Below are 115,343 nucleotides of genomic sequence, written 5' to 3'. Positions count from 1 at the left end.
GAGTGGCGGGCGGCATACAGTGACGCAATTGCGGCAGATATTTCAGCCACATGCGCCCTGTTCCTGCCAGAGTTCGCCCTGAGTTTCTCTTTCCAGCGCGGCTGGGATAAGGAGAGCGACTACGGTGAGTTGCTGGAACGCCAGTTTGAGCGTGACCGCGCGCTAACCTATACCGCCATCGGGCCGCATAAAGCGGATTTCCGCATTCGGGCTGATGGTACGCCGGTAGAAGATCTGCTATCGCGCGGTCAGCTAAAACTGCTGATGTGCGCACTGCGGTTAGCGCAGGGTGAGTTTCTCACCCGACAGAGCGGGCGGCGTTGCCTGTATCTGCTTGACGATTTTGCTTCCGAATTAGACACCGGCCGTCGTCGTTTATTGGCCGAGCGTTTGAAAGCGACCCAGGCCCAGGTTTTTGTCAGCGCAGTGAGCGCTGAGCAAGTGGCCGACATGGTAGGCGAAAAGGGCAAGATGTTCCGCGTGGAACATGGCAAAATAGAGGTTCAACCACAGGATTAAAAATGAGCGAGAAACGTTGATGTCGAATACTTATGACTCCTCAAGTATCAAGGTATTAAAAGGGCTGGATGCGGTTCGTAAGCGCCCGGGCATGTATATCGGTGATACTGATGACGGTACCGGTCTGCACCACATGGTATTCGAGGTTGTGGACAACGCTATCGACGAAGCCCTCGCTGGCCACTGTAAAGAAATTATCGTCACCATCCATTCTGACAACTCGGTTTCTGTACAGGATGATGGCCGTGGTATCCCAACCGGCTTACATGAAGAGGAAGGGGTATCGGCAGCTGAGGTCATCATGACCGTGCTACATGCGGGCGGTAAGTTTGATGATAACTCTTACAAAGTTTCCGGCGGTTTGCATGGCGTGGGTGTGTCAGTTGTTAACGCCCTATCTGAGAAACTGGAGCTGGTCATTCGCCGTGAAGGTAAAGTTCACGAGCAGACTTACAAAATGGGTGTGCCGCAAGCACCTCTGAAAGTGGTGGGTGAAACTGATCTAACCGGGACTACCGTGCGTTTTTGGCCGAGTTTCGAGACCTTCACCAATAACACCGAATTCCAGTATGAAATTTTAGCTAAACGTCTGCGTGAGCTGTCATTCCTGAACTCAGGTGTTTCAATCAAGCTGAAAGACAAGCGCAACGACAGAGAAGACCACTTCCACTACGAAGGCGGTATCAAGGCGTTTGTTGAGTATCTGAGCAAGAACAAAAACCCGATCCACCCGAAAGTATTCTACTTCTCTACCGTGAAAGATGACATCGGTGTGGAAGTGGCACTGCAGTGGAATGATGGTTTCCAGGAAAATATTTACTGCTTTACCAACAACATTCCACAGCGTGATGGTGGTACTCATCTGGTTGGTTTCCGTACGGCGATGACCCGCACGCTGAACAGCTACATGGATAAAGAGGGTTACAGCAAAAAAGCGAAAATCAGTGCCACCGGTGATGACGCCCGTGAAGGTCTGATTGCCGTGGTTTCGGTGAAAGTGCCAGATCCTAAGTTCTCCTCACAGACCAAAGATAAGTTGGTCTCTTCTGAGGTGAAAACGGCGGTTGAAACACTGATGAACGAGAAACTGGTTGAGTATTTGCTGGAAAACCCAACTGACGCCAAAATCGTGGTCGGTAAAATCATTGATGCAGCCCGCGCCCGTGAAGCCGCGCGTAAAGCCCGTGAAATGACCCGCCGTAAAGGCGCGCTGGATTTAGCTGGTCTGCCAGGCAAACTGGCCGACTGCCAGGAGCGTGACCCGGCGTTGTCCGAACTCTACTTAGTGGAAGGGGACTCTGCGGGCGGTTCTGCTAAACAGGGCCGTAACCGTAAAAATCAGGCTATTTTGCCGCTGAAAGGTAAAATTCTGAACGTTGAGAAAGCGCGTTTTGACAAAATGCTCTCTTCGCAAGAAGTGGCAACGCTGATCACCGCGCTGGGTTGTGGCATTGGTCGGGATGAATATAACCCGGACAAATTGCGCTATCACAATATCATTATCATGACCGATGCCGACGTCGATGGTTCTCACATCCGCACGTTATTGTTGACCTTCTTCTACCGTCAGATGCCGGAAATTATTGAGCGTGGACATGTATTTATCGCTCAACCGCCACTGTACAAAGTGAAGAAAGGCAAGCAAGAGCAGTACATCAAAGATGATGATGCGATGGAGCAGTACCAGATGTCGCTGGCACTGGATGGCGCAGCATTGCACATCAATGCCCATGCACCGGCACTGGCTGGTGAGCCATTAGAAAAATTGGTTGCTGAGCACTACAGTGTTCAGAAAACTATCGCCCGCATGGAACGCCGCTTCCCGCGTGCTCTGCTGAATAACCTGATTTATCAGCCAACTCTACTAGAAGAAGATTTGAGCAATAAAGAGGTTGTGACGCAGTGGATTGATTCGCTGGTGGTGTTGCTGAATGAGAAAGAGCAGCACGGCAGCAGCTACAGTTCAGTGGTGCGCGAAAACCGTGAGCGTCAGTTGTTCGAGCCAATTTTACGTATCCGCACCCATGGTGTGGATACTGACTATGAGCTGGACTTTGATTTCATCCACGGTGGTGAATATCGCAAAATCTGTCTGTTGGGCGATAAGCTGCGTGGCTTAATCGAAGAAGACGCTTTTGTTGAGCGTGGCGAGCGCCGTGTGCCGGTTTCAAGCTTCGAAGACGCACTGGATTGGTTAGTGAAAGAGTCCCGTCGTGGCCTGGCAATCCAGCGCTATAAAGGCTTGGGTGAAATGAACCCAGAACAGCTGTGGGAAACCACGATGGACCCAACCAGCCGTCGTATGCTGCGAGTTATGGTGAAAGATGCCATAGCAGCTGATCAGCTATTCACCACTCTGATGGGTGACGCGGTTGAACCTCGCCGTGCCTTTATCGAAGAGAATGCGCTGCGCGCAGCCAATATCGATATCTAATCTGCGGGTAAGATAAACGATAAAAGATCCAGAGCAGGATACTGTCTCTGGATCTTTTTTTGCCTAAATACCGCCCTTATCGTCGCAACAATCGTGTGGCGCACAGACTCACTAGCATTTGAGCGCTGAATCGCGTTAGCATGAGGTATTAGTTAAATAAATCTGAGGACCTTATGGCTATTGAATTGATCGCTATCGATATGGACGGCACCTTACTGAATCCACAGCATGAAATCACACCACGAGTAAAGCAGGCCATTGATGCCGCTCGAGCCAAAGGTGTTTGCGTGGTATTGGCCACGGGCCGGCCCTATATCGGGGTCCAGCGCTATTTACGCGAATTGAATATGGAAAACAGTGGCGATTATTGCATCAGTAATAATGGTGCATTGGTCCAAAAAGCTGCCACCGGTGAATGTATTTTGCAGGAAACCCTCAGTTTCGAAGATTATCTCTATTTTGAAGCCTTATCGCGCAAAATGGGTGTCAGTTTCCAGGCTTTTGATTTTGATACCTTATATACCGCCAACAAAGACATCAGCAAATACACCCTGCATGAAGTGTTATTGACGGGTATCCCATTGAAATATCGTGCCGTAGAGGAGATGGACCCAACATTACGCTTCCCAAAAGTGATGATGATCGATGAGCCAGAGGCCCTTGACCGCGCATTAGCAATGATGCCCGCTGAGGCTTTCGAGCGTTTCACCATCATGAAGAGTGCCCCTTTCTACCTGGAAATTTTGAGTAAGCGAGTTGATAAGGGGACGGGGGTGAAAATGCTGGCTGACCATTTAGGCATTGCACAGGAAAATGTGATGGCGCTGGGTGATCAGGGTAATGATATCGCAATGGTTAATTACGCTGGCGTGGGTGTGGCGATGGGGAATGCTATTCCTGAACTAAAAGAGATTGCGCAGTTTATTACTACGACGAATAGTGAAGATGGTGTGGCGGTGGCAATTGAGAAATATGTCGTTTAATTGAGTAACCTGTTCGGTTGACATGAGATTGGTGCTCACCTAACCTCCGATGCCTCAGCCGCTAAAGGGGTTACAAGCGCGTAACCCCCTTGGAACCCCTGCGCTAGCGCACGTGCTCGATTGAGATATCAGAGACAAAGTGAGCGCTGATCTCATATCAACCAGCGCCGTTCATCAGTTCAATTCAAACTAAATCAAACACCAATCCAAACTAAATCAAACCAAAATCATCACTGAATAACACTCATCACACTCTTTTGTGCCGCCATCATCGCCGGGTACTTGGCGACTAAATTAGCCATCATGGTGTTATACAAAGCCGCTTGCTGTGGCGTCTGGAACTGAACGCCGCCATTATTAAAGCTGACCTGTGTACCCTGCTGTTGCAGGAAATCCCCTACCTGGGCCAAATCTTGCACAAAAGCAGATACCACGGGAATAGCTGGGATCAACACATTGGTGGGCTGAGTCACAATATTATCAAAAGCTTTGTTGAATACCGCTTTCAAATCATCAGGCTGTTTCAAGGCAGCTACAGCGCTATCGGCCTGAGTTTTGGCAGTGCGAATCTGCTGCACCAACAGGTTCAAAGCTCCCGCTGACTGCTGTAATGCATCACGCTTATTGAGATAATCTTGCGCCACACGAATTTCATTGATCTGTGCAATAGCAGGCGTCAGGCTAGCATCCACAGATTTCGTCAGTTGCTGCGAAAAAGTGACTAAAATCGCGTAATCGCTGACATAAGGGCCAAACTTCTGCTTTTGATCTTCACTCAGTGTTGGCAGCTTCATCCCGCTACGCATTACGGTGTTTTGCAGATAATCAATAAAAGCCTTACGTTGTTCTGGCTCTTTATCACCGCAAGCAGTGAGTTGGAACACTACCAGTAACGCCAGGAATGGCGCAAACCAACGCGAATAACGGGTCGTATTCAATGCAAAAGTCATGTGAAACTACTCCTGTAATAGGGACTTATCTTCACAACATCCCACTCTTATCACCCAATGACAGTGTTAAGAATAGCTAAGGGGAGCGATAAACGCTCCCCTATGACGAGCCAAATACCAGACTTACTGTAACAGCGAAATATCAGCAACCTGCAAGAATAGCTCGCGTAATTTACTCAGTAATGTCAGTCGGTTAATGCGAACCGCATCATCTTCCGCCATTACCATCACGCTGTCGAAGAACTCATCAATGGTTTCTCGTAGCGCAGCCAGTTCCACCAATGCCTCTTTATACTGACCGGCAGCAAAAATAGGTTCCAGCTTATCGCGCAAGACCACCAAGTGAGTCGCCAGTTTCAGCTCTGCCGGGTCTTTTAGCACCGAAGCACGCACGTGGTCATTCAGGGTATCAGTCGATTTTGCCAGAATATTCGATACACGCTTATTCGCGGCAGCCAGTGCAGCGGCTGCATCGAGTGTGCGGAAATAGGTTACCGCTTTCACCCGGGCATCAAAATCAGCAGGTCTGGTTGGACGACGCGCCAATACCGCCTGAATGGTATCGACGCTATGACCTTCATCCTGATACCAGGCACGGAAGCGGCCCAGCATGAACTCAATCACTTCATCAACCACTTTGGCGTTGGTCAGCTTGCTGCCGTACAGGCGCACGGCCTCTTCGGTCAGGGTTTGCAGATCCAGCGGCAAGTTCTTTTCGACGATAATACGCAGCACACCCAATGCCGCACGGCGCAGTGCAAACGGGTCTTTATCGCCTTTCGGATGTTGACCGATACCAAAGATACCCGCCAGCGTGTCCATTTTATCGGCAATCGCCAGCGCACAGGCAATGGGATTAGACGGCAAGTCATCGCCCGCAAAACGTGGCTGATATTGCTCATTCAGTGCAACCGCAACATCTTCAGCTTCACCGTCGTGGCGAGCATAGTGCATCCCCATCACACCTTGAGTGTCGGTGAATTCGAAAACCATGTTGGTCATCAGGTCACACTTGGAGAGCAAACCGGCACGCGTTGCGTGGTTAACATCGGCCCCAATTTGGGCGGCAACCCAGCCTGCCAGCGCCTGAATACGATCGGTTTTATCGCGCAAAGTGCCCAGTTGCTGTTGGAACAGCACGGTTTCCAGACGCGGTAAATTATCTTCCAGACGTTTTTTGCGGTCGGTATTAAAGAAGAACTCTGCATCAGCCAGACGTGGGCGAACCACTTTCTCGTTACCAGAGATAATCTGCTGAGGATCTTTAGATTCAATATTGGTGACAAAAATGAAGTTTGGCAGCAAGTTACCGGCAGTGTCGTAAACTGGGAAATACTTCTGGTCGCCTTTCATGGTGTACACCAGCGCTTCCGCAGGGACGGCCAGGAATTTCTCTTCAAATTTGGCGGTCAGTACCACCGGCCACTCCACCAGCGACGCGACCTCTTCCAGCAAGCTTTCGCTCAGATCGGCGACGCCGCCAATCTTCTGTGCTGCCAGCTCTGCATCACGCTTGATGATAGCTTTACGCAATTCATAATCAGCGATCACTTTGCCGCGTTCCAGCAGGGCCTGCGGATACTGCTCGGCATTATCAAGGGCGAATTCCGCTTCACCCATAAAGCGATGACCACGGATAATGCGGTCTGAATCGATACCCAACACTGTGCCAGCAATTAATTCGCTGCCTAACAGCATGGTCACAGTATGGACTGGGCGAACGAATTGAGTCTCTTTATCACCCCAGCGCATTAGTTTAGGGATCGGCAACTTAGCCAGTGCGGCATTAACCATGCCCGCCAGCAGTAATTGCGCCGACTCCCCTTTGACATGCGCGCGATACAGCAGCCATTCGCCTTTGTCTGTGACCAGGCGTTCAGCTTGATCGACAGTAATCCCACAACCGCGCGCCCAACCCTCAGCCGCTTTGCTAGGTTTACCTTCAGCATCAAATGCTTGTGCAATCGCCGGGCCACGTTTTTCGACTTCGCGATCGGCCTGAGCGGCACTTAAATTTACTACTTTTAGCGCTAAACGGCGCGGTGCGGCATACCAAATCACCTCGCCATGAGGCAGATTGGCGCTATCCAGCTCGGCGGTAAAATTGGCAGCAAAAGATTCGGCCAGCGAACGAAGAGCCTTCGGCGGCAGCTCTTCCGTGCCGATTTCCACCAGGAAAGTCTGTTGAGTCATGACAGCCTCTTAGTTCTGATTCTTTTTGCACATAGGGAAGCCCAACGCCTCGCGGGAGGCATAATAAGCCTCGGCGACAGCTTTGGTCAGTGTGCGGATACGCAGGATATAGCGCTGACGCTCAGTCACTGAGATGGCTTTGCGGGCGTCCAGCAAGTTAAAGGTGTGGCCTGCTTTCAGAATGCGTTCGTAAGCTGGCAGCGGCAGCGGGGTTTCTAGCGCCAGTAGCGATTTAGCTTCTTTCTCATACTGCTCAAAGCAGGAGAACAGAAAGTCCACATCGGCATATTCGAAGTTATAGGTGGATTGCTCCACTTCATTCTGATGATAAATATCACCGTAAGTGGTTTTGCCCAGCGGGCCGTCGCACCAAATCAGATCATAGACGCTATCTACGCCCTGAATGTACATCGCCAGGCGCTCCAGACCATAGGTGATTTCACCGGTGACCGGTTTACATTCCAAACCGCCGACTTGCTGGAAGTAAGTGAACTGTGTCACTTCCATCCCATTAAGCCACACTTCCCAGCCCAGACCCCAGGCCCCCAAAGTTGGGTTCTCCCAGTTGTCTTCGACAAAGCGAATGTCGTGGATAGTCGGGTCCAGACCCAGCTCTTTCAGCGAACCTAAGTACAGCTCCTGAATGTTGTCTGGCGAAGGCTTAATGATCACCTGGAACTGGTAATAGTGTTGCAGGCGATTCGGGTTTTCACCGTAGCGACCATCGGTCGGGCGGCGTGAAGGTTGCACATAAGCGGCAGCGATTGGCTCAGGGCCAAGTGCACGCAGGCAGGTCATGGGGTGGGAAGTACCCGCGCCGACTTCCATGTCCAGTGGTTGAACAATGGTGCAGCCTTGGCGCGCCCAATAGTCCTGTAACGTCAGGATCAGGCCCTGAAAGGTCTTGGTATCAAACTTTTGCATGTTGGATTCGCACGCGATACAAGTGGATTAAAATAGAATAAGGCAGTATACCCGTTGACTGGAAGATATACAGCCAGAATCCAGTAACACATGCGAATTGATGTGAAAAATAACCTCAACTATTCAGCCACTCCGCTACCAGGTAATGGGGGGCGGGGCTAAAAAATAGTGCTGATTCTCCTTTATCGTTACTACATTTTTTATTTTTCTCTCTTTCCATTCGGGGTTGGGATCACAATAAGAGGTGCCGGGTTCCAGCGTGCAGTCATCATCTCTGATGTCACTTATGTGAGGGGGAAAAGAGGGTGTCGAGGCAAATACCGGGCCAATACCGATTACGGAAATAAGCGGGGCAACTAATACCAGTCGTCTTATAAAATAGCTATTCATAGTAAAACCTCATTATCAGGCTAATTAATGGCAAAAAAACAATATTAAATTCTGCCTACTGATTAATTATCGTGCAGTTAACCTGATGATCAAGAATAGACTAATACAAAAAAGCGATAGGTTGCTTATCTCCGCCTGAACAGCGATTATGCCCAGCGATAGCTGACAACAAAAAAGGCAAAGAAATATGAGCTTACAACGCTGCGGTTGGGTTACAGCTGATCCGCTCTACCTCGCTTATCACGACAGTGAATGGGGAGTCCCACGCACTGAGAGTCAGGCGCTGTTCGAAATGCTGTGCCTGGAGGGCCAACAAGCGGGGTTGTCGTGGATAACTGTGCTGAAAAAACGTGAGCGCTATCGCCAGTGTTTCCACCATTTTGATCCGGCCCGTGTGGCAAAAATGGGGCCAGACGATATCGAGACACTGATGCAGGACAGCGGAATTATCCGCCATCGAGGGAAAATTCAGGCCATTATTACCAATGCCCAAGCCTATCTCGCGATGGAAGCCAACGGAGAGGATTTTTCGCATTTTATCTGGAGTTTTGTTGATGGTGAACCCAAAGTGAATCATTGGTGGTGTCTGGCCGAGTGCCCCGCCACCACACCGGCCTCCGATGCAATGTCAAAGGCACTGAAAAAACGGGGTTTTAAGTTTATCGGCTCCACTATTTGCTATGCTTTTATGCAGGCGAGCGGCCTGGTGAACGATCATCTGGCAAGCTGCTTCTGCCATCCGGATAACGCGCTGAAATGATTAGAGATTATCAATCTGGCGATCTTGATGCCCTGATGCCATTATGGCTGAGCAGCACCATTGCCGCGCATCCTTTTGTGGCCGAGCAGTATTGGCACGAGAGCAGCCCGCTGGTGCGTAATACCTATCTGCCAGCGGCAAAAACCTGGGTCTATCTGCAACAGGAGGGCGCTCCCGGCCACGGGGAACCTATTGTTGGATTTATCAGTATTCTCGAAGAACAGCTGGTGGGCGCCTTGTTTGTTGAGCAATCCTTTCATGGTAAAGGGATTGGCAAACTGCTGATGGATTACGTTCAACAACGCTATAACACACTGACACTGGAAGTTTACCAGCAGAACCGACGGGCCTGTCGCTTCTACCATAACCAAGGTTTTACGGTTATTGGGCAAGCTTATAATATTGAAACTAAAAATATGATAATGACAATGCATTGGCAGCGCCCACTCTATTAATCCCCTTTTTTATTTCCCCTATCATCTGACAAATTTTAATAATGCCAGAGGCGAATAACCACATTATTCTGTTGGTGAATATATATTCCCAATGGAGATGATAAAGATGACCAATATAAAAAACAAAAGAATTTTGTTGTTTACATTAATCTATCAACTATTTATTGGAATAGCTTTTGCCACAGAGAATAAAACCAAAAGCACAATATATGGCATCGATAACACGTCAAAAGAGAACACACAGAACTGTTTGTATTATAAATATAACACTCAAGACAATATACCCTGCCAGAACACATCTAATATTATAGATGAAACATGGGTTCCTATTGGTAAAGATAGTAAATCGGGTGTAAAAACAATTGATTGCGATACGGACTGTCATATAAGTAATACCATGACCTTGCCGCTATCTGCTATTTTTCCTCAGGAGAGTTCAGATACACAAAATCAAGAAAGATCACTATTACTTAGCTTTGAAGTAACCAATAATACCTTTGATATCACTTTTGATAATTTCATGGATATTACTGTTGATGATGGCATGGTATTAATTATGTCACCGGATTCACAGAGGATTGATTTCCTATTACATCAAGCGACAACCCATATTTCATTTCTGTTCTCTTGGCTTAAAAATGAATTATCTCTCAGTTTTTTGGAGACCGCACAAGGCAAATTACTCCACTTATCGCCGATAATATCAATGCCCCTTGGTTCTCTTATCAATCAAGATCCCATTGATTTAACTATTTTCAATAGTAATTTCCGGCAACCACTGGTTTTACAAAAAGTGATGATGGCGGTACACGACGAGCCACATCGAGCCAAACGCGGCGTGGCAGGGATCGCGGGATGTTTTATCTCTGGCCCACTGGCGCTCTACAATGTCGTGACCCAAGGGCGTTGTAATCAGGTTGAGTCGGCGTGGCAACATATTAAGAAGTTTTTTGCCGGCGAGGATGCATCCAACAGAGTGGTGGCCGGCACGAGTGAGCCGTTAAAACCTAAACCTGTCGTGGTGACCACCGCACTGAAAAAAGCCCCCCCGAGTCTCACATTATCTCAGTTAAATACCGGGCTACATGGTCAGTCGCTGACTCTCCCCGCCGTGTCTCATTATTGCGAGAAACCATTAGAATATGTTATCGGAGCCCGTTTTCCCCGCCAAATCAGATACTCCTGTGCCACCTGGCTGTCATCAGTATTAGCCGATTTTACCCTACTGTTTGGCAACAGTTTACGCACCTGGTCAACGGAGTACCTGATTCAGACACTGAATGGAATTTTGGACAGAAGTGCCATCGACAGTGATCACGATGCAATAGATGCCTTTATTCGTGAGCCGACGGCGGGTAATCGTTTGATCCAAACTATTAACGATGTCGCCGAGGAACAGGGCCGATCCGTGTTAATTGATAGCATCACACAATCCTTTGCCCTCTCTGAGCAAAATTATATGCAATATGCCATCATCAATAGCCCGCCGGAGGCCAGCAACGCAAAGCCTTATGCCCACTGTCATAGTGAAAGTGACTATGACTATGACTATGACAGTGATAACTTTAATGACGGTAGCAGTAGCAGTAGCAGTAGCAGTGATAGCGATATCGTCTCACCACTGCAAGCTCAGCAATATCCGCTGGGAACATATCAGATGCCTATCTCCTCTTATGTTTACCAAGATGTATTACCCCGCATACTGCATAATGGCGAGTGGCAGGTAGCATCAGAAAGATTTGATATTGAGGTCATTCAGGGCAGTCGCGAGCAGACCCGTCACAGCCTATATGAACTACTCGAAACGATCGCGACATGGGAAAACACATATCAAGAACACCGTGTGAGTTGCGATCGCCACGGCATATTCCCCAGCGACATGGCGACCAATCGCTATGCGGGCCAGGTCACCAGCCAGATAATAAAGAGTTACAGCCAAAAACCTCGTCCTGGTCAGACTATTATCGTGGTGAGATTTAATCATCAGATTGTTAGTGCCAGTGTCGCGGACAGCTACTCTAATGGTGACAGCCCGCCGATGAAACACGGCACAATCAGGGCAACATTAACCAACCCCGCTTACGTCTTAACACCTCAAGTGGAAGGTGCCATCAGAGGCGCGGGATCAGCCGCACTGCACGCCATGATCCAGCGGCTAAAAGCCGACGGTGTCTCTATGGTTGAAGCCGAAGTGATCTCGACGCCCTCGGCGATGATTAAAAAACGTATCGGTTTTGTTTTCATTCCTGACGAATTGGAGAATTACCGCTTCTCCCCCTCATTTCCTTCCCCGACTGGGGCTGGGCTTTAGGTTTTCACCCTATTCGAACACTGTCCCCCTATTAGGCGACCTATAGGGGGAATCATAAAACACCACTAATCAGTAACCTTTCTGTGCCTATTTTGTTGATAAACCCGCCAAATGAACCTTTCGGCTGACACTATGAGAGTTTTCTCACTAGTATTCCCCCATTTTTTGTCGGATAACGATGGTATATAAACATCGGCCAATAAAGTGACGGCTGGTTAATGACTTTTAGTCCGCTATTGGGCGATATTGCTAGGTTTTCGCCGAAATAGAGCACCATTTAAGGAAAATTTGATGAAAAACCACATATTGGTCAGAGTCGCTGTCGTCTCTGTTGCGCTGACCCTCTCCGCCTGTACCACCAATCCCTATACCGGCGAATCACAAGCAGGGAAATCTGGTTATGGCGCAGGGATCGGGGCCGCTTTAGGGGCGGGGATCGGCATGTTGTCATCATCGAAACATGACCGTGGCAAAGGCGCATTAATTGGTGCCGCAGCCGGGGCTGCGCTAGGTGGCGGTGCGGGCTACTACATGGATGTGCAGGAAGCTAAGTTGCGCGAAAAAATGAACGGCACGGGCGTTAGTGTCACCCGTCAGGGCGACAATATCGTATTAAACATGCCCAATAATGTCACTTTTGATACTGACAGCAGCAACCTAAAACCGGCGGGAGCCAATACCCTGACTGGGGTCGCTATGGTATTGAAAGAGTATGATAAAACCGCCGTCAATGTGACAGGTTTTACCGATAGCAGCGGTGCCAGAGCCCATAATATGACACTTTCACAGCAGCGGGCGGATAGTGTGGGCAGCGCCCTGATTATGCAGGGCGTGGCTGCCAACCGTGTCCGCACTAGCGGCGCAGGCCCGGATAATCCGGTTGCCAGTAACAGCACTGCCGCCGGTAAAGCACAAAACCGCCGGGTAGAGATAACCTTAAGCCCGCTATAATCCCAACCTGCTGATGCGGATAAACACTCAGGTTTATCCGCACCTTGCTGACGGTAGCCACTTCCCGGTCATCATAACTCTTCTGGTTTAATGCGATAAGTGCAGCGGCGGGCGCCGGATAATATGTGCTCAACGCGTTCGACGGGTACTCCCAAAGCTTGCTGGAATACCGCCAGTTCGGCGCGACAAAACCCCTGACAATGGGTGGCTGCCGCACAGATGGGGCAGTGATTTTCGATCAACAGCAATGCGCCATCCGCCTCTACCTGCATCTCTGCCATATAACCTTCGTGCGTGCGAATTGCCACCAGCCGCTCAACACGTTCGGTCACATTGGCCGCCCCCGCCATCGCTTGACAATATTGATTGCAGGTCTCCTGCTCACGGCTATCAATCAGCAGCTCAAGGGCGCTGTCACCCAATTGGCTGCGGATCAAACGCAACAATTGCACGGTCAGTTCACCGTGGCCATCAGGGAAGTGCGCGTTACCAGCCTCGGTTAACTGCCATAGCTGAATCGGGCGGCCCACCCCCTGCGCTTTTGCCTCGGCGACCACCAGCCCCTCTTTGGCCAGTTTGACGAATTGCTGCCGGGCCGCTTCACCGGTCGTTCCCAGTAGCCTCCCGGCATCACTCGCTTGTAGCGGGCCACGGGTCTTGAGCAGCATCAGCAAGCGCCTGGCGACAGAGTGTGGCGGGCTGGTTGTATGGTTGATATTCATATCTTCCCCACTATCATGGCGATTTTTTTAATTTTTGATCAATCATTTCCAGCATAACATTTCCCAAGCCAATGCTTGACTTATTATCACTGACTGGCCTACCGTATTCCAAGAATTTTCTTGTTTAACTTTATCGTAACAATATAATCAACTCAACAACCAGACTTCTGGCAGGATGGAAACGTGATAATAAATGATGCAAGCCGTTGGAGTGACCTGTTCTCCGGTAAAAATGCGGCCTTTGCCATCGCTCTGTCGGGGGGCGTTGTATTACATGCGATCAATATTTATATCGCCACCACCATTTTGCCCTCGGTGGTGCTGGAGATTAACGGCCTGAGCCTGTACGCCTGGAATACCACCCTATTCGTCACCGCCTCCATCCTCGGCTCGGCGCTCTCTGCCCGGCTACTCAGTGGTTACGGGCCACGTAGCGCCTACCTGTTCGCCTCGCTGGTCTTTATGTTGGGCAGCGCCTTATGCGCCATGGCCCCCAACATGCCGATGATGCTGGTGGGTCGAACTGTGCAAGGTTTGGGCGGCGGCTTCCTGTTTGCGCTCTCTTACGCCATGATTAATCTGGTCTTTCAGCAATCACTATGGCCGCGGGCCATGGCACTGATTTCGGGTATGTGGGGGGTTGCAACTCTGATTGGCCCTGCTATCGGCGGCATTTTTGCTGAAATGGATGCCTGGCGCTTTGCATTCTGGACGTTGTTACCGGTAACCCTGATTTATGCCATTTTTACCTGGCGTATCCTGCCGGCGGGCAGATCCAGCAGCGACGCCTCGGCACTCCCTGTCACGCAATTAGTGCTATTAACCGCCATTGTCCTGACTATCTCGGCCAGCAGCATCGCCAGTAGTGGCCTGATCAACATGGCGGGAATGGCGCTGGCGGTGGTGCTGTTACTGCTGTTATTCCGCATAGAGTCCCGCGCCACCACACGTCTGCTACCAAAAGGGGCACTGCGCCTTAGCTCACCGCTGGCGGCACTCTATATCACCATCTCTCTGCTGGCAGTCGGCATTACCTGCGAGATCTTCGTTCCCTACTTCCTGCAAACACTACACGGCCAGTCACCACTGATTTCCGGCTATATTGCCGCCACCATGGCGGCGGGCTGGACAATCTCTGAGGTGATGAGCGCCGGCTGGAAAAAATCAGGTATTCGTTGGGCGATTATCAGCGGCCCCATCATTGTTCTGGCGGGGATTGTGGCGCTGGCTATCCTGATGCCAGCCGCCTCACTCGGTAGCTGGCAACAGATGGCACCTATCGCCATCGCGCTAACACTGGTGGGTTTTGGTATCGGTTTTGGTTGGCCGCATCTGCTGACCCGCATTCTGCAAGTGGCGGCTGATGAGGATAAAGACATTGCCGGGGCGTCGATTACCACGGTACAGATGTTTGCGACCGCCGTCGGTGCCGCGATGGCCGGGATGGTCGCCAATCTCTCTGGCCTGAATTTCCCCGGTGGCGTTGCCGGGGCTGAGAACACCGCCCACTGGCTGTTTACCCTGTTTGCCATTGCCCCCGCACTGGCGATCATTACCGCGCTACGTTGTGCCGCGATTGGTGCGCACAGCCTCACGGCGAAGAGTATCGCCAGCAGTGAAGCGTGATTTTTTAATGAGTCGTAACATGATGAGCGAGATTACTGCTTGATCTCGCTGTCGTGTTCACTGTTATGCTGGCTTCAGATCTCACTTGCCCAAATGAATTGGAGTTTGCGATGAAGCCTGCCATTGTGCTGTACAAAAGCCTTCCCACCGATCTGCATCAACGATTAGCGCAACATTTTACCGTTAACAGTTTTGCTGGTTTAACGCCGGAGAATCAACCTGAGTTATTATCGGCGCTGCAACAGGCTGAAGGGCTGATCGGTTCCGGCGGCAAGATAGATCACGCCTTTTTGCAATTAGCGCCGCGTCTGCGGGCCGCTTCAACCATTTCTGTCGGTTATGATAATTTTGATGTGGATGCGCTAAACCAGCGTGGTGTGGCGCTGATGCACACCCCCACGGTGCTGACCGAAACCGTGGCCGACACCATGATGGCGCTGCTGCTCTCTTCGGCACGAAGAGTGGTAGAGTTGGCCGAGCGAGTCAAAGCGGGTGAGTGGCAAGAGAGCATCGGTGATGAGTGGTATGGTGTGGATGTTCACCATAAAACCATCGGCATTCTCGGTATGGGGCGCATTGGCATGGCGCTGGCTCAGCGGGCGCATTTTGGTTTTAGTATGCCGGTGCTGTACACCAGCCGCCGTCCCCACGAAGAGGCCGAAACACGCTTTGGCGCGCGCCGCTGCTCACTGGATACTTTGCTGGCGGAGGTTGATTTCCTCTGTATTACCCTGCCTATGACCGAGCAGACTTACCATATGATTGGCCGCAGCCAACTGGCAAAAATGAAGTCCAGCGCCATCTTAATTAATGCCGGCCGTGGGCCAGTGGTGGATGAGCAGGCGCTGATTGCCGCCCTGCAAGATGGCACTATTCATGCCGCAGGGCTGGATGTGTTTGAGCAAGAGCCGCTGCCGATGGACTCGCCACTCCTCAAATTACCTAATGTGGTTGCCGTGCCACACATTGGTTCTGCCACCCATGAAACCCGTTACAACATGGCCGCCTGCGCCGTGGATAACCTGATTGCCGCACTGACCGGCAGCGTCAAAGAGAACTGCGTCAACCCGCAAGTTTTGCCGCAATCATAAACTGAACCACTGGCCTGCTTGCAGGCCAAAATCTCTCCTCCACCGCTCTCCTCCCTACAAAAGCCCCGCAAGGATGAGGCTATTTCTTCACCAGACGGCACACTGATATTCATCAAACTCTATTCAGATCTAAGGAAGATGTGCCATGAAACGTCTCACTGTCCCTTTGCTACTGGTGCTCTCTCCTGCGGCGATGGCGAATTGGTCACTCCCGCACTTTCCCACCTTTACTGAGCAGGATAGCGGGATTTTTCTCAGCAGCAGCACATTGAGCAAAGGTGAATATCCGCTCAAGTTTTATCAGGATAAACAGTGCTGGCAGCCCACTGGTGCGGTGAAGTTGAATCAAACTTTTTCACTGCAACCCTGCCAGAATCAAGCAGATATCTCATGGCGACTGTTCCGCGATGGTCAGTATCAGGCGCGCATTGATACCCGCAGCGGCACACCAACCCTCACTCTTAGCCTCAAAGAGCCGGTGACAGAGGCCGTCAAGGTGGTGGTGCATAGTTGCCAGCGCTGGGATGGGCAGCCAGTGACCATTGATGTGCGCCAAACCTTTGCCGAAGGTGAAATGGTGCGAGACTTCTACTCTGGCCAAACGGCAAAAGTCTCCCTCGGTAAAATCACCTTGCAACCCGCGCCCGAGAGTGGCGGCTTACTGCTGCTGGAGTCGTCGCAAACCCAGCAAGCTGCACCATTCAGTTGGCAAAATGCCACGGTCTATTTTGCCCTGACTGATCGCTTCAAAAATGGCAACCCAACCAATGACCACAGCTATGGCCGCCACGGCGACGGAATGCAGGAGATCGGCACCTTCCACGGGGGTGATTTGGCGGGATTAACTGAAAAACTGGATTACCTACAACAGCTTGGCGTCAATGCATTGTGGATCAGTTCACCGCTGGAGCAAATTCACGGCTGGGTCGGAGGCGGCACCAAAGGTGACTTCCCACATTACGCCTACCACGGCTATTACGGGCTGGATTGGTCCCGTCTGGATGCCAACATGGGCTCCGGGCAGGAGCTGCATACGCTGGTTGAACAGGCGCATAAACGCGGTATTCGCATTCTATTTGATGTGGTGATGAATCACGTGGGTTATGCCACGCTGGCCGATATGCAGAGTTATCAATTCGGCGCACTCTATCTACAAGGCGATAAACTGGAGAAAACCTTAGGTAAAAACTGGACGGATTGGACACCTGGCAGGGGTCAAACCTGGCATAGTTTCAACGATTACATCAATTTCGGTGATAAAGCGGCATGGGATAACTGGTGGGGCCAGAAGTGGATCCGCACGGATATTGGCGATTACGACTCCCCCGGCTATGACGATCTGACCATGTCGCTGGCTTTCCTCCCGGACATCAAAACTGAATCGACCCAAGCCAGCGGCTTACCGGTGTTTTACCGCAACAAACCGGACACCGCCGCGCGGGAAATTCCTGGTGCCACCCCACGTGATTACATGACGCATTGGTTGAGCCAATGGGTTCGCGATTACGGCATTGACGGTTTTCGGGTGGATACCGCTAAACATGTGGAGAAACCCGCCTGGCTACAACTTAAGCAACAAACCACCGCCGCGCTGGCCGCCTGGAAAGCCGCTCACCCCGATCAGGCGCTGGATGACTTACCTTTCTGGATGACCGGTGAGGCATGGGGCCACGGTGTGATGAAGAGCGATTATTATCAAAATGGCTTTGATGCCATGATTAACTTTGATTTTCAGGATCAGGCAAAACAGGCGCTCACCTGCTTCTCATCCATTGATGGCACTTATCAACAGATGGCGGATAAACTGCAAGGTTTCAATGTGTTGAGTTATATCTCCTCACACGATACCCGGCTGTTTTTTAAAGACGATGCGCAGCAGTCATTGGTAAAACAGCAGCGGGCGGGTGATCTGCTGCTACTGGCACCGGGGGCGGTGCAGATTTTCTACGGCGATGAGAGTGGGCGAGAATTCGGCCCCACCGGTTCTGATCCACTACAGGGCACCCGTTCAGATATGAACTGGAATGAATTATCGGGTGCGAAAGGCGCGCTATTGGCGCACTGGCAGAAAGTCAGCCAGTTCCGCGCCCGCCATCCCGCCATTGGCGCGGGCGAACAGAAATCGCAACAAACCGCTGATTATTATGCCTTTAGCCGCCAACATCAGGGCGATAAAGTGCTGGTGGTTTGGGTCGGTGACAAAAAAGAGTAGATAAGTGCATTATCCTGCAATAACTCTTCCTGCCGATATTTTCGCTCGGTAGGAAGAAATCCTTCCGCATTGCACCCGCTTTTATCTGCGAGTATGGTACTTGTTCACTTACGGATAACAATAAATTTTCATTTATGAAGTTCTCACTTTTCGGCGACAAATTCACCCGCTACGCGGGGATCACCAGACTGATGGACGACCTCAACGACGGCCTTAGAACCCCAGGTTCTATCATGCTCGGCGGGGGTAATCCGGCGCATATCCCAGAGATGGATGCTTACTTCCAGCAACTGTGTCAGGAGATGCTGGATCGCGGGCAATTGACCGAGGCGTTGTGCAATTACGACGGGCCACAAGGCAAAGATTTGCTGTTAAAAGCATTGGCGAAAATGCTACGCGACGAGCTGGGTTGGCAGATTGAGCCACAGAATATTGCACTGACAAATGGTAGTCAGAGCGCATTTTTCTACTTATTTAATCTATTCGCAGGCCGCTATGCTGATGGTAGCCGTCGTCGGGTCTTATTCCCGCTGGCCCCTGAGTATCTCGGTTATGCCGATGCTGGTCTGGATGAGGAGCTATTTGTCTCCGCCAAACCCAATATTGAGCTGCTGCCAGAAGGGCAATTCAAATATCACGTTGACTTTGATCACCTCAATATTACCGATGATATTGGTTTGATATGTGTATCGCGCCCCACTAATCCCACCGGTAATGTGATTACTGATGAAGAGTTAATTCGCCTGGATGCTATCGCTCAGCAGCGTGATATTCCGCTATTGATTGATAATGCTTATGGCGTGCCCTTCCCCGGGATCATCTTTACCGACGCAACCCCGCTGTGGAACCCGAATATCATTTTGTGCATGAGTTTGTCGAAGCTGGGCCTACCGGGTTCACGCTGTGGCATTGTCATTGCCGATGAGAAAGTGATTTCGGCTATCACCAATATGAATGGCATCATCAGCTTGTCGCCGGGCAGCATGGGGCCAGCGATTGCCGCCGAAATGATTGAGCGTGGTGATCTATTGCGCTTATCTAACGAGGTGATTCGGCCATTCTATTTTGAGCGGGTACAGCAGACCATTGCTATTTTGCGCAAATATTTGCCGCCGGAGCGCTGCCTGATCCACAAACCCGAGGGGGCCATCTTCCTCTGGCTATGGTTTAAAGATCTGCCGATCAGCACCGAACTGCTCTATCAGCGCCTAAAAAAACGCGGTGTGCTGATGGTGCCGGGCCACTACTTCTTCCCTGGTCTGGGATATGACTGGCCACATACCCATCAATGTATGCGGATGAATTATGTCCCTGCTCCGGAAGAGATTGAAAAGGGCGTGGTGATACTGGCGGAAGAGATTGAGCGGGCGTTTCAGGAAGCAAAGTGATTTCTGAGAATATCTGAAAATAAAGAGCCAAGGGCCGCTCATTAGGCGGCCCTGAAAGTTTTTACAACCGTACTCAAAGTCATTGGCGCTACATGGTTGTCCAGAACAGCACCGCGAGTATCTGCGGCGACATGATGCGCAAGAACATCGCCAGCGGATAAACCGTAGCATAAGAGAGCGCCGCCGCACCGCTGGTCGGATGCAAGCCATTGGCAAATGCCAGCGCCGGTGGATCCGTCATTGAACCGGCTAACATGCCGCACAAGGTCAGGTAGTTCATCTTGGCTAACATGCGCGCCAGAATCCCCACGGTCAGCAGCGGTATACCGGTAATCATCGCGCCGTAACCAATCCATGCCAACCCATCACCATTGACCAGCGTATTGATAAAGTCACCGCCGGATTTCAGGCCAACCACCGACAAGAACAGCACAATCCCCAGTTCACGCAGCGCCAAATTGGCACTCGGCGGCATAAACCAATATAGCTTACCGATACTGCCGATACGCCCGAGAATCAGCGCCACCACCAGCGGGCCACCGGCCAGCCCCAAACGTAATGCCGCTGGAAATCCCGGAATAAACAACGGGATAGATCCCAGTAGCACACCCAGACCCACGCCGATAAAGACCGGTAACATCTGCACTTGTTGCAACTTCTGTTGCGCGTTCCCCACCACGGCGGAGACCGCCTCGATAGCCTCTGGGCGGCCAACCAGATTCAGGATGTCACCAAATTGCAGGCTGGCACTATTACTGGCGACCAGCTCAATACCTGCACGATTTAGCCGAGTGATCGCCACGTCATACTTCTGTTTCAAATTAAGATCACGGATCTTTTTACCTAATACCGCCTCATTGGTCACCACCACCCGGGCGGTTTGCAATACTGTCCCTGCGGTGGATAGAGTGACATCCACCTCTTCACCCACCACCAGCCGCACTTTCTCCAAGGCTTCGCGCTGCCCAACTAGATGCAGGTAATCCCCCAGCTCGATCACTGTGCCAGGCAGCGGCACCATCAGCAAATCACCGCGTTTCAGGCGGGAGCAGACCACCTCATCACTGTTGAGCAATGGCACTTCCTGCACTGACAAACCATTCAAATTGGGATTGCGTACCGCCACATTCATAGTTTGCAGCAATTCACGGTTCTGCCCATTACTGCTATCAAAATCTTTTGCTTCGCGGTCAACGTTGATTTTAAAGAATAAACGAATCAGCCACATCACCAGCAAAATGCCGCAAATGCCGAATGGATAGGCCATGGCATAGCCCATCCCCATCTGGCTAACCAATTGTGGTGGCGAACCTAAATCAGTAAGGATTTGTTGTGCCGCCCCGAGTGCTGGCGTGTTAGTGACCGCTCCCGAAAAGATACCCAAAATGATGGGTAGCGGCACCGCAAACAGCTTATGGATAATCGCCGTCACTAAGCCGCCGACCACCACCATCAGAATGGCAAAACAGTTAAGTCGCAGCCCCGAGACGCGCAGTGAAGAGAAGAACCCCGGCCCGACTTGAATACCGATAGTGTAAACAAACAGAATCAGACCAAACTCCTGAATGAAATGCAGCATGTCCCCGTTAAGAACAACTTCATATGTTTGTGCGAAATGGCCCACAATAATGCCGCCAAATAGCACTCCGCCAATACCTAACCCAACACCATAGATCTTCCAATTACCGATCCATAACCCCAATACGGCGACCAGCGCCAACATACTGACGGTAAGGGCGATAGCACTCATAAATCACTTCCTTGCCTAAGTTTAAAAACTGGCCGGCCAAGTGGATTATTACAAAATACAGACATGGCCTTAAATTCTTACAATTAGTAAGGATTCTGTCAGAAGGGAGGGCAGTTGAATGTGGGATACACCACAAAATGCACCGGAGAGCGGGGAATCTCTCCGGTGAAAAAAAAACAGCAAAAAGCTTAACGCTAAAAGGACAAAACAAGGAGAGGGTAATCGCTACCGACACCCCACGCAGAGGTGTCGGTTATTATTACTGCTGGTCAGTAGTGACCGGGCTATCTAACACTTGCTGCTCTTGTGGAGCCGCACTGCCGATAGTAATACGCTGTGGTTGCAGCGCTTCAGGCACCTGGCGCAACAGATCAATGTGCAGCAGGCCATTTTCAAACTGAGCATTATCAACATTCAGATGCTCAGCGAGCGTGAAGGTCAACGCGAACTCTTTACGCACCAAGCCCTGATGCAGGTATTCAACCTGTTTTTCAACCGGTGCCGGCTTACCGCGCACCGTCAGGCGTGGGCCTTCAACTTCGATATCCAGTTCGCTCTGTTTAAAACCGGCCAATGCCAGTGAGATGCGATAGTGGTTATCATCAGTTTTTTCAATGTTATATGGCGGGAAGCCTTGAGCATCCTGACTGCCCTGCATTGAGTTAGCCAGTTTATCAAAACCAATCCACTGACGAAGTAATGGTGACAAATCATAATTACGCATAGATATACTCCTTCTTTGAAGCGAGATAATAAGCAGCCACGAATTAATGATATAAGCAGCTCTAACGCAAAACAGCGGCGTTATATTATTTACGGCTATCAATCCGTGACCGGTTAGCCCCCGATTACGGCAGGCTGCACTCAGCTATTAAATAAATGACTTCATCTATATAAAGGCTAATTACTTAATTTCAATACGACGTGGTTTTAAATTTTCAGGTACTACTCGTTCGAGGTCGATATACAGCAACCCGTTAACCAAGTTGGCACCTTTAATCTTAACATGCTCAGCCAACTGGAATTTACGCTCGAAATTGCGCTCAGCAATACCCTGATATAAGTAGGTGCGCTGTGCAGGTTCGCCGGCATGAGAGCCACGAACAATCAATATGTTATCTTGAGTGGTGATCTCCAGCTCTTGCTCTGCAAAGCCCGCTACCGCGATCGCAATGCGGTAGTTATTGTCATCAACCAGCTCGACGTTATAAGGAGGGTAACCTCCATTACTTTGATTCTGGCCGGACTCTAATAGATTAAATAGCCGATCGAAACCAATAGCTGAACGATACAGTGGAGCAAGCTCGGAATTACGCATAAAAACTGCCTCCTAAATAGATTAGCAAGGGTGTTATCCTATTTTTAATTAAGCCCTCCATATATGGACAGGCCCATGGTCAGAATACCCTGTCGGCGTACTCTCTCTGACCTAATAATAAGATGGTAGCGGTCTGCTTCTTTTCAAGAGCAAAAAACAAAAAAATTTACGAGAAAAATCCCAATAGCGGGTTTTCACCTGACTAATATTCGATAAATCAGCTGCTATAACTTACACTTAAATGCAATCGCGCCATAAGATTGAATCTTTGACCATAGGAACTGTCTGTAAGAGAGTGTAAAAAATCACGACAAAACCTGACACTATCTAGTGTGTGATCGCCTGGCATGATGATGAGAGCTGAAAAAACAATGAGAAACACAGTTATCCCTTTTGTTACTGGCTGTTCGCTGCTGTTATCCAGCGGCTGCTCCAGCATTATGACGCACACCAGCAGCAGTCAGGGTTACTACTCCGGCACAGAAGCCAATGTGGCGATGCTCAAAGATGACAATACCGGCTGGGCGCTACGCCCCTTGCTAGCTGTAGATCTGCCCTTCTCCGCAGTCATGGATACACTGCTGCTGCCATATGACTATCTGCGCTCAGACAGCGCAGACAAAATGGCCAGCTCCCCACGTGAACGAGTCCGCCAGTCTGAAGCTGCAAGTCAGCCAACGGCACATATTGACGAAACACCAGCGCAATAATCTAACCTGCATTTACGGTAAAGATTTGAGCGAACCCTTCTATTTCCCGCATAAATGCAATTTGCGAGCCGTCCGGTGAAAACACCACCGCGTCAGCCAATGGGGCGACGGCACTACGTGCAGTCAGCCGCTGAAGTTGGCCGCTGGTACTATCACACCGCATCACGCTGTTATCACAAACAAACGCCAGACTACCTCCTTGCGGATGCCAGCTAAAGGCGGATTGAATCCCCCACTGGCTGGATGTCAGTTGCCGTGGTTCACCGCCATTGGGGGAGACTAACCACAGCTGCACAACATCATTATCATCTCTCATCAGGCAAGCAATGGCACTGCCATCAGGTGAGGCGCGCAACCAGTGACGCGGGCTGGTGACAAGCCCCGGGAAGCGGCGCTCAGTGGTATAAGTCACCCGCCGCTGACTGACACCGGCAGGTGGTGCAGGTAGTGTGGTTGGCGTCCCCTCTAGCGGCGCATCTCCAGCACGAGCATAATCTCGGTGATGCTCAGGCAGATCAGCAATAAAGATTTCCGGGATTTTCTCCCCTTGCGCCGAAAGGGTATCGCCAATAAAGGCCAGCGCCCAGCGCTGATGAGTGCCATCCGCTCTCCGATAACCCTGCGTGCCAATCCACCCCTCTTCATAAGCGCGGCTGATTTGATCACTGCCCGCCTGTGGTATGGGTGTAGTGCGGCTGATCAACACACAAAAGTGGCTGCCATCATATTCACGAGGGTGCTGTTTAGGCGGATTGACCCCATGCAGCGGCAGCGCAATACCGACATTGCGGCAATCCAGCGCCGGGTCTAATTCATGCAGCACATGGTCGTTATAGGTAAAGCTAAGGCGGCTGCCATCAGGGCTGAAAACGTGGACATGTGTACCGCCGCGCAAAGCACCAGGCGTATAGGGTGCCGTGATATCCATGGCATCCAGGGTGACCGCCAGCTCTCTATCCGGCTCCGCAACAATCACCCCACGCCGATGATGAAAATCATAATGCCAATGGCTGTCTGGATGCTCCGGCCCGTGGATAAACACATAGCGCGCGGGCAGGTCGGGGCTGACCGTCACGACGCCAACATGCGCGCCATGCTGAGCACGATAGATCACCTCAATATTGCGGGTGACACAATTAACCCGCTCAATGGTTAAGCCACTAAAAGTGCTGCCATTGGGCCGCACGTCGTAGACCAGCCACTGGCTATCCGGCGTCCAGACATTGATATTGGTGAGCTGATGCCCTCTGGGATCAAAGGTAAGCTGCTGCTCCCGGCAAAGGGCATCTTTCTGGCTAATCATTCTGGCTCCGGTGATGCGACGGGCTAAGTTATTTATAAAGATTATATCACTAACAACCCTCCGCACACCGTCATGAAAGACATCTCATGTTATAAGAGCATTGAACAAGTAAATCACAGTAAAAATAATTTATTAAGCTGATAAATTCAGATTTCATGCAGAAATGATAACTCTGGATAGCATGACCTCAACTTTCTATGTTATAGATACTAAATTGCTACACCCGCTTGCTGTAACTTACTAATTAATCTTAAAAGAATCGCTAAGGGGCATAGTTGTGTCTGCTTTCCATAACTGGTTATCTGAGAAATCATCTGGCGACTGGCATATCTATATCAAGCGCCTTTCCGGTAATGATACTGGTGCAACAGGCGCGCATCAGGCTGGAGTCTATATACCGGCTGAAGTGATTGAGAAACAATTCTCTTCTATTGTTCGAACTGATATTAGAAATCCAGATATTCATTTGCCGGCAAGGATAAGCTCCCATGGCAATATTGAGAGTATAGTCAGGGCTATTTATTACAATAACCGTCATTTTGATGGTACACGTAACGAAAAACGAATTACTTGTTGGGGGAAAGGTAGCCCACTGTTAAATAAAGAGAATACTGGGGCACTGACTATTTTCGCTTTTCATAGTGTGCCCAATAACACCTGTGACTTTATTGATGTGTGGCTATGCAACTCTCTGGTAGAGGAAGAGCTGCTGGAATCTATGACGGGGGAAGTGATCCCTGGCTTTTCAGTTTCAGGCCCATCAAATCAGGTTCTGGGCGGTTTTGCTATAGCAAGCTATAACTGGAAGTCCACTAATTATCCGATCCCAGAGCAATGGTCTATTTCATTCCCGCCAGGTATTGAGATAATTAGTTATCTCCCTAAAGTATTCCAATTCAAAAGTCTAAACCCTGATGAGCTATTACTCGAAAAACGCGATGCTGAATATTCTCTGTTTCGTCGAATAGAAGAATTACATGTCTTGGAGCGGGTGCAAGCAGGTTTTTCGTCAGTAGATGATTTTATTAGCTTAGCAAACTCAGTAAGTAATCGCCGCAAATCGCGAGCAGGAAGATCTCTGGAATTACATCTGGAGAATACATTTATCGAAAATAGCCTTACTGATTTTGTTACTCAGAGTATTACTGAAGGCAATAAGAAGCCGGATTTTCTATTTCCCTCTGCTGAAGCTTATTATGATGCTGAGTATCCTTCCGAAAAATTGAGAATGCTTGCAGTAAAAACCACCTGTAAAGATCGCTGGCGCCAGGCGCTCAATGAGGCAAATCGCATTGATAATATTCACCTTTTCACTCTTCAGGAAGGGGTGTCTGTTAATCAGTTCCAGGAAATGAAAGATGCAGGTGTCCAATTAGTGGTTCCTAAACCTCTTCACGAAAAATATCCTAAATCTATTCGTAATGAGTTAATTTCTCTCTCTGATTTTATTGAGGAGACCAAAAGTATATATAATCCTTAACGAAAAAATGACTGAACTCTCACTTGCTTCTAGTCGGAGTTTGGTCAACTACTTATCATTTGGCTAATTCCTTGTGTATCAATTTGAGCATTTACTTCACTACTACAAATCCACTCTTCGACTCTCGCTGAAATATCATTATCTGTTAGCTTGTGCTTACCCCGTAATGCACACTCCCAGACAACTAAAACTTTCCAGCCATCATCCGAGAGCTGTTTTATAACCTTATCATCTCTTTTTACATTTCCTTGGATTTTTTTAAGCCAAAAATCGGTGTGTGAAGCTGGGCTCTTAAATAAATGGCAATTATGTTTATGCCAGAAACAGCCATGAACAAAAATTATCGCCCGATATTCATCAACAATAAAATCGGGCTTACCGGGGAGCTCACTAACCTGAACTAGGTAAGAAAGCCCTAACTGGTCAAGTATTTTTGCTAACTTAATTTCTATGGCTGTATCCCTTGCCCGGATAGCCCTCATATTTTTACTACGAGTTTCCGAAGAATGAACATCAGCCATGATTATTAAGCCGCCTTATCTTTTCGTACGTTAACTGCTTTTGCTATGAATGGAGCCAATAGCTGAGCGACTGCCGCAAAAACAGGAACAATTACGGAGTTACCAAATTGTCGATAAGCCTGTGTATCGGATACAGGAATTCGGAACGATTCCTTATCCGGAGTTTCAAACCCCATCAGTCGGGCACACTCTTTTGGGGTAAGTCGACGAGGGCGATTTTCCTGATTTTTTTTATCATCAAAATCATTTTCACCTAAAACTTTATCCCACCCACGATCAATTAAAATCTCTGAACCATCTTTGTGATAACGGGCTGATAATGTTCTGGCTACACTATCACTGTTCGTTGGGTCAACTAACCCAAATCCAAAACCATTCCCTTTTGCCTGATGCTTTTTAGCGTAATTATATAAGTACTTCCACAGATGCGGCGTCAGTATGTACTTATCATCAACAACAGGCTCAAGTAATTCACCAAAGGTCGGGCGTTTTTCAGGGAAAAACTTATGGATATCTTTTAGTGTAAAGTCTTTATCGATATTAAGATCTTTACGAAATCCCACTAAAACAATACGCTCCCTGTGCTGGGGTAGAAAATTTTTTCCATCCACAATTTTAGGGTCTTGTGATCCGACTGCATCAGCATCTGCGACCGAATAGCCCAACTCATTTAGTGTATTCATAATAATCTGAAAAGTTTTACCTTTGTCGTGACTTTTCAGATTCTTAACATTCTCAAGTACGAAAATAGCAGGTTTCTTTGAGGCAATAATTCTGGCGACATCAAAAAATAATGTCCCCTGGGTTTCACACTCAAATCCATGAGCACGACCTAAAGAATTTTTCTTTGAAACCCCTGCTAGCGAGAATGGCTGACAAGGAAACCCAGCAAGTAAAACGTCATGATCAGGAATATGCTGGTCTATATATTTATAGGCTTCTTCATCTGATATTTCCGCAGTCTCACTAAGAGTAATCTCACGTATATCTGAATTAAATCGGTGCTCGTCGGGGTCACAATACCAATTGGCTTTATATGTCCGAACTGCATAAGGGTTCCATTCGCTGGTGAATACACACTGTCCGCCAATGGCCTCAAAACCTTTTCGGATACCACCAATCCCAGCAAAAAGATCAATAAAGCGGAATTGATAATTAGGATGATGTTTTGGTGGTGAAGGTAGCATATTTTGTAGCATATCAATTTCAGCCTCAGTTAGAGGCTTCTGTATGGATTTCCCGTTATACCAGCGGTTGAGGGCTTCACGAGTCCATTCACACTTACTGACTTTCCGCAGAACTTCTGCAACAGCTTTCTGATCGTAGATTTCTAGCACTCGTCGAACAAGTTCTTTATCTTGTTGTAATCTTTTTTGTTCTTTCTGCTGTGCTTGTTCTGCAATCTGATTTGCAATTAAGTTCAATTCTTCCATCTTAGGATTACTCACTCAGGGAATTTTCAATGTAATCTTATCACTCATTTTACCCAGATGAAAGAAGGCTGTATAGAAAAACAGTATATCTATAATGATAGCCCCTAGCCCTCTTCTCGTATTAATTAGTACCTCTATTGGACTGATTTTAGATAACTATCAGAAACTAATTCATAATTTTCGAATCTATGATCCTTCATCAAATTAGCTAGATATTTAGAATAAAAAGTCTAATATAGATTTTTTATTCTAATCGATGTGACCTATGCTAAGCCGCTACCAACCCATTGCCGACGCGATAGCCACGCTTTTTTACCCCTATGCGGAAGTCGCCATTCACGACGTAGCCAGCCAATCGCTGATCTATATCGCCAATAACTATTCGCAGCGCGAATTAGGCGAAGACTCCAATCTCAGCGATCTGCAATTTGACCAGCATTCGCAGGTGATCGGCCCCTACCAAAAGCGTAACTGGAATGGCCGCCAACTGCGCTCCATCAGCACCGTGCTGCGGGATGACCAAGGGCAACCTATCGGGCTGCTGTGCATCAATCTGGATATTACGGTGTTCGAAAGTGCCAAAGCAGCGCTGGATATGTTTCTGTCAGGCCATCAACTGCAACCACAGCCTGATGTGCTGTTTCAGGATGATTGGCAGGAGCGTATCAATACTTATATCCATAATTGGCTGCAACAGCAGCAACTCACACTGGCGACACTAAACAGTGTCAGCCGCCGAATGCTGATTGAAGCGCTCTATCAGCAAGGGGCATTTAACGGCAAAAATGCGGCGGGTTATGTCGCAAAAATTCTTGGCATTGGCCGTGCCACTGTTTATAACCAGCTGAAAAATATAAAAAACCGCTGAAATTTTAAGGAACCGACATGAATACACTATTTGATGCCATCAAAGAGGCCCACCAGGTTTTGCGTCCGCAAGTGAGGGTGACACCACTGGAGTACAGCCCGCTGCTGTCGCAACACAGTGGTTGCGAAATTTATCTCAAATGTGAGCATCTGCAACACACCGGTTCTTTTAAATTTCGCGGTGCCAGCAATAAGTTACGGCTGCTAACAGATGAGCAGCGCCAGCAGGGGGTTATCACGGCCTCCACCGGTAATCATGGCCAGGCGATGGCATTGGCGGGCAAATTGGCGGGGGTTAAATCCACCATTTATGCACCGGAACAGGCGGCGGCCATCAAGCTGGAAGCCATTCGCGCACTGGGCGGCCACATTGAGCTGATACCGGGGGATGCTTTAAATGCCGAGTTAGCCGCCGGTAGCGCCGCGCAGCAGCAGGGGAAAACCTATATTTCCCCTTATAACGATGCACAAATTATTGCCGGGCAAGGCACCTGTGGCATGGAAATGGTGGAGCAACAGCCAGATCTTGATGCGGTATTTGTTGCCGTCGGCGGCGGCGGTCTGATTTCTGGTATTGCCACTGTGCTGAAAAAACTCTCTGATAAAACACAAGTTATTGGCTGCTGGCCCGCCAATGCCACCAGCATGTACACCAGCCTGCAAAACGGGCAAATTCAGGAAGTGGCAGAGCAAGAGACGCTGTCAGACGGAACTGCCGGTGGCGTCGAGCCAGGGGCAATCACCTTTGCGCTCTGCCAGCAGCTCATCGATCAAAAAGTGCTGGTCAGCGAGCAGGAGATTAAAGCGGCGATGCGCCTAATTGCCCGCACTGACCGCTGGATGATTGAAGGCGCGGCTGGCGTGGCGCTGGCCGCAGCCCTGAAGCTGGCACCACAATGGCAAGGTAAAAAGGTGGCGGTGGTGCTGTGCGGGAAGAACATTGTGCTGGAAAAATATCTGGGAGCCGTCGGCGAATGATCATCCTCAATAAGCAGCAAATTCTCGACAGGTTCGATGCCGATGCCATCACGTTACTACTCAAACAGGGCTTTATTGCTTTTAGCCAAAAACAGGTACAAATGCCGCCGGTACAGCATTTACTCTTTCCGCAAGCCAATGGCGATTGTTGCATTAAAAGTGGCTATTTAGAGGGTGACGACCAGTTCGTGGTGAAAGTTTCCGGTGGATTTTATGATAATCCAGCGCAAGGGCTCGCCAGCAATCAGGGGTTGATGATGGCATTTTCGGCCCAATCCGGTGAACCTCAAGCTATTTTACTCGATGAGGGTTGGCTGACCGCACTGCGCACAGCACTGGCCGGGCGCATTGTGGCGGAGCTTTGTGCGCCTAAGCATATTCACGCCATTGGTATTATCGGCACCGGTATGCAGGCGCGGTTGCATTTGATGTACCTGAAAAGTGTGATTTCATGCCGCCAACTGTGGGTTTGGGGCCGCAGCGAGACGGCATTAGAGGAGTATCGGCAATATGCTCAGGAGGAGGGTTTTGAGGTCAACACCACCCAAAGTGCCGCTGAATTAGCCGCTCACTGCCAGTTGATTGTTACCACCACTCCCAGCCGAGAGGCGATTTTACAGGCTGCGGATATTCAGCCAGGCACACATATTACCGCCGTCGGTGCCGATGGTGCGGGCAAGCACGAACTGGCACCTGAGTTAGTGGCGAAGGCCGATAAGATTTTGGTGGATTCATGGGCGCAATGCACTGAATTTGGTGAGATTTCATTAGCATTTCAACAGCAACTTTTAGCCCATCACACCTTGACCGAGATAGGGACTGTTTTAGTGCAAAACAGCTCTTTCAGAGAGCATGATCAGCAGATTACCCTGGCAGATTTAACCGGGTTAGGGGTTCAGGATGTGCAGATTGTGAAGGGAATTTTGCGGGGATAAAAAGGGGAGTGCCGGCCTGGCCTCCTGCTCGGTTGAGGCGGTGGAGGTCAAGTGGGCGCTGAACGACTATCAACCGAAACCTGCTCCCATCGACCAATCAAAACAAGTTCCATTATCCCTGTTGCTTTATTACACATTTCCCCGTTAATTAGCTCGCTAAGCAAGTATGAATCGACAAATGTCACATATCCCTGCGGTGAACAAAAATAACTTGTGATTAACATCACATTTTCAAAACAAACCAAGCCATACAAAGTGTGACAAATGTCACTCTTAATCGAGTTTTTAGCTTAAAAATTCTCCAGCGTGACTTTATTACAGCTCAATAATGTGATCTCAATCAACAAATAGCCCCCCATTGCAGGGTAGTTAATGTGATTTACGTCACATAAATGCCGTGAGCTACGCGTGAGTAAAGGAGCGTGCTAGAGTTTGTTTTGCATACAGCGTGTTTGCATTCGATAGCATCGGCGGGTTTTGCAGAACTGCCTCAACAAAACAATTATACCGCGCTCTTATTGATAGCGCGTACCAATAGGGGTGTTTTATGTTTTCACCAGACGCAAAGGTCAGAATTCAAAATTTTGGCCGCTTCCTCAGTAATATGGTTATGCCCAATATTGGTGCATTTATCGCCTGGGGTATTATCACCGCACTGTTTATTCCTACCGGCTGGCTGCCAAATGAGACGCTAGCCAAACTGGTTGGCCCAATGATCACCTACCTGTTGCCACTGCTGATCGGTTTTACCGGTGGTCGTTTGGTGGGTGGCGATCGTGGTGGCGTAGTGGGGGCTATCACCACCATGGGGGTGATCGTTGGTGCTGATATGCCAATGTTCCTCGGTGCGATGATTGCAGGCCCACTGGGCGGCTGGGCCATCAAGCGCTTTGACCGCTGGGTAGATGGCAAAATCAAAAGCGGCTTTGAGATGCTGGTTAACAACTTCTCAGCCGGTATCATCGGTATGCTGTTGGCGATTCTGGCCTTTATGGCGATTGGCCCACTGGTGGAAATCCTGTCTAAAGTCCTGGCTGCTGGCGTGCATATCATGGTGCAGAACAACCTGCTGCCATTAGCCTCGATCTTTGTTGAACCTGCAAAAATCCTGTTCCTGAATAACGCGATTAACCACGGTATCTTCTCACCACTGGGCATCCAGCAGGCAACTGAAACCGGTAAGTCTATCTTCTTCCTGATCGAAGCGAACCCAGGTCCAGGTTTGGGTGTGTTGATGGCCTACATGTTCTTCGGTAAAGGCAATGCTAAGCAATCTGCTGGCGGCGCGGCTATCATCCACTTCTTCGGTGGTATTCACGAAATCTATTTCCCATACGTGCTGATGAATCCACGCTTATTGCTGGCGGTGATTCTGGGCGGTATGACAGGCGTGTTCACCCTGACCCTGCTGAATGGCGGTCTGGTGTCACCGGCTTCTCCTGGTTCTATTCTGGCGGTATTGGCGATGACCCCGAAAGGTGCCTATTTTGCCAACATTGCGGCGGTTGCAGCGGCGTTTGCTGTCTCCTTCGCGGTTTCCGCTATCCTGCTGAAAACCTCTAAAGTGAAAGACGACGAAGAAGATAGCCTGGAAGATGCCACTCGCCGTATGCAAGATATGAAAGCGCAGTCCAAAGGCGCGCAAGCGGCGAATGCTGCCGCCGCGGCGGGCGACTTAAGCACCGTGCGTAAAATCATCGTTGCCTGTGATGCCGGTATGGGTTCCAGTGCCATGGGGGCCGGTGTGTTGCGTAAAAAAGTACAAGACGCGGGTCTGAAACATATCTCCGTGACAAACTGCGCCATCAATAACCTGCCGGATGATGTGGATCTGGTTATCACGCACCGTGATTTGACCGAGCGGGCGATGCGTCATGCACCGCAGGCACAACATATCTCGTTGACTAACTTCCTCGACAGCCAGCTGTACAGCAATCTGACAACCCGTTTGGTGGAAGCTGGTATTGCGACAGCGACCACTCAGAAAGTGATTGAAACACTGGACGATAGCTTTGAAGCCACTGAAGCTAATCTGTTCCGCTTGGGTGCAGAAAATATCTTCCTCAATCAACATGCGACGACCAAAGAGCAAGCGATCCGTTTCGCCGGTGAGCAGTTGGTGAAAGGTGGTTATGTCGAGCCGGAATATGTTGAGGCGATGTTGGAACGTGAAAAACTGACCTCCACCTATCTGGGCGAATCTATTGCCGTGCCTCATGGAACCATTGAAGCTAAAGACCGTGTGCTGAAAACCGGTGTGGTGTTCTGCCAATACCCTGACGGCGTGCGCTTTGGTGATGAAGAGGATGAAGTGGCCCGTTTGGTGATTGGTATCGCCGCCCGTAATAACGAGCATATTCAAGTGATTACCAGCCTGACAAACGCGCTGGACGATGAGTCGGTGATTGAGCGCTTAAGCAAAACCACCAGCGTGCAAGAGGTGTTGGATTTACTTGGCGGTAAGAAGTAAACCCGTAATAACTGAATCGGGCCGTTGGGAGTAAACGGCCCTTTTACAGCAAAAAAAGGTAACGAATATGAGAGCATTACATTTTGGCGCAGGTAACATTGGCCGAGGCTTTATCGGCAAACTTCTTGCTGATGCTGGCGCGCAACTGACTTTCGCTGATGTTAACCAGCCGCTGCTGGATGAGTTGAATCAGCGCAAAAGTTATCAGGTCAACGTGGTTGGTGAGCAGGCGCGAGTAGAAGAAGTCAAAAATGTCAGCGCAGTAAACAGTGGTAGCCCAGAAGTGGTGGCACTGATTGCGCAGGCCGATATTGTCACCACCGCTGTTGGCCCACAAATTTTGGCCCGCATCGCCGGTACTGTGGCGCAGGGGTTGATTGCCCGCCATCAACAAGGTAACACCCGCCCGCTGAATATTATTGCCTGTGAAAATATGGTGCGTGGCACCAGTCAGTTAAAACAGCATGTTTTTGCCGCTCTGCCGGAGAGTGAGCAGGCGTGGGTTGAGCAACACGTCGGTTTCGTCGACTCTGCAGTTGACCGCATTGTGCCGCCATCAGAGGCGGGCAGCACCGATATTCTGGCGGTGACGGTCGAGACCTTTAGCGAGTGGATTGTCGATGGCACCCAGTTTAAAGGGCAGCCGCCAGAGATCGCCGGCATGGAGTTGACTGATAATCTGATGGCGTTTGTGGAGCGTAAACTCTTCACCCTCAATACCGGTCACGCCATTACCGCCTACTTAGGTCAGCTTGCTGGTCACCAGACCATCCGCGATGCGATTCTGGACCCTGCGGTGCGCCAGACAGTGAAAGGCGCAATGGAGGAGAGCGGCGCGGTGCTGATTAAGCGCTATGCTTTTGATCCAGAAAAACATGCCGCTTATATCAACAAAATTCTCTCCCGTTTTGAAAACCCTTACCTACACGACGATGTTGAGCGCGTTGGCCGTCAGCCACTGCGTAAACTGAGCGCAGGCGATCGTTTGATCAAGCCGTTGTTGGGGACGTTGGAGTATCAATTGCCGCACGATAACCTGGTCACCGGCATCGCCGCGGCCATGAGCTATCGCAGTGAGCAAGACCCGCAAGCACAGGAATTGGTTGAGTTACTGGCGAAATTAGGGCCGAAAGCTGCGTTAGCGCAAATTTCAGACTTGCCTGCAGATAGCGAGGTTGTCGAACAGACGGTGAATGTGTATAACGCCATGCAGGATAAGCTGGCGCACTGATCCTCAGCATTGGCCTGGTATCACTGCCACTCTGTTACCACTATCAGGCCAATGATTACGCATTTAGCATTCACCAACCACCCCAGTGACAAACGATGATTGAAAAAACACAGGCATTTGAGAATCGGGTACTGGAACATCTGAACGCCGGAAAGACGGTTCGGAGTTTCCTGATGGCCGCTGTTGAATTATTGGCAGAAGCGCTGAATATTCTCGTGGTGCAGGTTTTTCGTAAAGATGATTATGCGGTGAAATATGCCGTGGAGCCGCTGCTGGTCGGGGATGGGCCGCTGGGTGAGTTATCGGTGCGGTTAAAACTGGTTTATGCCTTGGGTGTGATTACGCGTCATGAATATGAAGATGCTGAGTTATTGATGGCGCTCCGTGAAGAGCTCAACCACGATGGCACCGAGTATCGCTTTACTGACGACGAAATCCTCGGGCCATTTGGTGAGTTACATTGTGTCGTGGAGCTGCCTCCCGTCCCCACTTTTTTGCGCCCCGATGAAGCAGACGCCTCGTTAATTGCCATGCAACGTCAGCGCTATCAGCAAATGGTGCGCTCAACTATGGTGCTGTCGATCACTGAACTGCTCTCCCGCATCAGCCTGAAACAAGTTTCCAAGCTTTCCCCCCTCGGCCACGCCTAAATTAGCGCAATACGCTAAGCCACTCATCCAGCAACAGCCACAGTGCGGTGGTTGCCATCAAACCACCCATCACGCCATTGAATAGCCGCAATTTCCAATTCACCCGCAGCGCATGGCGCAATTGATCACCCATCACGGCCCAGACGGCGACACAAGGTAGGTTCAATAGTGCAAAGCCGCCAACAATCAGCAACGTGTGGATCAGTGTTGCACCTTCGCGTGGGGTGAATAAGATGGCGACATTCATTGCCATCAACCATGCTTTCGGATTGATGGCCTGAAACAGTGCCCCCTGAGCAAAGCCCATCGGCTGCTCGCCATCTTTGGCATTAGGGCTACCGGCATGATAAATCTTCCACGATAACCACAATAAGTAGCCGCACCCTAATGTCACTAGCGGCAGGCGAATCACGCCCACCCAACTAAGGATCAAGGCCAGCAGTGTGGTCATTAATGCGCATTGCAATGCACAACCAAAGGTAATGCCCAACATCATCGGTAAGGTGCGGCGCAAACCAAAGTTAACGCCTGATGCGGCTAATAACAGATTGTTCGGGCCGGGGGTGATCGACATGACGGTGACGTAACTGATAAAAGCGCTATCCAACATGGACTTATCCTCTGTTTTCTTATTTTTCAAAAAAGCCTGCGGCCAAGAGATTTAGCATAAACATCAATCCGTGATGGCGTCAGAAGCAGAAGTTATCTATTGTTATGGGTACAGTTTAACTGCGTCCGAACTGTACCCATTGATCCTGCGGAGAACTGTCACCATGTCCCTTGTTATGAATGAAATTCGCTACTTGCAGGTGGCAGACAATATGGCGCAAGCCATTAAAAACGGCAGTTTGCTGGCGGGTAGCCGTCTGCCATCGATACGCGGTTACGCCCAGAGCCATCAGGTGAGCATCAATACAGTGGTGGCGGCGTATCGCACACTGGAAGATCGCGGTCTGATTGAGGCGCGTCCGCAGTCGGGATTCTATGTCTGTAGCCCCTCGACCGCCGTGGTGCCGACGGCCACGGTGGGTAAGCCGGTAGACGAAGTGCTGGATTTGATTGATACCGTTTTTGCCGCGCAACAAAACCCGCGCTTTACCAATATTTCGCTAGCCTGCCCGCAGACGGCAGATTTTTATCCGAGCGCGAAATTGGGGCGCATTATGGCCTCGTTACTGCGCCGTGAGCCGCAATTAATCAGCCAATACGCTCTGCCCCCCGGCAGCCAACGCCTGCGCCAGCAGATTGCTCGCCGCGCCATGACTCTGGGGATGCTGGCCAATCCGGCAGATATCACCATTACCCATGGTTGTATGGAGGCACTGCAACTGGCGCTGCGGATCACCACCAAACCGGGGGATTGCGTCGGGCTGGAGTCGCCGACCTATTTCTACCTGATGCCACTGCTGGCAAGTCTCGGCTTGAAAGCGGTGGAGATTCCAACTGATCCGCAGCAGGGCTTATCGTTGGATGTGCTGGAGTTGCTGCTTAAGGAGGGGCGGTTGAATGCACTGATCGCCATGCCCACGGTGCAAAATCCATTGGGCTATACCATGCCATTGGCGGCCAAAAAGCGGCTGGCGCAGCTGATGAACGATCATCAAGTGCCCTTGATTGAAGATGGGTTATATGCCGAAATTCAATTTGGCTCCACCTTGTCCCCGGCGGTAAAAGCTTTTGATAGCGATGGTTGGGTGCTGTTTTGCTCCAGTTTTACCAAAACACTGGCGCCAGATTTCCGCATCGGCTGGATTGACGGCGGCCGCTTCGCCGAAGCCCTGCACAAGCTAAAGGCGGTCTCCTCAATGGCGGAATCGGCACTGTTGTCGGAAACGCTGGCGCTGTTCCTTGAGTCTGGCGGCTATGATCACCACCTGCGCAGCTTGCGCCGCCGTTATGCTCACCAGGTACAGCAAGCCCAGCAGTTGATTACGCGCTACTTCCCACAAGGCACCAAAGTGACTCAACCGGCGGGGGGATTTGTATTCTGGGTTGAATTCCCTGAGAGCGTCGATACAGTCGCGCTGTTTCATCAAATGCTGAAAGAACAGATCTGCCTGACACCGGGGACACTCTATTCACCCAGTGGTCGCTATCGTAACGCCTTTCGCCTCTCATGCTGTTATCCGTTCAACAATCGCTATACCGAGGCATTGGCGAGGCTGGGGGCGGTGGCGTGTGAAATCAGTGGCCTGCCAGCGGGAATGCAGTGGCTTGCTGCTGAAAGGCCAGCATCCTGATACACTATCTATATTGATGCACAATCAGTGCTATCCTATCTCCAACTTTAGCGAAATATCGTGCCCATCGTGGCATGTACGGGCCAATACTATGAAAGAACATGCAGAGATCAAACGTCTAAGCGATATGCTGGATGCGATGAACCACAAAGACCCAGCTGTTATCCAGCAGGGTAATGTGGATTTAATCGCGCAGCATATGAAAGAGAAAGAGAAAATGGCCGCTGAGATCCAGCGCCTGAAAGAAGTGCGGGTCAAAAATCTGAGCGCCGAAGCCCAGAAATTGGCTCAACTGCCGTTCAGCCGTGCGATTACCAAGAAAGAGCAGGCAGATATGGGCACTTTGAAGAAAGCGGTACGCGGCATCATTGTGGTACACCCAATGACAGCATTAGGCCGCGAAATGGGCCTAAAAGAAGTGACCGGTTACGCTAAAAAAGCGTTCTGATCACCGCGTCGAATATATCCGGGTAGGTGGCATTGCCGCCACCCGGTTTTTTGTGAAAATACTCAATCAAATAGTTCTGAGTGTGTTCCGGCACGAACAAAGACAATTTGGCTTATTTTACTGTGATGACTTAATTTGTAGATGAGTAAAAAGTCCCCGCCAATATGACATTCCCGAAAGTTCTCCCACTCACCTTTAAGGGGATGGTCTAACCATTCAGCACCTAGCGGCATATCATTTGCGATAAGCAGTAACATTGCTTGTTTCAGTCGGCGCATATCATAACGACCATTTCGGGACAGCTTTTCCCAGTCTTTAAGGAAGTTTTTCGTATAATCTGCCGTCCTTGGCACTGTCGTTCGCTTACTTACTGTTGTCTTTTTCAAGTTCAATAAATAACTCATCAGAAGTGGTAAAGCGTGCGTCGCGAGTGCGAACAATCTCTTCTGCTTCCAGCATGGCCGCACGTGTTTGGGAATTTGGTACTTTCAATTCGAATGGAAATGCCTGATCAGTGACGATGCGATTCAAAAATAAACGTACAGCATCAGAAACTGAAAGACCCATTGCATTGAGCGCAGCCGCAGCCTGTTTTTTGACGTCATCATCAATACGGACATGCAACATTGTGGTATGTGTAGCCATTTTAGCCTCCTCATCAATAATTCTATTTTGTATCTCAATTGAGATACAGTCAAGTTTGTCGAGAAGATCTGCTGTGTTTAACTGTTAACTGCGCCTTGTCACCTAACTCCTCCCCAGCAAACGCCGATTAAAATCCTCAATTTTCCCTTCACCAATGCGCGTCAACATGGTTTTACTCCAACTGGCGGATAATCCGGCAACGGCCAGCAGGCGGTGATACTGCTCTTCATCAAACGGCATGTGCCAGGCGATACCAATGGCCTCGGCGACTGAAATATCACTGCTGCGTGCTAACAGCTCCAGCGGATGACTTTCGCTGACTTTACCGGCTGAGATCACGCGGTACAACCAGCCGCAGTAGCCGGTTTGCTGCATCAGCACCGACATATCCTCGATAGCAAAATGGAAGTTGAGCTTGTAGCAAGGGGAGCGGGGTTGAGTGACCTGAATTATGGCCTCACCCCAGCGGTAAATATCCCCCATATAGACACTCTGTTCGGTCATACCGAGGGTGGAGATATTTTCGCCGTAGGCCGGTGGCGAGAAGATCTCTGCTTGCTGCGGAAACTGCTGCGCCCAGTGAGCATAATGCTCCCGTGGGTAATGACATAGCGCGCGGTCCGGGCCACCGTGAAAGCGTTTTTCCGCTTGCTCATCCCCCTCCAATCCTAGTGGTGTGAGCATGATCCCGCCAACCACCTGACGTTTACCAATGGCGCTCGGGGAACTGCCGTGATAAGGCTCGATTTTACCGATATAAACCTGTGGATGCTTCATCTGCTCTCCTTGTCTGCGTTCGGAAGGGAGAGCCAGAATACCTGCCTGATTGCTGAGCTGCAAAAGAGATTTTGATAGCACGTTAGAGACGAAGAAATGAGCAGGAATAACCGTATTGACTACTCCTGCTCTATAACTGGGCTTAGTGGATAATCAGAACGTTTCCCAATTATCTTGCTGATTGGCGCGACTGATATTTGGGCCAGGGCGTGGTGTTGATGCACTATTTTTCGTGGCTGGTGCGGGGATATTCCCTTGAGCGGTATGGGTCTCCGCGTCGGAGAGTCGGAACACCGCGACCGCTTGCGCCAGTAAGATAGCTTGTTCCGCCAGTGAATCAGCGGCGGCGGCAGACTCCTCCACCAGGGCGGCATTTTGCTGCGTGGTGCTATCCATCTCGGAGATCGCCTGGCTGACTTGCGTGATGCCACGGCTTTGCTCATCAGATGCCGAGGCAATTTCTGCCATGATATCGCGCACATGGGTCACTGAGCGGACGATCTCTTCCATCGTCTGACCGGCGTTTTGCACCAGCGAGGTTCCGGCGTTCACTTGGGAGACAGATTCGCCAATCAGCCCCTCAATCTCTTTCGCGGCTTGCGCACTGCGCTGTGCCAGATTGCGCACTTCACTGGCGACCACCGCAAAGCCACGGCCTTGCTCACCGGCGCGGGCGGCTTCAACGGCGGCATTCAGCGCCAAAATATTGGTCTGGAACGCAATGCTGTTAATCACTGAGGTGATTTCAGAAATCCGTTTAGAGCTGCCGGAGATATCATTCATGGTGCGCACCACATCACTAACCAGCTTGCCACCCTGTTGCGCAGTTTGTGATGCTTCGGTTGCTAACTGATTGGCGTGATGGGCATTATCGGCATTCTGCTTAACCGTAGCATTCAACTGCTCCATACTGGCGGCGGTCTCTTCTACGGCAGCGGCTTGCTCCTCAGTGCGGGAGGATAGGTCGGTATTACCCGCCGCAATTTCGCCGGAGGCATGGGACACCTGACTGACGCCAATGCGGATCTCATCAATCATGGCGCGCAGGTTTTCATTCATCCGCGCTACGGCATTCATCAGCAGACCCAACTCATCAGTACGATTGGAGGTGGTCGCCGCCGTTAGATCACCGGTGGCGATGCGCTCTGCCATCGCCAGTGTGGTGCGTAATGGCACCGTAATTTGACGGGTCATGCGCCATGAAATTAGCAAACCAAACAGCAGGGCGGCAATGGCGGCAATGGCTAACTGCAATTGCGCATTATTGATCTCGTCGTGAGTGCCTTGCAGCTCTTGGGTGAACAGATGAGTTGCCAGCTTATTCAACTCATTGGCATTGGTTTCCATCACCTTACCCACTTCCAGCTCTTGCTGATAAGCCGGTAGATAGGCCAACACGTTCTCTTTATAGCTGCCCAGACTGGTGATAACCGGGGCTAATAATTTTTGTTGATCCGGCGATAACACAGGCATAAATGCATTGGCTGCACTGTTGGCGATATTGATTGAGGTAATGAGCGACGACTCGGCCTCCTGATTGCGATCCAGTAACAAGCCCCGCGCGTTATAGCGCACGGTCATCAGCTTCTGGTTCATCTCAGCGAGCAGAATTTGCGTATTGGTGTCTGCACCCTCATTGAGCAAACTTTGCTGTAACTCGTTGAGATTCTTCTGTGTTTCGGAGATATTCCAGCTTTTGCGCACATCATCTTTATGCGCCACTGCATTGACGAAATTACTCTGCTGTTGCAGGTATTCGTCTACCACATCGGCAATGCTGCCTATCGTTTTGCGGTTATCTTCCGACCAGCTAAGCCCTTCGCTCTGGGTCAGCAGATTTTTTATATTGTTGATGTGCTGCGAGTTTTCTTGGATGTATTTCAGATCATAAGTGCGCTCATATAACGCACGATTATATTTTGCCTGATTGGCTTCATCGTTAATTTTGTAGCTTAGGTCGACTTTGTAAGCGTGCTCTTCAATGACGGAGAAATGATAGGCGGTGGTTCCTGCGATGATCCCAACCAACAACAACATCAGGAAAAAGCTTAATCCCAGCTTTTTACCGACTTTCACGTTTTCAAAGTTACCAAAAACTTTGCTCAATGCTGCCATGTTATCTCCGTTATGCGGTGTCTTTGCTGCAAATCAATCAGCGTAGGTGAATGGGGTAGGTCTAATTATTAGAGGAGTGAAGGGGCGCTGGACGTGGGGTAGCCTTGGCAAGAGTGCTCTCCCTAACGTTTTTGTGGCGACATTTATGGGGCCATGACTCATAGATTCATGCCATAAATGTCAGTGTCCCTCTTGTACAATCTATCGGCAGGAATTGGCTAAACTTTAACAGTAAAATGAGCAATAAAAATGCCAGCAAGAGGGATCTTGCTGGCATCGATTTAGTCCCGGAAACGTGCGGTTTAAGGCAGGTTTACGTGGTACTGGTTAATTACTTGGCTTGAGCGAAACGTGCTGCTGCTTCGTCCCAGTTAACCACGTTCCAGAATGCTTTGATGTAGTCTGGGCGGCGGTTTTGGAATTTCAGGTAGTAAGCGTGTTCCCACACATCCAGGCCCACAATGGGGAAACCTGACGCGCCAGCAACGGCTTCACCCATCAGCGGGCTATCTTGGTTCGCGGTAGAAACCACCGCCAGTTTACCGTCAGCTTTCAGTACCAGCCAGGCCCAGCCTGAACCGAAGCGGGTGGCAGCAGCTTGCTCAAATGTGGCTTGGAATTTCTCAAAGTCACCGAAATCGCGCTCAATAGCGGCTTTCAGGTCACCTGTCAGGGTGGTGCCCAGTTTCAGACCCTTCCAGAACAAGCTGTGGTTAGCATGGCCGCCGGCATTGTTACGCATAAAGGTGCGTTTTTCAGCTGGGACTTTGTCCAGATCCTGGATCAGCTCTTCAACGCTGAATTTAGCCAGCTCAGGGAAGCTCTCCAACACCGTATTTGCATTGTTAACATAGGTTTGGTGGTGTTTGGTGTGATGGATTTCCATCGTCTGCTTATCGAAGTGTGGTTCTAAGGCGTCATAAGCATAAGGCAGGGATGGCAGTGAGTAACTCATAATCATCGTCTCCGTAGGTGTAGGGCGGCGCAAGAAAAGTAAGCACCGCGTAAGCGTTCGGATCATTATAGTTAATTAAATGATATTGAAAATGATTATCAATGCCGTACTAACTATGTGGTCTTTCTACGCGCTAATTCGCTGCGGATGAGTATACACCGTGGCTCTACCCGGTTTACTGAAGCCCACCAGGGTCAAATTGCAGCGCTCGGCGACTTCAACCGCTAAGGTTGTTGCAGCTGAAACAGCAAATAAAATTTCTGCGCCACACATGGTGGTTTTCTGCACCATCTCATAGCTGGCTCGGCTGGAGACCAGCACCGCGCCTTGTTGCCACGGCTGTTTGGCCCGAATTCCCAACAGCTTATCCAGCGCGACATGGCGGCCCACATCTTCGCAGCCACCCAATAATTCACCCTGTGGATTGATCCACGCGGCAGCATGGGTACATCCCGTCAACTGACCCACGGTTTGCACCTGTTTAAGTTGCGCGAGGGCGTGGTCCAACTGGTTCAAATTAAAGGTTTGGGTAAAGGGGAGCGGGGAGATCGGGCGGAAGATATCGTCCAGTTGTTCGATACCGCAGACACCACAACCAGTACGGCCAGCCATTGCGCGGCGGCGCTCTTTCAGGCCGGCAAAGCGGCGGCTTGATAACTCAATGTTAACTTCTATGCCGTTACAGCCGGGGGCGACATCAATGGCATAGATCTCTTGTGGCGCACTAATAATGCCTTCTGACAGCGAAAAACCCAGCGCGAAAGCTTCCAAATCCTTAGGGGTTGCCATCATTACCACATGAGAAATACCATTGTAGACCAGTGCTACCGGCACCTCTTCTGCCAGCCAATCCAATTGTGGCGCGGCCATTTGATGACGCTGTAGCACGTTAAGCTGTCTAGCACCGCAGATTTCGGTGGAGAGGTCATTTTCTGAAGGTTTGATCTGGCTCACTATGCGGTCCTGAAAGTTATAACCCATAATCACAATGTGGTAACATTCACATTAAGAATAGTGTGGCTATGTATCGTTATATTAGAAATGTATCCCACACTGCAAAGCGTGATATCGCATCAGCGATTTTAGCGCCTCCCGTTTTGTTGTGGGAAGCGCGAACTGAATTTTAAATTTCAACAATGTGACAATGAATGAAGGAGAGACCCATGCAGGTCAGCAGAAGGCAGTTCTTTAAGATCTGCGCTGGCGGTATGGCGGGAACCACGGTCGCGGCACTCGGCTTTGCGCCGTCAGTGGCGCTGGCGGAAACACGCAATTATAAATTGCTGCGTGCCCGTGAAACGCGGAATACCTGCACATATTGCTCTGTCGGTTGTGGGCTGTTGATGTATAGCCTCGGCGACGGCGCGAAAAATGCTAAAGAGAGTATTTTCCATATCGAAGGGGACCCGGATCATCCGGTCAACCGTGGTGCACTTTGCCCGAAAGGGGCCGGGCTGGTGGATTTCATCCACAGCGAAAGCCGCCTGAAATACCCGGAATACCGCGCGCCAGGTTCGGATAAATGGCAGCGAATCACTTGGGATGATGCCTTTGATCGCATTGCCAAGTTGATGAAAGAGGATCGGGATGCGAATTTCATTAAGACCAACGACGCGGGTGTGACCGTCAACCGTTGGCTGAGCACCGGGATGCTGTGTGCTTCCGCCTCCAGTAACGAAACCGGTTATTTGACCCAGAAATTTAGTCGCGCTCTCGGCATGCTTGCCGTAGACAACCAAGCACGTGTCTGACACGGACCAACGGTAGCAAGTCTTGCTCCAACATTTGGTCGCGGTGCGATGACCAACCACTGGGTTGACATTAAGAACGCGAATTTGATTATCGTCATGGGCGGTAATGCGGCAGAAGCGCATCCGGTGGGATTCCGCTGGGCGATGGAAGCCAAAATCCACAACAATGCCAAGCTGCTGGTGATAGACCCGCGCTTTACTCGTACTGCTTCGGTGGCTGATTTCTATACGCCAATCCGTTCCGGTACTGATATTGCGTTCCTGTCCGGCGTATTGTTGTACCTGATGACCCACGAAAAAATTAATCGCGAATACGTCGAAGCGTACACCAACGCCAGCTTGCTGGTGCGGGAAGACTTTGCCTTCGACGACGGTTTGTTCAGTGGTTATGACGCCGAAACCCGCAAATATGACAAAACCAGCTGGAACTATCAGTTGGATGAGAACGGCTTTGCCAAACGGGACACTACCCTGCAAGACCCGCGCTGCGTGTGGAACCTGCTGAAACAGCATGTCAGCCGCTATACGCCGGATGTGGTAGCCAATATTTGCGGCACGCCGAAAGAAGATTTCTTGCAGGTTTGCGAATATCTCGCGGAAACCAGTGTATCCGACAAAACCGCCACCTTCCTGTATGCCCTGGGCTGGACACAGCACTCAGTCGGCGCGCAGAACATCCGCACCATGGCGATGATTCAGCTGCTGTTGGGCAATATGGGGATGGCGGGCGGCGGCATTAACGCCTTGCGTGGTCACTCCAACATTCAGGGGTTAACCGACCTTGGTTTGCTGTCACAAAGCTTGCCGGGTTACCTGAATCTGCCGTCAGAAAAGCAGCCAGATATTGAGACCTATCTGAAGGCCAACACGCCGAAAACCCTGCTGCCGGGCCAGGTTAACTACTGGAGCAATTATCCGAAATTCTTCGTCAGTTTGATGAAAAGTTTCTACGGCGATAAAGCCCAGAAAGAGAACGGCTGGGGTTATGACTGGTTGCCGAAGTGGGATAAAGGCTACGACGTCTTGCAGTATTTCGAAATGATGTCGCAGGGCAAAGTGAATGGCTATATCTGCCAGGGCTTTAACCCGCTGGCGTCATTCCCGAACAAAAACAAAGTGGTCGCCTCACTGTCGAAACTGAAATTCCTGGTCACTATTGATCCGCTCAATACGGAAACCGCGAACTTCTGGCAAAACCACGGTGAATTTAACGATGTTGATCCATCGAAAATTCAAACAGAAGTGTTCCGTCTGCCATCTAGCTGCTTCGCTGAAGAGAACGGCTCGATTGTGAACTCTAGCCGCTGGTTGCAATGGCACTGGAAAGGCGCGGATGCGCCGGGACAGGCGCTGAATGATGGCGCAATTCTGGCGGGTATCTTTATGCGTCTACGTGAGAGATATAGCCGGGAAGGTGGCGCGGTGCCAGAACAGGTGCTCAATATGACCTGGGATTACCTGACCCCCGACAATCCGGAGCCAGAAGAGGTGGCGCAGGAGAGTAATGGTCGTGCACTGGCGGATATCACCGATGCTGACGGCAAAGTGCTGGTCAAAAAAGGTGAGCAACTCAGCACCTTCGCGCACCTGCGTGATGACGGCACCACCGCCAGCGGTTGCTGGATCTTTGCCGGTAGCTGGACACCAGCCGGTAACCAGATGGCCCGCCGCGATAACGCCGACCCATCAGGCCTTGGCAATACGCTGGGCTGGGCGTGGGCATGGCCACTTAACCGCCGCATTCTGTACAACCGTGCTTCCGCTGACCCGCAAGGCAAACCTTGGGACCCGAAACGCCAGTTGCTGGAGTGGGATGGGGCCAAGTGGACCGGGATTGATATCCCCGACTACAGCGCCGCCGCACCGGGTAGTGATGTCGGGCCATTTATCATGCAGCCTGAAGGGATGGGTCGCCTGTTTGCCATCGACAAAATGGCGGAAGGGCCGTTCCCTGAGCACTATGAGCCATTTGAAACGCCGCTGGGGACTAACCCGCTGCATCCGAATGTGATATCCAATCCGGCCGCCCGCGTCTTTAAGGACGATTTGGCCGCGATGGGTTCTCATGAGCAATTCCCATATGTCGGCACCACCTATCGTTTGACCGAGCATTTCCACTACTGGACCAAACATGCGCTGCTCAATGCCATTGCCCAGCCGGAACAGTTTGTGGAAATTGGTGAAAAACTGGCTGCGAAGAAGGGCATCAAGCAGGGAGATACCGTGAAAGTCAGCTCTAACCGAGGCTATATCAAGGCCAAGGCGGTGGTGACCAAACGTATTCGCACACTGAATGTCCACGGGCAAGAGGTGGACACCATTGGTATCCCGATTCACTGGGGATTCGAGGGTGTCGCGAAAAAAGGCTTCCTGGCGAACACACTGACGCCATTTGTCGGTGATGCCAATACGCAAACGCCAGAGTTCAAGGCGTTCCTGGTCAATGTGGAAAAGGTGTAACGGAGAGAACCTATGTCACTGCAAACTCAAGACATTATCCGGCGCTCCGGCACCAACTCCCTTACGCCGCCGCCACAGGATCGTAACCATCAGGAAGAGGTGGCGAAGCTTATCGACGTCACCACCTGTATCGGCTGTAAAGCCTGTCAGGTGGCATGCTCGGAGTGGAACGATATCCGTGATGAAGTGGGCCATAACGTCGGGGTGTACGATAACCCCGCCGATTTGACTGCCAAATCATGGACGGTGATGCGCTTTTCTGAAATCGAAGATGAAGAGAGCGGCAAGCTGGAGTGGCTGATCCGTAAGGATGGCTGTATGCACTGTGCTGATCCGGGCTGCCTGAAGGCATGTCCGTCGGAAGGGGCTATCATTCAATATGCGAATGGTATCGTCGATTTCCAGTCAGAACACTGTATCGGTTGTGGCTACTGCATTGCCGGTTGCCCGTTCGATGTGCCGCGGATGAACAAAGATGACAATCGGGTGTACAAATGTACCCTGTGTGTCGACCGTGTGGGTGTCGGCCAGGAGCCGGCCTGTGTGAAAACCTGCCCAACTGGCGCGATTCACTTTGGCACCAAAGAGTCGATGAAAGAGGTTGCGGCTGGCCGTGTCGCGGAGCTGAAAACCCGTGGCTTCGATAACGCCGGGTTATATGACCCTGCGGGTGTTGGCGGCACTCACGTGATGTATGTACTGCATCACGCGGATAAGCCCCAGCTCTATCATGGCCTGCCGGACAACCCAACCATCAGCCCGACTATCACTTTCTGGAAGGGCATCTGGAAACCGCTGGCAGCAATTGGCTTTGCGGCCACCTTTGCCGCCAGTATCTTCCACTATGTGGGGGTCGGCCCGAATCGGGTTGAGGAAGAGGAGGAGGAGGGCGATAAGCCGGACGCCACACCATCCGAGACCACCGACAGGGCACCAGAGGCCACCACCGCTGAGCACTCAGACGACGGGGAGACGCGGAAATGAAAAAAGAGAAACGGATCCAGCGCTACAGTGCGCCGGAGCGTATCAACCACTGGATAGTGGCCTTCTGCTTTATGTTGGCGGCGATCAGTGGGTTGGGATTCTTCTTCCCGTCATTTAACTGGCTGATGAATATTTTTGGTACACCACAGCTGGCGCGCATTCTTCACCCCTTCGCCGGGGTGATTATGTTCGCCGCCTTCCTAATCATGTTCTTCCGCTACTGGAAACATAACCTGATTAACAAGGAAGACCTGGAGTGGGCTAAAAATATCCATAAAATCGCCATGAATGAGGAAGTGGGCGATACTGGGCGCTATAATTTTGGGCAGAAATGCGTATTCTGGGCTGCTATTATCAGTCTGCTACTGCTGCTGGCCAGTGGTGTGGTGATTTGGCGGCCTTACTTTGCGCCCTCTTTCCCCATCCCGCTGATTCGTCTGGCGCTGCTGGTGCACTCGCTGGCGGCTGTGGGGCTGATTCTCGTGATTATGGTGCATATCTACGCCGCGCTGTGGGTGAAGGGCACCATTACCGCGATGGTAGAAGGTTGGGTACCGGCAGCTTGGGCGAAAAAGCACCATCCGCGCTGGTATCGTGAGGTGAATGCCAAACGGCAACTTCAGAAAAAACAGGAAGAGAAACCCTGATGAGTATTCGCATTGTCCCTAAAGATCAACTTGGGCAACAGCGCGAAAAAGGCACAACGGCGGGGAATATCCCGCCGTTACTTTTCGCGAATTTAAAAAGCCTGTATACCCGGCGCACCGAACGTTTACAGCAGTTGGCGCTGGATAACCCGCTGTCAGATTATCTGGATTTCGCGGCCAAAATTACCCAAGCGCAGCAAAAGGCGCTGCATGACCATCCGCTGGTGTTGGACATGAAAGCTGAGCTGGAGCAGTCTGCTGCCAGCGGTAAACCGCCACTGGATTTGAGTCTCTTTCCGCGCACCGAACATTGGCGCAAGTTGCTCTCCGCGCTGATTGCTGAGCTGCGCCCGGATGCACCGGATCATATTCTGGCGGTGCTGGATAATCTGGAGAAGGCGTCAGTCCATGAACTTGAACTCTACGCCGATGCGCTGTTAAATCGCGAATTTGCGCAGATCGGCAGCGAAAAAGCGCCCTTTATCTGGGCTGCGCTATCATTGTACTGGGCGCAGATGGCCAGCCAAATCCCAGGCAAAGCCCGCGCGGAATATGGTGAGCATCGCCAATTCTGTCCGGTATGCGGCAGTATTCCGGTCTCCAGTGTGGTGCATATCGGCACCAACAATGGCCTGCGCTATTTGCACTGTAATTTGTGCGAAAGCGAGTGGCATGTGGTGCGGATTAAGTGCAGCAACTGCGAACAGACCCGCGATTTGAACTACTGGTCGCTAGATAGCGAAAATGCAGCGGTAAAAGCGGAAAGTTGCGGTGATTGCGGCACTTACCTGAAAATCCTGTATCAGGAAAAAGACCCGCAGGTAGAAGCGGTGGCGGATGATCTGGCCTCGTTGATCCTCGACGCCAAGATGGAAGGCGAGGGTTTCGCGCGCAGCAGTATCAATCCGTTTGTGTTTCCCGGAGAATAAGGTATTCCCCAGATTTGGCGACCTGCGTGACTATGAGCACTGAACCACACCATCTTTATAGCCAGTTACCGGCCATTGACCACCTATTACGGGAGCCAGCCATGGCCCCGTTACTGGCAGAGTATGGCCCCGCGCTGTTGACCGACACGCTACGCCAGATGCAGTGCGAAGCCCGTGAACACATTAGCCAGTTTCAAGCGCTGGCTGATTGGTGCACGGACTGGCCTGCGGCCTTACGTCAGCGGCTGAATCAACGTCAGCCCGCGTTAAAACCCGTCTTTAACCTCTCCGGTACGGTACTGCACACCAATTTAGGTCGTGCGGCACTGGCGGAATCTGCCATTGCGGCGGTGAATGATGCCATGCGCGGCGCGGTCACCCTTGAATACTCCCTCAGCGGCGCGGGCCGTGGCCATCGTGATCGCGCAGTAGCTGATCTGCTCTGCGAACTGACGGGCGCGGAAGATGCCTGCATCGTCAATAACAATGCGGCGGCGGTGCTGTTGATGCTGACGGTGATGGCGACGGGCAAACAAGTGGTGGTTTCACGGGGTGAGCTGGTGGAGATCGGCGGCGCGTTTCGCATCCCTGATGTGATGCGCCAGGCGGGCTGTGAACTGGTGGAAGTGGGCACCACCAACCGCACCCACCTAAAAGATTACCGGCAAGCCATCAATGAGCAGACGGGCTTGCTGATGAAAGTACATACCAGCAACTACAGCATAGCTGGCTTCACCGCCGCTGTTGCCGAGCCGCAACTGGTGGCGTTGGGGCAGGAGTTTGCTATTCCGACCGCCACCGATCTCGGCAGTGGCTCGCTGGTGGACATGACCCGTTATGGCTTACCCGCCGAACCGATGCCACAGCAGTTGATTGCCGCCGGGGTGGATTTGGTTACTTTCTCCGGCGACAAATTGCTAGGCGGGCCACAGGCGGGGATTATCCTCGGCAAAAAACAGTGGATTGAGCGCTTACAGCAGCATCCGCTCAAGCGAGCACTGCGGGTCGACAAAATGACGCTCGCCGCGCTGGATGCCACCTTGCGCCTCTATCAACAACCGGACAGGCTCCCTGATCTGCTGCCCACGATGCGGCTATTGACCCGTCCGGCAGAAGCTATCGCCGAGAGTGCGCAGCGGCTGCTGGCGGCACTGAGTGATCGCTATGGTGCTGATTTTACCCTGGCGGTGGAGCCATGTTTGTCGCAAATCGGTAGCGGCTCCTTACCCGTTGACCGCTTACCGAGTTGGGCCGTAACCTTTACCCCTAACGATGGCAGTGGGCGCACGCTGGAAGCACTAACAGCGCGCTGGCGTGAGTTGGCTAAACCGGTGATTGGCCGTGTGGCTGATGGGCGCTTATGGCTAGATTTGCGCTGTTTGGAGGATGAAACCGCGTTGCTCAGGGAATTGGCACCATGATTATTGCTACAGCAGGCCATGTCGACCATGGCAAAACCACACTTTTACAGGCGATTACCGGGGTTGATGCTGACCGCTTACCGGAAGAAAAACAGCGCGGGATGACCATTGATCTCGGCTATGCCTATTGGCCGCAGCCTGACGGCCCCACTCTTGGATTTATTGATGTCCCCGGTCACGAGAAGTTTTTAGCCAATATGCTGGCGGGCGTGGGCGGTATTGATCATGCCTTGCTGGTGGTGGCGTGTGATGATGGTGTGATGGCGCAAACTCGCGAGCATCTGGCGATTTTACGGCTCACCGGTCGCCCAACACTCACCGTCGCGTTGACTAAAGCGGATCGCGTTGATGATGAGCGCATCGCGCAGGTACATCAGCAGGTGATGGCGGAGTTGACTACGCAAGGCTGGTCGCCAGAGCAAGTGACCCTGTTTGTGACCGCCGCCACGGTCGATCGTGGCATCAGCGAATTGCGCGAGCATCTGGCGCAATGTCATCAGCAAGATAAAGTGCATAATCGGTTACAGCGGCGTTTTCGCCTCGCTATCGACCGGGCATTTAGCGTGAAAGGGGCCGGTTTGGTGGTCACTGGCACGGCACTGGCGGGCAGAGTGGCCGTGGGCGATACGCTATGGCTCACTGGCAGTGATTGCCCGGTGCGGGTGCGGGGTATTCATGCCCAAAATCAAGATACGCAACAGGCGCTGGCGGGCCAACGTATTGCCCTGAATATCAGCGGTGATATTAGCAAAGGGCAGATCAATCGCGGCGACTGGCTATTAGCGCAGCAACCACCGGCGGCGGTGGATCGGGTGCTGGTTGCCGTCGATGCCGATGCGCCGATACAACACTGGCAGCCGCTGCATCTACACCATGCTGCCAGCCACATTACCGGGCGTTTTTCGCTGCTGACTAGCCCTTCATCCCCCGACGATCTCTCTGCCAATAACATCGCCAGTGACAATAGCATCTCCAGCGACCATACACGCCCATTGATTCTGGCTGAGCTGCTGCTGGATAGCCCGCTGTGGCTGACCGAAAATGACCGCCTTATTCTGCGGGATATCGCGGCGAAGAGAACCTTAGGCGGCGCGCGGGTGATTCATCTGTCAGTGCCGAAACGCGGTAAACGGCAACCGGCCTATTTAGCCTGGTTAACGGCGCTGGCGCAGGCCAACACTGACCGCGAGGTGCTGGATTTACATCTGGCGCAAGGGCCGGTCTCTTTGCGCGGTTTCAGTTGGGCGCGCCAGTTGGCTGAACCTGATATGGCGGCCCTACTGGCGGGGAGTGAGAGTGTGGTCGCCGGTGATATCGTGCTGTCACAACCCCATGCTCAGCAGGCGCAGCAAACCCTGCTGCATGTATTGTGCCTCTATCATCAGCAGCATGGCGATCAGTTGGGGCTAGGGCGCGCGCGCTTGCGGCGCATGGCCTTGCCGACGCTAGATGAAGGGCTGGTTTTTCGGCTGATTGACCACATGCTGGCGCAAGGGGAGTTAAAAAACAGCCGTGGCTGGCTGCATCTGCCGGCGCACGGGCTGGGGTTTACCGAGCAGGAACAGGCGCAGTGGCAGCAAGCCGCCCCCTATTTTGCGGATTCGCCGTGGTGGGTACGTGATTTAGCGGCCCAGCTGCATATGGATGAGGGCGATATGCGCAGATTACTGCGCAAAGCGGCGCAGTTGGGTCATATCACGGCAATCGTGCCGGATCGCTACTATCTGAGCCAGCGTATTGAGCAGTTCGCGGATTTGGTCCGTGAGTTGGACGCCACTCAGGGCAGCGCCTGCGCTGCGGACTTCCGCGACAGATTAGGTGTGGGCCGCAAGCTGGCGATTCAAATCCTTGAATTCTTTGACCGCAGCGGATTTACCCGCCGTCGGGGCAATGACCATTTACTGCGCGACAGTGGGCTGTTTTCGTCGATGAATTGAGATATTGCTTGATCCACCCCAATCCCGCCAGCGTGTCGGTTTTGGGGTGATATTCACAACCGATCCAGCCTTGATAGCCAACCTTATCCAGCAAATCAAATAGATAGGGGTAGTTTATCTCCCCGTCATCGGGTTCATGGCGATGGGGAACCGAGGCTATCTGGATGTGGGCATAGCGCCCGGCGAAATGCTCAATGAGCTGGGTTAAATTGCCGTCCACCCATTGCGCGTGGAACAAATCCAACTGCATAAATACATTGCCACGGTCAATGAGCGACAACAGCTCTTGGGTCTGATATTGGCTGGAGAACAGATAGTGGGGTTTCACCTGCGGGCTGAGCGCTTCAATCAAAATGTTAATCTGATACCCAATGGCTCGCCACGGTTTTTGATCGGCAGGTCGACACGGTTTTTCATCTGGCGGCGATTGTCTCCAGTCAGGCCGAGGAGGATTTTGATCTGGGAATGCGCGTCAACTTCGATGCGACCCGCAACTTATTTGAGCAGGCGCGCCAGTTAGGTCACTGCCCAAAAGTCATTATCACCAGTTCGGTAGCCGTGTTTGGCGGGGCATTACCGACTGTGGTGCCAGACGAACAAGTGTGGTCGCCCCAAAGCTCCTACGGCACACAAAAAGCCCTAAATGACCTATTACTGGCCGATTATAGCCGTCGGGGATTTATTGATGGCCGCAGCCTGCGGATGCCCACCATTGTGGTGCGCCCCGGTAAACCGAACCGCGCCGCCTCCAGTTTTGCCAGCGGCATTATCCGCGAGCCGCTGCAAGGTATCGAGGTGATTTGCCCGGTTGGCCTACAAACGCCGCTGTGGTTGCTATCGCCGAAAATGGCGATTAACAACCTGATCCTCGGCCATCAACTGAGCGCCAGCCAGCTGATGGCCGGGCGGGTGATTAACCTGCCGGGCCTATCCATCAAGGTGCAGCAGATGATTGATGCCTTGCGGCGTATCGCCGGGGATGCAGTAGCGGATCGGATTAAAGTGCAGCAAGACCCGTTGATTGAAAAAATCGTCAACTCTTGGCCGGGTGATTTCGAGGCGCACTATGCCAGGGAGCTTGGTTTCATTAGTGATAAGGATTTTGACAGCATCATTAATGACTTTATTCTCGGTGAGTTGCCGGATAGGGTGGTGCGATTGGCGGCGGATGGGCGATAAAAAGCGGCTACCCCCTCGGGATACCAGGTGTTTCGAGGGGGGGATGCCGGGGGCATTACTCTGCCGCGACTCTCTCCGGCTGGCGGCGAATAAATATCATCACCAAGCCCAGCCAAATCAAGCCACTGATCAAATTGAATAAATTGAAGATGCCGCTGTTGCCCCACAGGTAAGCCAATTTGGCAAATTCAATGCCGAAGGTGAAGACCATCATACTGATCATCCCCATGGCCGCAGAGACCGTCCCTTTGCTGATATCACTGGCAAACAGTGTCAGCCGCACCAAACCAGCATTCGCCAGACCAATACCAAAGGCATACAGGCTCAACCCTGCGGTCATCCATAGATAAGCATGGGATGAGTAGAGTGTGGAACCGGCGGCAATCAGCAGCCCAATTATCATTGGGCCAGCGCCGTAGCGGATTAGCCGTGGAATGCTGGTTTTGCCGCTCAATCTCGCCAGTGTCAGGTTACCCACAATCAGCGCGCCAAAAATTGGCACCTGTAGCACACCATATCCGACTGTGGATAGCCGCTCGCCGCTGATCAAAATAACTGGTGATTGAGCAATCCACGCCAGCAATGGCAGGCTGGCAAAGCCCAATGCCAGCGCACCACACAGGAAACGGCGGTTAGCGAGCACTTGCTTATAGTCGCTCCACATCGCCGCTACTGACAATTTCTCACCTTTTCGCGATGCGGTTTCCGGCATGGCTCGCCACAAGCCAACAAATGAAATAGCGCCGAGTGCCGCGAACAGCACAAACATCCACTGCCATGGCGCGACGTGAATCAGCGCAGCACCGGCCAAGGGGCCAAGTAGCGGGGCAATCAGGGCCACATTTGCCATCAGCGCGGTGATTTTGATACACACCGCCTCCTCGAATGACTCCTGAATCGTGGCGTAACCGACTGCGCCAATAAAGCATAAGCCGATCCCTTGCAGGAAGCGCATGGCGATAAACTGCTCAATAGTATTGACCAGCAAAATGGCAAGGCAGGTGACCACAAAAAACGCTACGCCGACCAGCATCACCGGACGACGCCCACGGCGGTCTGACAGTGGCCCCAGCAGCCATTGCAGAAACATCCCACCCGCCAGATAGGCGGTCATGGAGGTCGGAACCCACTCAACACTGGCATTAAAATCGGCGACTACCGCCAGCATTCCGGGCTGAATCATATCGTTGGCGATATAAGCGGCAAATTCGAATAATACCAGGCACAGCGGAAATAAAAGCGCCCGTCGACCTAAACGTGTCGCGGGTGAAAATGAAGTTTGCATAGATTAAGCTATTAATAGTAAACGTAAAAAAAGGGAAGCGCTCAGGTAGAATGCCTGTTAGAGCGCGTCAGGTCGGCTATTTTGCCGTCAATATAACGTTATGGCAACAATTACCATCCCCCTGTGTATATCCCCAAACTTACGTTATTATTCGTGAGGTAACTGTTTTCTGGCTTATATTAAGGCGATCGAGAGTATGCATGACCAATAAGATTGGCTGGATTGATAATCTGCGGGCCGTGGCCTGCATTATGGTGGTGATGATCCACGCCACCACCTATTACGTGACCAGTGGTGCGCAGGTGGGGGAAGTGAACTGGGATATTGCCAATCTGCTGAATTCCGCCTCTCGTGCCTGTGTGCCTCTGTTTTTTATGATCTCCGGTTACCTGTTTTTTGGTGAAAAAAGCGCCAAACAGAAACATTTTACCCGCATTGGGCTGTGCCTGCTGTTCTACAGCATAATTGCACTGATCTATATTTCGACCCTCACCCCCATCGACGGCTGGGCTTCACTGAAGCATATTTTGCAAAAACCGGTGTTTTATCATCTGTGGTTTTTCTACGCCATTATCGTGGTTTACCTGGTTTCACCGCTGATCAATGTTAAACCAGTGTCGGGCCGCTATCTAGGGGGGATAATCCTGCTGCTCGCGGTGCTCGCCAACCCACAGAGCAGTAAATTTTCCCTTGGCGGCTTCCAGTTACTGCCGATCAACCTCTATATCTATGGCGATACTTTCTACTATTTGCTGTACGCACTGCTGGGGCGGGCGATTGGGATGTTGGAAACTCAGGGGCGAATTATCAGTTGGAGCGCGGCTGCGCTGTTTATCCTGAGCGTGATATTTATTGTTATCTCAACGGAAAAGCAGACGCGGATCAATGGCAGTTTTGCCGACACTTTTTATATGTACTGTGGCCCGTTGGTCTTTGTGGCGGCGGTATCGATGCTGGTGTGGTTTAAAAACTGCCTCAACCAGCAAATTGGCTGGCTGAGTTGGCTGGCGGGTCATTCATTGGCGATTTATGGTTTTCACGCGCTGATTATCCATTTTATCCGCACCCATCATTACGATTTCACCGCTTATCCGGTGCTGGATATCTTCTATGTCTTTGCGCTGTCCCTCGCATTGAGCACCTTGCTGTCAATGGGGTTGCAGCGCATCGATCGGCGACGTTTAGTTAGCTAACCGTCGGCAATCCGCGCTGTTGCGCGCGCCGTAGCTGGCGACCGGAGGAGAATCCGGCGGCCAGCGCGGCTTGCTCCAGATTAAACCCCTCTTGCAAGCGCACTTCGGCGACCGCTACCCGCAGTTGCTCGTGGAATTCGCGCACGCTGACGCCGACATGTTCGCGGAACAAGCGGGTTAAATGGCGACTGCTGACGTGGGCTTTCTGCGCCACCTGCAGCAGCGACCATTCGGCTTGTGGCTCCGCCGACATCACATCTTGCGCGCGGTGAACGGCGGGGTGGAGATGGTTGCGGTAACGTAACCAAGGCGAAAGTTGTGGGTCATCCCCCGAGCGGCGGAAATAAACCACCATCTCCCGCGCCACTTCCAGCGCGATTTGCGGGCTGCAATAGCGGCTGATCAGATGCAAAGAGAGATCAATCCCCGCCGTGATCCCGGCGCTGGTATATACCCCGCGATCTTCAACAAAAATGCGATTTTCTTTGGTTTGTGCCGCCGGTGCTTGTTGGCGCAACCGCTCCAGCACATTGTGATGGGTGGTGCACTGATAACCGTCCAGTAACCCTGCTTGCGCGGCCAGCAATGCACCGGAGCAGACACAGACCAAGATGGTTTTTTGCTGCGCGATGGCTATTTTCTGTTGCTGTAACCACTGGCGCGCTACTGCTGCCGTTTTGGTCGCAAAGTAGTGGCGTGAATCGCTGACACCTGGCACCACCAGTAAACTACCTTCCGGTAAGTGCGCGGGCAGCGGTTGCAACTGACCCAGCAGCATTTCGGTGGAGGAGATCACGGCCGGTAGCGGGCTGATATAGCAAAGGTTAAATGACCCTGCCAGCCGTAAAGTTTCAGCAGGGCCAGTTAAATCCAGCGACAGCACGCCGGGCAGCAAGAGAAAATAGACATTTCGTTGCATGGTTAATCCACAGTTACCGTCAAATAACGGTTCATATAAGCCGGAATATCCGGAGTATGCTGTAGCAAAGTAGCAACAAAAGCGTCGCGCTCAAAGGCCAATACCTGCAAATCCCACACACAGAATGATTCATCCCGCGCTGCGCGCCAAACGCCCTGTTCCTGCACCCACACTTTCACGCGTAATTCGTTTTCGTTATCCCACCATCCGACAATCAGGTAATTCAGTGTTTTTCCCTGATGCTCAATCACAACACCCACGCCAGGACGATTGACGGTCTCTGCATCGCGCGGTAACCACTGCCCAACAAGTTGATAAGCGGGGCTGTAATCCGGTGTCGCACCCTGCGCCTGCGAGTAGCGAATCACATAGCGCTTTAACCGCCATTGATTAAGGATTTTGATGCCTGCTGGCGAGATGGCTCGTGGTAAGTAGGGCTGCGGTTGCCAGCTTATGGTTTTGTCGGCGGCGGCGACAGGTTGTGAATCCAGCGCATCCAGTGTCTCTGCGACTGTACGGATAGCGGCAAATCGATCCGCTAACACGGTTTCAGTGCGCAGTTTCAACTCTGTGCTGCTCAACAGCACACCATTTGGCTGGGTCATCGGGAAGGTCAGTGTGGCCTCGGTGACAAAGGTGACCTGATAGCCCAGATCCGACGCCACGCGGGCCGTGGTCTCACAACACTGCTCGGTGCGCATACCCGCAATAATAAGATGGCTGATATCTCTCTCTTTGAGCCATTGATCCAGCCCTGAATCGGTCAGCGCGTTATGCACGCGTTTTTGCACGGAAACATCGGCCTGATGGGAGACCAGCGACATCGGCTTAACATAGCCGGAAGCCAACGAGAATGGCCCCTCGGGCGAAACATGGAACACATCCACCAGTGCGACGCCACGTTGTTTACAACCGCTAATAAGTTGGTTCAGCGCGGCTGAGAAGGCCGGCACCTCTTGCTGCTGCCAAAAAGGTTTATGCTCGAATGATTGCTGAACATCGATGATCAATAGTGCGCTGTTAGTCATTTTCGGCCCTCCGCCGTGTGGGTATGAACCCATCATGCGCGGGTTTCAAGCCGGGTGGAATGCCAAATCGGGCCATCATAGGGGATAAAAGGGACCAGTTTTTAGTTGCTCCCTTTTATTGGCCTTCCTGTGCGCTTTCGCTTTTATCTATTCAGCTAGCGGTAGTAATTGCTGATACAGTTTTTTAAAAATTATCCGACGTGCGGCGTAATCTTGATGTCGCTGCGCATCTGGCAGGTGGGTCTGCTCCAGTGGCAGCGCGGGTAATAAATCAGCCAGTGACCGCTGCGGATTTAGCGCGATTTGAGCCAAGCGTGCCGCACCTAGCGCCGGGCCAACATCGCCGCCAGTACGATACTCCAGTGTTTGGCCGCTGATATCCGCCAGCATCTGCCGCCAATAGGCACTGCGCGCACCACCGCCAATCAAGGTGACCGATTTTGGCTGTAACCCGCTGGCATGTAGAGCATCCATACCGTCGGCTAAAGCAAACCCCACCCCCTCCAACACGGCGCGCGCTAAATCTGCTCGGCGATGCTCGTGGGTAAAGCCCCAGAATGCCCCTTTGGCATTAGGATTATTATGGGGTGTGCGTTCGCCAGAGAGGTAGGGCAGGAACCATACGGGAGTCGAGGCGACAGGTGAGCTTGCCACCTCATCAATCAGGGCGGGAACAGTGTCGGCACCGGTCAGCTGGCAGGCCCAATCCAGACAGGAAGCGGCACTGAGCATCACTGACATCAAGTGCCAGCTGTTGGGGAGCGCATGACAAAAACTGTGAACCGCACTGGCCGGATTGCTGAGGAAGCCGTCGCTAACCGCAAAATAGACGCCGGAGGTACCCAGCGACAACATCGCCTGACCGGTCTGGTACAGGCCAACCCCTATTGCACCAGCGGCATTATCGCCCCCACCCGCAACGACGGGGATGGTGTTGATACCCCAGCGCTGTGCTATCTCCGCGCTGACATGGCCGGTTATCTGGCTACCCTCGAACAATGCGGGCATCTGCTGGCGGCTTAAACCGCAGGCGGACAGCATCTCATCACTCCAGTCGCGTTTAGCCACATCCAGCCACATTGTTCCGGCGGCATCGGACATATCACTGGCGAAATCACCACTGATCAGAAAGCGCAGATAATCTTTGGGTAACAGCACCTTATCGATACGGCTGAAAACCTCTGGCTCATATTCCGCCAGCCATTTCAGCTTAGGTGCGGTAAAGCCCGGCATCATCAGGTTGCCGGTAATTTGGCGCGATGCAGGCACCGCCTGTTCCAGCGCCTGGCACTGAGAAAAACTGCGGCCATCATTCCATAAAATGGCGGGGCGCAGCACCTGGTGCTGCTTATCCAGCAAGGTCGCGCCGTGCATTTGGCCCGTCAGCCCGAGGGCTTTTACCTGCTGCAAATCATGGGCTGCGGCCAACGCTTGCATGGCCTGATCGGTTGCCTGCCACCAATCGGCAGGGTTCTGTTCTGACCATAAGGGGTGGGGGCGCGAGACAGATAATGCAGCACCTTGGCTAGCAAGCACTTGCCCGTTTTCGGCCAGTAGGATTGCTTTGACGCCGGAGGTGCCAAGATCGATACCAAGGTACATATAATCTCCTTCATTATTAGGCTATTTTATCGTGCAGAGCCTGACGGGGCGACTGCACCGATGGGCACTCAGGCGGCTCACGCCACTTGTATTTTAAATAAATAGGAACCCATCCGGTACATTTCCCCGTCTATCAACAGCTGTTATTAGCCCAATGTTATTAACCAAAGATATAGCGGTTAACCTGATTCTCCAGCAACTCCTGATGGCCGCTTTGGTGATGTGGGTTCAGATTGTGTTGGCCTGCATAGCGCGCCAGATCTTCCAGCGACATTTTACCTTTCAGAATCTGTTGGCCCAGTTCGGTATTCCAACCGGCATAGCGTTTAGCAACCCACTGATCCAACTGGCCATCTTCAATCATTTTGGCGGCAATTTTCAGGGCTAATGCCATGGTGTCCATCGCCCCAATGTGACCATAAAACAGATCATATTTATCGGTACTTTGGCGGCGCACTTTGGCATCAAAATTGAGGCCGCCAGTGGTAAAACCGCCCGCTTTAAGGATCTCAAACATCACCAATGCATTCTCCTCCACACTGTTGGGGAACTGATCGGTATCCCAACCCAGCTGTGGATCGCCACGGTTAGCATCCACGGAGCCAAAAATACCCAATGCAATGGCACTGGCAATTTCGTGATGGAAAGAGTGCCCCGCCAGTGTGGCGTGGTTGGCTTCAATGTTCACTTTTATCTCTTTTTCCAGCCCGAACTGCTTGAGGAAACCATACACCGTCGCGACATCATAATCATACTGATGCTTGGTCGGCTCCTGCGGTTTTGGCTCAATAAGCAAGGTGCCCTGGAAGCCGATTTTATGTTTATGCTCCACCACCATCTGCATAAAGCGGCCAATTTGCTCGCGCTCCTGCCGTAAATCAGTATTTAGCAGCGTTTCGTAGCCTTCGCGCCCGCCCCATAACACATAGTTTTCGCCGCCCAGTTTTTGGGTCGCATTCATGGCAGTAAAGACTTGGGTTGCCGCCCAACTGAAAACTTCGGGGTCAGGATTGGTGGCCGCCCCTGCACCATAACGCGGGTGGGTGAAGCAGTTCGCGGTGCCCCATAATAGTTTTACGCCGCTGCTCTCTTGTTTCTCAGCCAGGACATCACTCATCACCGCAAAATTATTCAGATACTCTTTTAGTGACGCGCCCTCAGGGGAGACATCCACATCATGGAAGCAGTAATAGGGCACATTCAGTTTATGGAAAAACTCAAACGCGACATCGGCTTTGTGTTTTGCCAGTGCCAGTGCATCGCCAGAGTGCTGCCACGGGCGGTCAAAGGCATTGGCTCCGAACATATCAGCCCCGCCCCAGCAGAAGGTGTGCCAGTAGCAGGCGGCAAACCGCAGGTGATCGGCCATTCGCTTACCAAGGATAATTTCATCCGGATTGTAGTGATGAAACGCCAGCGGGTTAGCGCTCTGGCTGCCTTCGTAACGCACTTGTTCTAATTCATCAAAATAAGATTGCATGCAATACTCCTTGGAAGCTGGCCCGCATTATTGGGCGGGTGAGCTTTTATCTTCGGAGTTGTTTGCTATTCTCTCAATTACGTTATTTCACACTCAAATTCAGAGAATTATTAATTGTGCTGTAGATCTCATAAATAACCCATTAATTATAAAAACGCGCTAATACTTATCGTGCGGATAACATCTCGCTGTGGAATTATGCATTTTGCAGAGAAGAAAACATGATCGTTATCATAAAATTAACATTAAACCAAAAAACATAATTGGCGGATGAAAATCTGTAATTGCTGATGTGCAAATAAGCGTCAACAATCCCTATTGCAGTTGATGTTTACCGTTTCTCTTCCCCTGCTTGCACAATAAGAAAGGTACTGAAAGATGAAATTTAAGAACATTTTACTCTCCGCATGTGCCGCACTGGTGATGTTTAGCCAGCCAGGATTCAGTAAAGAAATTAAAATCGGTATGGCGATAGACGATCTTCGTCTTGAACGCTGGCAGAAAGATCGCGATATTTTTGTTAACAAGGCTGAGTCTCTCGGCGCTAAAGTATTTGTTCAATCAGCAAACGGCAATGAAGAAACACAAATGTCGCAGATTGAAAATATGATTAACCGTGGTGTTGATGTGCTAGTTATTATTCCCTATAACGGCCAGGTATTAAGTAATGTGATTGCCGAAGCGAAACGGGAAGGGATAAAAGTATTGGCATATGACCGCATGATAAATAATGCGGATATCGACTTTTATATCTCATTTGATAATGAAAAAGTGGGTGAGTTACAAGCTAAAAGCCTGGTTGAGCGAGTGCCACAAGGTAACTACTTCTTGATGGGCGGTTCGCCGGTGGATAACAACGCCAAGTTGTTCCGTCAAGGGCAGATGACAGTACTTAATCCACTGATAAAAGAGGGTAAAATCAAGATTGTTGGCGACCAGTGGGTTGATGCCTGGTTACCTGAAAATGCCTTAAAAATCATGGAAAACGCGCTGACGGCCAATAATAACAAGATTGATGCGGTAGTGGCGTCGAATGATGCCACCGCTGGCGGTGCTATTCAGGCATTAGCTGCGCAAGGTCTGGCGGGTAAAGTGGCTATTTCCGGGCAGGATGCTGATTTGGCAGCCATAAAACGTATTGTTGCAGGTACGCAAACCATGACGGTATATAAGCCAATCAGTAAATTAGCTAATGACGCCGCAGAAATTGCCGTGAGCTTGGGTAAAGGTGAACAACCCAAAGCGAACAGCCAATTAAATAATGGCATAAAAGATGTGCCCGCTTATTTATTAACGCCGATTCAAGTCGATAAAAATAATATTGATAGCACAATTATCGCCGATGGATTCCATAAAAAATCAGATATTTACTGATTAAGTATATTTTGCGGTTTTATTACTAATTTTAATAAGTGGTGAATTTCCCCAGTTTATTAAAATTGCTGCTATTTCATATATGGCATAAACAATTAAAGTTGCAGTTTTATTAGCTGCAACTTTAATTAAAAAGGTACAGGAGGGAGCAATGGCCTACCTGCTAGAGATGAAAGAGATCACCAAGCAGTTTGGCGTCGTTAAGGCAGTCGATAATATCAGCCTAACACTGGAGGCTGGGCAAGTATTATCATTATGCGGCGAAAATGGCTCGGGAAAGTCCACACTAATGAAGGTGTTATGTGGTATTTACCCCACAGGTTCCTATCAAGGGGAAATAATTTTTGCAGGTGAAACGCTTCAGGCCAAAAATATTCGTGAAACAGAGCAAAAGGGCGTTGCAATAATTCATCAGGAATTGGCATTGGTGAAACAAATGTCTGTGCTGGAGAACATGTTTCTCGGCTCAGAATGGGGCCGCTTCGGCATCATGGATTACGACGCCATGTATTTACGCTGTCAACGGATGCTGGCGCAGGTCAAGCTAGCGGTCGATCCCCATACACTGGTTGGTGAACTGGGCCTTGGGCAGCAACAATTGGTCGAAATCGCGAAAGCGCTGAATAAACAAGTGCGGCTGCTGGTGTTGGATGAGCCAACGGCCTCGCTGACGGAGAACGAAACGGCCATTTTGCTGGATATTATTCGTGACCTGCGAAATCACGGCATCGCCTGCATCTATATCTCGCACAAATTGAACGAAGTGAAAGCCATCTCGGATCATATCTGTGTGATCCGCGATGGTCGTCATATTGGCACTCGTCCTGCGGCAACTATGAGTGAAGATGACATTATCGCCATGATGGTGGGCCGCGAACTTAAAGAGCTATACCCCCACGAGGCGCACCACATCGGTGAGGAAATTCTGCGGGTAGAAAATCTCTGCGCCTGGCATCCGGTAAACCGCCATATTCGTCGGGTAGATGGCGTCTCTTTCTCATTGAAACGCGGCGAGATTTTAGGGGTGGCCGGATTGGTCGGTTCGGGCCGCACAGAAACGGTGCAATGCCTGTTTGGCGTCTATCCAGGCCGCTGGCAGGGCGAGATTTTTATTGATGGCAAAGCTGTCACCATCAGCAATTGCCAGCAAGCTATGAAGCTGGGTATCGCGATGGTGCCGGAAGACCGCAAAAAAGATGGCATTGTGCCGGTGATGGGGGTTGGGGCCAATATTACCCTGGCGGCGCTGGATGATTTTACCGGTGCTTTTAGCGTGCTGGATGATGCTAAAGAGCAATCGACGATTGTGCACTCTCTGGCGCGATTGAAAGTGAAAACCTCCTCTTCAGAGCTGGCCATCGCCCGCCTCAGTGGCGGCAATCAGCAAAAAGCCATATTGGCTAAATGCCTGTTATTGAATCCACAGATTTTGATCCTCGACGAACCGACGCGTGGTATCGACATTGGCGCAAAATATGAAATTTATAAACTTATCAATCAATTGGTCCAACAGGGGATTGCGGTCATTGTGATTTCCTCTGAACTGCCGGAGGTCTTGGGATTAAGTGATCGGGTGCTGGTCATGCATCAGGGGCGCATCAAAGCCGATCTCATTAACCAGAACCTGACTCAAGAAAAGGTCATGGAAGCCGCACTCAGGAGTGAAACCCATGTCGCAAGCTAACCAACCAGAAGTTAATGCACCAGAAAATGGCGCTAAAAAGCCGCTATTTCGGCTAAAATCAGTTAATTTGCAAGTTTTTGTTATGTTGGCGGCTATCGCCATTATTATGCTGTTTTTCACATTCACCACCGAAGGGGCCTATCTCAGCGCCAGAAATATCTCGAACCTGCTGCGCCAGACGGCGATCACCGGCATCCTCGCCGTCGGCATGGTATTTGTCATTATCTCCGCGGAAATTGACTTGTCCGTCGGCTCAATGATGGGGTTGCTAGGCGGAATTGCGGCGATTTTTGACGTGTGGCTTGGCTGGCCGCTGCCCCTGACCATTGTGGTCACGCTGGGTTTAGGGCTGGTACTTGGGGCATGGAATGGTTGGTGGGTGGCCTATCGCAAAGTGCCCTCATTTATTGTCACCCTGGCGGGAATGCTGGCTTTTCGCGGCATTTTGATTGGCATCACCAACGGCACGACGGTGTCGCCCACCAGTAACGCCATGTCGCAGATTGGTCAAAGTTATCTGCCCAATGGTCTTGGGTTCGGCATCGGCGCGATTGGCCTGATGCTGTTTGTCGCCTGGCAGTGGCATCGCCGCAGTCACCGAATCCGGCTCGGTTTGCCTGTCGCCGCGCCACAAGGGGATGTCACCCGCCAATCAATTACCGCCATTATTGTTCTTGGTGCAATATATTTACTGAATGATTATCGCGGAGTCCCTACTCCGGTATTGATTCTGACGGCGTTGATGTTGGCAGGGATATTTATGGCTACCCGCACGGCATTTGGCCGCCGAATCTATGCCATTGGCGGCAATATTGATGCCGCTCGTTTATCAGGGGTGAATGTTGAGCGCACTAAACTGGCGGTATTTGCGATCAATGGATTGATGGTCGCTATCGCTGGTTTGATTCTTAGCTCACGTCTGGGGGCCGGTTCACCTTCGGCGGGTAATATTGCTGAACTGGACGCCATTGCCGCCTGTGTGATTGGTGGCACGAGTCTTGCCGGTGGGATCGGCAGTGTGGCCGGTGCGGTGATGGGCGCATTTATCATGGCTTCTCTCGACAATGGGATGAGTATGCTAGATGTTCCGACATTCTGGCAGTACATTGTCAAAGGCGCGATTTTGCTGCTGGCCGTGTGGATGGATTCTGCCACCAAACGCCGGGTTTAACCCTATCCCGCAGCAGAGAGTTCAGTGCCATACTGCATTGATCTCTCTGCGGATTTCGTTTTAATCCCCCATCCATTTCAGGAGCCACTCCCATGTTTGAGAAACGCTACCGGATAACTTTGCTGTTTAACGCTAATAAAGTGTACGACCGGCAAGTAGTGGAAGGCGTCGGCGAGTATTTACAGGCTTCGCAGTGCGATTGGGATATTTTTATTGAAGAGGATTTTCGCTGTCGCATCGATAACATCCGTGATTGGCTGGGTGATGGTGTTATAGCTGATTTTGATGATCGGCAGATAGAGCAACTGCTGGTGAATGTCGATGTCCCTATCATCGGGGTCGGCGGCTCTTACCATCAGCCGGAGGAGTACCCGCCGGTCGATTATATTGCGACCGACAATCAGGCCTTGGTCGAGGCCGCTTTTATGCATCTGAAAGAGAAGGGTTTAAATCGTTTTGCTTTCTACGGGCTACCGGCCAGCAGTGATAAGCGCTGGGCACAGGAGCGGGAATATGCCTTCCGCCAATTAGTGGCGGCGGAGCAATATCAAGGGGTGGTCTATCAAGGCATGGCCACCGCGCCGGCGAACTGGCAATACACCCAAAATCGGTTGGCGGATTGGGTACAAACCTTGCCGCATCAGACGGGGATTATTGCCGTGACGGATGCGCGGGCGCGCCATTTATTGCAGGTGTGCGAGCATCTGGATATTGCCGTACCAGAAAAACTGAGTGTGATTGGCATCGATAATGAAGAGTTAACCCGCTATTTATCGCGAGTGGCACTTTCATCAGTCGCGCAAGGGACGCGGCAAATGGGCTATCGGGCGGCCAAGTTGTTACATCAACGCCTTAACCAACGCCAAAAACAGCAAGAGGCCCCGCCGTTGCAGCGCATTCTGGTTCCTCCAGTGAAAGTGATAGCTCGCCGTTCAACGGATTTTCGTTCGCTACGTGATCCGGCGGTCATTCAGGCGATGCACTACATTCGTCATCACGCCTGCAAGGGGATTAAGGTGGAGCAGGTGCTGGATGCGGTAGGGATGTCGCGTTCGAATTTGGAAAAGCGCTTTAAAGACGATATTGGGCAGACGATTCATGGCGTTATTCATGAAGAAAAGCTCGATCGAGCGCGCAATTTACTGGCCGCTACCTCGCTGCCTATCAATGAAATATCACAAATGTGTGGTTACCCGTCACTGCAATATTTCTATTCGGTATTCAAAAAAGGCTATTCCATCACCCCGAAAGAGCACCGTGATAAATATGGCGAAGTGAACTATTAGCCCTTTCGAGCTGTTGTAGAGACATAACCGCTGAGTGATTCCGTAAATACAGCAGAATCTGTCACCGTGATTCGACTCTTTCAGATTTCATCTCAGACAATAACCACAGAGCAAAATCCCGCATCGCGGCAGTTTCTGTGCGGGATTGTAGGCGAGTTAACCAATATCCTCCAAGGTTAATCGTCGTGCTAAAAGGTTGGATGATGCGTTCACTACGTAGCAGGTGCATAAACATGGACGGCGGGGCCAGCGCAATACCTATTTCCTCTTGCGCCGCTTCCAGCATACTTACCGACGAGTCGAACATGATTATTTGCTGGGAAGGTGAAGGGACAGACCCCCCTGCGGCGGTAAACCATGTCGACCATTCATCGCGACGATAGGAGCGAAGCAGAGTAAATTTTTGAAGGTCATTAGGGGTACGTAAACACCCTGCTAATGAGGGAGCACACAAAGGCGCAAGGGGGGCATCGCATAAAAATTGCGACTCCGTGCCATGCCAGGCACCATTGCCATAGCGAATGGCGTAGTCCAGCCCTTCAGCCACAACATCGACGCGATTATTATGTGTGGAAAGTAAAATATCCACATGGGGGTAATGCTGTTGAAAATGCCTCAAACGCGACAATAGATAGCCGGTGGCGAAGGTCCCAACAACGCCCACTCTGATTTTTTCACGCATCATCCCAGCAGAAAAACGGTCTAGGGTGTCAGCTATCCTATCAAAGGAGTTGTTAAGGATGGGGAGTAGATTCTCACCTTCCGTTGTTAGCACTAATCCGCGTGAAATACGAATAAAGAGGCGACAGTTGAGGCGTTGTTCCAGGGCTTTGACTTGCTGGCTTATTGCGGCATGGGTAACATTTAATTCGATAGCAGCCTTAGTAAAACTTAACTGTCTGGCCGCAGCTTCGAAGGCACGAAGTGCATTTAACGGAATATAGCTGCGTACCATAGGCTTATCTGTTAGATTTTCTATTATTAAATGCCAAATATAATCGATTGTTATCCATAGTCAATCCTTGCAGAATTTGTGCCGCAGAAGGAGCCACACTGTGTGTCATTTACCAGTCTATGGAAGATCCCCAATGATGAAAAAGTCTATAATCACTACTTTGGTCTTAGCCGCTATTGCAACCTCCCCACTTTGTACCTCAGCACAAACAATACTGACGGAACAACAGGTTGCAGCTATCGTTAATAACACCCTTACGCCATTGCTCAAAGAACAGGATATTCCCGGTATGGCCGTCGCGGTATTTTATGACGGCAAGCCGCAATTTTTTAACTATGGCGTCGCGGATATAAAAACAGGCCGCCGAGTAACAGAAAATACCCTGTTTGAGCTCGGTTCGGTGAGTAAGACCTTTACCGGAGTTGCCGGGGAGTATGCGGTACAAACCGGAATGATGAACCTTAATGATCCTGTGACGGAATACGCTTCTGAGCTAACGGGGAATCAGTGGAAAAAGGTGAAAATGTTGCATCTGGCGACTTACACTGCGGGCGGGCTTCCTCTTCAACTCCCCGATTCGGTGACCGACCAGAAATCATTATGGCAATATTATCAACAATGGCAGCCACAATGGGCTCCAGGGGTAATGCGAAATTACTCCAATGCCAGCATTGGCTTATTTGGTGCGCTGGCGGTGAAGAAAAGCCAGTTAACATTTGAAAACTACATGATGAAAAATGTGTTCCAGCCATTAAAACTGAAACATACTTTTATCACTGTCCCTGAGTCGATGCAGTCAAACTATGCATGGGGATATAAGGATGGTCAGCCAGTACGTGTCACATTAGGCATGTTGGGTGAGGAAGCCTATGGCGTGAAATCCACCTCGCAAGATATGGTGAGATTTATGCAGGCCAATATGAGCCCTGATAGCCTGCCTGCTGAAAACGATAAGTTAAAGAGAGCGCTCATCGCGGCCCAGTCTCGCTATTTCCAAGCGGGAGAGATGTTCCAAGGGTTGGGGTGGGAAATGTATAACTGGCCTATCAACCCACAGAGGGTCATTGCCGACAGTGGCAATGATATCGCGTTGAAACCGCGTAAAGCTGAGGAATTGCAGCCACCACACCCTGCGATACGGGCATCTTGGGTGCATAAGACCGGTGCTACCAATGGTTTTGGGGCTTATATTGTCTTCATCCCAGAGGAGAATATTGGCATAGTGATGTTGGCTAACAAGAATTACCCTAATCCTGTCCGCGTACAAGCTGCCTATAATATTCTTCAGGCATTGCGTTGAGAGTCATATCGGCCTGACCCCTTTAGAGCTGGATATAAGTGCAGTCTGGTAACAGGCTGCACTTACCTGGCGACAACACCACTGCTGCGGAGTGATTTCCGTTAATGCAATAGAGCCATTTATTCACCAACTCATATCTAATGAATAGCGCCATACAATAAACGCGCTATAATCGCCGACTTAGATAATGCATATCTATGGAAGATCATCGTCCCCGGTGGGGCGGCTGGACTTCAAATCCAGATGGGGCCGCCAGCGGTCCTCGGCAGGTTCGACTCCTGTGGTCTTCCGCCAAAATAGTTTTCCAAACTCTCTGTGACTCAACATAATTTTTTATAATCGAATATTTAAAAAGGTAATGATCCATTTGGGTAGACTGCGTTCTACAGGTTTCTACCTATGCAGAGGCACAGTTGGGGCATATATTCGAAGCAGATCATTAAAACATAATGAATGTTGATGATTACTTGGTGATATCGACGCTATGATGGCATTGAGATTGTCATGACTCTGCTTATGCTGGCATTGCGCCTCTCTTTCAATTTGTAATGAGATACTGATATGAGCAACATTACTATTTATCACAATCCAGACTGTGGTACATCCCGTAATACGTTAGAACTCATCCGCAATAGTGGAGTCGAACCAACAGTTATTTATTATCTCGAAACACCCCCGAGCCGCGATAAGCTGGTAAAGCTCATTGCTAATATGGGAATAAGTGTCAGGGCCTTATTGCGTAAGAATGTTGAGCCTTATGAACAGCTAAGGCTGGCAGAAAACCCGTTTACGGACGATCAGTTAATCGATTTTATGTTGCAATATCCTATTCTGATTAACCGCCCGATTGTTGTTACCCCACAGGGAACACGACTATGTCGCCCTTCAGAAATAGTGCTTGAAATATTGCCTGAACCACAAAAAGGTGTGTTTACCAAAGAAGATGGCGAAAGGGTTATTGATGCATTTGGCAAACAATATAAATAAGTGCTTAATAAATTGCCCTGAAAGCCAGGGCAATTTTGATACTAATCAAAAACGCCGTTAATGATTGCCGTTACGACGGCAGTGCTCAATGCGATCAGCACCAAATCATTACCCACCATCTTCCACTCATATCCTGGGTAATAAGGGAGCTGCCCCAGCATGGAAGCAGGAACACTTTTCTTTGCAATGCCTGGAGGAAGGGGTTTCCCGCGGGCCAAATTTTTCGCTATGCCTGGCGGCAATGATTGATAACCCGTCAGGCCGAAGTTAACTGCCAGATTGCGGGCTAAGTTATAGTTAATATCTGAGTCAACATGATCAGGTTTACCATAGTTTTTACGATGATCGGCTGACGTGGTATTTTTCTGGCTAGCGTTACCTTTTTGGCTATTCCCATGATTGCCGCTATTGCCATGGTTACCACCACTGTTGCCATTACCCGGATTTGCCAGTGCCGGTGTTGCAAACATGGAAAGAGAGATAATAGCTGCCAATACTGCGATTAAACCGCGACACTTAAACATGATGATTTCCTTTTACCAACTTATCTCTCACAATATTAGATTGAGTGTTAGCGACTAGCAATCTCACGGATTCTTATTTTTGAGCGTCCGGAAAGCACTCAAATTACCTTTGCGTTTTATGAATACATATTCACCTATGAACAAAACCTCCACTACCAGTTAAAACCAGCGGTCCGGCAAGGTAAGCGGGGATATTGTGGCGATGAGAAATCATAAAAGTGCACCTCTAAATGTCAGGTTGTTATCCAACATTTGAGGTGCAACTTAATTTTTGGTATTAGAAATTTTTTGCGACGTGCTGAAATGCGGTGAGAAGTTAATCGATATTTTGGATTTGTTTATTATTTTTGATGTAATGCATTGATATTTATTTATTTTTAATTTCATTAAAGTTTTTTGGTACGCAGTTTGGTACATATAATTTTATGCTTATAATTACCTGATATTTTTGAAACAATAGAATGGCGATAGCATGAGTAGAAATTATATATCTTTATGAAAAATAAATAATTTATGGAAAGTGACTGCAAAAACACTTTCCATCTTCATGGCCACGTTCATACTAGATAAAGTCTATTCTCCTCCCAGGTTGTATCCCAATAACATTGATCTATATGCCCAATCATAGATAATTTTGATTTCAACTCACAGATACTTTCCTCATTTATATGCCCATCAATATGGAGTTTTTTCCATCCATCGGGATAAAATGTAGATAATATAAAAGCTGTGAATGCCAACGGCGTTAATACACGTTTGACTGGTATTCTCGATTCATTTTCGTAGCCTATATGTAAATGATGGGCTGGATGTGTAATAGCTTTGCGCTGATGTGGATGTTGATCTAATCTTATTGGAGTAAAACTTTTATAGTCAGAAGTGGTTTCAATAAAGCTTTCATAGGAATTTTTGAAATTCTGGGACTGTATGTAACTATTTTGTTCTTCTTCCGTGAATGAATCCCAATCACTACCTAACTCATAATTAATAAAGTCACCTATCGTAGGAATAGATATTGGACTCATTATATATCTGAAGGTGGTTTCTTCAAATAAAATAAGCCCATCATCACTCAGTTTAATGTGAAACCAAAAATTCCTTTTGTATAAGTTCCAATACTCTAAATATGGGAGTCCGCGAGCTTGTGCAACGTAATTGTAAGGTAAGTTCACAGATTCATTAAGATCACTTAGTAAACCGGCATTTTCGACCAGTGATACACAAGCTCTTATGGCTCTAATCTCTCTAAATACGTTCATTTTCTACCTTTTTTACCAGCTTGCTCATCTAGGAGTTTCTGCACATTTTCTAGACTGCCGAATTTTTGCAACATAGCCTCAAGCTCACTTAAGTCTTTTGCGGATGTTCGTTCTCCGTGCTTAATATCATGTTCAATCTGCTGAGCTTCTTTTGCGGTAGGATATGTGAATCTTATATGTGGAACGTTATTTAAAGCCATCTCAATCTCTTTTTTGAGTTGTCTTGTAAGTTCACCGATACCACTTATATATAGCCAACCTTTTGTTCTTGTCATCGCAGTAAATAATAAATTTCTATTTCTTATATTTAAGTTATGACATAAGAAGTCAGTGCCCATGATATATACAGAATAGGCTTCATTTCCTTTTGCTTTGTGAATTGTACTTAATGTTACTCTACCTTTTACCTTGAAATCATGAATTGATATTTTTTCAGCATGAACATTATTTGTATGGATATCTCTCACGGAAAGTACTTTAGTTAGTTTGTTAAAATATGGGTTACAATGGTAATCATCAGCACATATAACTAAAATATCTTCAGGAAGAAGTCCTTCCCTCATGATGTCATTCTCAATTGATGTTGCTACTTTATTAATTTCATCTTCTAAGTCTTTACATTCAAAATTATAACTTAATAGTTCTCTAGTATCTTCATGTGAGAATGTTGGAGAGTTCTTTGTTTCCCTTAAAACATCAACTAATTCTGACTCTTGGAATTCGCCATTCTCTCTTGATAAAACATTATAACCAAGATCTTCCCAATACCCGACACTTTCTATTTTTTGCACTTGATTGCCATAAACGCCTAATCCCAAAGCATGGGCACTAACCAAAATACCTAGAGGTGTTCGATAACAAACCTCAAGAAACTTATCTTTAAGAAACTCAGTGCCGTCGTCAAAGATCTCTTTTGCTGTTGGGCTTTTCTTCTGAAAAATGTTTTGAAAAATATCAGCACCAAAGCAGACTTGTTTATCACGGGCTAATTTTGTACATAGCCTCATAAAGTAAATACCATAGTCTTGGGCTTCATCAACAAATACAAAATCAAATAGAGGTTTTACTTCGACACTTTCAAGTAAGTCTTTACAAGCAAATTCGAATGGGTCCATGCCCCCTCTGCTAGCTGCTTGAGCTGCGGGATAAGTCAAAAAATCATGACCGAAAGCTTGGCATGCTTCATAGTAGACACCAGCATTTGATCTTCCTCCCCAAGAGTGCATTACTGTCAATCTATCGAGGTTCGTGGAATCATCATGAAACTCTCGATAAAATCGTTGGATAAGTCTAATTACATGCTGATAAAGGCTCTTTGTACTAAAAGTATAAAGAATAGTTGCTCTTCGAGTTTCGTCACGTAGCAATGTTTGTGCAACTTTCATTGCGAGAATTACAGTTTTACCAGACCCAGCCAACCCTCTAATACGCTGTGGACCATTAAGTGCAGGAATATATCCTTCTTGTTGATCTTTATCGAACATTAGAATTTTTGACTCAACCCCCATTATTTTTTCGGCTTTTGAACCAGGAGGAAGTTTTTCTATATTCCTGTCTTCAGGTTTTAATAAGCCCTTAGCTCCTTGTATTGTCGAAATAGCTTCGTAGAAAATATTTTCAGCAAAGTCTTTTCTAAACGATTCAATAGAGGCTATTAATTCTCTGGTGGTCGCCACAACAGGGTTTCTTAATGAATCTACTCTAATAGTATTTCCATCAATTAGAGGGGAATATAATAAAGTATTCACGGGTAAGCTAAAAGCGAGCATACCTCTTCTTAAGCGATCATTTTTAAGTAAGCGGGCTGCAACAAAACTTGCAACACGCTCTAAGCTTCGGTCATCTTTATTTAATGCTTCAAAATTATACTCTGTGGCTCCAGATGAATAAAATATTATTACTCCATAAATAGGGCTTATAAGCAGCATTTGTGAAATAACGAGATTGTCATCATCACCTTTGTACATTGGAAAATCGAAGAATAATTCAGCATCGTCAAGTGATAAATCTGATTGTGCTAAAGCCTGATAAAGGTTGTTAACTTCTCGGTTACGTATCTCAAAGCCTTGAGGATTAATGTTCATAAATTTCTCTTTTAAGTCGTTTAATAACCTCAAATTACTCTTTTTCTAATTATCCTTCAATTACCTATATCTATAGAGTTCTTTTTTACATTCATCCACAACGTGTTAATTTTTTTGAAGATACTGTGCCTGATTAGCTCTGCGCGCAATGCTATCCCCTCCACGCCTGCGCGCTTTACAGGTCGCTTTTCATGCAGTTGCATACAGACCCCCAAACCGCGCCAGTACTGGGGCTACACAGGGTTTTAAGGGGGGTATTTTGCATGCAGATCCATGCACTCTAGGCATGCACGCCCCTTTTTAGTCTCGCCAACCAGAAATAAAGCTTCAAACGGTGAACGCCATCACTAAATAGCAGACAAAAAAAGCCCCGCACGAGGGCGGGGAAAGGTTGCCATGATTCTGTTATCCGTGTCTGAATGCGTCGCCATATCGTCCTAGGATATGGCGTTTTACCGGTGGGGGTAGGTATGAGCAATCAAACCACGCGTTACTTTTTACTTATTTTGTGTGATTTGGTTTGGCGCTATTTTGTTTCAGTGATCTTGCTCTGCCCACTCTTTTACCCGCGCTAATATCTCCATTTTTTGTATTGGCGACAATGTCAGAATAATAAGCATTATTTCGGCCAATACATCATCAGCGGTATAGAAATAGGCTAACGGCACCTCTAACACATCCGCCAGTTGTTTAGCCATCTCGATACTGACTTCATGTACGCCTTTCTCGTAACGATTAATACGTGTGCTTGCCACAAACTCATCAAGCCCGGCAGCAATGCCCAGCTTCTTTTGAGACAATCCTTTAGCGAGTCTAGCCTGCTTAAGTCTTTGACAAAAAACACTATGGTAATTAGTTTTCATCTTCATAACTACGATAGTCGTAGTTTTCTCTTGATGCTGATACTACGAATAACGTAGTCAAATTACTTAAGTAATAGTGACCGTGAATTAAATAAAAAAGCCCGCTAATCTGCGGGCTTGCTGGTTTTATGCTTTCTGGTGATAGCTTGTGAAACTTTACTCGATATTCTGAATCTGTTCGCGCATTTGCTCAATAAGCACTTTCAGCTCAATGGCTGAGTTAGTGACCTCGGCATTGATAGATTTTGATGCTAGCGTATTCGACTCGCGGTTGAATTCTTGCATCATAAAATCAAGGCGGCGGCCAACAGCTTCTTTTTTCTTCAAAATATTGTGCGTTTCTTTGACGTGCGCTTCGAGGCGATCCAGCTCTTCGGCGACATCGACACGCTGCGCCATCAGCACTAACTCTTGTTCCAGACGGGTATTTTCCAGCTGGACCTGCGCTTCTTCCAGTTTATTTAGTAGCCGCTCACGTTGCCACTGCAAAATGTTGGGCATGTGTGCACGGACTTTAATCACTTCGGCACTCACGCCATCAAGGCGCTGTTCGATCAGTGTTTTTAATGCTGCACCTTCGGTCTCGCGGGAGATGATAAAGTCATCAAGGGCCACATCCAGCGCCTGCATCAGTTCAGTGCTGATGGCATCCAGATCTTGCTCTTCTGCTGACATCACGCCCGGCCAGCGCAAAACATCAAGCGGGTTTATCTCGCCTTCATCACTTTGCATTTTGACCCAGTTCGCCGCTTCAACCAGCTGTTTCGCCAGTTTTTCGTTCAGGATCAGTGAACTTTGTGCCGTGGCGTCCAGTTCAAAGCGCAGGCTGCACTCAATTTTGCCGCGAGTTAGGCGGCTGCGGATACGTTCGCGAATGACCGGTTCCAGGCTGCGGAACTGTTCTGGTAAGCGAATATAAGTTTCTAAATAGCGTTGGTTAACGGAACGCAGCTCCCAAGCTGCGCTGCCCCATTCACCCTTAATGTCACGCCGGGCGTAGGCGGTCATGCTGCGGATCATTGTGCGTACCCGTTTTAATAAAGAAAAGATGCAGGGATTATAGCCTCCGAGGCGCGGGCAGGATAGGCATTACATCACTAAGGCCGTATAATGCGCGACCAATATCGATTTAAAGCCGGAGAAAGTCCATGCGTCCAGCAGACCGAGCAGCACAACAAGTCCGCCCATTAACCCTGACCCGTAATTACACGAAACACGCTGAAGGTTCAGTGTTGGTTGAGTTTGGCGATACCAAAGTATTGTGCACCGCCACGGTTGAAGAGGGTGTCCCGCGCTTTCTAAAAGGGCAGGGCCAGGGCTGGATTACCGCCGAATATGGCATGTTGCCACGCTCCACCCATAGCCGTAATGCCCGCGAAGCTGCGAAAGGCAAGCAAGGCGGCCGTACGTTGGAGATCCAGCGCCTGATCGCCCGCTCTTTGCGTGCGGCAGTGGATCTGAAGAAGTTGGGCGAGTTCACCATTACTTTAGATTGCGACGTTTTGCAGGCTGATGGTGGCACCCGTACTGCTTCAATCAGTGGGGCTTGTGTGGCGCTGGCTGATGCGCTGAATAAGTTGGTGGCCAGCGGCAAATTAAAAGCTAACCCGATGAAAGGGCTGGTTGCTGCGGTTTCTGTCGGTATCGTGAAGGGCGAGGCCCTTTGTGATCTGGAGTATGTAGAGGACTCTGCGGCGGAAACTGATATGAATGTTGTCATGATGGAAGATGGCCGGATGATAGAGGTGCAGGGCACCGCTGAAGGTGAGCCGTTCAGTCATGAAGAGCTGTTGGCGTTGCTGGCATTGGCCCGAGGGGGGATAGAGACTATCTTCCAGGCGCAGAAGGCGGCGTTAGCGCAGTAATTGATTTAGGCGACTCGGTAGTCGCCTTTTTTTTGCCTGCAATTTGAGGCACCTAATGAATAAGTGATTAACGAAAGCCGTCACAATCTAGAGAGGAGAGGTCCCCATGAAAGCCTATCAGCGCGAGTTTATTGAGTTTGCGCTTAACAAGCAGGTGTTGAAGTTCGGCGAATTTACCCTGAAGTCTGGGCGAATCAGCCCCTATTTCTTTAATGCAGGGTTGTTTAATACCGGGCTTGATCTGGCAAAACTCGGGCGTTTCTACGCCGCTGCATTAATGGATTGTGGCGTGGAGTTCGATCTATTATTCGGGCCAGCCTATAAAGGTATTCCGATTGCAACCACCACCGCCGTCGCTTTGGCGGAGCATCATGAGCGTGATCTGCCTTACTGCTTTAACCGCAAAGAAGCGAAAAACCACGGTGAAGGCGGCAGTCTGGTGGGTAGCCCGTTACAAGGCCGAGTCATGCTGGTTGATGATGTGATAACCGCCGGCACTGCAATTCGTGAATCAATGGAGATTATCAATGCGCAAGGCGCGACACTGGCAGGTGTGATGATTTCATTAGATCGTCAGGAGCGCGGCCGTGGTGAAATCTCGGCGATTCAAGAAGTTGAGCGTGATTACCATTGTAAAGTGATCTCTATTGTTACCCTGAGTGATGTGGTCAGTTATCTGGAAGAGCAGCCGGAAATGGCCGATCATCTGGCGGCTGTTCATCGCTATCGCGAACAGTATGGCATCACCCTCGATCGTTAATTATTCGCTGCAATATCTGAACATCATGCCGTGCTTCTCCCTTGGGGGAGCTGTGCGGCACGATTTTCGCCTTTTTGATTTTTTGCCCCCATCCAAAATGCTATTCACTTCTGTTATTGATTGCATATTTTTTGCAGAAATTGTGCAACAAAATCCTCAGCGCTTTCCTGCTCGCCCTGTTAATTGCCGCTTTTTTATTCATTATCACCATTAATCATTTTTGGTTAATTGTCTGGTTGATCTCACTGTATTTCTCTTGTTGCGTTCTCTTGAAGCGTTTCAGTTCTTAATTTCGAACGAAGGGTGCAATCCAGTGCAACTAATAATTTCCATATTGTTATGAGGGTGTTATTTTCCGCGCAAGCACGGATAAAAAAGAAGTGTCACTCAATCATCACTGAGAACAAAGCGATAGGCTGCCGTGTATTTCTTCAAAAGGACATAGTTATGAAAGCGTCAATATTTAAAAGTCTTTATTTTCAAGTGTTAACGGCGATTACCCTGGGTGTTTTGTTAGGTCATTTTTACCCTGACCTCGGCGCTCAGATGAAACCACTGGGTGATGGATTTGTTAAACTAATTAAAATGATTATCGCACCCGTGATTTTTTGTACCGTCGTGACGGGCATCGCGGGGATGGAAAGTATGAAGGCCGTTGGCCGTACCGGTGCGATAGCCTTGCTCTATTTTGAGATTGTCAGCACCATCGCGCTACTGATTGGTCTGGTAATTGTGAATGTGGTGCAACCCGGCGCCGGGATGAATATCGACCCGGCGACACTGGATGCCAAAGCGGTTGCACTCTATGCCGAGCAAGCCTCGCAGCAAGGGATTGTGCCGTTCTTACTTGATATCATTCCCGGCAGTGTGGTGGGTGCTTTTGCTAGCGGCAATATTCTGCAAGTGCTGCTGTTTGCGGTGTTATTTGGTTTTGCCCTGCATCGTCTGGGTGAGAAAGGCCAGATCATCTTCAATGTTATCGAGAGTTTCTCCCGCGTTATCTTTGGCATCATCAATATGATCATGCGCTTAGCGCCAATCGGGGCTTTCGGTGCTATGGCCTTTACTATCGGTAAATATGGTGTGGGCAGTCTGGTGCAATTGGGTCAGTTGATCATCTGCTTCTACGCCACCTGTATCCTGTTTGTGGTGGTGGTGCTTGGCTCGATTGCAAAATTCAACGGCTTCAATATCTTCAAGTTTATCCGCTATATCAAAGAAGAGTTGCTGATCGTGTTGGGGACCTCATCATCTGAATCCGTGTTACCGCGGATGCTGGACAAGATGGAAAAAGCGGGCTGTAAGAAGTCGGTGGTTGGTTTAGTTATCCCGACCGGCTACTCCTTTAACCTTGATGGCACCTCTATTTACCTGACTATGGCGGCGGTATTTATTGCGCAAGCCACGAACACCCATATGGATGTGATTCATCAGGTAACATTATTGGTGGTGCTGCTGCTCTCTTCAAAAGGAGCGGCAGGGGTGACAGGCAGTGGCTTTATTGTGTTAGCCGCCACCATTTCTGCGGTAGGGCATTTGCCTCTGGCTGGGTTGGCCCTGATTCTGGGTATCGACCGCTTTATGTCAGAAGCCCGTGCGCTGACTAACTTGGTGGGTAATGGTGTTGCAACCATTGTGGTTGCCAAATGGTGCAACCAGCTGGATAACGATCAGTTGCAAGCGGTGTTATCCAATAAAACTCCCCCGAATAGTGAGATGAAGGGCAGCATCTCTTCTTCTTGATAGACGCGTTATACAGTTTCAGATAATTCACATAAAAACCGCCAGTGGCTCGCTGTCACTGGCGGTACTTCCGTAAAATGAGTCCCCCATCGCCGTTTTCTGGTATTAATTACCCTTTAGAGACTATTTTTTTACTCTGATGAGTGACATCCGCAAAAGCATGCGGTCTAACAGAATGGTACACTCCCACCTCCAGTTTTCATGGAGGCGATGACCGTTGATTTTTAGCCCAAAAATGTCGGCATAGTGACCTGTTTTTGCCAGCTGGATGGTTTATGCATCTCTTTATAGCTGCGGTATATGGCGTTGGTCGCTGATATGCTAAGCATTGGCTGTTCACGTGAAACAAGTGACTTACGTAAAATTGTATTGTTTATACCCAAGGCAATTGGTGTTGCAGGTAGGCCGTCAGCGATGCACTGACCCATGTTAGGGAGGGCAGCTAACACCACTGTGGCTTCGAGTAAGAAGGGTTAAAATTGGATAGATTATTAAGTAGGGGTTCACATGCAGGGCACCAGAATTCGTCTCATAGTTGGTGGATTATTGTTGGCTGCCGCCAGCAGTAATGTGCAGGCTGAAGCACTACAACCCGATCCTGCCTGGCAGCAGGGGAAGCTAGAAAACGGGTTTTCATGGCAGCTGTTGGCAACGCCACAGCGCCCAAGCGATCGGATCGAGTTACGTCTGGTCGTTAATACTGGCTCATTATCAGAAAGCGCACAGCAAGTTGGCTTTGCCCATCTGTTGCCACGTCTGGCATTAATGAGCAGCGTGAGCTTTACGCCCGCCCAACTTCAGTCGCTGTGGCAGCAAGGGGTCGATAACGAGCGCCCGTTGCCACCAGCCATTACATCTTATGATTTCACCTTATACAGCCTTAGTCTGCCCAATAACCGCCCTGACCTGATGAAGGAAGCGCTGGCCTGGTTATCTGATACCAGTGGCAAACTGGCTATAAATGAACAAACCGTTAATGCTGCACTGAATAGCGCGACAGATCCGATTGCCACTTTCCCGCAAAATATTCAGGAACCTTGGTGGCGTTATCGGCTGAAAGGCTCTTCGTTGATTGGGCATGATCCGGGCCAGCCGGTGGCGCAACCGGTCGATGTTGAGAAGCTAAAACAGTTTTATCAGCAGTGGTATACCCCGGACGCCATGACGCTGTACGTGGTGGGGAATGTGGATAGCCGCAGTATCGCCGCCCAAATCAGCAAAACCTTCTCAGAGCTGAAAGGGAAGCGCACGACACCTGCGCCAGTGGCGATGTTAGCGCCATTGCCACCAGAGCCGGTGAGCTTGATGGGTGAACAGGCAACGCAAGACACGCTATCACTGATGTGGGATACCCCATGGCATCCGATTCAGGACTCCGTCGCATTGAGCCGCTACTGGCGCAGCGATTTAGCCCGTGAGGCGTTGTTCTGGCATATCCAGCAAGTATTGAATAAGAGCGATCAGAAGAACCTGAAGCTGGGCTTTGATTGTCGGGTGCAGTATCAGCGCGCCCAATGTGCTATTCACTTGAATACGCCGACCGAGAATCTGACGCCGGGGATGAGTTTTGTTGCCCGCGAGCTGGCCGGATTACGCACCAATGGCCTGAGTCAGGCGGAATTTGATGCATTGATGGCGCAGAAAAATGATCAGCTCAGCAAGTTGTTTGCCACCTATGCCCGAACCGATACCGACATTCTGATGAGCCAACGCCTGCGTTCACAACAGAGTGGCGTGGTTGATATCGCGCCAGAGCAGTATCAGAAGCTTCGGCAGGCATTTTTGTCTAGCTTGACTCTCGCCGCGCTGAATCAGGAGCTGAAACAGCAGCTATCGCAAGATACCACGTTGATTCTGACGCAACCGAAAGGCGAGCCAGAGGTGAATGTGAAGGTGTTGCAGGAGGCGTATAACGCGATTATGACGCCGCATACCGTGGTGCCTGAGGATGCTGTGCCAGTGGTGAGTGCTGCGGAAACGGCACCGCCGACACCCACTACGGCACAGTAATTAAGTCGCCCGGCGCGCTATGCTCCGGGTCGATTGATGGCTATTGCTGAACGAAGGGGAAGCGTGCCGTTGGGGTCGTAGCGGTGTAAACCGCCGAAGTGCCCCGAGGTGCGTTAGCCCCTTCGAACTCGATGCTGAGCTAATCAGACCGCCGGCATGGCTGCCAGTGGGATGATGGCACCACGATACTGAATCACTGTGCTGGCGGTTAAATGGCCACGCACTGCTGCGTCGTGGGCGCTGCCACCGGTCAGGCGAACCGCCAGATAACCGGCACTGAAGGAGTCCCCGGCGGCCGTGGTATCGACGACTCTCTCTTTCGGCAGTTTGACTGCCGGAACATCATATTGCTGGGCTTCAAAGCCCTCTTTGACCCAGACGATGCAAGAATCCGCGCCCCGCTTGATAATAATCTCATTCACGCCTAATGCTTGAGTGCGATCAATCACCTGCTCCAGTGGCTTCTCGCCCCACAGCATATCTTCATCATCCAGTGTCAGGAAGGCGATATCAGTACAGGCCAGCATGTCACGGTAGGCTTCCTGCGTCTCCTCCTTGCTCTGCCACAGACGTGGGCGGTAGTTGTTATCAAAGATAACTTTGCCACCATTAGCACGGCAGGCGCGCAGCAACTTCAGTAAACGCTGACGTGAAGCGCTGTCCAGAATCGCCAGACTGATACCGCTGAGATACAGATAATCAAATTTTTCCAGACGTTGGCAGATTTCGTCTGCCGCCGGGCTGGTCAGCCAGAAGCGGGCGGCGGCATCATTGCGCCAGTAATAGAAGGTGCGCTCACCGGTGCTGTCGGTTTCGATGAAATATAGCCCCGGCAACTTATTATCCATACGCTGAATAAGGTCAGTGTGGATCTTCTCCTGCTGCCAGGCGGTCAGCATCTCTTCGCTGAAGCTGTCAGTGCCCAGTGCGGTCACGTAATGCACATTCAGGGCCTGCTCAGAAACCTGACGTGCAACATACACCGCTGTATTCAGCGTATCACCGCCAAAACCCCGGCTAAGGTCGGAACCTTTTTGTGATAGTTCAATCATGCATTCGCCGATAACGGCAATATTTTTGCTGGTCATGGAAAGCTGGCCTATTTCTGAATGTGTGTCAGTGATGGGTGTGGTTTAGGCTAGTCTCACTGCTGGCTTAGTTAGAGTCAATAGTATTAAAACGACGTTTTAAATTTTTTATGATGTAGGTTGGGAAACTGACAAGTTTCCCACTGTTCTGAGCCGAATTATGACGATTTTCGTAGGTCGGTGACACTCTGACCACCAATGCCCCAGTTATCGGTCTCTACTTCATCAATGACCACCACGGTTGTTGCTGGGTTTTTGCCCAAGGTATCGACTAACAGTTGCGTGACGCCAGCAATCAGCTGTTTTTTCTGTTCCGCCGTCGCCCCTTCGCGGGTAATTTTAATATTTACATAAGGCATATTCATCTCCATTAAGAGTAATGGCATTATTGAGTTAAGTAATATAGATGGCTTGAATGTGTCGCGCCAACTCATCTACCTGGGGTCATAATCTATCTGGAAATAAGAATCTGTCATGCCGCAATATAAAGTTATGGTCATACGAGTCGATAACATCTCCAGAGGAAATCACCTTTACCACCGGATCTCTGCGGACTGGCGGCAATACACACTGCCATTACTGTCTGATGTCCTGAAACATGGCGACTAAACTGATGATGACTAACAAAGTATCAGGTTTACTTGCGCCATCCTTTGCCGCCATTGATCGTAATAAAGGGCAGAGCTTCTGGCGGCAATGTCAGCGTCGGTACACTTTTCAACCTATCTATCGCACATCCGGGGCGTTGCTGGCAATTGAGTTGCTCACGGCTGTTTTTCACCCCTCATCACCAGACACCCGTCTGAACCCTGAAGATTACTTCAGTTCTATCAGTATCCGCGACCGTTTGGATGTGGTGCTGGAGCAACTGAACATGATTAAGCAGTGGCACGCGATATTTGTTCATCACTCGGTGCTGGTTTCGATCAATATTGATGGTCAGGCGCTGATGGCAATGCAGGATGACAGGCAGGCCAAGGTGCTCATCGACGCCATGCCCTACATTCGTTTTGAATTACTCGAGCATGTTGATACCTCCCTTGATACCCCCTTTGCGCGCATTGCTGAAGCAGATCGACTGTGGTTGGATGATTTTGGTAGTGGGCTGGCGAATTTCACTTCATTCATTAGCTGGCGCTATGAATACATCAAAGTTGCCAGAGATCTGTTTATCGTGTTGCAAGAGAGTGATGTCGGGAACCAACTCTTTTTCACGCTAGTCACCTTAATGGATCGCTACAGTAAAGGAGTGATTGTGGAAGGTGTCGAAACCTCGCAGGAGTGGGCCATGGTGCAGCGCTCTGACGCGGCGGCGGCGCAAGGTTATTACCTCTCCCGTCCAACTTCATTTGATCGATTGCAGACGCTACCTATGCTGTTTTGTGGCTAATGCCTTCTCAACAACATCCTATTTTTCACCACCATTAGGTTCCCCGTGTTGCCTTCCTTCGCGTCACCGCATTGAGCTGCCCAAATAATGGACTCTGCCCCATCATCGACTATGGTTAGTGTAGTCTTCTGAATCTGCATTATTAATCGTTTAACGATTTTCCTGACTGAAATTTCGACTAAAATACCGCAAGCTGACGTGCGTTCAAGCAGCTCCCGGCGGTGTATTTAGCGTTATTTATCAGATTATTGGCATGGAGCTACTATGACCAAAACCGGAAAAGTACTCACAGGCGTGGGTGGCCTGATTCTGCTGCTATTGGCGGCAACAGTTGTGCTTATTATGACCTTCGACTGGAACCGCCTCAAGCCGACGATTAACGAAAAAGTCTCCGCCGAGTTGCAACGGCCTTTTGCTATCCGGGGCAATCTGGGTGTCGATTGGTCACGAAAAAGCGATGAGCCGGGTTGGCGCGGTTGGGTCCCCTGGCCGAATATCCATGCAGAAGATCTGGTTCTGGGCAATCCGCCGGAACTGGTCAGTGATAAAACGGCAGACGATAAAATAGCTGCCACGGCGTTCCCTGCAGGCGAAATGGTCACCCTAAAACGGGTTGATGCCAGCATCGCCCCCTTAGCCTTACTGGCGAAAGAGGTCTGGATACCCCGTATCTGGCTGACGCAGCCAGATGCCAACCTACTACGGCTGGCTAATGGTAAGAATAACTGGACGTTTAATCTGGCCAATAGCCCGAAGGAGGGTGAGCAGCCCTCCTCCTGGTCGGTCAATATCGACGATATCGTCTTTGATCGTGGCGCGATAAGTCTAAACGATGCCATGCTGAAAGCGGATCTGCACGCCGTGATTGATCCTCTGGGGAAGCCCTTGCCCTTTGCTGAGGTGACGGGGTCAAGTACTGAGAAAAAGGGTCAGCCGCCTGCCGATAGTGCACAAAGCAACACGGCAGATTATGTTTTTGGCTGGAAGATTGACGGCAAGTATCAGGGGCAGTCACTGACCGGCAGCGGTAAGATGGGTGGGATGTTGTCGATGAGTGATGCGAGTCGGCCATTCCCATTGCAGGCTGATCTGCGCTCTGGATCTACTCGTGTGGCGGTGGCGGGCACCTTAACTGACCCCGGTAATCTGGCGGGGCTGGATCTGCAACTGAAATTCTCAGGTGCCAGTCTGGACAACCTCTACCCGCTGATCGGCGTGTTACTGCCCGCCACTCCGCCTTACAACACCGATGGCCGCTTAGTGGCGAGTCTCAAGCAAGCCGATGGCGCGGTTTATCGCTATGAAAACTTTAACGGTAAAATTGGCGACAGTGATATTCACGGCAATCTGACCTATACCGCCAGTCAGCCACGGCCAAAATTAACCGGCAACATGTCGTCAGAAAAATTGCGCTTTGCTGATTTAGCGCCATTGATTGGGGCGGATTCCAATCAGGAAAAAGCCAGGCGTGGCGAGCGAAACCGGCAACCCGCGAATAAGGTCTTGCCGACTGAAAAGTTTGATACCAAAAGCTGGGGGGTGATGGATGCCGATGTCACCTATACCGCGAAACGTATCGAGCGCGATAAGTCATTACCCCTAAATGATCTATCGACCCACGTGGTGCTGAATAGTGGCGAGTTATTGCTTGATCCACTGCGTTTCGGCATGGCGGGAGGGAGCCTGAATGCCACGTTACGGCTGAATGGCAATAAAGATCCCATGCAGGGTAAAGTGGATTTACATGCCCGCCGGCTGCAATTGAAGGCGCTATTGCCACAGGTAAAAGCAATGCGTAACAGCTTGGGGCAGTTGAATGGCGATGCATCCTTTACCGCGACCGGCAACTCGGTGGCCGCGCTACTGGCAACCAGTAATGGCAGTCTGCGCTTACTGTTGAATCAAGGGTTGATCAGCCGTAGCTTGATGGAGTTGCTTGGCCTGAATGTGGGTAACTATCTGGTGGCGAAGTTGTTTGGTGACGATGAGGTGAAGATTAACTGCGCGGTGGCTGATATTCAGCTGCGCAATGGGTTAGCCACCCCACGCCTGTTTGTGGTTGATACCGAAAACGCCATGATCAGCATTACCGGTAATATTAACTTCGCGACCGAACGGCTGGATCTAACCATCAATCCAGAAAGCAAAGGGCTGCGTATTCTGACCCTACGCTCCCCGCTCTATGTGAAAGGCACATTTAAGCAGCCGGATGCGGGTGTAAAAGCCGGGCCATTAATCGCCCGAGGTGCTATTGCCGCCGTGTTAGGGGTGGCGCTAACCCCTGCCGCCGCATTGCTGGCGCTGATCTCCCCCAGTGAAGCAGAGGCTAATCAGTGCACGCCATTGCTGCAAAAAATAAAGCAGAAAAAGTAGTCAGTTAGTGTATTGGTGGTGGGGGGAGCAGTTGACACTGGTGATCCTGCAACTCCTCCACTGATGCACGATGTAACTTTGTCAGATCCGCCTGGCTGGCTAACAGCAAAAACTCCCCGTTTGGCAATGCGGTCATGGCTAAACCATAACTGCCCATTTGATTTTTTGCCCCGGTAACTTCATCGGCGAGCAGGCGAAATGCGCCGAGATGCTGTAGTTCAGTTGCTGTGGTGCGCCGCGCCAGATAATCATGACCCAGTAACCCGCCGGGTAAGGGCTGCCATTGTGGGCTGAAATCAGCCTCATGTGCGGCCAGCGCCGCTTTTACCTGAGGTTTTAGGCAAGAGATATGAATATGTAATTGATTTTGAGAGCGACCATATTTTGAATTAATGGTTAGCGAGATATTTGCATCATCAATGGGTGCGCCATATTTATCGGCCATAAAGTGGCGGGCCTGCCAGGCATCCAGAAAATAGTTCGGGCTGTTGGCCGCTAATATCTGCGGGCTTTCTATGCCGCTGATTTTCGCGGTGGGCATGAGTAAATATTGCAATGGCCCGTGTATGTCCTTATACACCACAAAACCAGCCTGCGTATTGACCTCAATACAGGGCTGCGGGTCATGATTGGCTTCCATATTGGGCACGCACTGTTGGCTAACAATTTTCCACAAGGCGTCGGCATGGCTGGAGCGTGATTGATACGCCACGATCACCGCGATTACCACCAGCAGCCCCAATATCATCCATCTAAACCCAGCTTTTTTTATATAGCGTGACATCTGTGATCCTTCACTTCCGATGATGGAGCATCAGTGTAATGACAAATCAGCAGTCAGGGCAAACCCCCATAACCCTTATTTATCATTATGGGGTATTCACCTGATCCGGATGCAGATAGATTTGGCGGGTTACCCTGCTTTTCCGCCTGGATTTTGCGGTAAGGTTTCGTCCTCCGCATAGTGGGCGGTGGCTATCCAGGCGGCGCAGAAGAGGGTCAGGCGAGCGAAGAAGTAGAAAAAGGCCATCAAACCAATCACCGAACCAAAGGCCGCGCCGGAAGGCGAACTGGCAAGGCGTGGCAGCATCATGGTCATGACAAACTTGATGATCTCAAAGCCGATGGCGGCAATTAGGGTGCCGCGCAGCAGCGCTTTTTTCTTCGGCTTATGCCGTGGCAGAATCCAAAATATCCACAAAAATAGCAGATAGTTAGCCGCGATAGAGATCGACATTGCAATCAGTGTCATGGCGGGTCGCAGCCACTCAATTCCCCCCAGACCTAAGGCGTTGACGATGGCAGACTGCGCCGCGCCGGCGATCGAGGTCAGTGACAGAGTGATAATTAGCGCGACAACTAACCCGATGAGCGAGATAAAATCACGGGCATAGCGGTAGTAGAACTTCTCCTGATCCTGCGGATTGCGCTCCCACACATCCCGTGACTGGGCACGAATGGCTTCGCGCAGATTACCCATCCAGCTAATACCGGAGTAAAGGGCAATCGCTAAACCGGTCAGCCCAACAGTCGTGCGCTGCTGAATGGCGGTATTCACAGTATTTTTAAGTGTGGCGGCTAATGCTGGGTCGCTGATGGTATTAACAATTTTGTTAATTAATTCAGCCAATAAGTCCGGATTTGAGGCCAGAACAAAACCGACGGCGGCAAAAGAGACCATCAAAATAGGGATCAGCGACAAAAATGAAAAATAGGTAATGGCTGCCCCGAACTGGCTGCCCAAGCGGTCATTAAAACGATCTGTGGCGCGGATAATATGGGCGATTGGCGGATAAGCTTTCACTCGGTTACTCATTCGCGTCATCGAGGAGATAGCTCTCTTTCCGGTTTCAATCCCCGTTGCCAGTGGCGCTGAGCTGTTTTTCGGTGCGTTCGGCATAATTCTCCTTAATTGCATTAATCCATGCCTTATGCAGATGATTCTTCTACAAAATGTGACATAAAATCGCGAGTAATCTGTTGATAATAGCAGAGTCGATGGCTATCACAACAGTCGTGGGTAAGTTCTAACGATAGTAATAGTAAGATTAACCCTCAATTTCCCGATTAAAAATAGCCTTAACGTCTTGATTAAGATCTGAATTTATATTTTGTAGGAAGCATCCTACAGATCAGGTCATGCGGTCTTATGTTAAATGTATTTTTGGCGGCCTATATTAGGTGATAGTTAGATTTAATTGTTATCCAATAATTAAATCTGGTGGAAATATAAATAAAAACAAACAGATTAACAATTTTTGATTTGCTTATTTTTTGCAAAAAACCAGGTGATTAATATGATAATAAATAGAATAGCGCCATCTGCTCGTTTTCGTAAAACGCTACTGGCCAGTCTGTTGTTCCCTCTTTTTAGCCCTCTTTATAGTTGGGCGGCACAGACTATTAGTGTCACCGATGGTAGCGCTGTTTCTATCTCTGGCGATTACGGCACAGATGATAACTACCAACCAAGTGTGGTGGTGAAAGGCCCTGGCAGCACTATTATCGGGGCTTCCGACCTTAGTATTCATACCACGGGGCTGATGGGCAATGGTGTTGAGGTGTCTAATGGTGGCGCACTGAATTTGAATGGGTCCACCATCAAAACCGAAGGTGAGGTTGCCTATGGTATCCGTAATAATAGTGGTACGGTTAATTTGCAGAATGGGACAATAGTTACATCAGGTTCAAGCGGTAATGGTATTTACACCTCTGGTGCAGGAAACCGTGCTGATATTAATGGCACCGTGTTTAATATTCTCGGCGGGCTTGCTAACGCGGTGTCAGGTTATGATGGCACCTTATTGACGGTAAATAATGCAACGATAAATATTAGTGGTGGATATGGTATTTATCTAAGTGGTGTCGGGAGCTTATTAACTGGCGAAAATAACGTCATTAATAATACTAGCTCTTATAGTGGTACTGGTGTCTATATTACTAATGGTAGCTTAAATTCCACACTGAATAATACGACACTTAATATGACCAATGCTTATGCAGGGATCGGTGTGGGTAAAGATTCGGCTATTACGATGAATGGTCTAACCGTCACGGGTAATATTAATAACGTATTCGATATCAATGGCAGTGCCAATATCAGCAACGCCAATATTGATTTGGCGTCTGGTTCGGTATTGCGGGCGATGGGCAACAGCCTGACCAACAAGGCGGTCATCGTGTTAAATAACGTCAATGCCCTCTCTCGTAGTGGCAATTCCGCGTTGGTTAACGTGAATATGAACGCCGATGTCACCATTAATGGCGGTTCTTACCACTCCCAAGGCACATATGCCATGGGGATTTGGGTGCCGGATAACAGCTCGTCGGTGAGAGTCACTAACGCCACAGTGATGACTGATGGTAATAATGCGACCGCCATCGAGAATCGGGGAACCGCGATTGTTGACCAGACCACGGTGAAAACTACCGGGGATAATTCCCACGGTATTTACTCTCAATCGATCTTTAACGCCACCAATATGGCTATTTCGACCACGGGTGTTGGCAGTGTGGGTGCTACCGCCGCCAGAGGTGGCAACCTGAATCTTGATGGGGCGACTATTGAGACTACCGGTGCTTCCGGTATGGTGCTGGGCACTTTCATTGGCTCATCAATCAGTGCGAAAAATGTGGACGGTAGTTCTACTGGTGCCAGCGCCTATGCGCTGTGGACGCAAACCAGCAGCTCTATTTTGCTGCAAGACAGCCGCATCATCACAACCGGTATGAATGCTGGCGGTATTTACGCCGCAGGCGCTGACACCATTTATAGCCAGGTGACGTTGGATAACACTCAGATTATCAGTCAACAGGGGGCGGGTGTTCGAGCTTATGGCGCCAATATAAATATTGATGTGAAAAATGGTTCGCAGCTCAGTGGTGGCAACGGCTTACTGGTAAATGCCAGTACCAATGTTGGCACCACCACCGCGCCACTGGATATTATCAGTAACGTCAATTTGCATGCCGATAACCACTCTATTCTGGTGGGTGATATTCAGGCCGATGCCAATAACAGTGTCAGTCTGGCGCTGAAAAATAGCTCAGTTTGGACCGGTGCTGCGCGTAACGCCCAAAATATTGATATCGACAGCAGTAGTATCTGGAACTTGACCAACAATACAGATGTCGGCTCACTGAACGTGCTGGGTCAGATAAACTTTATTCCAGCGGTTAGTCGCCTCCCTGGTACCAGTATTCCGGGCGGCAATTTCAGAACCTTAACGGTGAATGGCGACTTAACCGGCAACGGCAGTTTTGTCTTTAATGCGCAATTAGACGATGACAATTCACCGGCTGATAGGCTGCATATCACGGGCAGTGCAACGGGTGAGCACTACGTTAAAGTCGTGAATCAAGGGGGATTAGGCGCGTTAACCACCGGCGCAGGAATTAATCTGATTCAGGTTGATGGCGATGCCCTCTATGGTCAATTTTTGATGAGTGACATGGTTACCGCCGGAGCTTACCAGTATTACCTATATCAGGTTGATGGACATAACTGGAATTTACAATCCTATCTGGCACCGGTTGGCCCCACCGATCCGGGTAAACCGACAGTTGTTGACCCAAATCGCCCGATACAACCGGCGATCGCTTATCGTAATGAAGTGCCGGGCTACATTGCTGCGCCTTGGCTCAATGCCTTTTACGGCTTCAGCACACTGGGCCGCTTACACGAGCGCCGTGGATCGGCCGCTGGGGCTAACAATGGCTTTAATCAAGACTCTTGGGGCCGGATCAGCGGGCAGCGAAATACCTTCGAAGCAGGGCGTTTTAGTTATGACTCCGATATCTGGTTCGCTCAGTTGGGCCATGATTTTTATCAGGGCGAAAATGCGGCCGGAACGCAGGCCACGGCCGGGGGGATGATAACACTCGGTAAGCAGGAGACTGAGACGCAGGATAAGGCGCGCGCGGTGCGTGCGGGGTTATCAATCAATACCGGCAAAATCAAAACTGATGCCTATGGTTTGGGGGGGTATTACACGTTGATGACACGGCAGGGGGGATATATCGATCTCGTCGGTCAGGGGACGCTATACCGCAACAGCTATCAAAGCCAGCATGATGCCAGACAGAATGGTTATGGTGTGGCGATGTCAGCCGAAGTCGGTCAAGCATACCCTGTTGTTGGTAACTGGAAAGTGGAACCCCAGGGGCAGTTGCAATATCAATATCTGAATTTGAATAGTTTTGCTGATGATATTTCTGGGGTCAATGGCACCTCCTATTCTGTCGGGCAAGCCCGCGCGGGTGTACGAGTATTCAGTGAGGCGACTAAACAGCAAGCGATTAAGCCCTACTTATCTACGGATGTGATCTATCAGCTCGGTGATAACCCAGAAGTGACTATTGATACCACGACTCTTCGCCCTGAATTCAGTAAAACCTACTGGCAAGGGGCGGCGGGTATTAATGCTAAAGTGAATAGCAACGTTGATATCTATGCGGATGTTAAATACCAAAGAGCTTTTGATGGCAAGATGGACGGTTACGCCGGTAATTTGGGTATTAACGTCAGTTTCTAAGTGATAAGAGCGAGTTAGCTATTGATTTTCAGGCCATTTTCACGCGGTGGCCTTCGCGCTTTAAGACAATAAAAAAGGCTACAAACCCTGGGTTTATAGCCTTTAACGATCTTTTGTCAGTCTGCTTAGCGCATTGTGACAAACTCTTCGGCGGCCGTTGGGTGGATAGCGACAGTGTTGTCGAAATCTTTCTTGGTTGCGCCCATCTTCACTGCCACGGCAAAGCCTTGCAGGATCTCATCCATACCGAAGCCGATACCATGGATGCCGACAATCTTCTCTTGCGCACCAACGCAGACTAACTTCATCCGGCAGGGTTGGCGGTGCTGAGTGACAGCGCTGTACATCGCGGTGAATGACGATTTGTACACTTTCACTTGGTCGTCGCCAAACTTCTCGCGCGCTTGTGGTTCAGTCAGACCAATAGTGCCGATAGGGGGGTGGCTGAATACCACGGTCGGAATATTGCTGTAATCCAGGTGCTCATCCGGCTTGTTATTGAACAGGCGCTCAGACAGACGGCGGCCCGCCGCGACGGCCACCGGTGTCAGTTCAACCGCCCCGGTATTATCACCGACGGCATAGACCCCTGGGACGTTAGTATTTTGGAACTTATCAACCTCAATGTAGCCTTTCTCATTGGTTTTGACGCCGCTGGCGGCCAGATTCAGGTTGTCGGTTGCAGGTTCACGGCCAATCGCCCAAATCAGGTGATCAACAGTCACTGCAGTGCCGTTTTCCAGTTGTAGTGTCAGGCTGCCATCTGCATTTTTAATAACCGCTTTTGGCACCGCTTCGGTATGGAGCTTCGGCCCTTCGCTGTTCATCACTTCCAGCAGGGTTTCCACAATCAGCGGATCAAAAGTCCGCAGTGGCGCATGTTTGCGCACAAACAGATGGGTCTCGGTGCCTAACCCATTGAGTACGCCCGCGATCTCTACCGCGATATAGCCGGCACCCACCACGGCAACGCGCTTTGGCATTTCGTCCAATTCAAAGAAACCATCGGAATCAATACCATATTCAGCGCCTGGAATATCCGGATGGCTCGGACGGCCCCCGGTGGCGATCAGGATGTGGTCAGCGGTGATTTTTTCACCGTTAACTTCCACGGTATGTGCATCAACAAAACGTGCATAGCCATGAATCACATCAACTTTATTATTACCTAAGCCGCGCTCATAAGATTGATGGATACGATCGATGTAAGCAGTACGATTGGCAATTAGCTTTTTCCAATCGAAATGATTCACTGTGGTGTCGAAGCCGTAGTCTGGGCCATACAAATGAATTGCTTCCGCAATTTGCGCGGCATGCCACATCACTTTTTTCGGCACACAACCAACATTCACACAGGTGCCGCCGAGCTGTTTAGCTTCGATCAGCGCACATTTTTTGCCATACATGGCAGCCCGGTTGATCGACGCGATCCCGCCACTGCCACCGCCAATTGCTAGATAATCGTAATGTTTGGTCATCAGGGTCGTTTCCAAGTCGTTTAAAAATGGCCTAAGAGTTTAACCTTTGCTCGCATTTTGTCGCAAAGGTTGGATCAATGGCTCCGATAGGCAATTGGCATTATTCCGGCACTACCCATTTCACCAGTGTATGACCATGGCCTGATGGCACGAGCGCTTTGTGCAGCCACGGCAACAGCGTGTTCATTTGCTGTTCCAGTTTCCACGGTGGATTAATCACAATCATGCCAGAAGCTGTCATGCCGTGCTGGTCGCTGTCTGGGCGAACTGCCAGTTCAATTTGCAAGATACGGCGGATACCTGTGGCTTCCAGATCCCGTAACATGCGCTTGATTTGCTGACGTAAAACCACCGGATACCATAATGCATAGGTGCCAGTTGCAAAGCGTTTATAACCTTCCTGAATGCCTTTCACCACATCCTGATAATCGGTTTTCATTTCATAGGGTGGGTCAATCAGAATGAAACCGCGGCGAGATGCGGGGGGCAGCTGTGACTTAAGCTGTTGATAACCATCGGCACGCTGGACTTTAGCCCGCTCATCTTTGGCAAATTCATTGCGCAGCAGCGGGTAATCGCTAGGGTGCAATTCGGTCAGATGGATTTTGTCATCTTCACGCAATAAATGACGCGCGATCAACGGCGAACCGGGGTAGTAACGCAACTTCTCGGCGCGGTTAAAGTAGTGGATAGCACTCATGTATGGGGCTAAATCATCAGGTAAATCATCGCGTTGCCACAGTTTCCCGATACCTTCGAGATATTCACCTGTGCGCTCGGCATGCTCACCGCTTAACTGGTAGCGGCCGGCACCGGCGTGGGTATCCAGATACAGGAAGGGTTTCTCTTTCTCTTTCAGCGACTCGATAATCAAGCTCTGAACCGTGTGTTTAAGGACGTCGGCATGGTTGCCGGCGTGAAAACTATGGCGATAACTTAACATTTTATATTAACCAATTGATATTTATGGTGAATATTAACTTCACCGAAAATATATGCTGTACATTGTGGCAGTGCTTTTTGCGGTCTATCTTTGTGAATGCAACAAAACATCACAGTCAGAAAGCGCAGCCAGCACATTATGGCAACTAGTATAAACTGTCTGGTGGATAAAAAGTGAAATCAAAAGGATTAAGGTCGCCTGCCATTGATTTTCGTGCCCGCAGACCTCATGTTAATTGTTCAATCATCACTTATTCTCCACCGCTCGGCCCGCTCTGGCGCTGGAATTCAAAATCATAATCAGGACTGCCCTATGACAAATCCGCTGTTGACCCCGTTCTCCCTGCCGCCATTTTCTGCTATTCGCCCTGAAGATATCGTGCCTGCGGTAAAATCCGCTTTGGATGAATGCCGTCAAGCGGTGGAGCGGGTTGTTGCCCAGCCGGGGCCTTTCACCTGGGATAATCTGTGCCAACCACTAGCTGAATCGGATGACCGCTTATCACGTATCTGGTCACCGGTCGGGCACTTAAACTCGGTGAAAAACAGCCCGGAATTACGCGCCGCTTATGAGCAAAGTCTGCCATTGCTGTCGGAATATGGCACCTGGGTCGGGCAGCACAAGGGCTTGTATCAGGCTTATGTCAGCTTAAAAGAGGGGCCGGGTTTTGAGGCGTTGACCGCCCCACAGCGCAAAGCGGTAGAAAATGCCCTGCGTGATTTCCAGTTATCCGGTATTGGTCTGGCGCCTGAGCAGCAAAAGCGCTATGGCGAAATCGTGGCCCGCCTGTCTGAACTGGGTTCGACTTACAGCAACAATGTGCTTGATGCCACCATGGGCTGGAGCAAGCTGATTACTGATGTCGAACAGCTAAAAGGGTTACCGGAAAGCGCATTGGCGGCGGCTAAAGCTATGGCGGAAGCCAAACAGCAAGATGGCTGGTTGCTGACGCTGGATATGCCAAGTTACCTGCCCGTGCTGACCTATGCTGATAGCGCTGAATTGCGCGAAGAGATGTACCGCGCCTTTGCGACCCGCGCTTCTGATCAGGGGCCGAATGCGGGCAAGTGGGATAACAGCGAAATCATGGCTGAGATCCTCACGTTGCGTCATGAACTGGCGCAGTTACTGGGCTTTAACAGCTATGCGGATAAATCGCTGGCGACCAAGATGGCGGAAAGCCCGCAGCAGGTGCTGGGCTTCTTAAATGATCTGGCCAAACGCGCGCGTCCACAGGCGGAAGAGGAGCTGGCACAGCTACGAGCATTTGCGGAAAAGCATTATGGTGTCAATGAGTTAGCCGCGTGGGACATCACCTACTACTCCGAAAAACAGAAGCAGCATCTATTCTCTATCAGTGATGAACAGTTGCGCCCTTACTTCCCTGAACAGCGTGTCGTCGAAGGGCTGTTTGAGGTGGTGAAGCGCATTTATGGTATCACCGCCAAAGAGCGCCATGATGTGGATACCTGGCATCCGGATGTGCGTTTCTTCGAACTCTATGATGCCAGTGGTGAGCTGCGCGGCAGCTTCTACCTTGACCTGTATGCCCGTGAACATAAGCGTGGCGGGGCGTGGATGGATGACTGTGTCGGTAGCTTGCGCTTGGCGAACGGCCAACTGCAAAAACCGGTGGCGTACCTCACTTGCAACTTTAACGGCCCAGTTGGCGGCAAACCGGCGCTATTTACCCATAATGAAGTGACCACTTTGTTCCATGAGTTCGGCCATGGTTTGCATCATATGCTGACCAAAATTGATACTGCGGGCGTCTCGGGTATCAATGGCGTGCCGTGGGATGCGGTCGAATTGCCAAGTCAGTTTATGGAGAACTGGTGCTGGGAGCCGGAGGCGCTGGCGTTTATTTCCGGCCATTACCAAACCAATGAGCCGCTACCGCAAGAGATGCTGGATAAGCTGCTGGCGGCGAAAAACTATCAGGCCGCGCTGTTTATTTTGCGTCAACTGGAGTTCGGGCTATTTGATTTCCGCATGCATTATGAGTTCGATCCGCTGACCGGCGCGCAGATCCTGCCGATCCTGTATGAGGTGAAAAAACAGGTCGCGGTGGTGCCGTCACCAACATGGGGCCGCTTCCCACATGCCTTTAGCCATATCTTTGCCGGTGGCTATGCCGCGGGTTACTACAGCTATCTGTGGGCGGAAGTGCTCTCTGCTGATGCCTTCTCGCGCTTTGAGGAGGAGGGGATTTTCAATGCCGCTACCGGCCAATCTTTCCTCGACAATATCTTGTCCCGTGGCGGTTCAGAAGAGCCAATGACACTGTTCAAGCGCTTCCGTGGTCGTGAGCCGCAGTTGGATGCTATGCTGCGCCATTACGGTATTAAGGGCTAGAATGTGTCACAGGTAAGTATTTGTTTATTGTCTGAAGCAGGCGCCGATCCCGGCGCCTTGTCGATTCTGGCTGAGCGCTGGGGATTGGTGTCTGACGAGCAGGCGGTTATGGCGCTGGTGTTGACCCCCGAGCGCCTTGAGTTGCGCAAGCGAGATGAGCCAAAACTCGGCGGCATTTATGTTGATTTCGTCTCCGGCACGTTGGCCCATCGCCGCAAATTTGGTGGCGGGCGGGGTGAAGCCGTCGCCAAAGCGGTTGGCATCAAAAAAGGTTATCTTCCGCGCGTGGTTGATGCTACCGCAGGTTTGGGGCGCGATGCTTTTGTTCTGGCGGCGCTAGGTTGCCAGGTGCAGATGCTGGAACGTAATCCGGTGGTGGCGGCTTTGCTGGATGATGGTTTGCGCCGTGGGTATCAGGATGCTGAGATTGGCCCTTGGTTGCGTGAGCGTTTGACGCTGCTACATGCCTCCAGCCTGACGGCGTTGGCGGCAATTGAGCCACGGCCGGAAGTGGTGTATCTCGATCCAATGTACCCGCATCGGCAGAAAAGTGCGCTGGTCAAAAAGGAGATGCGGGTATTTCAATCGCTGGTGGGCGCTGATGAAGATGCCGATGGCTTACTGGCTCCGGCCCGTGCGCTGGCAACCAAGCGGGTGGTGGTTAAGCGCCCGGACTATGCCGAGCCGCTGGCCGGTATAGCTGCGCAGGCGGCGGTGACCACTAAAAGCCACCGTTTTGATCTCTATTTGCCTTAGCTACCCTTAGTTTAAATTCAGGCTGTGGCGAAATAGGGCTGGCAGCCTGCTTTTTATGCTTGATAAGTTACTACGCGGTGAGTTGTGGGCTGGTAATAAAGTTATTTAAGGTGAGCTGATGCCAACCGATGAGTCTTATCATCATATCGGTTTCATACACGTTATTATCAAAATCAATCATTAGATAAGTGATATCTCTCACTGCATCATATTTTTGCTGTATTTCCGTTTGCCCGCTAAAACTGAACCTATTTACCATGGCAATATTCCGATCGCCAAATAAGAGTGGCGACAAATCGATCTTATCTTTATCTGATTTGAAATCGTGAATGGTATCACTAGATGTTGAGGTGGAGTCACTGGTTCTATTATAGCGGAAGATATTGTTCCCTTCGTCACCCCATAGATGATCAGCACCTGCACCACCAGTCAGAATATTATCAACATCGTTGCCAACTAATTTGTCATTGCCACTACCGCCGATGGCATTCTCTATTACTACATCGGCAGCAATAGAGATATTCGCCACTAAGCCACCGACGTCAGAAAAACTGAGTTCATTAAGATAAATATTTTGGTTTTCGGTATAACCGGAGAAATCGAAAGTATCAATACCACCTGCATCCCAAACACAGAATATTAGCTTATCTGTGGGCGTGTTGGCCGTAAGAAAATCTCTATCACTATTGGAGTTAAAACCATAAGCGGTATTACCGGTGCGGGTGGTTAAATTTGGCCCATAGAGATATTGGACAGCGGCAATATCATATAATTGCGGCGTAGACAGAGAGTTACCACCATAATCAGCCCCGGATGCCTGCTCTGACTGGTAGCTCATGATGCTGACCTGCTGCGTGTGTTGCTGCTCTTCAGGCCAATTTTTTGCACCGTGGGTGTGTTTTAAGCCAAGGGTATGCCCAATCTCATGAGTCAGTATATGAGCGCCATAGTTTGATTGAGTAGGTTTTTTTCCATCACTGGAAAAAGAGTTAAGATATATCGGAGAGAGTATTAAGTTATTTGGATGATAGGCGGCTCCATGTCTATTGTTATCTTGCAAATAACTATAAAAACCGAGATAAGCACTCTCATCTCCAGCAGCTTCAGTAAAATAAATATTAGCTACATCAGCCCAAGACTGCATACTTTTCTTTGCTTGAATAACCTGCATTTTATTAAAGGAGAAAACGTCATCAGCGCTAACTTCAAGGAATTCATCTGCTCTTGGGGGCAGATTAAATGAGTAGTTCAGGCTAATGCCGTATCCATATTTACCCTCACCATTCAGACTGCAATCATGGACTATTCTTGGTGCTATTATTGTCTTTATTTCATTTTTGTAACTTATATACTCTTGTTTGGTTGTTGACTTATTATATCTATTTATGAATGGCATGATTATCCTTGACTTATAAACAATACTATATGTGACCTGGTTAAAAATAGGGCGGTATATTAACAATGAATATTGTTTTTAAAACTCGGATAATCTTAAATTGTTTGTTTAATCATTATCAATAAAACTATAAGTCATTATATAGGTTACCTCCCCATACTCTTTATTTATGTCGTTATAAAGAGTATGGGGGGAGTCATATCTTATTTACAGCACGCCTTGGGCCAACATGGCATCCGCTACTTTGACAAAGCCAGCAATGTTCGCGCCATGTACATAGTGGGTTTGCTTGCCGTCACCGCCATATTCAACACAGGAGTGATGAATATCCAGCATAATGTGATGCAACCGAACGTCTACTTTTTCTGATTTCCAGCTTAAGCGGGCGGCATTTTGCGCCATCTCCAGGCCAGATGTGGCCACACCCCCCGCATTGGCGGCTTTGCCCGGCGCGAACAGGACACCCGCTTCCAGGAAAGCATCTGTTGCCTGAATAGTGGTTGGCATATTTGCCCCTTCGGCCACAGCTTTAACCCCATTGGCAATCAGCTGAAGTGCAGCCGGCAGGTCCAGTTCATTCTGTGTCGCGCAAGGTAAGGCGATATCAACCGGCACACTCCATGGCTGTTGATCCGCCAGATAAACCAGATTACGTTCACGGGCATAGTCTTCAATGCGGCCATAACGTTTGTTTTTAATCTCAGCCAAATGGGCCAGTTTTTCCGGTGTGAAGCCCTCTTCATCCACCACTGTGCCGCCTGAATCAGAGGCCGTAATGACTCTGGCACCCAGCTCCATCGCTTTTTCAATGGTGTATTGCGCCACGTTTCCGGCACCGGAAACTGACACTCTCCGACCTTCAAAACCTAAACCGTGGCGTTTTAACATGGCATCGGTGAAATAGACTAAACCGTAGCCGGTCGCTTCTGGGCGAATCAGGCTACCGCCGAAGGACAACCCTTTACCGGTGAAGACACAAGCGGTGTTATTCGACAGCTTTTTCATCATGCCAGACATAAATGCCACTTCACGGCCACCGACGCCAATATCACCTGCCGGAACATCTGTATCTGGGCCAAGGTGGCGATACAGCTCAGTCATCAACGCCTGACAAAAACGCATGACTTCAGCCTGGCTTTTCCCTTTCGGATTAAAATCAGAACCGCCTTTACCGCCACCCATAGGCAAGGTTGTCAGGGCATTTTTGAAGGTTTGCTCAAAACCAAGGAATTTAAGAATTGATAAGTTGACTGATGGGTGGAAGCGCATTCCGCCCTTATAAGGACCAATCGCTGAGCTAAACTGAACACGCCAGGCACGGTTAACTTGTACCTTACCCTGATCGTCACTCCAGGCCACTCGGAATTGAATCACCCGTTCTGGCTCGACTAAGCGCTCCAGTAGGCTTTGTTCACGGTAGTGTGGGTTCTGTTCCAGAAAGGGCCAAAGCGAGGTGAAGACTTCACGCACGGCTTGGAGATATTCTGGTTGGTTGGCATCACGTTGTTGTAACGACCCTAAAAACGACTCCAGAGAGATTAAATCATTCATTACTAATCATTCCTTGTACCAATTAAGACTCTCCCGACAATTATTTCTAACTATTATTTTTATAAAAATAGTAGGGAGACGATGTTGTGCATCATCGACTATATCATTGGTTTATATTCATACAGCAAGGGATTTTGAGAAAAGTTAGCAGGGTTATCAATGAGTGGCGGTGGGGGTGATGTCACCAAAAGCACCATAAAAAACGCCCGCGAAAGGCGGGCGTGAGCGGTGATAACGTTAAGCTAGATTGAATGAACGCTTAATCGTCTTCGCCATTTTCGTCATCGCGCAGAGGCACGATTAGCATATCGACATGCACGGTGTTGATCAGCTGACGCGCTGAAGACATCAACTTACTCCAGAAGTCCTGATGATGGCCACATAGCACCAAGTCCATATCATATTTCTTAATGGCATCAACCAGTACTTGGCCCAAGTCGCCGCTACCACTCAGGGTTTGCTCAATCGGGTAGCCCGCATTCTGCGAAAGTTCAGTTAGTGCATTGTGAGTCTCTTCAGAGATGCGCTTTTGCATATCGCCAAGATTAACGTCGATCAGGCCGGTATAGAGATCTGAGTAGTTAACATCAACATGGATCAGGGAAACTTTGGCATTGTACGGTTTGGCCATAGAGACCGCTTTTTCCACCAACACCTTGCTTTCCGGAGATAGGTCAACCGCAATCAGAATGTGTTTGTAAGCCATAAGTAAACTCCTTCCATAATGTTAATTAATGGGTAAGCAAACATTCAACCTGTTGAACGGGTGCTAACGCGATATCGACATAGTAGCATTATGACCCCTAACTGAAGTGTTTCACGGATCACAACACACTGTTTTGACGATGATCACTAAAGTAACCCTATATCGTTTTACATCTATTTGTGCCGAGGTGTAACTCAATTCTGCCGTTTATAGCCTCGGGACATTATCCGGTCACTCGAATTTAGAGCAGATCATTATCTAAAGTATAGCGCTGATAAAGCACCCCAATGAACGGAATTTCATATTTGTGATGCAAATATAATTGAGTGAAAGCAGTGGTCAAGTTTATCTAATTCAGTTAAGCAAGATTAATGTCTGAGCGATTTTTGTATGAATTCAGCGCGTTTACCAGCAAGTAAGATTCGACTTAAGTTAAGGCTAATCGATACTTAATAACGGCCAAAACGGCATAATTTAGAGATTATCAGGCTATTTTCCATTTCATTTCCTACACTCATAAAGGGAGTCCTACACGTTCGGATGTTGTGTCGAGCAAATAACAGGTCGAACCACCATGAGAAAGCGAACGATAGGGGGTGGCTTTTTAAGCCCTGGGGGTGTTTGTATCGGCTAGAGTGAGCGATGGCGCAAAGGTTCAGGTCACTGATCCAATGTGTGAAATATCGCTGGGAGGATGATTATGATCAGTACCGTCGCGCTTTTTTGGGCTTTGTGTGTGGTATGTGTGATTAATATGGCACGTTATTATTCATCATTACGTGCTCTGTTGGTGGTATTACGTGGCTGCGACCCGTTGCTGTATCAATATGTTGATGGCGGTGGATTTTTTACCTCCCACGGTCAGCCGAGCAAACAGATTAGATTAGTGGGTTACATTTTTACTCAACGCTATCTTGACCATCATGATCCCGAGTTTATCCGCCGCTGTGAGCGGTTACGTGGGCAATTTATACTGACTAGTGCATTGTGTGGTTTGGTCGTGGTGAGTTTGATGGGGTTAATCTTGTGGTATTAGCATCAATGATGGGCAGAGTAGTATTTAAAAAGGCGACCTGTTAAGGCCGCCTTTTTGTTTATTATCACCGTTCAGTACACTGTACCGTTCGATATTATCATCGTGTTGCATGCAGACACACGGTGATAGTAAAAGGTTTCGCTGGGTTAAATAAACTTCAATGCGACCCAGTACAGCCCACCGGAAAGAAGAATAGAGATTGGTAGGGTTAATACCCATGCCAACATAATGTTCTTAACCGTCTTACTCTGCACCCCACCGCCATCAACCAACATGGTCCCGGCAACCGCTGAAGAGAGCACTTGAGTTGTCGATACTGGCATACCGGTATAACTTGCAATCCCGATGGAAACCGCCGCAGTCATCTGGGCAGAAACCCCTTGCGCATAGGTCATGCCTTTCTTACCAATTTTTTCACCAATTGTTACAGCAACACGTTTCCAGCCAATCATAGTCCCCAAAGAGAGGGCCAGAGCGACGGCAACGATAATCCAGGTTGGTGCGTACTCCACAGTTTCCAACAAATCAGTACGTAGATTGTTGAGGAAACGGCGGTCTTCAGCACTGGTTTCTGGCAGCTTGGCAACAGTCCCGGCGGTTTCTGCAACACACATCAGCAAGCGACGCATATGGCTGCGTTGATCAACCGTCAGGTCGTCGTAGCTTTGCAGATTAGCCAGCAGCACCTGTGCATGATCAATGGCTATCATGGCGCGTGAGCTATCACAGTGGAACTGTGCGGGTGTATTCGGCAAGGTTTCTGGTGTCGGCACCAGTGGTTTCAGCGCCACGGCATGAGGCAATGCCTCAACATGTTGCTGATAATATTGTTGCAGATGAGTCACTGCATCGCGGGTGCGGGCAATATCATAACCGGTCGCATTCATATTCACGACAAAGCCAGCCGGAGCCACACCGATTAATACCAGCATGATCAAGCCAATCCCTTTCTGACCATCGTTAGCGCCATGAGAGAAACTCACGCCGATAGCCGATATGATCAGCGCAGTACGGGTCCAGAATGGCGGTTTACGTTTACCGTCTTTCTTTTCACGTTCAGCGGGTGTCAGATGAATACGTTGCTGCTTCTTGGTTCCGTTCCAGTAACGACGTAGCAGGAACACCATCAAGCCGGCAATAACCAGACCCACAATTGGGGATAAGATTAATGACAGGAAGATTTGAATCATCTTAGGAACGTTCAGCGCATCGACAATGGATGTACTGGTCATTAATGCATTGGTTAAACCAATACCGATGATTGCACCAATCAGCGTATGAGAACTGGAGGCTGGGATACCGAAGTACCAGGTGCCCAAATTCCAGATAATCGCCGCCAGTAGCATGGAGAAGACCATAGCCAACCCATGTGCCGAACTGACGTTCAACAGCAGATCAGTAGGCAATAAGTGAACAATGGCGTAAGCCACGCTCAAACCGCCCAGCATCACGCCGAGGAAGTTAAACACCCCTGCCATCACAACAGCAACTTGTGAACGCATGGCGCGGGTATAGATTACGGTCGCAACCGCATTGGCTGTATCATGAAAACCATTAATGGCTTCGTAAAACAGCACGAACATCAAAGCAAGAACTAACATTAGGCCGGTATGGAAATCCAGGCCAGCGAAAAGATGTAGCATAAGCGTTACGCCAGTTTGTGGACATGAACGCGGCGCATTATCAGTGACAATGGGGGGTGGGGAAAAGGAAAATATGACCTTTTTTTGACATGACCGCAGACGAACTGCACTTTTTGAACAACATATGCATGTTATATCAGCAGGTTACTTAATTTTACCGTATGAGACATTTTCTTACTATAGCGATCTTTCGGTGAGCGACTTACAATCCCCCGCCGCTAATTTGTCGGTTGAATGCCCTAAATAAGATAATAAGTAGGCAATATGGGCAATTTTGCAGCAATGATGTTTTTATTCAGTGAGGCCCAGTGTGGAACAGTTTGATGTGGTAGTGATAGGTGCAGGTGCTGCGGGGCTATTTTGTGCCGCTCAGGCCGGACAAGCAGGGTGTCGGGTGCTATTGGTCGATAACGGCAAAAAAGCGGGGCGCAAAATATTGATGTCCGGTGGTGGCCGCTGTAATTTCACCAACATGTATGCCGAACCTGCCGCCTACCTGTCACAGAATCCTCATTTCTGTAAGTCTGCCTTGGCGCGCTATACCCAATGGGATTTTATCGATCTGATGAATCGTCATGGTATCGCCTGGCACGAGAAGACACTGGGACAACTTTTTTGCGATGATTCCGCGCAGCAGGTGGTGGAGCTTTTGCTGAAAGAGTGTGAATTGGGGCAGGTAGTGATCCGGTTGCGCAGTGATGTGCTGTCAGTTGAAAAAAGTGAAACTGGCTTTTTGCTCCAGATTAATGATGAAAAAGTGAGCGCTCACTCACTTGTTGTCGCTTCTGGTGGGCTATCAATGCCCGGTCTTGGCGCTTCCCCATTCGGCTATAAGCTGGCAGAGCAGTTTGGTTTGAAAGTGTTGCCCACCCGCGCGGCATTGGTGCCTTTTACCTTGCATAAACCCTTGCTGGAACACCTGCAAACACTATCCGGTGTTTCAGTTCCGGCCGTCGTCACGGCAGAAAATGGGGTTAGCTTCCGCGAGAGCATTTTATTTACCCATCGTGGACTTTCTGGCCCGGCCATTTTGCAGCTATCAAGCTATTGGCAGCCTGGGGAGTATGTGAGTATTAACTTACTTCCTGACACTGATCTGGAGGCTTTCCTGAACAACGAACGGCAAGCACACCCCAATCAGACCCTGAAAAATACCTTGGCTCAACTATTACCCAAGCGCTTGGTGGAGTGCCTGCAGACGTTGGAACAACTGCCGGATGTCACCCTGAAACAGTTAAATGCACCGCAGCAGGCTGCGCTGGTAACCCATCTTCAGCAATGGCGGGTACAACCTAATGGAACGGAAGGCTACCGAACCGCTGAGGTCACCATTGGCGGCGTAGACACTCAGGAGCTATCTTCTAAGACGATGGAGGCTCATAAAGTGCCAGGATTATACTTTATTGGTGAAGTGGTCGACGTCACGGGCTGGTTAGGGGGATACAACTTCCAATGGGCCTGGAGTTCAGCTTGGGCTTGTGCGCAGGCAGTGGCTGCTGTGAAGTAAAAATAGAGTTTATTTATATCTGTACAGTAAGATGAGCGCCAGTTGGTGTTCGGGTGAGTTGGTAGCAACTTCTTATTGGCTTGCAAAAAATATAGGCGATGCTAACAGGGATCGTCTCTTTACTTATATTTTTTTAAAACAACCAATTATTTTTAGCGAGCTTTTAGATATTACTACGATTTATAAGTGGCATTAATGTTATAGGGTTATGATAGTGTCTTATATTTTAGTACAGATAAATACTGGGATATTGAAAGTCGTAAATACATATCCATCCCCTTGCTGATAAATCCGGATCCGAAATCCTCGATCCTTAAACAGATAAAAGTCAGGAACAAATGAAACTAACATTCTAGCCTGATCGTCGCTCAACGCTGAATGGGTAGATAACATGACTATCTCATTACCATTATGAGTGTAATTAAATGATAATTGCTGCGATATTCTCTGGGGCCTCTCTCCTGGCTTACTGAGTTCACCGACTACAGCGACTTCGCCCTCATTACCATTAAAAGTGTATTTAACTTGTACATTGAAGTTTACCTCATTATAGATGAAGTTCATTCTCCCTCGACAAGAAAAGTGATCTGAGTGATAGTCATAGACCATCTTAGCAATATAAGGAGAAAAGGCGAGTGCTGTTAAAAAGACAAAAAACATGAGCGTTTTTTTACCGTTCATTTTTATTCTCTATAATATACAACTTAGTTAAGCAGGACGCAGTATTGTTCGCGCTTTTATCACAAATATGGATGACTGCGCGTGTTCTGAATATATTGATCGCAATATAGGCTAACTGCTCTGGTTGACAGTGGATTTTTTTGTTTTGGATGAAATCTAGATACTCACTACGTGGCCACAAAATAGATGTACTGCTAGCATAAATCTGACACTGGTTCACTTCGCCTATGTGCTGATAGTCGGAAAAAAAGTCTGTATTCTTGCTGGTGTCTTCATGGAAATTTAATAGCAGAAGAGTGAACACACCCAATAGAGTGAATATGAAAAAAAGCTTCACATATAAATTTTTTTGACTGGAAAATAGTGGCTTGGATGGCGGCAATATTTCTACATCAACCGTATCGGGAGCAAGTTTATCCGTCGATGCTTTTTTGACATTGTCCTGCGCCGACTCAGCAGCAGATCCGGAGTTGCTTTCATCGGGGTAGCTCACTGTACCGGTAAATCGAATTCCTTCCTTTGGCACCGTTTTAATGATGTTTTCTTCAATGCCCGAATTTTTCAATGCCTTACGTAATAAGTGTATATTTTGAAAATAGGTGTTGGCATTAGCAAACTGCCCTTTACTTTCCCAAACTTCATAAACAAAGTCACTTTGACTGATGACAGTTCCTTGGCGTTGCAGTAGCAATAATAAGCATCGGCTAACAGGCACGTTCAAGGAAATGGCAGATCCTTGTTCTCCTATTGGCTGCAAACGATGCTCATCAGACAAAAAGCAAACCTTTCCATTAATAATAAATTTAGTATGCATTTCTAATGCCCTGATTAAAAACAAACCACTCTTCTGTACATAAGCACTGCCTAATTCTAGTGTGATTCAATATTTAATGATAAATATAAATTTAGTAAAAATGAATGTTAATCCAATAAAAACAAGTGTTTAACTAGATTCAGTCAACTGCTTTACTCTATGTTTCTCAACAACCAACTCATCTCTTGCTGACTGGCTCTTTCTACCCAAAATTGACTGTACAGAAGCCTTAATAAACTTAAATAAAAAAAGTTAATTACGATAATACGGGATTGTCCCATAGTATTCATCTCACCCAACACAACGGACATAAGCACTGTTGTATGACAGCCAGGAGATAGGATAAATGCTACCGCTGAATAACATGTGTCATATAAATGAAGCTGTTTGTTATATCGAGTCATCTATGGATTTTTAGCCTCATGGTGTGCTGCTCCTATCATGTTGTTAACAAAATCTACTAGGTGTTAACTCTGTGAATATACATTAAAATAACTTTTTATGCTAGCAGCGAGAGTGGAGAGGTTTTAAGATGAAAAAACCAATAATTAACATATAACTGAATAAATTAACTGCAATATGCAGAATGATAATAAAAAACACTAAAACTAACAAACTGGCAATAAAATACTTTGCCATGTGTATGTGATTGCTTTGAGATGAGGATAACCTATATGATCACCATCAATAACCAATCGGTAGAAAAATTGAAAGATATACGCATTTGAATAGGGCTGTGATTTATGGAAAACGGACTTTTTGGTTTTATTATTGATGATGATATTCAGTTTGATATTTCCAATAAAAGATTAACACGAATCTCAGCAGTGTTCCCTGAGCGCTCAATGATTGTGGGTGCCGTTGCTCTCAATGATGTAATGGTAAGATTTTTGAAATGCCTTTTAACGCGAGTCGCGAAGGGCGAACATACGGTTTCAAAGGAAATTTTCCTAAAGGAAGTTTGGGAAGACTATAATCTCGTTGCATCTAGCCAGCAATTATGGAAGACGATACGGGAATTAAAATTTAAGCTTACCTCTATTGGGTTGAGCCAGGATTTCATTATTAATGTTGGGAAGGTTGGTTACGCATTAAATATCCATACCATTACACCACTATTTTATCGCTAATCTTGTCGTACCTATGATGCTTTCAGTTGCTTAAGAGATCTTTAATTATAACTTTGTATTTTTCAGATATAAACAAACAGAGGTTACTGGTAGGTTTATATCGAAGTGTATTATAAGTGCAAGCTGATTATGCTTGCATAATATAATGGAAGATCAAAAACAAAACAGATTACTGTCTTGTTTAGAGATAATTTTATCTTATTTTACTAACTCGCCTATATAGGAGGCATTAACATGACAGTACATAATAAATCGCTAACACAAAAGTTATTACCATTCAGTTTATTAGCATTGTTTCCGCTGGCAACTTCATCGTGGGCTGCCGAAGTTGCAGGTGGAACCATTAATTTTAATGGTTCTGTCGTGACTACCGCCTGCGCGGTGAGCAGCGATAGCGCTAATATTAACGTGGATATGGGGCAGGTGAGAGCTGCTACGTTGAGTGCTGCTGCTAGCGAAGCGCCAACGATGAAGAAATTCTCTATTGTTTTGGAAGATTGTGACTCCTCAGTATCTCAGGATGTTGCGGTAACCTTTAGTGGCACCCCAGATAATGATGATCCTGACAGCCTGGCGGTAGGTTCAAATGGCGGAACTGGCACTGCACAAAACGTCGCTGTTCGTCTTTATAGCGAGGAGGGTTCGGTCGTTAAATTGGGTGAAGCCTCTGGCGCTGTAAACTTACGCGATGGCATTAATACATTAAACTTTGGTGCGAAATATTATTCACCTAAAGGTGGTGCTACTGCCGGTGATGCCAGCACTGTAGCTACTTACACTCTGACTTACTCCTAATTGATAGGTCTGGCAGGGATGGCCAGACCTTAAACTTTATTCCAACATCCAGGTGTTTATTATGCGTATTCTGACTACATTTATCTTGTTGATCACTTCTCTGTGCACATCTGTAGTATATGCCGGCGGAGTCGGGTTAGGTGTAACTCGAATGGTTTATTCAGGATCAACTTCACAATCTTTATTAGACGTCAGAAATACTGATAAAGAATTATCATTTCTTATTCAATCTTGGGTTGAAAATGCTGAAGGGCAGCGCTCTAGTGATTTTGTTATCACACCGCCTCTATTTGTTCTTAAGCCAGAAATGGAAAATGCAGTTAAGGTGATGTTTAATGGACAGCCACCAGCTCAAGACCGTGAGACACTTTATTGGATAACCGTCAAGGCGATCCCTCAATCTGATAAGAAAAGTAGTTCTAATACCCTACAGTTTGCCTCTGCGAGTCGTATAAAGTTGTTTTACCGACCAGATGCACTGACAACGAAAACCAATAATGAAGAGTGGAAAAACCTGCGTGGTGAATTTCATAACGGTAAAATAAAAATAATCAATCCGACGCCTTTTTATATTACGACTATTAACATGAAAGTGGACGGAAAAAATGTTAAGCCAATAATGATTCCACCCAAAAATGCAGTGACACTTGAAGAATCATTTAGCAATGCTCGTCAGATTAGTTACCAAACAATCAACGACTATGGTGCCTGGACGCCGGAGAGTTCTCTGGTTTTAACAGTTAGTTAAGTTATTTTTACTATAAAACAATACAACATAAATAAGATTATGTAGGTGAGGATGAAAATAAATCGCGTTCTGCCATCCCTGTGTCTATTTGGAAGTATAGTTCACGCACAGAATGATATTCATTTTAATCCCGCATTTCTTAATGGCGAAAGTGATAGCGTTGCAGATCTATCTTGGGTTAATGATGGGCGTGAGTTACCTGTCGGTGAGTATAATGTCAGTATATACGTAAACGAAGATTACCTATTTACCGGGAATGTGAAGTTTAGCATTAACAATAAGAAAGGTAATTCTTTGCTTGAGCCTTGTTTAACTCTGGACCAGATGAAATCAATGCTCATTGATGTCACTCAAGCTCAGGTGGATTTCTCTCTATCCGATGAACAGTGTTATTTCCTAGGTGACTATTTCCCAGACACTGAGTTCTCTTTTGACCAAAATAAGTTGTCGCTTTATTTTAATCTTCCGCAGCGATATATGTTGAATGTACCACGTGGTTATATCAACCCAAAGAGTTGGGAGTATGGTATTTCTTCAGCCTGGCTAAATTACGTCGTTAATGGATCTCGCAATGAATATCATCATGAGACACGGGAAATAGACAATCAGATGTTTATTGGTTTGAACAGCGGAGTGAATTTTGGTCCGTGGCGATTTCGTGATTATTCAACATGGACGAAAAACAGGGATGATGGCCTGATGCATGTCCAAACCTGGGTACAGCGTGATTTGCCTGCATTGCAGTCTCAGCTCTATTTGGGGGAGACTCACACCTCCGCACAGATTTTTGGTTCTGTAGGGCTGAGAGGTGTGGCAATGAATACCGATGATAATATGCTGCCAACTAGCCTGAGTGGCTACGCCCCTGAAGTCCGTGGTATTGCTCGCAGCAACGCCACTGTAACTGTACGTCAGAATGGCAACATTATTTATCAGACCCCCGTATCCCCAGGGGAGTTTGTATTAAACGACTTGTATCCGACCTCCTCTGGCGGTGATTTATCCGTTACGATCCAAGAGGCCAATGGTAGTGAAACGTATTATACCGTGCCCTTTGCCAGCGTGCCGAATCTGGTACGCCCAGGACAATTTAAATATGCCACTGGGGTCGGCTATTTTCGTTCGAATGAAAACCAGGACTCCCCTCTTATTATGCAGACTGAAGTTTTCTGGGGCTGGAAATATGGTTTGACGCTCTATGGCGGTGCACAGCTTTCAGAGAATTACACCGGTCTGGCGATGGGGATCGGACAAAACGTTGGGCGCTTGGGCGCATATTCAATGGATGTTATTCATGCTCAAAGTGTACTGGCAGACCGCAATAGTTACAGTGGTGATGCTTTACGTCTGCGTTACAACAAATCCCTTAACGATTATGGGACGAGGATCAATCTAAATTCATGGTTCTTTTCGTCTGATGGCTTCTATGAGCTAAGTGATACCACCTACAAAAGGATGCAAGGTGGAAATGTGGATTTCATAAAGGAGGCTGATGGTTCAATCAGCACCAATTATGAGAATGTCTACGATCTGGCGCTATCACGTAAATCCAGAAATCAGGTCGTTTTGTCACAAAGTATGGGTGATGCCGGCGCGCTGTCGTTGTCGTGGGATAAGCAGACTTACTGGAAATCAGACAAATCCGTTGAGAGTGCGCAATTTGCGTGGAACAACACATTTGGTCGTGTTGCTCTCGGGGCCAGCTACCAGCGTAGTACCAGTCTGCATGACAGTAAAATAGATAATATTTTCTCGTTATCTCTCTCATTACCGTTAGGGGACCCCGCGCTATCAACTCGCGCCAACTACGCGCTGACAAACTCTGATTCATCAGGTTCCATCAGCAATGTGGGCCTTAATGGCTATGTCCCAGGGCAGGAAAATTTATTTTATAGTGCTAACCAACGTTACAGCACCCAGCAACAAAATGGCGGTGATCTTGCCCTGCGTTACCAAGGGGGAAGAGGCGATTACAACCTCGGTTACGGTTATTCCAAGAGCGCTCGCAATCTCAGTTACGGCATGAGTGGTGGCGCCGTGTTGCATGAAGATGGCCTGACATTAAGCCAGCCACTGGGCAATACAAATATTCTGATTAAAGCGGAGGGCGCAAGTGATGTCGCCATCCGTAGTCATCGGGGAGTTAAAACCGACAGTCGTGGCTATGCAGTGATTCCGTATGCAACCCCTTATCGTGTCAATCGGGTCGAAATGGATGTGACGACAGCTGGTGACGGTGTTGAACTGGACAATACCATTATTAGTAAAACACCGACCGAAGGTGCTCTGGTTAGAGCAACAATTCCCACAAAAGTGGGCATGAAAGGGATGTTCTTTGTGCGCCATAAAAACGATGTTCTTCCATTTGGCACTCTTGTTTCGCTAAGTGGCAAGGGCACTAACACCGGTATCGTTGGTGATGAAGGGAGCCTTTATTTGTCTGGGTTGCCACCGCAGGGGATGCTACGGGCGGCTTGGGGAACAGGTAATGATAAAACCTGCACTGCAAGTTATCAGTTGGATAAGAAATATTACAACCCTAAGACTGGCCTCTATTCGCAGGAGTTGGTATGTCAATAATTTCAAGAGTGCCATTACTGGCAATAGTGGCACTTTCGTTTCTACCTTCTCCAGTGCCGGCCTACGATGTGCTGGTATCGGTGACGGGAAAACTGATTGGTAACACCTGTACTGTTTCAACGAATTCGAAAATGCAGACGGTTCCTTTGGGAAATATTGGCACACAACAGTTCGGTGTAAAACAAGGGGTTAGCAATATTAAAACCCCCTTTTTCATCAATCTGGAAGAGTGTGGGCCGACGTTTACTGGGGTCAAGGTTCGTTTTATCGGCACGCCGGATAGCAATATAGCCCATCTTATTAAAGTTGAGGAGGGAGGGGCCACCGGCGTTGCTGTTGAGTTACTGAATAGGGCCGAAGAGCCTCTGGCGCTAAATATGCAAACAGATGTTCTGGGCGCCCCCGGTGCGGAGAGTGTGCAGATGAAATTCCACGCACGCCTTACTGCAACTGGCTCACCGGTCACTCCTGGCCCCGTCTCAGCCACTGCCACTTGGGTATTGGAGTATCAATGATAAGATTATTTCTCACTATTATTTTTTCGCTTTGCTGCATAAATAAGGCTTATGCCTTGGAGTGGAAATCAAATATTACGCTATCGCCACAGCCGATGAGCTATTCAGGTCCAGCTGATTCGGTGAAGCCCGGCAATATTATCGGTTCCACCTGGAGTGCTACGGCATCCGTTCAGCAGGTATTCTGGTGCGGTTATATCTTCAACTGTACAAAAGGCACCATGATGCCGGGCAGCGGTGCCATCTCTACGGGGGCGTCGGTAAATGTCGATGGTGTCAATTACACCATTTTTGAAACTGGAGTGACGGGGGTGGGATTTATTATTGGAGTGAAAGATTTCAACAGCTCCGTCTATATACCGCTGCAGGATGGTCTGACCCAGACATACCCGGCACCCGGCACCAGCAGCTCCACGCCGGATTTGGGTTGGGCGGCGAAAGTGACGTTTATCAAAACGGGTCATACACTCACATCTGGTGTCTACCAGACAAGTACTATTGATGCTGCCGTGTTGACGGCCTATAACAATGAGGTGAAAACTGCACGTGTGATCATCAATCCTGTCAACATCACGGTGCAAGCATCAGGATGTACTGTCATGACCAAGGCCGCAGATGTGGATCTTGGGACGATTGATGTCCGCACGCTACCTTCAGTCGGCAGCACATCCGCTTTTGGCAATTTCAACATCACACTGGGCTGTGATGAAAATATTGCCGTGAACGCAGTGATGACAGATCAGGCTAAGCCGGCGAACAGCTCCTCAGTGGTGTCATTAACCAGCGACTCAACTGCCGCCGGTGTCGGTGTGGAGTTCTTCTATAACGGTAATGGCCCGCTGATGCTAGGTCCGGACAGTTCGGCTTCAGCAACACTTAATCAATTTTTTGTTCAAACCACCAGTCAGGCACAAACACTGACACTGCCTTTCCAGGCGCGGTATATTCGGACGGGGAGTTTACAACCTGGCACTGCAAATGCGCTTGCCAGCATTACATTCTCTTATCAATAGATCAGGATGAATTAGCCATTATTGTAGAAGGAGCCTGAGTCGCGCGGTTGAGGCTCCCAAAGCAAAAATATGCAGCCCGATAGTCGTCACTTAATTCCGTTTCAATCGCCGCGGTTTGGTGGGGCTTTGTGTTCCGGTCAGACCCGGCATGGCTTGGCGCATAATATCAAGAAATGCCCGCAAAAATTCGCGTCAACAGCAATACCGAAGGTAGCGACATGGCGGCGGCGCGCCCGTTGATTTGCATCAACAGTAAGTTGCCCGACAATTGTCCCATCAATACATGCCACCAGATTATGAACTCCTGTCGGAATATCTTTGATCTTTTTAGCCCACATCTCTTGTGGCGGCAGGGGAAGTTGTAACGTGTCACGATAAACCTGTGGATGAGAAAACAGCTGCTGCAAGGCTTGATAGTCAGTGGATTCGACATGGCGTATCTGCACATTCTCCATAAGCATATCCTTACTCTTAGTGTTTGAATAATTTGATAAAAAGTCGGATTACTGGCCCGGTTAAATAATATTGCCATTGGCTAAAAAAAACACTTTACAAGTGAGAGTGATAATGATTATCATTGTCGTGCTTTCAGATGAGGCCACCAAAGTTTAGGTGTTCTCATTACGAAGGCACGACATTGCTCACATTGCTTCCAGTGTTTACTTAGCCAGCCGGGTGCTGGCTTTTTTTTTGCTGTTTTTCGCTATTTGCTCTGTGAATCATGAGCCTGCAAACTACCATGCTCAAGTTATCTCGACGTCCCCTCCCTCTAATGACTGCAAATTCAAATCATTTATGTTTCAGCTGACTAATCAGTCGAATTTTTTGAACAGAGGAGTGAGTTTTTTGCGCTTTCATATTCTCCCGCGACATCTAGACTAAAGAAAACGTTGAGGAGAACTGAATATGATTTTTTTACGCAAAGCAGAAGAGCGTGGCCATGCTAATCACGGTTGGCTGGACAGCTGGCATACCTTCTCATTCGCCGACTATTACGATCCGGAATTTATGGGTTTTTCAGCACTGCGGGTGATTAACGAAGATGTTATCGACGCCGGTCAGGGATTTGGCACTCATCCACATAAAGATATGGAAATCCTGACTTATGTGCTGTCCGGTACTGTAGAGCACCAGGATAGCATGGGTAACAAAGAACAAATTCATGCGGGTGAGTTCCAGATTATGAGCGCCGGTACTGGTATCCGCCATTCAGAATATAATGGTCGGGATGACCAGCCACTGCACCTATACCAGATTTGGATTATTCCAAATAAAACAGGTTTAGCGCCGCGTTATGAGCAGCAGATGTTCGACATCCCACAAGGGCGGCAGCTCGTGCTGTCACCGGATGCCCGTGATGGTTCGCTGAAAGTGTTCCAGGATATGACATTGTGGCGCTGGGCACTGAAGCGCGAAGAGCAGTCAATTTACCAGATTCAGGCAGAGCGCCGCATTTGGATACAGGTGGTGCGTGGTAAAGTCTCCATCAATGGTCACCATGCCAGTACCAGCGATGCATTCGCTATCTGGGATGAAACAGCACTGTCTATTCATGCAGATGAAGATAGCGAGATCTTGCTGTTTGATCTGCCACCGGTATAAGTTTTTCGCCTAATTAATAAAGGGTATGCGCATCGCGCTATACCCTTTTTAATCGGCGCTACAGCGTTGTTAGCGGCTCTCGCTACTTGGCCCATCCTTGGCTGCGAGGCCGCTGCAAGCAGCGTTCAAATCTGCTCCCAGCAGATTTGTCACCCGAATCACTTACTGACGTAGCTCATCGCGATTTACTCGTTTGCTGCCTAGCGGTAACGCCAATTACTTTGGGTATATACCCTTATTCTTTGCTAGAATGACATCCCGTTTACTCTGCCTCAGTTCATTGATAATGAAGAA

At 49.3% G+C, this 115,343-nt stretch carries 93 protein-coding genes, 1 tRNA gene and 3 pseudogenes (2 of these 97 cut by a window edge); 55 read left to right on the top strand and 42 right to left on the bottom strand.

The annotated features are described in order from the left end of the window. The 3 genes from recF to yidA all read left to right on the top strand — a co-directional run. Positions 1–519, top strand: partial view of a DNA replication/repair protein RecF gene (recF, locus tag HRK25_RS05980; RefSeq protein ID WP_005271548.1) — the 3' end only. 567 nt of this gene lie to the left of the window's left edge; only the last 519 of its 1,086 coding nucleotides appear in the window; its start codon lies off the left edge, out of view; it ends in the stop codon at positions 517–519. A 19-nt stretch (positions 520–538) separates the two neighbouring features. Then, positions 539–2,953 (top strand): DNA topoisomerase (ATP-hydrolyzing) subunit B, encoded by a 2,415-nt coding sequence (gene gyrB, locus HRK25_RS05975; RefSeq protein WP_005271549.1) that lies wholly within the window; start codon positions 539–541, stop codon positions 2,951–2,953. A gap of 173 nt (positions 2,954–3,126) precedes the next feature. After that, positions 3,127–3,936, top strand: a complete 810-nt coding sequence (gene yidA / locus HRK25_RS05970; protein ID WP_005271554.1) for a sugar-phosphatase — start codon at positions 3,127–3,129, stop codon at positions 3,934–3,936. 230 nt (positions 3,937–4,166) lie between these two features. Here yidA and HRK25_RS05965 read toward each other — a convergent pair whose 3' ends face one another. From HRK25_RS05965 to glyQ, 3 genes are all read right to left on the bottom strand, one after another. Continuing rightward, positions 4,167–4,886 (bottom strand): DUF3053 domain-containing protein, encoded by a 720-nt coding sequence (locus HRK25_RS05965; RefSeq protein WP_005271556.1) that lies wholly within the window; start codon positions 4,884–4,886, stop codon positions 4,167–4,169. A 123-nt stretch (positions 4,887–5,009) separates the two neighbouring features. Then, complete coding sequence (gene glyS / locus HRK25_RS05960) at positions 5,010–7,079, bottom strand: glycine--tRNA ligase subunit beta (protein ID WP_005271559.1); 2,070 nt, start codon at positions 7,077–7,079, stop codon at positions 5,010–5,012. 9 nt (positions 7,080–7,088) lie between these two features. Beyond that, complete coding sequence (glyQ, locus tag HRK25_RS05955; protein ID WP_005271562.1) at positions 7,089–8,003, bottom strand: glycine--tRNA ligase subunit alpha; 915 nt, start codon at positions 8,001–8,003, stop codon at positions 7,089–7,091. A gap of 577 nt (positions 8,004–8,580) precedes the next feature. On the opposite strand from glyQ, the gene HRK25_RS05950 reads away from it, so the two are divergent. The 4 genes from HRK25_RS05950 to HRK25_RS05935 all read left to right on the top strand — a co-directional run bounded on the left by HRK25_RS05950 (position 8,581) and on the right by HRK25_RS05935 (position 12,870). Continuing rightward, positions 8,581–9,153: a DNA-3-methyladenine glycosylase I gene (locus HRK25_RS05950; RefSeq protein WP_005271566.1), complete on the top strand. Its 573-nt coding sequence runs from the start codon at positions 8,581–8,583 to the stop codon at positions 9,151–9,153. Further along, complete coding sequence (locus HRK25_RS05945) at positions 9,150–9,608, top strand: N-acetyltransferase (RefSeq protein ID WP_032896709.1); 459 nt, start codon at positions 9,150–9,152, stop codon at positions 9,606–9,608. The genes HRK25_RS05950 and HRK25_RS05945 overlap by 4 nt, the downstream gene beginning before the upstream one ends. Before the next feature lie 520 nt (positions 9,609–10,128). Then, complete coding sequence (locus HRK25_RS05940; protein ID WP_143707650.1) at positions 10,129–11,919, top strand: GNAT family N-acetyltransferase; 1,791 nt, start codon at positions 10,129–10,131, stop codon at positions 11,917–11,919. Positions 11,920–12,210: 291 nt separating this feature from the next. Next, entirely contained in the window at positions 12,211–12,870 is a 660-nt protein-coding gene (locus HRK25_RS05935; RefSeq protein ID WP_005271572.1) for an OmpA family lipoprotein, read from the top strand. Between the two features lie 71 nt (positions 12,871–12,941). Here the strand turns inward: HRK25_RS05935 and HRK25_RS05930 are convergent, their stop codons facing one another. After that, complete coding sequence (locus HRK25_RS05930) at positions 12,942–13,592, bottom strand: helix-turn-helix transcriptional regulator (RefSeq protein WP_005271575.1); 651 nt, start codon at positions 13,590–13,592, stop codon at positions 12,942–12,944. Between the two features lie 189 nt (positions 13,593–13,781). Here HRK25_RS05930 and HRK25_RS05925 point away from each other — a divergent pair, with 189 nt between their 5' ends. The 4 genes from HRK25_RS05925 to HRK25_RS05910 all read left to right on the top strand — a co-directional run bounded on the left by HRK25_RS05925 (position 13,782) and on the right by HRK25_RS05910 (position 19,909). Continuing rightward, a complete protein-coding gene (locus HRK25_RS05925; RefSeq protein ID WP_032896733.1) occupies positions 13,782–15,218 on the top strand; it encodes an MFS transporter in 1,437 nt (478 codons plus the stop codon). A 110-nt stretch (positions 15,219–15,328) separates the two neighbouring features. Then, on the top strand, positions 15,329–16,309 hold the full coding sequence (gene ghrB / locus HRK25_RS05920; RefSeq protein WP_032896711.1) for a glyoxylate/hydroxypyruvate reductase GhrB: 981 nt from the start codon (positions 15,329–15,331) through the stop codon (positions 16,307–16,309). A 145-nt stretch (positions 16,310–16,454) separates the two neighbouring features. After that, positions 16,455–18,521 carry an alpha-amylase gene (locus HRK25_RS05915; RefSeq protein WP_005271583.1) on the top strand — a complete coding sequence of 689 codons (2,067 nt, stop codon included), beginning with the start codon at positions 16,455–16,457 and terminating at the stop codon, positions 18,519–18,521. A gap of 134 nt (positions 18,522–18,655) precedes the next feature. Next, positions 18,656–19,909 carry a valine--pyruvate transaminase gene (locus tag HRK25_RS05910; protein WP_005271586.1) on the top strand — a complete coding sequence of 418 codons (1,254 nt, stop codon included), beginning with the start codon at positions 18,656–18,658 and terminating at the stop codon, positions 19,907–19,909. Positions 19,910–19,997: 88 nt separating this feature from the next. Here HRK25_RS05910 and HRK25_RS05905 read toward each other — a convergent pair whose 3' ends face one another. The 3 genes from HRK25_RS05905 to ibpA form a co-directional block, all read right to left on the bottom strand. Next, positions 19,998–21,659, bottom strand: a complete 1,662-nt coding sequence (locus HRK25_RS05905; protein WP_005271589.1) for a putative transporter — start codon at positions 21,657–21,659, stop codon at positions 19,998–20,000. A 259-nt stretch (positions 21,660–21,918) separates the two neighbouring features. Beyond that, positions 21,919–22,383 carry a small heat shock chaperone IbpB gene (gene ibpB / locus HRK25_RS05900; RefSeq protein ID WP_005271590.1) on the bottom strand — a complete coding sequence of 155 codons (465 nt, stop codon included), beginning with the start codon at positions 22,381–22,383 and terminating at the stop codon, positions 21,919–21,921. 180 nt (positions 22,384–22,563) lie between these two features. Further along, positions 22,564–22,977 carry a small heat shock chaperone IbpA gene (ibpA, locus tag HRK25_RS05895; RefSeq protein WP_005271591.1) on the bottom strand — a complete coding sequence of 138 codons (414 nt, stop codon included), beginning with the start codon at positions 22,975–22,977 and terminating at the stop codon, positions 22,564–22,566. 371 nt (positions 22,978–23,348) lie between these two features. On the opposite strand from ibpA, the gene HRK25_RS05890 reads away from it, so the two are divergent. Continuing rightward, the gene (locus HRK25_RS05890; protein WP_032896735.1) at positions 23,349–23,687 is read left to right on the top strand and encodes a YceK/YidQ family lipoprotein; all 339 of its coding nucleotides are present in this window, start codon (positions 23,349–23,351) and stop codon (positions 23,685–23,687) included. A gap of 1 nt (position 23,688) precedes the next feature. On the opposite strand, the gene HRK25_RS05885 is transcribed toward HRK25_RS05890, so the two are convergent. Continuing rightward, complete coding sequence (locus HRK25_RS05885) at positions 23,689–24,990, bottom strand: YidR family protein (RefSeq protein WP_005271593.1); 1,302 nt, start codon at positions 24,988–24,990, stop codon at positions 23,689–23,691. A 277-nt stretch (positions 24,991–25,267) separates the two neighbouring features. Between HRK25_RS05885 and HRK25_RS05880 the strand changes: the two genes are divergently transcribed. Further along, the gene (locus HRK25_RS05880) at positions 25,268–26,470 is read left to right on the top strand and encodes a type II restriction endonuclease (protein WP_005271595.1); all 1,203 of its coding nucleotides are present in this window, start codon (positions 25,268–25,270) and stop codon (positions 26,468–26,470) included. A 44-nt stretch (positions 26,471–26,514) separates the two neighbouring features. Here the strand turns inward: HRK25_RS05880 and HRK25_RS05875 are convergent, their stop codons facing one another. Both HRK25_RS05875 and HRK25_RS05870 read right to left on the bottom strand, forming a co-directional pair. Then, positions 26,515–26,991 (bottom strand): very short patch repair endonuclease, encoded by a 477-nt coding sequence (locus HRK25_RS05875; RefSeq protein WP_005271598.1) that lies wholly within the window; start codon positions 26,989–26,991, stop codon positions 26,515–26,517. Between the two features lie 5 nt (positions 26,992–26,996). Further along, complete coding sequence (locus tag HRK25_RS05870) at positions 26,997–28,424, bottom strand: DNA cytosine methyltransferase (protein ID WP_005271600.1); 1,428 nt, start codon at positions 28,422–28,424, stop codon at positions 26,997–26,999. A gap of 265 nt (positions 28,425–28,689) precedes the next feature. On the opposite strand from HRK25_RS05870, the gene HRK25_RS05865 reads away from it, so the two are divergent. The 6 genes from HRK25_RS05865 (at position 28,690) to HRK25_RS05840 (ending at position 35,555) form a co-directional block, all read left to right on the top strand. Beyond that, complete coding sequence (locus HRK25_RS05865) at positions 28,690–29,292, top strand: helix-turn-helix transcriptional regulator (protein WP_005271602.1); 603 nt, start codon at positions 28,690–28,692, stop codon at positions 29,290–29,292. Positions 29,293–29,309: 17 nt separating this feature from the next. Next, entirely contained in the window at positions 29,310–30,269 is a 960-nt protein-coding gene (locus tag HRK25_RS05860; protein ID WP_005271604.1) for a threonine/serine dehydratase, read from the top strand. Further along, positions 30,266–31,204, top strand: a complete 939-nt coding sequence (locus tag HRK25_RS05855) for an ornithine cyclodeaminase family protein (protein WP_032896714.1) — start codon at positions 30,266–30,268, stop codon at positions 31,202–31,204. The genes HRK25_RS05860 and HRK25_RS05855 overlap by 4 nt, the downstream gene beginning before the upstream one ends. A 547-nt stretch (positions 31,205–31,751) precedes the next feature. Continuing rightward, positions 31,752–33,674, top strand: a complete 1,923-nt coding sequence (locus tag HRK25_RS05850) for a PTS mannitol transporter subunit IICBA (protein WP_032896716.1) — start codon at positions 31,752–31,754, stop codon at positions 33,672–33,674. A gap of 67 nt (positions 33,675–33,741) precedes the next feature. After that, a complete protein-coding gene (locus tag HRK25_RS05845; RefSeq protein WP_005271610.1) occupies positions 33,742–34,905 on the top strand; it encodes a mannitol-1-phosphate 5-dehydrogenase in 1,164 nt (387 codons plus the stop codon). A gap of 95 nt (positions 34,906–35,000) precedes the next feature. Then, complete coding sequence (locus HRK25_RS05840; protein ID WP_005271611.1) at positions 35,001–35,555, top strand: MltR family transcriptional regulator; 555 nt, start codon at positions 35,001–35,003, stop codon at positions 35,553–35,555. A 1-nt stretch (position 35,556) separates the two neighbouring features. Here HRK25_RS05840 and HRK25_RS05835 read toward each other — a convergent pair whose 3' ends face one another. After that, positions 35,557–36,165: a LysE family translocator gene (locus HRK25_RS05835; protein WP_005271613.1), complete on the bottom strand. Its 609-nt coding sequence runs from the start codon at positions 36,163–36,165 to the stop codon at positions 35,557–35,559. A 163-nt stretch (positions 36,166–36,328) separates the two neighbouring features. On the opposite strand from HRK25_RS05835, the gene HRK25_RS05830 reads away from it, so the two are divergent. Together HRK25_RS05830 and HRK25_RS05825 are read left to right on the top strand one after the other, a co-directional pair. Further along, complete coding sequence (locus HRK25_RS05830) at positions 36,329–37,795, top strand: aminotransferase-like domain-containing protein (RefSeq protein ID WP_032896719.1); 1,467 nt, start codon at positions 36,329–36,331, stop codon at positions 37,793–37,795. Between the two features lie 91 nt (positions 37,796–37,886). Further along, entirely contained in the window at positions 37,887–38,243 is a 357-nt protein-coding gene (locus tag HRK25_RS05825; protein ID WP_005271620.1) for a YibL family ribosome-associated protein, read from the top strand. A 62-nt stretch (positions 38,244–38,305) separates the two neighbouring features. Here the strand turns inward: HRK25_RS05825 and HRK25_RS05820 are convergent, their stop codons facing one another. The 6 genes from HRK25_RS05820 to fdhD form a co-directional block, all read right to left on the bottom strand. Beyond that, complete coding sequence (locus tag HRK25_RS05820) at positions 38,306–38,629, bottom strand: type II toxin-antitoxin system YafQ family toxin (RefSeq protein ID WP_233420373.1); 324 nt, start codon at positions 38,627–38,629, stop codon at positions 38,306–38,308. Then, the gene (locus HRK25_RS05815) at positions 38,607–38,888 is read right to left on the bottom strand and encodes a type II toxin-antitoxin system RelB/DinJ family antitoxin (protein ID WP_071984885.1); all 282 of its coding nucleotides are present in this window, start codon (positions 38,886–38,888) and stop codon (positions 38,607–38,609) included. The genes HRK25_RS05820 and HRK25_RS05815 overlap by 23 nt, the downstream gene beginning before the upstream one ends. A 102-nt stretch (positions 38,889–38,990) precedes the next feature. After that, a complete protein-coding gene (yiiM, locus tag HRK25_RS05810; RefSeq protein WP_032896722.1) occupies positions 38,991–39,665 on the bottom strand; it encodes a 6-hydroxyaminopurine reductase in 675 nt (224 codons plus the stop codon). A 153-nt stretch (positions 39,666–39,818) separates the two neighbouring features. Continuing rightward, on the bottom strand, positions 39,819–41,780 hold the full coding sequence (locus HRK25_RS05805) for a methyl-accepting chemotaxis protein (RefSeq protein ID WP_005271631.1): 1,962 nt from the start codon (positions 41,778–41,780) through the stop codon (positions 39,819–39,821). A 331-nt stretch (positions 41,781–42,111) separates the two neighbouring features. Next, positions 42,112–42,735, bottom strand: a complete 624-nt coding sequence (gene sodA, locus HRK25_RS05800) for a superoxide dismutase [Mn] (protein WP_032896724.1) — start codon at positions 42,733–42,735, stop codon at positions 42,112–42,114. Between the two features lie 126 nt (positions 42,736–42,861). Then, on the bottom strand, positions 42,862–43,716 hold the full coding sequence (gene fdhD, locus HRK25_RS05795) for a formate dehydrogenase accessory sulfurtransferase FdhD (protein WP_005271634.1): 855 nt from the start codon (positions 43,714–43,716) through the stop codon (positions 42,862–42,864). A 182-nt stretch (positions 43,717–43,898) separates the two neighbouring features. Here fdhD and fdnG point away from each other — a divergent pair, with 182 nt between their 5' ends. The 6 genes from fdnG to selB are packed head-to-tail and all read left to right on the top strand — an operon-like array spanning position 43,899 to position 52,864. Further along, positions 43,899–46,946: a formate dehydrogenase-N subunit alpha gene (fdnG, locus tag HRK25_RS05790; RefSeq protein ID WP_099460522.1), complete on the top strand. Its 3,048-nt coding sequence runs from the start codon at positions 43,899–43,901 to the stop codon at positions 46,944–46,946. Positions 46,947–46,958: 12 nt separating this feature from the next. After that, a complete protein-coding gene (fdxH, locus tag HRK25_RS05785; RefSeq protein ID WP_005271636.1) occupies positions 46,959–47,930 on the top strand; it encodes a formate dehydrogenase subunit beta in 972 nt (323 codons plus the stop codon). Continuing rightward, positions 47,927–48,577, top strand: a complete 651-nt coding sequence (gene fdoI / locus HRK25_RS05780; RefSeq protein ID WP_032896728.1) for a formate dehydrogenase cytochrome b556 subunit — start codon at positions 47,927–47,929, stop codon at positions 48,575–48,577. Before fdxH ends, fdoI begins: the two co-directional genes overlap by 4 nt. Next, positions 48,577–49,506, top strand: coding sequence for a formate dehydrogenase accessory protein FdhE (gene fdhE, locus HRK25_RS05775; RefSeq protein WP_005271637.1), 930 nt, complete (start codon positions 48,577–48,579; stop codon positions 49,504–49,506). Before fdoI ends, fdhE begins: the two co-directional genes overlap by 1 nt. Before the next feature lie 32 nt (positions 49,507–49,538). Continuing rightward, positions 49,539–50,927 (top strand): L-seryl-tRNA(Sec) selenium transferase, encoded by a 1,389-nt coding sequence (gene selA, locus HRK25_RS05770; RefSeq protein WP_054872287.1) that lies wholly within the window; start codon positions 49,539–49,541, stop codon positions 50,925–50,927. Beyond that, on the top strand, positions 50,924–52,864 hold the full coding sequence (gene selB, locus HRK25_RS05765; RefSeq protein ID WP_032897543.1) for a selenocysteine-specific translation elongation factor: 1,941 nt from the start codon (positions 50,924–50,926) through the stop codon (positions 52,862–52,864). The genes selA and selB overlap by 4 nt, the downstream gene beginning before the upstream one ends. Here selB and HRK25_RS05760 read toward each other — a convergent pair. Further along, positions 52,800–53,231 (bottom strand): annotated as a pseudogene (locus HRK25_RS05760) (TIM barrel protein); the annotation flags it as partial. The gene selB and the pseudogene HRK25_RS05760 overlap by 65 nt on opposite strands. Before the next feature lie 14 nt (positions 53,232–53,245). On the opposite strand from HRK25_RS05760, the pseudogene denD reads away from it, so the two are divergent. Next, a pseudogene (denD, locus tag HRK25_RS05755) lies at positions 53,246–54,043 on the top strand (D-erythronate dehydrogenase); the annotation flags it as partial. Between the two features lie 55 nt (positions 54,044–54,098). Here the strand turns inward: denD and HRK25_RS05750 are convergent. Continuing rightward, on the bottom strand, positions 54,099–55,328 hold the full coding sequence (locus tag HRK25_RS05750; RefSeq protein WP_005273425.1) for an MFS transporter: 1,230 nt from the start codon (positions 55,326–55,328) through the stop codon (positions 54,099–54,101). 200 nt (positions 55,329–55,528) lie between these two features. Between HRK25_RS05750 and HRK25_RS05745 the strand changes: the two genes are divergently transcribed. After that, positions 55,529–56,521 (top strand): acyltransferase, encoded by a 993-nt coding sequence (locus HRK25_RS05745; protein ID WP_005273429.1) that lies wholly within the window; start codon positions 55,529–55,531, stop codon positions 56,519–56,521. Here the strand turns inward: HRK25_RS05745 and HRK25_RS05740 are convergent. The 4 genes from HRK25_RS05740 to xylA all read right to left on the bottom strand — a co-directional run bounded on the left by HRK25_RS05740 (position 56,514) and on the right by xylA (position 61,550). Then, positions 56,514–57,440 carry a GlxA family transcriptional regulator gene (locus HRK25_RS05740; RefSeq protein WP_032897545.1) on the bottom strand — a complete coding sequence of 309 codons (927 nt, stop codon included), beginning with the start codon at positions 57,438–57,440 and terminating at the stop codon, positions 56,514–56,516. The genes HRK25_RS05745 and HRK25_RS05740 overlap by 8 nt on opposite strands. A 2-nt stretch (positions 57,441–57,442) precedes the next feature. Further along, positions 57,443–58,468, bottom strand: coding sequence for an isochorismatase family protein (locus HRK25_RS05735; protein WP_005273433.1), 1,026 nt, complete (start codon positions 58,466–58,468; stop codon positions 57,443–57,445). A gap of 147 nt (positions 58,469–58,615) precedes the next feature. After that, entirely contained in the window at positions 58,616–60,070 is a 1,455-nt protein-coding gene (xylB, locus tag HRK25_RS05730; protein ID WP_005273436.1) for a xylulokinase, read from the bottom strand. Positions 60,071–60,230: 160 nt separating this feature from the next. After that, the gene (gene xylA / locus HRK25_RS05725; RefSeq protein WP_005273438.1) at positions 60,231–61,550 is read right to left on the bottom strand and encodes a xylose isomerase; all 1,320 of its coding nucleotides are present in this window, start codon (positions 61,548–61,550) and stop codon (positions 60,231–60,233) included. Between the two features lie 378 nt (positions 61,551–61,928). On the opposite strand from xylA, the gene xylF reads away from it, so the two are divergent. The 4 genes from xylF to xylR all read left to right on the top strand — a co-directional run bounded on the left by xylF (position 61,929) and on the right by xylR (position 67,065). Beyond that, positions 61,929–62,924, top strand: coding sequence for a D-xylose ABC transporter substrate-binding protein (gene xylF, locus HRK25_RS05720; RefSeq protein ID WP_004874977.1), 996 nt, complete (start codon positions 61,929–61,931; stop codon positions 62,922–62,924). Positions 62,925–63,075: 151 nt separating this feature from the next. Next, positions 63,076–64,608, top strand: coding sequence for a xylose ABC transporter ATP-binding protein (locus tag HRK25_RS05715; protein ID WP_005273444.1), 1,533 nt, complete (start codon positions 63,076–63,078; stop codon positions 64,606–64,608). Beyond that, complete coding sequence (gene xylH, locus HRK25_RS05710; protein WP_032897549.1) at positions 64,595–65,779, top strand: xylose ABC transporter permease XylH; 1,185 nt, start codon at positions 64,595–64,597, stop codon at positions 65,777–65,779. Before HRK25_RS05715 ends, xylH begins: the two co-directional genes overlap by 14 nt. 92 nt (positions 65,780–65,871) lie before the next feature. Then, positions 65,872–67,065 carry a D-xylose utilization transcriptional activator XylR gene (gene xylR, locus HRK25_RS05705; protein ID WP_005273449.1) on the top strand — a complete coding sequence of 398 codons (1,194 nt, stop codon included), beginning with the start codon at positions 65,872–65,874 and terminating at the stop codon, positions 67,063–67,065. Between the two features lie 61 nt (positions 67,066–67,126). Here xylR and ampR read toward each other — a convergent pair whose 3' ends face one another. Continuing rightward, positions 67,127–68,020 (bottom strand): LysR family transcriptional regulator AmpR, encoded by an 894-nt coding sequence (gene ampR, locus HRK25_RS05700; protein WP_005273454.1) that lies wholly within the window; start codon positions 68,018–68,020, stop codon positions 67,127–67,129. Between the two features lie 133 nt (positions 68,021–68,153). Between ampR and ampC the strand changes: the two genes are divergently transcribed. The 3 genes from ampC (at position 68,154) to arsC (ending at position 70,307) form a co-directional block, all read left to right on the top strand. Further along, positions 68,154–69,320 (top strand): class C beta-lactamase, encoded by a 1,167-nt coding sequence (ampC, locus tag HRK25_RS05695; protein WP_005273458.1) that lies wholly within the window; start codon positions 68,154–68,156, stop codon positions 69,318–69,320. 199 nt (positions 69,321–69,519) lie between these two features. Next, a tRNA-Sec gene (locus HRK25_RS05690) sits at positions 69,520–69,614 on the top strand. 267 nt (positions 69,615–69,881) lie between these two features. Continuing rightward, positions 69,882–70,307, top strand: coding sequence for a glutaredoxin-dependent arsenate reductase (arsC, locus tag HRK25_RS05685; RefSeq protein ID WP_005273462.1), 426 nt, complete (start codon positions 69,882–69,884; stop codon positions 70,305–70,307). A 41-nt stretch (positions 70,308–70,348) separates the two neighbouring features. On the opposite strand, the gene HRK25_RS05680 is transcribed toward arsC, so the two are convergent. The 5 genes from HRK25_RS05680 to HRK25_RS05660 form a co-directional block, all read right to left on the bottom strand. Further along, positions 70,349–70,831 carry an anti-virulence regulator CigR family protein gene (locus HRK25_RS05680; RefSeq protein ID WP_005273463.1) on the bottom strand — a complete coding sequence of 161 codons (483 nt, stop codon included), beginning with the start codon at positions 70,829–70,831 and terminating at the stop codon, positions 70,349–70,351. Between the two features lie 557 nt (positions 70,832–71,388). Further along, positions 71,389–72,090, bottom strand: a complete 702-nt coding sequence (locus HRK25_RS05675; protein ID WP_049610053.1) for a DUF2290 domain-containing protein — start codon at positions 72,088–72,090, stop codon at positions 71,389–71,391. Further along, the gene (locus HRK25_RS05670) at positions 72,087–74,174 is read right to left on the bottom strand and encodes a DEAD/DEAH box helicase (RefSeq protein ID WP_005273467.1); all 2,088 of its coding nucleotides are present in this window, start codon (positions 74,172–74,174) and stop codon (positions 72,087–72,089) included. Before HRK25_RS05670 ends, HRK25_RS05675 begins: the two co-directional genes overlap by 4 nt. A gap of 536 nt (positions 74,175–74,710) precedes the next feature. Further along, entirely contained in the window at positions 74,711–75,043 is a 333-nt protein-coding gene (locus tag HRK25_RS05665) for a helix-turn-helix domain-containing protein (protein WP_032897552.1), read from the bottom strand. Between the two features lie 150 nt (positions 75,044–75,193). Further along, positions 75,194–76,057 carry a YicC/YloC family endoribonuclease gene (locus HRK25_RS05660; protein WP_005273471.1) on the bottom strand — a complete coding sequence of 288 codons (864 nt, stop codon included), beginning with the start codon at positions 76,055–76,057 and terminating at the stop codon, positions 75,194–75,196. A 128-nt stretch (positions 76,058–76,185) separates the two neighbouring features. On the opposite strand from HRK25_RS05660, the gene rph reads away from it, so the two are divergent. The 4 genes from rph to HRK25_RS05640 all read left to right on the top strand — a co-directional run bounded on the left by rph (position 76,186) and on the right by HRK25_RS05640 (position 81,415). Beyond that, positions 76,186–76,902 (top strand): ribonuclease PH, encoded by a 717-nt coding sequence (gene rph / locus HRK25_RS05655; protein ID WP_004705100.1) that lies wholly within the window; start codon positions 76,186–76,188, stop codon positions 76,900–76,902. A 106-nt stretch (positions 76,903–77,008) separates the two neighbouring features. Continuing rightward, positions 77,009–77,662 carry an orotate phosphoribosyltransferase gene (gene pyrE / locus HRK25_RS05650; RefSeq protein ID WP_005273475.1) on the top strand — a complete coding sequence of 218 codons (654 nt, stop codon included), beginning with the start codon at positions 77,009–77,011 and terminating at the stop codon, positions 77,660–77,662. A 447-nt stretch (positions 77,663–78,109) separates the two neighbouring features. After that, the gene (locus tag HRK25_RS05645; protein ID WP_005273481.1) at positions 78,110–79,405 is read left to right on the top strand and encodes a dicarboxylate/amino acid:cation symporter; all 1,296 of its coding nucleotides are present in this window, start codon (positions 78,110–78,112) and stop codon (positions 79,403–79,405) included. 507 nt (positions 79,406–79,912) lie between these two features. Further along, positions 79,913–81,415: a M16 family metallopeptidase gene (locus tag HRK25_RS05640; RefSeq protein WP_032897555.1), complete on the top strand. Its 1,503-nt coding sequence runs from the start codon at positions 79,913–79,915 to the stop codon at positions 81,413–81,415. Between the two features lie 143 nt (positions 81,416–81,558). On the opposite strand, the gene kdgK is transcribed toward HRK25_RS05640, so the two are convergent. Both kdgK and HRK25_RS05630 read right to left on the bottom strand, forming a co-directional pair. After that, the gene (gene kdgK, locus HRK25_RS05635) at positions 81,559–82,503 is read right to left on the bottom strand and encodes a 2-dehydro-3-deoxygluconokinase (protein WP_005273491.1); all 945 of its coding nucleotides are present in this window, start codon (positions 82,501–82,503) and stop codon (positions 81,559–81,561) included. A gap of 158 nt (positions 82,504–82,661) precedes the next feature. Further along, positions 82,662–82,862 carry a 2-hydroxymuconate tautomerase family protein gene (locus HRK25_RS05630; protein ID WP_032897557.1) on the bottom strand — a complete coding sequence of 67 codons (201 nt, stop codon included), beginning with the start codon at positions 82,860–82,862 and terminating at the stop codon, positions 82,662–82,664. Between the two features lie 239 nt (positions 82,863–83,101). On the opposite strand from HRK25_RS05630, the gene pdeH reads away from it, so the two are divergent. Beyond that, a complete protein-coding gene (gene pdeH / locus HRK25_RS05625) occupies positions 83,102–83,893 on the top strand; it encodes a cyclic-guanylate-specific phosphodiesterase (RefSeq protein WP_005273495.1) in 792 nt (263 codons plus the stop codon). A gap of 264 nt (positions 83,894–84,157) precedes the next feature. Further along, complete coding sequence (locus HRK25_RS05620; protein ID WP_005273498.1) at positions 84,158–86,266, top strand: AsmA family protein; 2,109 nt, start codon at positions 84,158–84,160, stop codon at positions 86,264–86,266. A 4-nt stretch (positions 86,267–86,270) separates the two neighbouring features. On the opposite strand, the gene HRK25_RS05615 is transcribed toward HRK25_RS05620, so the two are convergent. Then, positions 86,271–87,014, bottom strand: a complete 744-nt coding sequence (locus HRK25_RS05615; RefSeq protein WP_005273500.1) for a CDP-diacylglycerol diphosphatase — start codon at positions 87,012–87,014, stop codon at positions 86,271–86,273. Between the two features lie 165 nt (positions 87,015–87,179). Beyond that, the gene (gene yhjD, locus HRK25_RS05610) at positions 87,180–88,166 is read right to left on the bottom strand and encodes an inner membrane protein YhjD (RefSeq protein WP_005273503.1); all 987 of its coding nucleotides are present in this window, start codon (positions 88,164–88,166) and stop codon (positions 87,180–87,182) included. A gap of 397 nt (positions 88,167–88,563) precedes the next feature. Between yhjD and HRK25_RS05605 the strand changes: the two genes are divergently transcribed. Next, entirely contained in the window at positions 88,564–91,800 is a 3,237-nt protein-coding gene (locus HRK25_RS05605) for an autotransporter outer membrane beta-barrel domain-containing protein (RefSeq protein ID WP_005273506.1), read from the top strand. Between the two features lie 125 nt (positions 91,801–91,925). On the opposite strand, the gene gorA is transcribed toward HRK25_RS05605, so the two are convergent. Continuing rightward, positions 91,926–93,278, bottom strand: coding sequence for a glutathione-disulfide reductase (gene gorA / locus HRK25_RS05600; RefSeq protein ID WP_005273510.1), 1,353 nt, complete (start codon positions 93,276–93,278; stop codon positions 91,926–91,928). A gap of 100 nt (positions 93,279–93,378) precedes the next feature. Further along, positions 93,379–94,221, bottom strand: a complete 843-nt coding sequence (locus HRK25_RS05595) for a 23S rRNA (adenine(2030)-N(6))-methyltransferase RlmJ (RefSeq protein ID WP_032897562.1) — start codon at positions 94,219–94,221, stop codon at positions 93,379–93,381. A gap of 312 nt (positions 94,222–94,533) precedes the next feature. Here HRK25_RS05595 and prlC point away from each other — a divergent pair, with 312 nt between their 5' ends. Further along, positions 94,534–96,576: an oligopeptidase A gene (gene prlC / locus HRK25_RS05590; protein ID WP_005273518.1), complete on the top strand. Its 2,043-nt coding sequence runs from the start codon at positions 94,534–94,536 to the stop codon at positions 96,574–96,576. Between the two features lie 3 nt (positions 96,577–96,579). Further along, on the top strand, positions 96,580–97,332 hold the full coding sequence (gene rsmJ, locus HRK25_RS05585) for a 16S rRNA (guanine(1516)-N(2))-methyltransferase RsmJ (RefSeq protein ID WP_032897564.1): 753 nt from the start codon (positions 96,580–96,582) through the stop codon (positions 97,330–97,332). Positions 97,333–97,402: 70 nt separating this feature from the next. On the opposite strand, the gene HRK25_RS05580 is transcribed toward rsmJ, so the two are convergent. The 3 genes from HRK25_RS05580 to uspA all read right to left on the bottom strand — a co-directional run bounded on the left by HRK25_RS05580 (position 97,403) and on the right by uspA (position 100,985). Next, complete coding sequence (locus HRK25_RS05580; RefSeq protein WP_005273523.1) at positions 97,403–98,728, bottom strand: M10 family metallopeptidase C-terminal domain-containing protein; 1,326 nt, start codon at positions 98,726–98,728, stop codon at positions 97,403–97,405. A gap of 207 nt (positions 98,729–98,935) precedes the next feature. After that, positions 98,936–100,279, bottom strand: coding sequence for an NADP-specific glutamate dehydrogenase (gene gdhA / locus HRK25_RS05575; RefSeq protein WP_005273526.1), 1,344 nt, complete (start codon positions 100,277–100,279; stop codon positions 98,936–98,938). A 259-nt stretch (positions 100,280–100,538) separates the two neighbouring features. After that, positions 100,539–100,985 (bottom strand): universal stress protein UspA, encoded by a 447-nt coding sequence (gene uspA / locus HRK25_RS05570; RefSeq protein ID WP_004874931.1) that lies wholly within the window; start codon positions 100,983–100,985, stop codon positions 100,539–100,541. Positions 100,986–101,685: 700 nt separating this feature from the next. On the opposite strand from uspA, the gene uspB reads away from it, so the two are divergent. Then, positions 101,686–102,021: a universal stress protein UspB gene (uspB, locus tag HRK25_RS05565; protein WP_005273532.1), complete on the top strand. Its 336-nt coding sequence runs from the start codon at positions 101,686–101,688 to the stop codon at positions 102,019–102,021. A gap of 146 nt (positions 102,022–102,167) precedes the next feature. Here the strand turns inward: uspB and pitA are convergent, their stop codons facing one another. Then, positions 102,168–103,664, bottom strand: coding sequence for an inorganic phosphate transporter PitA (gene pitA, locus HRK25_RS05560; RefSeq protein ID WP_032897566.1), 1,497 nt, complete (start codon positions 103,662–103,664; stop codon positions 102,168–102,170). A gap of 310 nt (positions 103,665–103,974) precedes the next feature. Here pitA and HRK25_RS05555 point away from each other — a divergent pair, with 310 nt between their 5' ends. Next, positions 103,975–105,171, top strand: a complete 1,197-nt coding sequence (locus HRK25_RS05555; protein WP_005273538.1) for a BaiN/RdsA family NAD(P)/FAD-dependent oxidoreductase — start codon at positions 103,975–103,977, stop codon at positions 105,169–105,171. 219 nt (positions 105,172–105,390) lie between these two features. On the opposite strand, the gene HRK25_RS05550 is transcribed toward HRK25_RS05555, so the two are convergent. Both HRK25_RS05550 and HRK25_RS05545 read right to left on the bottom strand, forming a co-directional pair. Beyond that, entirely contained in the window at positions 105,391–105,852 is a 462-nt protein-coding gene (locus HRK25_RS05550; protein ID WP_032897569.1) for a hypothetical protein, read from the bottom strand. Further along, the gene (locus HRK25_RS05545) at positions 105,842–106,666 is read right to left on the bottom strand and encodes a winged helix-turn-helix domain-containing protein (RefSeq protein ID WP_005273542.1); all 825 of its coding nucleotides are present in this window, start codon (positions 106,664–106,666) and stop codon (positions 105,842–105,844) included. Before HRK25_RS05545 ends, HRK25_RS05550 begins: the two co-directional genes overlap by 11 nt. A gap of 743 nt (positions 106,667–107,409) precedes the next feature. Between HRK25_RS05545 and HRK25_RS05540 the strand changes: the two genes are divergently transcribed. The 6 genes from HRK25_RS05540 (at position 107,410) to HRK25_RS05515 (ending at position 113,447) form a co-directional block, all read left to right on the top strand. After that, positions 107,410–107,796: a winged helix-turn-helix domain-containing protein gene (locus HRK25_RS05540; protein WP_032897571.1), complete on the top strand. Its 387-nt coding sequence runs from the start codon at positions 107,410–107,412 to the stop codon at positions 107,794–107,796. A 234-nt stretch (positions 107,797–108,030) separates the two neighbouring features. Next, positions 108,031–108,591, top strand: a complete 561-nt coding sequence (locus HRK25_RS05535) for a fimbrial protein (protein WP_005273547.1) — start codon at positions 108,031–108,033, stop codon at positions 108,589–108,591. 61 nt (positions 108,592–108,652) lie between these two features. Then, a complete protein-coding gene (locus HRK25_RS05530) occupies positions 108,653–109,339 on the top strand; it encodes a fimbrial biogenesis chaperone (RefSeq protein ID WP_005273550.1) in 687 nt (228 codons plus the stop codon). A gap of 51 nt (positions 109,340–109,390) precedes the next feature. Beyond that, positions 109,391–111,919 carry a fimbria/pilus outer membrane usher protein gene (locus HRK25_RS05525; RefSeq protein ID WP_005273554.1) on the top strand — a complete coding sequence of 843 codons (2,529 nt, stop codon included), beginning with the start codon at positions 109,391–109,393 and terminating at the stop codon, positions 111,917–111,919. Further along, positions 111,910–112,434 carry a fimbrial protein gene (locus HRK25_RS05520; protein WP_032897574.1) on the top strand — a complete coding sequence of 175 codons (525 nt, stop codon included), beginning with the start codon at positions 111,910–111,912 and terminating at the stop codon, positions 112,432–112,434. The genes HRK25_RS05525 and HRK25_RS05520 overlap by 10 nt, the downstream gene beginning before the upstream one ends. Continuing rightward, positions 112,431–113,447 (top strand): fimbrial protein, encoded by a 1,017-nt coding sequence (locus HRK25_RS05515; protein WP_032897576.1) that lies wholly within the window; start codon positions 112,431–112,433, stop codon positions 113,445–113,447. The genes HRK25_RS05520 and HRK25_RS05515 overlap by 4 nt, the downstream gene beginning before the upstream one ends. Before the next feature lie 179 nt (positions 113,448–113,626). Here HRK25_RS05515 and HRK25_RS05510 read toward each other — a convergent pair. Then, positions 113,627–113,902, bottom strand: a pseudogene (locus HRK25_RS05510) (GNAT family protein); the annotation flags it as partial. Between the two features lie 451 nt (positions 113,903–114,353). On the opposite strand from HRK25_RS05510, the gene HRK25_RS05505 reads away from it, so the two are divergent. Beyond that, complete coding sequence (locus tag HRK25_RS05505; protein WP_005273565.1) at positions 114,354–115,049, top strand: pirin family protein; 696 nt, start codon at positions 114,354–114,356, stop codon at positions 115,047–115,049. A 286-nt stretch (positions 115,050–115,335) separates the two neighbouring features. Next, positions 115,336–115,343: the start of a gluconate operon transcriptional repressor GntR gene (gene gntR, locus HRK25_RS05500; RefSeq protein ID WP_032897578.1), read on the top strand. 988 nt of this gene lie beyond the right edge of the window; the window shows 8 of its 996 coding nt (coding positions 1–8); its start codon is at positions 115,336–115,338; its stop codon lies beyond the right edge, outside the window.

Origin of the sequence: Yersinia bercovieri ATCC 43970 (genome assembly GCF_013282745.1) — a bacterium.
GTDB lineage: Bacteria > Pseudomonadota > Gammaproteobacteria > Enterobacterales > Enterobacteriaceae > Yersinia > Yersinia bercovieri.
The sequence above is the reverse complement of the archived record's forward strand: the minus strand, read 5'-3'. Positions and strand labels throughout refer to the sequence as shown.

What these genes read in the sequence shown, in the direction of transcription:
- pitA (WP_032897566.1), bottom strand. Translation starts at nt 103,664, where the DNA reads ATGCTACATCTTTTCGCTGGCCTGGATTTCCATACCGGCCTAATGTTA.
- HRK25_RS05580 (WP_005273523.1), bottom strand. Translation starts at nt 98,728, where the DNA reads ATGCCATTCATAAATAGATATAATAAGTCAACAACCAAACAAGAGTAT.
- HRK25_RS05890 (WP_032896735.1), top strand. Translation starts at nt 23,349, where the DNA reads ATGAGAAACACAGTTATCCCTTTTGTTACTGGCTGTTCGCTGCTGTTA.
- HRK25_RS05825 (WP_005271620.1), top strand. Translation starts at nt 37,887, where the DNA reads ATGAAAGAACATGCAGAGATCAAACGTCTAAGCGATATGCTGGATGCG.
- glyQ (WP_005271562.1), bottom strand. Translation starts at nt 8,003, where the DNA reads ATGCAAAAGTTTGATACCAAGACCTTTCAGGGCCTGATCCTGACGTTA.
- rph (WP_004705100.1), top strand. Translation starts at nt 76,186, where the DNA reads ATGCGTCCAGCAGACCGAGCAGCACAACAAGTCCGCCCATTAACCCTG.
- pdeH (WP_005273495.1), top strand. Translation starts at nt 83,102, where the DNA reads ATGGCGACTAAACTGATGATGACTAACAAAGTATCAGGTTTACTTGCG.
- HRK25_RS05910 (WP_005271586.1), top strand. Translation starts at nt 18,656, where the DNA reads ATGAAGTTCTCACTTTTCGGCGACAAATTCACCCGCTACGCGGGGATC.
- HRK25_RS05850 (WP_032896716.1), top strand. Translation starts at nt 31,752, where the DNA reads ATGTTTTCACCAGACGCAAAGGTCAGAATTCAAAATTTTGGCCGCTTC.
- kdgK (WP_005273491.1), bottom strand. Translation starts at nt 82,503, where the DNA reads ATGACCAGCAAAAATATTGCCGTTATCGGCGAATGCATGATTGAACTA.
- ampC (WP_005273458.1), top strand. Translation starts at nt 68,154, where the DNA reads ATGATGAAAAAGTCTATAATCACTACTTTGGTCTTAGCCGCTATTGCA.
- HRK25_RS05860 (WP_005271604.1), top strand. Translation starts at nt 29,310, where the DNA reads ATGAATACACTATTTGATGCCATCAAAGAGGCCCACCAGGTTTTGCGT.
- arsC (WP_005273462.1), top strand. Translation starts at nt 69,882, where the DNA reads ATGAGCAACATTACTATTTATCACAATCCAGACTGTGGTACATCCCGT.
- HRK25_RS05830 (WP_032896719.1), top strand. Translation starts at nt 36,329, where the DNA reads ATGTCCCTTGTTATGAATGAAATTCGCTACTTGCAGGTGGCAGACAAT.
- HRK25_RS05865 (WP_005271602.1), top strand. Translation starts at nt 28,690, where the DNA reads ATGCTAAGCCGCTACCAACCCATTGCCGACGCGATAGCCACGCTTTTT.
- fdxH (WP_005271636.1), top strand. Translation starts at nt 46,959, where the DNA reads ATGTCACTGCAAACTCAAGACATTATCCGGCGCTCCGGCACCAACTCC.
- HRK25_RS05615 (WP_005273500.1), bottom strand. Translation starts at nt 87,014, where the DNA reads ATGATATTGGGGCTGCTGGTGGTAATCGCGGTGATCGTGGCGTATCAA.
- HRK25_RS05745 (WP_005273429.1), top strand. Translation starts at nt 55,529, where the DNA reads ATGACCAATAAGATTGGCTGGATTGATAATCTGCGGGCCGTGGCCTGC.
- ghrB (WP_032896711.1), top strand. Translation starts at nt 15,329, where the DNA reads ATGAAGCCTGCCATTGTGCTGTACAAAAGCCTTCCCACCGATCTGCAT.
- HRK25_RS05940 (WP_143707650.1), top strand. Translation starts at nt 10,129, where the DNA reads ATGGATATTACTGTTGATGATGGCATGGTATTAATTATGTCACCGGAT.
- HRK25_RS05535 (WP_005273547.1), top strand. Translation starts at nt 108,031, where the DNA reads ATGACAGTACATAATAAATCGCTAACACAAAAGTTATTACCATTCAGT.
- HRK25_RS05630 (WP_032897557.1), bottom strand. Translation starts at nt 82,862, where the DNA reads ATGCCTTATGTAAATATTAAAATTACCCGCGAAGGGGCGACGGCGGAA.
- fdhD (WP_005271634.1), bottom strand. Translation starts at nt 43,716, where the DNA reads ATGGGTTATAACTTTCAGGACCGCATAGTGAGCCAGATCAAACCTTCA.
- HRK25_RS05525 (WP_005273554.1), top strand. Translation starts at nt 109,391, where the DNA reads ATGAAAATAAATCGCGTTCTGCCATCCCTGTGTCTATTTGGAAGTATA.
- HRK25_RS05915 (WP_005271583.1), top strand. Translation starts at nt 16,455, where the DNA reads ATGAAACGTCTCACTGTCCCTTTGCTACTGGTGCTCTCTCCTGCGGCG.
- HRK25_RS05805 (WP_005271631.1), bottom strand. Translation starts at nt 41,780, where the DNA reads ATGGCAGCATTGAGCAAAGTTTTTGGTAACTTTGAAAACGTGAAAGTC.
- yiiM (WP_032896722.1), bottom strand. Translation starts at nt 39,665, where the DNA reads ATGAAGCATCCACAGGTTTATATCGGTAAAATCGAGCCTTATCACGGC.
- glyS (WP_005271559.1), bottom strand. Translation starts at nt 7,079, where the DNA reads ATGACTCAACAGACTTTCCTGGTGGAAATCGGCACGGAAGAGCTGCCG.
- HRK25_RS05965 (WP_005271556.1), bottom strand. Translation starts at nt 4,886, where the DNA reads ATGACTTTTGCATTGAATACGACCCGTTATTCGCGTTGGTTTGCGCCA.
- yidA (WP_005271554.1), top strand. Translation starts at nt 3,127, where the DNA reads ATGGCTATTGAATTGATCGCTATCGATATGGACGGCACCTTACTGAAT.
- HRK25_RS05715 (WP_005273444.1), top strand. Translation starts at nt 63,076, where the DNA reads ATGGCCTACCTGCTAGAGATGAAAGAGATCACCAAGCAGTTTGGCGTC.
- xylA (WP_005273438.1), bottom strand. Translation starts at nt 61,550, where the DNA reads ATGCAATCTTATTTTGATGAATTAGAACAAGTGCGTTACGAAGGCAGC.
- ampR (WP_005273454.1), bottom strand. Translation starts at nt 68,020, where the DNA reads ATGGTACGCAGCTATATTCCGTTAAATGCACTTCGTGCCTTCGAAGCT.
- HRK25_RS05520 (WP_032897574.1), top strand. Translation starts at nt 111,910, where the DNA reads ATGTCAATAATTTCAAGAGTGCCATTACTGGCAATAGTGGCACTTTCG.
- HRK25_RS05750 (WP_005273425.1), bottom strand. Translation starts at nt 55,328, where the DNA reads ATGCAAACTTCATTTTCACCCGCGACACGTTTAGGTCGACGGGCGCTT.
- HRK25_RS05835 (WP_005271613.1), bottom strand. Translation starts at nt 36,165, where the DNA reads ATGTTGGATAGCGCTTTTATCAGTTACGTCACCGTCATGTCGATCACC.
- HRK25_RS05665 (WP_032897552.1), bottom strand. Translation starts at nt 75,043, where the DNA reads ATGAAGATGAAAACTAATTACCATAGTGTTTTTTGTCAAAGACTTAAG.
- gdhA (WP_005273526.1), bottom strand. Translation starts at nt 100,279, where the DNA reads ATGAATGATTTAATCTCTCTGGAGTCGTTTTTAGGGTCGTTACAACAA.
- uspA (WP_004874931.1), bottom strand. Translation starts at nt 100,985, where the DNA reads ATGGCTTACAAACACATTCTGATTGCGGTTGACCTATCTCCGGAAAGC.
- HRK25_RS05595 (WP_032897562.1), bottom strand. Translation starts at nt 94,221, where the DNA reads ATGTTAAGTTATCGCCATAGTTTTCACGCCGGCAACCATGCCGACGTC.
- HRK25_RS05605 (WP_005273506.1), top strand. Translation starts at nt 88,564, where the DNA reads ATGATAATAAATAGAATAGCGCCATCTGCTCGTTTTCGTAAAACGCTA.
- HRK25_RS05645 (WP_005273481.1), top strand. Translation starts at nt 78,110, where the DNA reads ATGAAAGCGTCAATATTTAAAAGTCTTTATTTTCAAGTGTTAACGGCG.
- HRK25_RS05950 (WP_005271566.1), top strand. Translation starts at nt 8,581, where the DNA reads ATGAGCTTACAACGCTGCGGTTGGGTTACAGCTGATCCGCTCTACCTC.
- HRK25_RS05680 (WP_005273463.1), bottom strand. Translation starts at nt 70,831, where the DNA reads ATGTTTAAGTGTCGCGGTTTAATCGCAGTATTGGCAGCTATTATCTCT.
- HRK25_RS05670 (WP_005273467.1), bottom strand. Translation starts at nt 74,174, where the DNA reads ATGAACATTAATCCTCAAGGCTTTGAGATACGTAACCGAGAAGTTAAC.
- xylR (WP_005273449.1), top strand. Translation starts at nt 65,872, where the DNA reads ATGTTTGAGAAACGCTACCGGATAACTTTGCTGTTTAACGCTAATAAA.
- HRK25_RS05815 (WP_071984885.1), bottom strand. Translation starts at nt 38,888, where the DNA reads ATGGCTACACATACCACAATGTTGCATGTCCGTATTGATGATGACGTC.
- xylF (WP_004874977.1), top strand. Translation starts at nt 61,929, where the DNA reads ATGAAATTTAAGAACATTTTACTCTCCGCATGTGCCGCACTGGTGATG.
- HRK25_RS05540 (WP_032897571.1), top strand. Translation starts at nt 107,410, where the DNA reads ATGGAAAACGGACTTTTTGGTTTTATTATTGATGATGATATTCAGTTT.
- HRK25_RS05530 (WP_005273550.1), top strand. Translation starts at nt 108,653, where the DNA reads ATGCGTATTCTGACTACATTTATCTTGTTGATCACTTCTCTGTGCACA.
- HRK25_RS05735 (WP_005273433.1), bottom strand. Translation starts at nt 58,468, where the DNA reads ATGACTAACAGCGCACTATTGATCATCGATGTTCAGCAATCATTCGAG.
- pyrE (WP_005273475.1), top strand. Translation starts at nt 77,009, where the DNA reads ATGAAAGCCTATCAGCGCGAGTTTATTGAGTTTGCGCTTAACAAGCAG.
- fdhE (WP_005271637.1), top strand. Translation starts at nt 48,577, where the DNA reads ATGAGTATTCGCATTGTCCCTAAAGATCAACTTGGGCAACAGCGCGAA.
- HRK25_RS05870 (WP_005271600.1), bottom strand. Translation starts at nt 28,424, where the DNA reads ATGGAAGAATTGAACTTAATTGCAAATCAGATTGCAGAACAAGCACAG.
- HRK25_RS05660 (WP_005273471.1), bottom strand. Translation starts at nt 76,057, where the DNA reads ATGATCCGCAGCATGACCGCCTACGCCCGGCGTGACATTAAGGGTGAA.
- uspB (WP_005273532.1), top strand. Translation starts at nt 101,686, where the DNA reads ATGATCAGTACCGTCGCGCTTTTTTGGGCTTTGTGTGTGGTATGTGTG.
- xylB (WP_005273436.1), bottom strand. Translation starts at nt 60,070, where the DNA reads ATGTACCTTGGTATCGATCTTGGCACCTCCGGCGTCAAAGCAATCCTA.
- fdoI (WP_032896728.1), top strand. Translation starts at nt 47,927, where the DNA reads ATGAAAAAAGAGAAACGGATCCAGCGCTACAGTGCGCCGGAGCGTATC.
- HRK25_RS05640 (WP_032897555.1), top strand. Translation starts at nt 79,913, where the DNA reads ATGCAGGGCACCAGAATTCGTCTCATAGTTGGTGGATTATTGTTGGCT.
- HRK25_RS05905 (WP_005271589.1), bottom strand. Translation starts at nt 21,659, where the DNA reads ATGAGTGCTATCGCCCTTACCGTCAGTATGTTGGCGCTGGTCGCCGTA.
- HRK25_RS05840 (WP_005271611.1), top strand. Translation starts at nt 35,001, where the DNA reads ATGATTGAAAAAACACAGGCATTTGAGAATCGGGTACTGGAACATCTG.
- gorA (WP_005273510.1), bottom strand. Translation starts at nt 93,278, where the DNA reads ATGACCAAACATTACGATTATCTAGCAATTGGCGGTGGCAGTGGCGGG.
- HRK25_RS05935 (WP_005271572.1), top strand. Translation starts at nt 12,211, where the DNA reads ATGAAAAACCACATATTGGTCAGAGTCGCTGTCGTCTCTGTTGCGCTG.
- HRK25_RS05740 (WP_032897545.1), bottom strand. Translation starts at nt 57,440, where the DNA reads ATGCAACGAAATGTCTATTTTCTCTTGCTGCCCGGCGTGCTGTCGCTG.
- HRK25_RS05505 (WP_005273565.1), top strand. Translation starts at nt 114,354, where the DNA reads ATGATTTTTTTACGCAAAGCAGAAGAGCGTGGCCATGCTAATCACGGT.
- HRK25_RS05945 (WP_032896709.1), top strand. Translation starts at nt 9,150, where the DNA reads ATGATTAGAGATTATCAATCTGGCGATCTTGATGCCCTGATGCCATTA.
- prlC (WP_005273518.1), top strand. Translation starts at nt 94,534, where the DNA reads ATGACAAATCCGCTGTTGACCCCGTTCTCCCTGCCGCCATTTTCTGCT.
- HRK25_RS05855 (WP_032896714.1), top strand. Translation starts at nt 30,266, where the DNA reads ATGATCATCCTCAATAAGCAGCAAATTCTCGACAGGTTCGATGCCGAT.
- selB (WP_032897543.1), top strand. Translation starts at nt 50,924, where the DNA reads ATGATTATTGCTACAGCAGGCCATGTCGACCATGGCAAAACCACACTT.
- selA (WP_054872287.1), top strand. Translation starts at nt 49,539, where the DNA reads ATGAGCACTGAACCACACCATCTTTATAGCCAGTTACCGGCCATTGAC.
- HRK25_RS05545 (WP_005273542.1), bottom strand. Translation starts at nt 106,666, where the DNA reads ATGCATACTAAATTTATTATTAATGGAAAGGTTTGCTTTTTGTCTGAT.
- HRK25_RS05885 (WP_005271593.1), bottom strand. Translation starts at nt 24,990, where the DNA reads ATGATTAGCCAGAAAGATGCCCTTTGCCGGGAGCAGCAGCTTACCTTT.
- HRK25_RS05620 (WP_005273498.1), top strand. Translation starts at nt 84,158, where the DNA reads ATGACCAAAACCGGAAAAGTACTCACAGGCGTGGGTGGCCTGATTCTG.
- HRK25_RS05675 (WP_049610053.1), bottom strand. Translation starts at nt 72,090, where the DNA reads ATGAACGTATTTAGAGAGATTAGAGCCATAAGAGCTTGTGTATCACTG.
- HRK25_RS05550 (WP_032897569.1), bottom strand. Translation starts at nt 105,852, where the DNA reads ATGAACGGTAAAAAAACGCTCATGTTTTTTGTCTTTTTAACAGCACTC.
- HRK25_RS05930 (WP_005271575.1), bottom strand. Translation starts at nt 13,592, where the DNA reads ATGAATATCAACCATACAACCAGCCCGCCACACTCTGTCGCCAGGCGC.
- ibpB (WP_005271590.1), bottom strand. Translation starts at nt 22,383, where the DNA reads ATGCGTAATTATGATTTGTCACCATTACTTCGTCAGTGGATTGGTTTT.
- xylH (WP_032897549.1), top strand. Translation starts at nt 64,595, where the DNA reads ATGTCGCAAGCTAACCAACCAGAAGTTAATGCACCAGAAAATGGCGCT.
- HRK25_RS05515 (WP_032897576.1), top strand. Translation starts at nt 112,431, where the DNA reads ATGATAAGATTATTTCTCACTATTATTTTTTCGCTTTGCTGCATAAAT.
- sodA (WP_032896724.1), bottom strand. Translation starts at nt 42,735, where the DNA reads ATGAGTTACTCACTGCCATCCCTGCCTTATGCTTATGACGCCTTAGAA.
- HRK25_RS05875 (WP_005271598.1), bottom strand. Translation starts at nt 26,991, where the DNA reads ATGGCTGATGTTCATTCTTCGGAAACTCGTAGTAAAAATATGAGGGCT.
- ibpA (WP_005271591.1), bottom strand. Translation starts at nt 22,977, where the DNA reads ATGCGTAATTCCGAGCTTGCTCCACTGTATCGTTCAGCTATTGGTTTC.
- HRK25_RS05845 (WP_005271610.1), top strand. Translation starts at nt 33,742, where the DNA reads ATGAGAGCATTACATTTTGGCGCAGGTAACATTGGCCGAGGCTTTATC.
- gyrB (WP_005271549.1), top strand. Translation starts at nt 539, where the DNA reads ATGTCGAATACTTATGACTCCTCAAGTATCAAGGTATTAAAAGGGCTG.
- yhjD (WP_005273503.1), bottom strand. Translation starts at nt 88,166, where the DNA reads ATGCCGAACGCACCGAAAAACAGCTCAGCGCCACTGGCAACGGGGATT.